Origin of the sequence: Desulfofarcimen acetoxidans DSM 771 (assembly GCF_000024205.1) — a bacterium.
Taxonomy (GTDB): domain Bacteria; phylum Bacillota; class Desulfotomaculia; order Desulfotomaculales; family Desulfofarciminaceae; genus Desulfofarcimen; species Desulfofarcimen acetoxidans.
This window is the reverse complement of the sequence record NC_013216.1, coordinates 1,038,084-1,153,426: the sequence shown is the minus strand read 5'-3', so window position 1 is coordinate 1,153,426 and position 115,343 is coordinate 1,038,084. Positions and strand designations below refer to the sequence as shown.

Here is a 115,343-nt window from a genome sequence, read left to right as displayed (position 1 = left end):
CATTTTTCATAACAGTCAGTTCGCCCAGTTTAGATTTCAAACCGCTTACAACCTTGCCTGACTCAGCTAAGGACAATTCCTTGGTTCGAATGATGTAATCATTGCCGCCGCTCTGTTGTATCACGCTGTCCTGCAGCTCATACTCGCTCAAAGCATTGCGAAGTTCATTTACAGTGACCTGCTTATTAAAACGAACCTCAAATATGTTTCCTCCGGTAAAATCTATCCCCAGATTCAACCCCTGCACAAAAAGAGAAATAAGGCCCGGAATAAGCACCAGCAGAGAAATTACATACCAAATTTTGCGTCTTCTGACAATTTCAAACAACATGAACTCTCACCCCTTACGCCCCGTACATTTTAGTATTCTTTACCAAATTACTGCTTGCGGTTAGCTGCAGCATATACCTGGTCAAACTGATAGCGGTAAACATACTGGCCAGGATACCGACACTCAAGGTCACAGCAAAACCCTTAATAGGGCCGGTACCAAAATAATACAACACGGCGGCGGCAATCAGGGTTGTTACGTTAGCATCCACAACAGTGACAACAGCCCTTTTAAATCCAGCATCAATAGCTGTGCGCAGTGTCTTGCCATTTCGCAGTTCTTCTTTAATTCTCTCAAAGATAATAACATTGGCATCTACCGCTATACCCAGCGATAGCAGAAAACCGGCTATACCGGGAAGCGTCATGGTAACATGCAATCCGGCGAAAACCGCCAATACAATCAGTGAGTAAATAACCAGAGCAATATCGGCAATCAAACCCGGCAAACGGTAATACCCAATCATAAAAATTAAAATAGCAGCAAAACCTACTATTCCGGCCATTTTAGACTTGGCCAGAGAGTCAGCGCCCAGCATCGGGCCTACCGCACGTTTTTCAATAACATCCATTTTTACCGGCAAAGCACCGGAACGAAGCAAAATTGCTATATTATGAGCATCTTGCAGAGTAGCATAACCGGTAATACGGGCCTGTCCATTTTGAATCGGTGTTTCAATGGAAGGATTTTGAATCAGCTTGCCGTCCAAGTATATACCCAAATTTCTACCGACATTCCTAGCTGTAAAATCTCCAAAAGTTTTTGCCCCGGCGGGAGTAAAAGTCAGGTTTACTTGCGCCGCTGAGGAGTCAGGAGCCTTTGATTCTTCAGCGTCTTTTAAATCACGCCCAGTAAGTACGGTTTGACCGTTTTCAGCTTTAAATTCCAGGTAGGCAGTCTTTACCATATTGTTGACTGCTTCATCGGGATCCTTTATCCCGGCTAACTCGACAATGACTCGGTCTTTGCCCTGCTGCTGAATAATCGGCTCCGCCACACCATACTGGTTTACCCGGTTGCTAATAACAGCCATAGCCTTCTTGATTTCGTCATCCGTCAACGATACACCAGGAGTCTCCTCGGCTTGTAAAACAACATGCACACCACCTCTTAGATCAAGACCCAAATTAATTATCTTGACCAGCGGCATCCAGGAGATTTCCTTATTGTAAACAGGCTTAAGATTAGGCTTAAAAAAAACTACCGACACGGCAGCAACCAGCAAAACTATAACTGCCAGTTTAGATATACTTTTCCAGTTCATTTGCTTTTCCTCCTTGTCCCGGTGGTCACAATAACCGTGACTCGTTTACAATCAGCTCGAAGTTGCATTTCAAAAAATTTGCGGCACGCCTGCAGAGCATCATGCGTGTCATAAATATTTCGAAATACTCCATCACCGGACAAATATTAATATCAATTGATAAATCCATAGTTACCGTGCGTCTTTCTTCATCCACTGCCACAAAAGCACGCTCAACAGCGTAATTTACACGGTCATGTATGTCAAAGGTAGCAAAATCGGTGTTGCGAACTCTGGCCCGGTGAACATCGGACTTATCGGCGATTATCAGTGCGGCTGCCACACTATTTACCGGTTGCCCGTATTGTTCCTCATGGTTAGCAATAGCGGAGATAACAATTGCAATCTCGTCAGGGGGCATACCCAATTCCAACAAAATAGGGTAACCAATCTGAGCTCCGGAAATGCCGTGATCATTGCGGCTGACCACATTGCCCATATCATGCATATAACCTGCAATAGCAGCTAACTCAGCTTCCCGTTTAGGATAATTAAGCTTCTCTAAAATATCTTTGGCGATGTTAGAAACCAAGTTGATATGCCGGTAACTATGCTCTGTGTAACCCATAACACCTAAAAACTCGTTACCTTTGCGAATAAAGCTGTCCACAACCGTATGTCTCTTCACATCTTCTAAGGTTACCAAAATATAACCCCCCCGTCAACAGATAAAGTAATACTATATACCGATGTATTTTACTGTTTAAACATTATTTGATAGAAAAGAGTGAAAAGAGCAGACTTACATCTACTCTTTTTTCTCTTCTTTTTCTTTCTGCTCAATCTCACTATGACTGAGCACCTGGCTGACAGCATTTTTTAATATCTCGATTCTGACATTATCAGCTATTTTGACAATCAAAGTACTTTCTTTAATTTTAACAATCTTACCGTATATACCACCCGCAGTAACAATAGTATCATTAACTGCAAGGTTGTTAATTAACTGCTGGTGCTGCTTTTGCCTTCTTTGTTGGGGGCGTATAAGTAAAAAATACATTAAAGCAAATATGGCCAGCATATAAACTAACGACATTGTTTGTGAATTCAATTTCATGTTTCAAACCTCCCTTCTTCTAAATTTAACCAAAGCAACAATTATCTCAAAAATTAAAAGAGGATCGTTAATAACTATTCTTTATCGGACTGTGGATTCCTTTTTTATTTTTATATTTATGCCTGCCAATCTTTTAAAAAATGATCTTTATACTCCAATAAACGATCTTCTCTGATTGCTTCTCTAATATCCTCCATTAGATTTAAAAGAAAATGCAGGTTATGAATGGTGGTCAGCCTTACACCCAATATTTCGTCGGATTTAAGCAGATGTCTGATATAAGCTCTGGTATAGTGCCGGCAGGTATAACAAGCGCAGCCTTCCTCAAGCGGTACAAAATCTCTGGCATAGGCCGCGTTGCGGACAACAAGCTTTCCCTGTCTGGTAAAAACTGTGCCGTTTCTGGCAATTCTGGTAGGCAGCACGCAGTCAAACATGTCTATGCCTCTTACTACACCCTCCAACAGACAATCCGGGGATCCGACACCCATCAGGTAACGGGGTTTATCTTCAGGCAAGAGAGGTACAGTATAATCCAGAACCTCATACATTAATGGTTTTGGCTCTCCCACACTTAACCCGCCTATAGCATAACCGGGAAAATCCAGCTTCACCAGTTCATCTACTGATTGCTCACGCAAATCACGATACATACCTCCCTGCACAATGCCAAAAACACTCTGCTCAGGATGACTGTGATATTCCTTACAGCGTAAAGCCCAGCGTGTTGTTCTTTCTTTAGCAGCCAGGCTATCTTCATAGGAGCAGGGATAAGGAGCGCATTCATCAAAGACCATGGCTATATCAGAACCAAGAGCCATTTGAACTTGCATTGCATGTTCCGGGCTAAAAAAATGCGAAGAACCGTCAATATGAGAGCGAAAAGCCACCCCGTCTTCGGTTATTTTTCTAAGCGGTCCCAGGCTGAATACCTGAAATCCACCGCTATCTGTTAAAATCGGGCCGTCCCAGTTCATGAACCTGTGCAGGCCTCCCGCATCACGAATCAACTCATGTCCCGGCCTCAGATATAAATGGTAAGTATTGCTTAAAACTATTCTGCCGCCCGCTTCCCTAACTTCCTCCGGAGTCATAGCTTTAACCGTAGCCTGAGTTCCCACAGGCATAAAAACCGGTGTCTCAATTTCCCCGTGCGGTGTAGATAATATACCAAGCCGGGCATGAGATTTATTGTCTTTTTTTATCAGTTTATATTTTACAACCATTATTTTCTCCTGTCTATTATATCCTCTATTTTATCTCTTAAACGGTGACTTTTTTTAAATAATCAACATAGCATCACCGAAGCTAAAAAATCTGTACCTTTTTTTTAACGGCGGTATTATATGCTTCCAGTATCTTATCCCGCCCGCTCAGAGCACTGACCAGCATAATCAAAGTTGAACAAGGCAGGTGAAAATTTGTTATTAGCCCGTCGATAATTTTAAACCTATAGCCGGGATAGATAAATATTTTTGTCCAACCCGAACCGGTCTTCAACCGGCCATCATCCCCCGCAGAACTTTCCAAACAACGGGTAGTAGTAGTACCCACGGCAATTATTCTGCCGCCTCTGGCTTTGGCTGCATTAATTTTATCCGCGACACCGGCACTTATTTCATAATACTCTGAATGCATCCGGTGTTCACGAATATTCTCAACTTTAACCGGGCGAAAAGTATCCAGACCTACATGCAGCAACACAGGCACAATTTCTACACCCAGATCTTTAATTTTATCCAGCAATTGGTCGGTAAAATGAAGCCCTGCTGTTGGAGCAGCTGCCGAACCAAAACGGTTGGCATAAACAGTCTGGTAGCGGCCGGGATCGGCTGGTATTTTTTTAATATAAGGAGGCAGTGGCATTATACCGATTTGTTCTAAAATTTCAACAAAACTGCCCTGATATAAAAAATCTATTACCCGCCCGCCTGCTTCAGTATCACCTGCAACCAAACCGGTAAGTTTTCCTCCGGCAAAAGTCAGTGTGGTCCCGATACGTGCTTTGCGTCCCGGTTTAACCAGTGTTTCCCAGCGGTTACCGTCGAGTTGTTTTAAAAGCAAGACTTCCACTGTTGCTCCTGTATCTTTCAGCCCGTAAAGACGAGCCGGCATAACCTTAGTGTCGTTAATAACCAGCACATCGCCCGGTTTCAGGTATTCAACAAGGTTATTAAACCTTCTATGCTCGATCTGCGGGTTATCCCGGAACAGCACCATCAGTCTTGACTCATCCCGGTTGGCGGAAGGTTCCTGAGCAATAAGTTCCTCCGGCAAATTATAATTAAAGTCCTCCAGTTTCAAAATCATACCCCCGGTTACCGCCCGTAATTAGTCTTAATCTCAATGCCAGTATAATAGTATTGCAAAATATCTTTAAATGTATAACCCTGCCTGGCCATTTCAGCCGCACCGTTCTGAGACATGCCCAGACCATGCCCCCAGCCATTGCCTGCAAAGCTTACCTGACACAATTTTTTCTCTGTATCAAATTCCTTGGTCATCTCAAAAAAGGCGCTTTTTAAGCCAAAAATCATCCTTACATTATCCGCATTACTAATCTCCTTAACAACTGGTTGATCATTTAAATCCAGGCCGGTAAGTCTTATCTTCTGCGCTCTTTTACCCGAAGAGGTCGAGCAAACAATCTCTAAGTCAGATATTTCTCTCCAGTCTTTAATGCACTGTTTATCCAGCAGTTGTAAGAGTTCATTTTGTGTGAATTTAACCTGCCAGTCATAATGGCTGGTATTCTTGTCATAGGGATCGGGCTTGCCTTTAATATACGGAACCTGATAGGTCCAAACATCCTCGCAGTTTTCCGTAAAACCACCGCTGCTGGAATGGTAAAATGCGTCAATAGGCTTATTTTTATAAGCAACTATAATCCCGGCTGTTTCCTCAACGGCCTTATTGGTAGCCTCATTTTCAGCTTCATAGCCGCAGTAAGCCTGGCTGTATTGATCATTAGTTACATCAAAATCCTGCTCCGCGTTACTGCCCAGACGCCCTAAAACATAACAGCGGGCCGCTACGGCCTGGGCTTTCAGTGCTTCAGTGGGCCAGCCGGCCGGCATTTCACTGGGTACCACACCACAAAGATAACTTTCCAGCGGCAATTCATTGATTATTGTAAGACCATCACTTGCCAATCCCAGTTCTAAATTGCCGCGCAGTTTCTGTTTGCTCGTCCCATTTATAAGAGTGACCAGGTTTAAGCTGCCCGAAGATTTAATTACTTGTGAACCGCTAGCTGTTTGCACCTGATACTGGGAAAGATCAGTTAGCTTATTCTTAAGCTCAGCCCCTTGTATTACCAGACCGTCAATTACTGATTTGTTCTCCGCTGCTCCGCTGCCGGAGATAATATTTATGCTGTAGTTTGCCTGCCTGGCCGCAATCGGGCCACTAAAAGATCCTATTTGTTCACCGTTTTTGGTAAGTTTAATCAAATTATTTGCCGCAGTGGCCGTCCATTTCTCCTGCGGTGTTAACTCATCTATAACATTTCCTGTTGATAAGTTAACCAGTTGATATTTGCCTTCCGTAGAAAAGGCAACTTCCTGAATATGCTGAAGCATAGCCACTCTAATGTTAGATGGAAGCTTAGATTCCCCTGCTGCCTGGCAAATCGGCAATAAGAGCAGCAATCCTGCTAAAATTAAAACCGTTAGCATTAAAGCCCTGTGTTTCTTGCCCTGACTAAACAATCACGTTCCCCTCTTTCACTGTTTTTGCAACCTGGAAAAAAATCTAAAAACACAACAAATAGAAAAGTTCCACACTTTTGGTCAGGTTTCCTGCCGGCAAAAAAAAATATCCCGTTATTACGGGATTAGATAAAATTCATTTCCGGAAATAAAAATTTCATAAGCTTCGGATTATTTACTTAACTTAACGCCTGGATATCAAATTCAATATAATTGTTAAGAGAATACTGAGAAGTATGGAAGAAGCCAGCGGAAAATAAAAACTGAAATTTCCCTTCTGTACAAATATATCTCCCGGCAACCTAAAACCCGGGGCTTTTCCGAGCAGCATCAGCAATCCGCCAAACACTGATATAGCAATCCCCAGGTACAAAAGCATTTTACCCATACCGAAAAAAGGCGGCATAAGAGTTATTCCTCCTGTTTGGCACTTTTTTTCCTATGGTAATAGCGATCCTTTTCGCTGTAGATACAACCGCAGTACTGCTGGCGGTACATCTCCAATTCCCTGGAGCGAATGGTAGCATCTTTATAACCCTGTCGAAAATCAACATAATAAAAAGGTATACCATATTCCTCAGACACTGCCTGACCGGTTTCTTTAATTAGTTCATGTTTCTGAAAAGGACTGACCAGTAATGTTGAAGTAAAAGCGTCAAAATTCCCTTTACGGGCTACTCTGGCTGCCTGGCGCAATCGCATGAGATAACAATAGCGACACCGCAGAGCTTCCCTGTGTACAACCTCTCGCAAGAATTCCTCCAACCGGTAATCCTCATCAAAAATTACCTGCCATTCTGTTTTAAGCGCATAAGCGGACAGGGTCTCTTTGCGTTTTAAATATTCTGTGTAGGGATGAATATTAGGATTATAATAATAACCAATTACTTCACAACCCTCGGCCCGCAGGTAATCCAGCGGGTATATCGAACAGGGCCCGCAGCAGGTATGAAGCAATACTTTATTCATAGCTATCACTGCACCTTTCAGCAACTTAAACAGCAAACTCATTTTGTAATAAGTGCTTTCTTTTATAATTATAGCAGAATAATGCACATATTATAATAAATATCTCCGGTTGTTATTAGCTTAAACATTTTCCTTCTTTTTGATAGAAAATATAAAATGGTTATGCTATACTCATTATTATTAATTTAATAGAGTGATGGTGGCATAATTGAAAAAATTGAGAAGAATAATTTTTGCTCTACTGTTAACGGTTATATTTTTATTTATGGTAACACCGGGGATAAGTCTGGCCGCGGAAAGGGAAGGAAAGTTTTATCTTATCCTGATCAATTACTTATCACTGGAGGATTTACAGAATTCTAAACTGACCAACATCAATAAAATGATTGAAAACGGGGGACTGGGCTTAATGAATACCAACACAGCCGGTTCCAGATCCGCCGAAAATACCTACAGCACACTCGGCAGCGGGACAAGGGCTCTGGGTACTGACTACGGTGGTTTCGCTTATAACCGTGAGGAGACCGTCAGCCTGAGTTCAAATCTGTCTCCCTTACCGGCAGGCGATATTTATAACGTTATCTCCAACCAGGACAAAAAGGGAGAAGTTATTCATTTAGCTCTACCCAAAATAGTGTTGGCCAACCAGCAGCTAACCAACAAAGTGAAAACAGCTGCTTTAGGAACCTCCCTCAAAAACGCCGGTATAAGAGTGGGCGTTTTCGGTAATTCAGACAGCTTTGCCAGGTCCAGGCCGGCCTCACTGCTGGCTATAGATGAACAAGGACAAGTTGCTAAAGGCGTAGTGGACAGTTCCATTAATATGAAGGATAAAGCTTTTCCTTTCGGCTTTCACACGGATTATGATAAATTAAAAAATGAAGTAGTAAAAAATCACGACAAAGTGGATTTTTTTGTCATTGAGACAGGCGATAACTCACGTCTGGAAGATTATAAAACATTTCTCACTTCTGAGCGCTACAATCAATTAAAGGAGCTAACCTTAAATCGTATTGACGGTTTTCTGGGTGCTTTGAGCAATAATATAGATTGGCAGAAGGACAGGGTAATGCTGGTCAGCCCAACTCCCTCGTCAAAAGCTTCTACTTTTAATAATCTGGTTACACCGCTTATTTACGCCGGAAACTCTATTCATCCGGGTGTTTTAACTTCCAGCAGCACCAGGAGACAGGGAATTGTAGCTATTACTGATATTACCCCAACAGTTCTCAGCTTCTGGGGTATAAAACAAGATCCTGAAATAGTCGGGCGACCTGTATTCAGTCAAACCGCTCATAATGTATTTCAGCAAGTCAAGCAACTTAACCAGAACTTGATTATAAATTATACGCACAGGCCACCTGTTTTAAAAACCTTTGTTATACTGCAGATTATTTATATTCTGCTCACGGCTTTTTCTGTTTACTTTTTAAAATCCCACAGGGTTCTGCAACCATTGCAAAAATTAATTGTTTTATTTTTGATTATGCCGCCGGTAATTCTAGCCTACAGTATTTTTCGGGTGGAATCCCTGGCACTGACGCTGATTTATTTTGCGCTTATTGTTGCTTTAATTTATCTGGTCATCAGTAAAGCAAATATTTCTTTTTACTATAAGGTAGCTTTTTTATCTCTCTCTACCTCTGCCGCTATTTTAATCGACACAGTACTGGGCTCTCCTTTGACGATTAATTCACCCCTGGGCTATGATGCTATGAACGGGGCCAGGTATTACGGTATAGGCAATGAATTTGCCGGTATACTGGAGGGCTCAACCATAATAGGTACGGCCGCTCTGTATCAGGAATTGAGTAAGCACCGAAGAATACTCTTACCGGTCTTTTTAGCCTATTTTGCATTTATGACTTATGTATCCTATGCCCCTGGTTTTGGAGCCGATGCCGGCGGTCTAATTACTGCAGTTATAGCTCTGGGCTTTTTCAGCCTCAGATTGATGGACAAACGAGTCAGCAGAAGGGAGCTGCTATATTTGCTGCTGCTTACTCTTTTACTGCTGGGCCTGGGCGCCTTTATAGATATGACTTTCAATTCACTCCATGGTTCACATATCGGGCAGGCTTTCAGCCTGCTGGTGCAGGGCAACTACGCAGAAATCGGCAATATAATTTACCGAAAAATAGCCATGAATATCAAGTTAATGAATTATTCCATCTGGACCAAAGTACTGCTGGCCTCTCTGGCTGCCTTAGGAGTATTGCTCTACAAACCGGTGGGGTTTTTCAAGCAGCTAACAGATTCTGTTCCTAATATGAAAAAGGGGTTTGAGGCAATATTTGTAGCAAGCCTGGTCGGTTTTTTAGTAAACGACTCGGGAATAGTGCAGGCAGCCACTACCTTCATTTATCTCATCTTTCCCTTATTGTATTTAAGCTTGCAGGATAAGCTGAATAGACCCTGGTAAATAGTCCAAAGGAGTGGCATCTAATCCCCGGAATTTAGTCATCTATATCCTGTTCATTATGATAAAATCCCCTCAGAATATTAATGGGGGGATTTTCCATATATAATCGGATAGGAGGCTACCCATTATTTGAGTAGCCGACCTTCCACACCATCGTGTGTGCCATTCGATACACGGCGGTTCCTTAGTTTACATGTACAACATCACAACATCGGTATCCAGGCTATCTATCACTCCGTCTTTGTATACATCATAGATAATCCAGCCCGGTGTCCCTGTCTCATTGAATAGCGGAGTCAATATCTTCGGCGGAATACAAAACATCCAACACATTGATGCTATGGAAAGTGTAGGCTGGCAAAGGCAACACCTACAGTTCTATCGACGCAGATTTAAACATAATTTGACTTTTATCAAGATAGGTTTAAGACAATTAATCATGGAGGTTACTTTTATCGAGGACACAGACATAAAAGAAGAAGCCAAGAAAAGCTTTTGCCGTTAAGGAACCCTTGTAGGTATAATTTGGGCGGGATTTTAGGATTTATAGATTACTACGTAAAATAGTTTTTCTTTTGGACAAAAAAGTTACCTCTATATCATCGTGTATTGGTTCCTGCTACTATAATTCATCAATACCAACCATCTTCATCAAGTAAATAGCATTAGTGGTTTTAGATACTCCAGAGTATAACTTATAATCAAATACTATCTGGTTATTTAAATAATTTTCTGAAAAATGGTAATTCTCTACATCTATATCTTTATCAATCTCTAACTCACCCAATTCAAGGTCATGTGTCGAGACAAGTCCCACAGTTTTCATTTTACTAAGTTTTCTTATCACCGCGGCCGCCCCAATATGACGATCTTTAGAATTTGTTCCTTTAAAAATTTCATCTAATAAGAACAATATGGAGTTGTTCCTACTTGCTGCTTGAATAATGGTTCTTATTCTTAATAGTTCAGCATAAAAGGAAGAAATCTTTTTTTCTAAATTATCATTTACCCTCATAGATGTATAAATGTCCATAATTGAACACTTAAAGTCGCTTGCACAAACAGGAGCCCCTGTATATGCCAAAACCAAATTCAAGCCAACAGTCCTTAACAAAGTACTTTTTCCAGACATATTAGACCCTGTAATCAACAAAACATTACCACTGCCTTTTATGTTTAGATCATTACAGACACGGGCATTTGAAAACAAAAGTGGATGTCCCATATTTTTTGCATAAAGATTATTTTTTGAATTTGTCAACCCTGGGATACACCAATTAGGATTATCGTACCGTATTGTCGTTAAACTAGATATTTCGTCAAACTTGCCTATTACAGTAAGCCAAGTTCGTAAACTGCAACCTGATTTCTTCTTCCATCTTTCCAGTTCAATCATACAGTTGTAATCGAATAAGAAAATCACATTGAGTATAAAATAAATCAATGGACTATGTTTGAAACTCATCATATCAACAATGAGGGATAATTCATTAATTTGCTTTGAAGCATAATTACCACTTGAGTCAATTAGGCTTGATTTGAGCTCAGATAGATACTTTGATTCGAAATTCTCCCTTTCAATCCTAGTCAATAATTTCTGAAAAGCAAGAATTGCATCTTTATGCCGGTCTATAACCTCGTAAGAATTCAAATAGAATCTTAGTCCAATAATAAATAGAATTAACTGAGTAAGTAACAATATCGCTGTTATATAGAGAAAACTGATGTCTTTTAAAAATGGTAATAAGAGAGAAACCACCGTAGCTAACGAAATTAATCGTATAACCCATATCAACCACGGAAGTCTAAATATATGGTTTTCATTTTCTGCCCATTCAAATAACGCCTCAGGATTGTTTGTTCCGTTTTTAATGGAACCACCTTCTACCCAAAAATGTTGTCTCCAATCAAGCTTACCTGCAAGTTCATTAATTGCAGCCTGTCTTTCCTTAATTTTTAAAATGTCCGTCTCTGGCTCTGTCAAAGCATTTTTTAAGAACTTTTTTCCCAGAAAAGTAACGGTATTATTAATCCACTGAAATAACGAAGCCTGTCCAAAAATATCTAAATCAACACTATACTGATGCTTTTGATCAAAAAATTCCTCTCCATTATCAGTGAACTCAACCCATTTTCCATTAATTCTGTCAATCGCTTGCCGGTTGATTCTTGCAAGGGAAAAAGCCAATTCTTTTCTGTTTTTCACTTTTTCATGTTGAACAATAAAAATGACAAATGTAACTAATGCGCATATTGAAAACAAACTTCCGGAAATACGATATTCATAGTAAAAAAGTATCGCACCAAAAATAATTCCCAAGAATGCAACTACCCGTAAATTGCTTAAGATGTTGTACTGCCGACTTTCTTTGTTAAATTGCTCGGAATATCTCTTTTCACGTATTTGATATTCATGTTCCGCATTAAATATATTCAACAAGAAATTTCCTCCACTTGAGAATTTGTTGAAAAAACCATATTTTCCTTAAGCCACTAATAAAATGTTTAAGTGCGTCACTTAGCCAATCCCGTTTGCCAATGTATGCTTTTTTTAGCTGCAGTCTTTTTAATATCATTGTTTGTAAACGCACCATTTAATGCCGATATTAAATTTTCACTTGTGATTTTGGGTAACGGAACTCAAATTAAGCATTAAATTAATTTCCTCTTATTTTTTAACCGCATAAGAAATATTTGGATGTGCGCCCAAATAAAAATATATCATTATTTATTACATCTTGCAAGAGGATCCTGACTTTAGAAGATTGATGGTTAATAAACCGCCGAATCGCTTGAAATACAAGCAATTCGGCGGTTTTAAAAATGTCCTATTATTTCAGATTTATTGTCAAATCCAGTTTCGTGCATGAACGGAACTTAGTCAATGTCATGTTTGTCTTTATCTGAGGAAGCTTGAGTATCTTTGCCAAATCCCAATATATATGTGATACCTGCGTCGGTGTTACTACATTGTTGGGATATTCCCCCTGAACTAGGGCTACTTGGATGAGGTCAATTTTTTTCTTAAAAAGTAAGAAAGCCAAGCCAGGATTATTCTAACGGGAGGGGTTTAACCTAAAATACTCCTATTTGTCTTGCCCAAATTATTATTAAACCCAAACAGTAGCATTTTTATACATCAGCACCCCCTGTTTTAGTTAAAAAACGGGAAGGCTGAATAGTTACTATTTATCTGCAAAATTATTGTTTTATGGGGCAATATATAATGTATTAACACTATCGGCGGTGAGTAATTAATGATTTCATCCATAAAAAGATTTTTACTTGGACGACCATTGAAATCCCACGAGCTAGGAGAACATAAGCTTATCAAGAGAAAAGCATTAGCTATCCTTTCTTCTGATGCTCTGTCATCAGTGGCATATGGCCCTGAACAAATGCTAATAGTACTGGCTACCGTAGGCACAGCAGCATTTTGGTATTCAATTCCGATCGCAGCCGGTGTATTAGTCCTCCTAACAGCTCTTATATTGTCTTATAGGCAAATTATCTTTGCTTATCCTAATGGTGGAGGAGCATATGTTGTTTCCAAAAACAATCTGGGTGTTAATGCCGGCTTAATAGCCGGAGGCTCTCTGTTGGTAGACTACATACTGACTGTTGCTGTAAGTGTGTCCGCAGGTACTGATGCTATAACATCTGCCTTTCCTCTCCTACATAACTATAATGTAGAAATTGCCATTACATTTGTGCTCTTTATTACAATTTTAAATTTAAGAGGAATAACGGAGTCTGCTTCAATATTAGCTTATCCAGTTTATTTATTCGTTTTAGCATTGTTAATATTAATCGGGGCGGCAATTTATAACATTCTTACAGGAGTAGTTCCCCCTGACCTACACCCTCCTATTGGTGCAGATGTGGCTGGAATTAGTTTGTTTATACTTTTGAGAACCTTTGCCTCAGGAAGTTCTGCTTTAACAGGGGTTGAAGCCATATCCAACGCTATTCCTAATTTCAAGGATCCGGCACCTAACAACGCTGCCAAAACATTAATCATGATGGGTTTCTTACTCGCCTTATTGTTTTCAGGAATTGTTTATTTAGCCTATTATTATGGGATATCTCCTAATGTAAAAGAAACTGTCGTATCACAAATAGCCAAAGAAACCTTCGGACATAATTTCATGTACTTTTTTATTCAAGGAACTACGGCATTAATATTAATCCTTGCCGCAAACACAGGTTATTCCGCCTTCCCATTACTGGCGGTTAATCTTGCAAAAGATAAGTTTATTTCAAGGATATTTCTTGTTAGAGGTGACCGATTAGGATACTCAAATGGCATTATCATACTTGGAATAGCTTCGATTATTTTAATTGTTATTTTTCACGCAAAAACTGAGCATTTAATCCCTCTTTACGCAATTGGAGTGTTTATTCCATTTACCTTGTCCCAATCAGGTATGATAGTTAAATGGATACGCGAGAAGCCCCAAGGGTGGATTCCAAAACTAACCGTTAATGCAATAGGTGCTTTTATTAGTTTCATCGTCACAATGATATTCTTTTTAACAAAATTCACCCGGGTATGGTCAGTATTTGTTTTCCTGCCCATTATTATCTTTGTATTCCACCGAATTAGAAAACATTATGAAGATGTTGGTGATGAGCTAAGGCTAACAGCTTCTAAAACAGTTATACCTATTGAAGGCAACATTATTATCGTTCCTGTTGCCGGTATGACCCGTGTAGTAGAAAGTTCCTTAAATTATGCTAAATCTCTTTCTCCAAATAGAATTATTGCTGTTTACATTGCGTTTGACAAAGAAAATGAAAAGGAGTTTGAAGAAAAATGGGAAAAATGGCAGCCTGATGTAAGACTGGTTACACTGTATTCTTATTATAGAAGTATCATTAATCCTCTAACAAAATTTATTGATACTATTCAACATAAAGCCAGTGAGTCGAACTACCAAGTTACAGTAGTAATACCACAATTTATTCCTAAAAGAGGCTGGCACAATATTCTTCATAACCAATCAGGCATAATGATTCGTTCTTTCTTGCTGTTTCGTAAAAATGTGGTAGTTGCAACTGTACCTTATCATTTAAAAAAATAATTAATGGAACCGGCGTTTAAAGGGTCACCACGCTAAGTGGTGACCCTTTTATAATTAAGGCTTAACATTTATCCTGTTTACCTTAAACAACGTAAAATTTCTTACTTTTTTAAGTGGTAAGGAACTGTAGTAACAATAACATTGCTTCTTATTACCAGTGCATTCTGCAATATTAATCCTGTTTGATTGTGAAGAAAACGGTGCCACCATTTTGTTGTTACAAATTCCGGTATCAATACCGTTATAACTTCATCGTCACTTTTAGAATCTTCTACCTTAAGAATATATTCAATTAACGGTTCAAAAACTGAACGAAAAGGTGAATTAAGAACCAGAAGTTCAACTCCTGGGTTCCAAATTGCCCATTTTATTTGCAATTTTTCAGTTATTGCAGAATCAGTTGAGACATGTACTGCCTTAATATCATCGGATAATGTTTTGCCATAATCTACAGTATTTGCAACCACATTAGTTAAACTCGCAATTGGAACAATAATTTTATGTCGTACAAGTTCTCTGTTTAGGTAATTATCAAAATCCAATTCAACCCGTATATCCTGATAATGTTTATGAATGGTGAGAAAGATAGATACCATTGTCGGAATTATAATCATAACAATCCATGCACCGTGTTCAAACTTTGTAATCGCGACAACAATAGTAACAATACCGGTAACCACAGCACCAATACCATTAATGAACATCTTCCGTCTCCAACCGGTCTCTTTCAGACTATACCACCTTTTAACCATGCCACTTTGTGCAACTGTAAAAGCTGTAAATACTCCTACCGCATATAAAGGTATTAAGCGAGTTGTTATCCCATCAAAAATAACAATTAATAAAGCTGCCAGTAAACCTAGCAGTATAACTCCATTACTAAAAACCAGCTTGTCACCTCTAAGTCCCAAGTAACGAGGCAAATATTTATCTCTCGCCATCAATGATGCCAGTAATGGGAAACCCGCAAAAGCTGTGTTTGCTGCTAATAATAATATTAACCCTGTACTTGCCTGAAAAAGATAGAAGAAAAATCCCGGGCCAAATATTTTCAAGGCTACTTGAGAAATGACCGTCATATTTTCAGTGGGTACTACATGTAAAGCTCTGGTTAATAGTGTTAATCCACCAAACAAGATAAACAGCAATAATGCAAGCAGAGCCAATACCCTCTTGGCATTCCGCCCCTCAGGTTCTTTAAAGTTAGGTACCGCGTCGCTTACTGCTTCAATACCGGTTAAAGCAGTACATCCGGAAGAAAAAGCCCTTAATATAATCCATACAAGTGCTATATTGCTTAAATTAATGTTATTACCGGTTTGTACAGGAACAGGAGAAAAAATAGTACCGTTTATAAAAAGTTTTAATGAACCCCAAGTAATTAATATAAACATACCTAAGATAAATCCATAAGTCGGGTAACTAAAAAATGTGGCTGATTCTCTTATTCCTCTGAGGTTCATTAATATTAAAAAAGTTATAACAATCAGGGCAATTGAAACCCTATGAGGAATAGCCGCATGATAAGCAGAAGTTAGAGCGGCAACACCGGCTGAAATTGAAACCGCTACTGTAAGTAAATAATCAAAAAGCAGAGCTGCCCCAGCTATTAAACCAGCTAAAGTACCGAGATTTTCTTTAGCTACGATATATGCACCACCACTGGTTCTGGGATAAGCTGTTATAATTTGTCTAAAACTAAAACTAACTATAAATAACAAAAAAATAATAGCTATAGAAATAGGGGTTAAGAAATTAAAGGATAATAAACCTATAACCGGCACCAGAACATGTAATATTTCTTCCCCGGCATAAGCAACAGATGATAAAGCATCCGATGACAGAATCGCTAAACCCTTGGGGACAGAAAATCGCTCATGTGCAATTTTAGCAGATTCTAAAGGTTGGCCAATAATTGCCCTTCTCAATTCTTTTAACACATCCGACACCTCGCCAACAGGAAACCTTTATGATATTATAGTTTCCCAATGTACATCAACAAATAAAAATAAAATAAAATTATTACAGGGATTCTTTTTTTCGTTAGCGAGATCAAATGTGTTATACATAGTCTAGTATTATCAGTATTTCATCCCCTTTCAACGCTTACGAGGTTAGCTGACGGATTCGGATTGAAAGAGTAACCCTACCCACGCATTGTGGGATTCACCCCATATATTGGTTCCCCCGCTCTATTCAGATTAAGCGTTAATCAATACTAAACTAGATGATACTCTTAATACTTTAACAAAGATATTGTTGTTTAAGACAAAAATACACGATAATTAGTCATATCTTTAAATTATTATATAATATCTCAATCTATCTTATCGTAGGATGAATTATACGTATTTCTTCAAACAACATAAAATATATTAATGAAATAATTGCAAAATTATATTTAAACAACCTCACTAATAATATTTATATATAAGGAAGATCTAATACCCACAATATATTGTATACTAGGTATTTTTAAATACCACATATAGCAATAAGAACAGGTATTAATTGCTTATAACCAATGCCTAAACACAAAGATTAATAAAATTTATATACCAAATAAAATTTTTTTTAGTATCTTCATGCCTTTTACCATTATTTTAATATATTGGGGGATGTGTCCGGCTAAGTTCCTTCCATGGAAACCGGCTGTATCCCCAGATGACTATACGCCCTTTGAGTAACCACTCTGCCTCTGGGTGTACGAGCCAGCAATCCCAACTGCAGCAAAAAAGGTTCCAGAACATCCTCAATAGTGCCGGCTTCCTCACCGGTGGAAGCAGCCAGTGTATCCAGGCCAACCGGGCCTCCCCCAAATTTCTCTATAACTGCTTTTAACAGCTTGCGATCCACTTCATCCAGGCCCAAATCATCAATTTCCAAAAACTGCAAGGCCTCATCCGCCAGCACCCCGTTAATCATACCATCCGATCTCACCTGTGAGTAATCACGAACTCTTTTTAGCAGCCTGTTGGCCACTCTCGGAGTACCTCTTGACCTGCTGGCTATAGCCAACGCGCCCTGTTCATCAGCAGCAACTCTCAAAATTTGAGCTGTCCGTAAAATTATCTGCATTAGTTCATCGGTAGTATAAAAATCCAGACGGCTGATTACACCAAAGCGGTCTCTTAAGGGAGAAGTCAGGAGACCTGCTCTGGTAGTAGCTCCAACCAGTGTAAAACTGGGCAAATTCAAGCGCACCGAACGGGCACCAGGCCCTTTGCCGATCATAATATCCAGGGCAAAATCCTCCATAGCCGGATAAAGCACTTCCTCTACCTGACGGCTTAAGCGATGAATTTCATCAATGAACAAAACATCTCCCTGACCCAGATTGGTCAGAATAGCCGCCAGATCACCCTGTCGCTCAATAGCCGGACCGGAGGTAACCCTGATATTAACACCCATTTCATGAGCTATAATATTGGCTAGAGTAGTTTTACCCAAACCGGGAGGACCGTATAAAAGCACGTGATCCAACGACTCTGCACGTGCCTGTGCCGCACGGATAAAGATAGCCAGTGTTTCCTTAACCTTATCTTGACCAATATATTGCTCCAAACGCCTTGGCCTTAAACTAGTTTCTAAATCACTGTCTTCAGCGTGCAGCCCCGATGCTACCAGTCTGTTTTCCATATAGCTATATCACCCCATATATAAACTTCAACTAATTATTTCCTACTTATCGGATTAACGCCTGGCATCAAGTTTTTGTAAAGCATTTTTCAACAACTCTGAAGCAGAAATGTTCTTCGAAGAGCTTCTTAACACTTCCTGTACAACAACTATGGCCTCAGAAACAGAGTAACCCAGTGCCTCAAGTGCAAAGAGAGCATCTTCCGCCTCATTCTGGCTGCCTGAAACAGTTTCAGGAGTGGTCTCTTCTCCGGGCTGCACCCTGCCTTTTAATTTATCTTTTAATTCCAGGATCAATCGCTGGGCAGTTTTTTTACCTATCCCCGGCACCTTCATTACCGCCTTAATATCCTCCCGGGCCACAGCCAGATAAAGCTGCGCGGGAGATAAACAGGATAGCACTGAAAGTGCACCTTTCGGTCCGATGCCACCAACATTCAGCAACATAACAAATAATTCCCTTTCCTGCTGCTCGATAAAACCATATAACTGCAGGCTGTCCTCCTTGACTGATAGGTAAGTTAACAGCAACATTTCCTCTCCCGCAGCCGGCAGTTTGCTCTGACATGAGGCGGGCACAAAAATACGATAACCTACTCCTGACACATCCAATACCACCGAATTTGCCTCTATAAAGACAATTTTCCCGCGTAAAAAAGCTATCATTATGATCACCCGACCCCGTTTCCATAATGAGCATGGCAAATTGCAACTGCCAGAGCATCGGCTACATCATCTGGTCTGGGAATCTCAGGAAGACACAGAATTGCTTTTACCATATACTGCACCTGTTCCTTCTCAGCCCGGCCATAGCCTACTACCGCTTGTTTAACCTCTAGGGGAGTGTATTCGTAAACCCGCAATCCGGCCATAGCTCCCAGCAATAACACTACTCCCCGTGCCTGTCCTACCGCAAGAGCGGTGCGAGCATTGGTATTAAAAAAAAGTTTTTCTACAGCCATTCTGTCAGGCCTGTACTTTAGTAAAATCTTTTCCAGCTCACGATACAAAATTAATAACCTATCTGCCGGTTCCATTTTTGCCGGTGTTTTGATGCAGTTATATTCTACAGTAGAAAAGCGGTTGCCGTGAAAAGACACCAGACCATAGCCAGTTATGGCCGTACCGGGATCAACTCCCAAAATGATCAACTAAATCACCCCAGACTTATCTTCGACAAACAACAAAAAAACCCTTCTCTCGCAAGAGATGGGTTGCCTTGAGGAACTATAAGACAGATGAAGGATTAATTTGCTAATGAAGAAACTTACTCTTTTTCCTCGGCATGACTAAAGGAAACGCCTTGAATACCGATATTGACTTCAACCACTTTAAGTCCGGTCATTCTTTCAATAGCATTTTTTACGTTATTTTGAATCTGTACCGCTACATCATGAATCTGGATGCCATATTCCACAATAACTGAGAGATCAACAGCAGCTTCTTTCTCCCCTACCTGAACTTTTACTCCTGTAGAAAGGTTTTTCCGGCCTAACTTTTCAGCTATTCCACCCACAATACCGCCGCTCATGCCAACTACACCGGAAACCTCTGTAGCTGCCAGCCCGGCAATTATCTTAACCACCTCATCAGATATTCTAATTGTACCTAAGCCGTTACCAGTATTTTCAACCAAAATTTCTTTACTGTCTTTGTTCACCCGCAAACACCTCCATATTTTTCTATTAATTTATCATTGATTATGCCGTATGTCCAGGCATTTTTTAAAAACCTTTACTAATCAACGACCTTGTATTCAGCTTCAATCGTTGTGACGTTCCATGAGTCAAAGGAATTATTCTGATAATACTTTAATGCTCGCTTGCCAATTAAATTTGAGCCGGTATAATTAACCACACCTGCAATCAAGGCTCCCAAAAGAGGAATAATTCTCACAAACACTGATTTTCTGGCAATTCCGATTCCCAATAGCCACATTAGCTTACGCAAATAATTTGCATAAGGTGCACCTGACAAACGGGCAACCAGCGTTCTACTCAATTTTCTACCCATAACATCAGAACCAGCAGCCATTGCAAATACCCATACAGCCTGGTTTCTAAAACCTACTAAAAACTACAAGTAGTTTTTTCACCCGTCCGACAAACGGGTGGCAGTGTCACAGGATTCAACTGCTAGGCCATAGGCTCTCGCCTATGTTCCGGGTGGTCTCCTCTAAAAGAGTTTCCCCGCCGCTGCTTAAAGCGAGCGTACTAACCGGAGAAGGTGTTACCTCCGCCTGGGTTCTGACTTGCGGCAACAGCCTTTCGCTGCGTGTACTGTGCCGCCCGCAAAATTTATAGCAAAGGGATTAACCTATACCTAACACATTTTTCCGGTGAATCTGCCATGAAACCAGGCTATTCACCTTCTTCCTTTTCGTGATTTTTTTAATCTTGGCCAGCACAGACTTTTTAACTGCTGACCATTGTTTCCAATTTGTCATTTGTTTAAATTCAGGTTTCTTTTTAACCAGTTTATCAAGCAACACCTTGGGTATCTTCTCATGATCAAAGCCCAAGCCACGCCGGGCTATGACATAGCCTGCCGCTTCGTGAACAGCTATGCCGTACATGTGCTGGTATTTTAGGATGCCTATGACCGAAGTAAAAGCCGGTTTTACCTTTAATATCGGCACTCCCTCACGGGCAGCACACCGGTCAACTGCTTTTAGAAACTTCGACCAGACAAAACTGTGACTCATTCGGTTAAACTTGGCCGTTACGGACTTGTCATTTTTAAACTTCAAGTCCTCTACCGCCAGGGCGTAACCTTTTTCTTTAGCCCGGAGGATCACTTTCTTAGCCATTTCGCAGGTCTGGTTATTTCTCCGGTTTGTTCTGGCATAAGTCCATTCGCCTTGGCCAAGCCATTCACTGCCCCGGTATTGCCCCAGACAGTCTACCTGGGTTACGCCTAATCCGTCCGGATTGGCGTCTATGCCAAATGCACCCTTATGATTATATGGCATCGGAACTTCTTCTTCAATACTCACATGGACGTAATATTTCCCGTCTCTGCGGAGGATTTCTACCTGATAGGCACTGCCTGTTTTAAGATAATCCAAAACCGTTTGCCGGTAGTTGATACCGTTAATCTTGCCGGTCTTTTTCGATGGCTTTTGAGCTAAATAAATCGGCACCGTTATGCGGTTATAGCGAACGGATTTCCCTTTCTGTACCGGGTCGGCAGCTATATCAAGATGGATTTGGTCTTGGTCTTCGTATATGCGGGTATTTAGGTTGCCGCCTTTGGTTTTATCTCCCCGTGACAGATAACGGTTACTTCTGACTTCCTGCCACTCTTCTCTGGTAATATTACCTTTGCAGCGTTCTTGAAAGAGCTTCTTTCCTCCGAATACAACAGGCGGAAAAGTATTGTTATCCAGGTGATTTTGCCAGAAGGCCAGTTTACGCTGTTCCTTTTCTAACCGTTTTTGCAGTTTGGCAATCTTAGCCGGTGATTTAGCCTTGGCGATACGTTTTTCTGTAAATTCAACCTTTGCTTTGGCGTTTTCATAGTGCATCTGCACTAATTTATATTGGCTTTTGATTATGGTCTGGGCATCATATACTGCATCGTTAGCCTGCCGGGAGTTAAGTCTGAACTTTTCTTGTACAGTTATACGAATGTCCTGTACTTTCCATCCGTCCAGCAGTCTTTTAAATGCCCAACGAACTGCGGCACAGTAATTATCCATGAGGTTATCAATGTATTCTTTCTGTTTAGCTGTCAGTTCCAGGATTATTCCCATCGCCGTTGTCTTCACTGGTAGTCACCTCGCTTTCAATGACCTTTGACAGCTTTTTTGCTATTCTGCCGCCACGTTTTCCATCCTAATCACCTGCCAAAATTATATCATATTATAGCAGATTTTTTAATATTAATTTAGTTTTCTAGTAACAGTTATATCCTCCTTTCTAATATTATACTATACTTGTACAGCTTTAATGAATGATGAATTTCAAGTAGTTTAGCTATTTTCGTCAATATTCTCCAGCGCCGCATTTAAAGCCTGTTCATCCTTAAACTCTAATTGTTTGCACAATTGCTCCTGCTCTTCCCTTGTCTGTTCTCTAAAAGCGGCGGCCTGCTGCAAAGCCTCTCTTAGAGCTATGGGTAATTTTTCAAAGTCCAGGCTTTCTTCTGTTCTTAAATACTTTTGGTTATATCCAAGCGGCCCGGCATAAACAGCCAGCTTATTATTAACCACCCCGAAATGACGAAAAGCGGAGTGAGCGGGACAAAACCCCTCTACCCTCCTGCTCAACACTATTATAGGTTTGGTCGAACTGTCAATTATCCAACCTTGTTCCGCCGGGTATTCATTGATAAGATCACTCATTCTTTTACCCCACATGCTTTCTGGAGCCATACCCTGATAGGTAATATCAATATCACCACATAAATAAATAGTCTCTTTACGCAGCAAACTATCTGCATTAATCACTGATTTCTCCTTTGTCGCCACCGGCAGAAGGTAATTAAGTCCTTCTCTCTGTGGAGAGGAAACCACACTTAGTCCCAAGTAAACACCGATACCTATCAGAATAAGCAACAGGCTGACACCTGTCAGTTTAATCAATTTTTTAAGCACAATCCCTACCCCTTTGTTTTTAGATAGTTTAACCGTATATAGACCTGTTTATACGAGAAAAAATCTATCTAAGCTTGGCTAATAAAATTTAAATTAACAACAAATAATATACTTGAAAAAATAATAAAAGGAGGCGGGTCAAAATATTTAAACATGATAAAAGACTGCTGGAAGCAGTTAATGTCGAAAGACCAAATCCAAACTATGCCGCTATGCTTCAGGAACAGTTAGGAGGCCCAGACGGTGAGTTAAAAGCTGCATTGCAGTATATAAACCAGAGCTTTCGTATCAAGGATCAGCAAATAAAAGATATATTTTTGGATATTGCCGCTGAAGAACTAGGCCATATGGAAATGGTGGCAACCGCTATTAATCTGCTTAACGGTCATGATCCGCAAGCCATGAATGCAAATGTGGGTAATGTTGAAGCTCATGTTCTGAGCGGTTTAAGTCCCATGCTGACAAATGCTTCAGGCCAATTATGGACGGCGGCATATGTTAATGTAACCGGTGACTTAGCCGCCGATCTGCTCTCTAATATTGCTGCTGAACAAAGAGCCAAGGTTGTCTATGAATATCTATACCGGGAAATTAATGACAGGCACGTCCGAATGATGATAGATTTTCTGCTTAACCGGGAAGAAGCACATAATACTTTATTCAGGCAGTGCTTCCAAAAAATACAGGATAGCGGTTCAAACAGGGATTGGGGAGTTGACCGGGATGCCAGATTATATTTTAATCTATCAACACCCGGGAATTATGTAGGTAATCAGATACATAATCCACAGCCACCCTCCTTCAATAATCCTATGAAGATGAACACGGCACATCATTGAATCACTGGACAAGAAAATCTCTTAAGCGACTTTCAAGCAGCTATAGTTAATCCTGATACCCCGCAGATCTATCATAACCAAAATTCCTAGAGACATAGAAAACCAGGTCTGTTAAATACCGGCCTGGTTTTCTTTATATTAATACCTTATTTTTTTAAATTTTCATTCTTCTATATCAAAGTTAGCATAGGCATTCTGCACGTCATCATGTTCTTCCAGCAAATCCATTAATGTGAGCATCCTGTCAGCATCATCACCGGTTAATTTAACCGTATTCTGAGGTATTAAAGATACTTCCGCTACAGCTGTAGGAATTCCCTGAGCATTAAGGGCCTCTCTGACACTGTCCAGGTCATCGGGGGAAGTTGTAATCTCATAACTGTCCTCTTCATCCTTGACATCTTCGGCCCCCACATCCAGCGCCGTCAACATCAAGTCATCCTCACTTAGAGCTGTTTCTGTTTTATCCACCACGAGCAAACCTTTTTTATCAAACATCCAGGATACACAGCCTGTTTCGCCCAAGTTGCCCCCGTATTTAGAAAACAAGTGCCTGATCTCACCGGCAGTGCGGTTTCGATTATCGGTCATTATTTCCAGCATTACCGCTACGCCCCCTGGGCCATAACCTTCATAAGTTATTTCCTCGTAATTGACTCCTGCCAGTTCACCTGAGCCCTTCTGAATGGCCCGCTTAATATTTTCATTGGGAATATTGGCTTCCTTAGCCCTTTGAACAGCTGCTTTCAGACGCATATTAGCATTCAGGTCGGCTCCCCCCTGTCTGGCCGCAATAATTATTTCTTTGGCCAGACGAGTAAACACCTTACCGCGCTGGGAATCTATTTTTTCCTTTTTCCGCTTGATAGTTGACCACTTAGAATGTCCGGACATGTGATGCAAATCTCCTTTCTATATATAAATTGCTTCTCAAGTTATTGCTTGTACTTTACCAGAAGATATTTTACCAGCCTATTTTAGCATAACTTTGCAACAGCGGCAAACAAAAAACCCAGAATAATACCTTATACAAATATCGTTATGCCAAATCACTGCATATACTAAAAGCACAGGAGGTGTTTTGATCCCTATGAGTGAAATAGATGTGCGTGATAAACTGGAAATCAACCTGCCGCCCAGAGTGACTATGCAGGTTACTGCTTTAACCATAGCAACCGGCAAAACATTTAACGACATTATAATTGAGGCGCTCCTTCAGTATATTAATAAGAAAAAAAATTGCCATAATATTGGGATTGCCCGCTGAATAGCGGGCAATTTGCTTTTACAGACAAATAAGAAAAGCATTCGATTTTTTACTGCAAAATATATACGTTTAACAAATAGTATAGTATAATTTGCCATAGTTAATACTATTAATCAGTTATTATTTAGTGAGGTAAACCATATGTCCAAAAGAAAGGTTCGCCGCAAAGAAAATACACAAAAAGCCAGCCTCTTCTATGAAATATCGGGTATATTTTTAATTGCTCTGGCCATTTTTAGCCTGGTCAGTTTGTATTGGACAGAAGTAGGTGCTGTGGGTAAATTAACCGAACAAGCACTTTCCCTGATTGCAGGGGACGGTAAATATTTAATTCCACCTGTGTTGGCATTCATAGGAATAAATTTAATGGTTAAGGGCAGAGAAACTTCTTTTCTCAATTTACGCACAGTCGGTATTATCATTATATTATTGACAATTTTGAGTTTTTTACACCTGAAAGTTCCACTGGCCACATGTTTTGAACAGGCACTGCAAGGAAACGGCGGTGGTCTGCTGGGTGCCGCTTTAAGCTATTTAATGAAGTTAAGTTTCGGTAAAATAGGTGGTTGCATTTTCCTCACTGCTGCCATGCTAATAGGCTTTTTGTTATTAACCGGAAAATCTTTTTTAACTGCGCTGACCACGATTAAAGATATCTGTATTAATTCATACAAAACATTGGCAGGTTTACTTTTCAACTTTTTATTTACTGAGGTAGAAAACCGGTCTGAGTCCAAAACAGAAAAATCTCAAGAAGCACCGGCTCCACTAATTCCAGTTTTTGATTGTGATGAGCGAATTGAACCTGATTTAATTGACCCGAACAACAAGAAAGAAATTATTAAGCTAAAGAAAAGCGAAACACAGGCAAAAACTGCTGCTGCCGAAAAACAAATGGAAGAGGCTGAAGCCTTTTCCGTAAATTCAGCTGAAAACCATAATTTTCAGCTGCCCCCGGTTTCACTCTTGAACAAACCATTGCGTGCTAAAAACGCCCGCAGCAGCCAGGAAATAGCTGATAATATTCTGATTTTGGAAGAAACGCTGGAGAGCTTTGGCATTAAGGCCAAAGTCGTTCAAGTAGCGCGCGGACCTGCTATCACTCGATATGAGCTGCAGCCGCCACCAGGCATTAAAGTCAGTCGCATCGTAGGCTTGGCCGATGATATTGCACTAAAAATGGCTGCGCCCGATGTACGAATCGAAGCCCCTATTCCAGGCAAAGCAGCTATAGGCATTGAAGTGCCTAATAAAGAGATTACCCCGGTACTGCTTAGCGATTTAATAGATACACCGGAGTTTGAACAGGCTGCATCAAAATTAACAGTTGTGCTGGGCAAAGACATAGCCGGCACAACAATTTATACAGATCTGGCTAAAATGCCTCACTTGCTGATTGCCGGATCTACTGGCTCGGGAAAAAGCGTCTGCTTAAACAGTTTAATTTTAAGCACTTTATTTAAGGCTTCTCCCGATGAAGTTAAACTATTAATGATTGATCCCAAGATGGTAGAACTAAATAACTACAACGGCATCCCACATCTCGTTTCACCGGTTATTACTGATGCTAAAAAATCAGCAACCTCCCTGCGCTGGGCAGTTAAGGAAATGGAAAATCGCTATAAAATGTTTGCCGAAGCAGGGGTAAGAGACATTTATCGTTATAACGAGCATGCATCTAAAGATGAGGCGGAGAATATAAAGCCTCTGCCTCTGGTGGTTATTATTATCGATGAGTTAGCTGATTTAATGATGGTAGCCCCCCATGATGTAGAAGATGCCATCTGCCGCCTGGCCCAGATGGCCAGAGCCGCAGGCATGCACCTGGTTGTAGCTACGCAGCGGCCCTCCGTGGATGTTATTACAGGTTTAATTAAAGCTAATATCCCGTCCAGAATATCTTTTGCTGTATCCTCCCAAACCGACTCACGCACCATCTTGGATATGGGAGGTGCGGAAAAGTTACTGGGTAAGGGTGATATGCTTTTTTACCCGGTGGGAGCCAGCAAACCCAAGCGAGTACAAGGAACTTTCCTGTCCGATATAGAAGTGGAAAAAGTCGTAGAATTTCTTAAAAAGCAGGCTCAACCTGTTTACAACGAAAAAGTGGTTGAAGAACTGCCTGCTGCAGAAGAGTCAACGGTGCAGGAAGATGACGAATTACTGGCGGAAGCTGTTAAAATATTAATCGAAAATGGAAACGCCTCTATTTCCATGCTGCAAAGACGATTACATATAGGTTACGCCCGGGCTGCCCGTTTAATAGATATTATGGAGCAAAGAGGCATTGTCGGAGGCTATGAAGGAAGCAAGCCCAGAGCTATTTTAATGACCCTGGACCAGTATTACCGCCATTTTCAAGCCAACTGAAGCAAAATCAAAGGAACCGGTCAAAGTTATATTTAATCCTTTAAAAATGTTAAATTCTTAAAAACCCGTACCACTGTTATTAAAGGTGGAACGGGTTTAATTTATTATAATTGTATTTTGCTTGAAACAAAAGATCTTCATTTTCCGGAGTTCAGATTTCATTAATACAGAATATTTTCAATAATAATGCACAAATATTTTTTTAATGCAATATTATATATTATCCTACAAAGTAGGCAAATTATCCTAATAGGAGAGATTTTATGCAAATAAAACACAAAGACGCCAGCGCAACCTTAGTTTCGGAAGTGGGAATCTCTGAAATGCTAATGGAGCAGGGTCCGGTTGTAATTTCATCTATTGATAAGAATAAAAACTCAAAGAACAACAAAAAACATAAGAAATCCGAATGCTGCAAGGATTCTGGAAAAAATAAAGAATCAAAATGCCATAAGGATTCCTGCAAAAAGAAAGATAAGTGCTCTGAGGATTCTCACAAGCACGAGGATTGCAAGTGTTCTAAAGATTCCCACAAGCACAAGGATTCCAAGTGTTCTAAAGACTCCGGCAAACACAAGGATTCCAAGTGTTCTAAGGACTCCGGCAAGCACAAGGATTCCAAGTGCTCTAAAGACTCCGGCAAGCACAAGGATTCCAAGTGTTCTAAAGACTCCGGCAAGCACAAGGATTCCAAGTGTTCTAAAGACTCCGGCAAGCACAAGGATTCCAAGTGCTCTAAAGACTCCGGCAAGCACAAGGATTCCAAGTGCTCTAATGATTCCCACAAGCACAAGGATTCCAAGTGCTCTAATGATTCCCACAAGCACAAGGATTCCAAGTGCTCTAAAGACTCCGGCAAACACAAGGATTCCAAGTGTTCTAAAGACTCCGGCAAACACAAGGATTCCAAGTGCTCTAATGATTCCCACAAGCACAAGGATTCCAAGTGCTCTAATGATTCCCACAAGCATAAAGAGTCAAAGTGCTCTAATGATTCCCACAAGCACAAGGATTCCAAGTGCTCTAATGATTCCCACAAGCATAAAGAGTCAAAGTGCTCTAATGACTCCCACAAGCACAAGGATTCCAAGTGCTCTAATGATTCCCACAAAAAGAAAAAATCTTACAGAAAGGAATGCATATATTATAGCGATTCCTGCAAACACAACAAGTGCAGATATTATAAGAATTACTGCCAGTATACAGACTGCAAGTATTATGTAGATCACGGTTATCATAAAAATCAGAAAAAATTCCAAGATCCCTGCAAATACAAGGACTCTAGCTACTCTCAAGGAACTCATAAACATTCCCACAAACATGAGAACTCCATATGCTTTGAGGACCCCTGTAAGCAAAAGTATTCAAAATGCGTTAAAGGCTACTTTAGACGTTAAAGATTATTTATTGCAAAGCTTAGGCAAGTTTATCAAGCGCTATACTGATATTTAATAACAATTATTTTTTTTAAATAAATTGCTAAAATCCAGCAATGCAGCAAGCAACCGGCAGAAGTCTGCCGGTTTTTCATATGGGCGACGATACCTCCGATTTATCTCCAATTGTATAGCCGGGATATCAGTATTTTCACAAACAAATCTGGTCACCGTATGCTGCTTGGCTGCAGGAAAATAATCTCTCGATAAATCACTTACACCATAAAAGTTCAAGCAATTCTCCAGATACAGCAAAAGCTCAGGCTTATCCTTAAGAGAGCGTCCTTGTAGGGTTCCGCTGTCTACAGCAAAAGCATGTTTCTCTGCGGCACCGTGCAAATCCAAAACCAGTTCCACGTTATTTTTCTTCAGAATATTCAGTAAAAAGTTTTTATATTTACATTCCCTATCATAATTGGGATCTCCACCGTAATTTCTTCTGTTTACCAAAACTCCGCAGCCACTCAGGTAATTGAGCAAAACAGCCATGGTACCGGTAAAAGTATCGGATGGTTTGGCCTTACCAAGCCTCACATGTCTAACTGCATGGGGTGCAGATAATAGGATCGGCAGTGTACCGGGTAAATACAGAAAGGCTTCCCCCACTTGGGCCGGGAAATTACCTAAAACATAAAAACCGGCACATTCCAGTTTACTGGCATAATCAGGTATATCCCGTTCAAGCAAATCCTCCACCAGACCCAAAACTTATACCCCCTAAAGCAGTTTCTATAAATATATTATGCTATAAAAAACGTAATTTTATCGACTCAATAAATGAACCGAGATATTATAATAGGGAAAAAACGGATCATCTATTTCCACAGGTATTTGCATTCTGTTCTCCTGAAAATCTTCATTGACTATATAGTCTATAAATTCATAAGTAGGCAGGCGACCAGGATGGGAAAATAACAACTTTCCTTCCGGCAACAAATTTTTCTTAATAATGTCCAGAATATGACTATTCAATTTGGGATCATACAAAACATCTGAACCAATAATCCAATCAAATTGTTTTTCCAATGCAAAACTTCTCCAATCGCCTAAAAAACTTTCTGCATCCTTAATACCGTTTAAAATCAAATTTTCCTGAGTCAAATTAAGCGCTTGTTCATTATAATCAGTTACCGTAAGTTTTGCACCCTTTAAAGCTGCAACAACTCCGCTCAGTCCCACCCCGGCACCTAACTCTAACACCTGTTTATCAGTAAAATTTATATACTCCCAAATATACTGGGCCATACCTCTGGCTGCTGGCCATATATCAGCCCAAAGAGGGACCTTATCCTCATCATCCGGGTCCGTAATTATAGCTTCAATGTCTTTAATCACCCGGACTGTCAGGACGTGACCATTCAATCTGACAATTTCATCCTTTCTTTCAATTAACAAATTTATTTACCCCTCTCCAATAGATTGTTCTGAATTGCTTAAATTTTCTGTCATTAGAAATTAAAAAAAATGCTCTCTGTCTAAAATTGTAGCTTTAATTTTAACCTATCAGGAAAAAAAAATAAAGCCACTTTAACCGACCTTTAAATAATTATTACAAAACTTTATTGCTTGTTCTTGTGAACACAAGAACAGGTAAAAATAAAAAAAACCTATAACTGGATAGGGTTTTAGTCATTGCTGTATATAATTCTATATTAGTTGATAAATTTCTTATTTCAGGTTTACTTAATCCGGGCAGAAAGCAATTATACATAAAACCCCTCCTAAGGTTTAACCAACTTTACTTAAAAGATTCTTACTCAACCAAACCTTGGCACCTAATTGGTAAAATTTACTCATTACCTTATCCGACATCTTGGTAATAGCAAAGTGCTTGCCTTTTTTTATTAAATTACCGGCTAAAGCCATTAACTCTTTGGCACCATTATCATCTATCAATTCCAAATCTTTTAGATTAAGGATAATCCGATTATGAGTCATCGAATAATTCTCCAGAAAATCTCTCAATGTTCGAAAGTGGTGATTAATAATAATACCCTTAACCACAACTTCCTCATTTTCTTCCGTTACTTTTACCATATAAACACCTTCCTCTCTTATAATAATTGTATCAATCATTAGCGAATAATTAAATTAGCATTTATTTTAACCAAAATTAAAACAACTGTAAAGTATAAAAATGTACCAGTAGTGTGAATTATTTTAATTAGATTCCCTTGTATTTTTGATCAGCATTTTTTGTATAACAAAACTAATTAGGAAATTAGTAACAAAAACAATAATCATTAATACTGCAGCAGTGGCATAAGCCTTTTCAAAAGAGATGCCCTCAAAGGCCAGCAAATACAAATGCAAAGAAAGCGTTCTAACCGGATCGAAAACGGATTGAGGTACCTGCAGGGAACTACCGGCAGTCATAAGAACTGCCGCTGTTTCCCCGACAGATCTTCCGATACCAAGTATTATACCGGTTAATATTCCCGGCAGCGCGTTTGGCAATACCACCAAACGAATAGTTTGCCACTTCGTAGCACCCAGCGCCAGACTCCCTTCTCGATAAGCATCAGGTACTGTTTTAATTGATTCCTCTGTCGTTCTCATAATAGTGGGTAAAATCATCATGGCTAAAGTTAGGCCGCCGGATAACACGCTCCAGCCAAGCTTTAAATAAATTACAAGGAAGGTAAAACCAAATAAGCCAAAAACAATTGACGGTATGGCTGCCAAAGTATTAACCGCATATCTGATTACGCCTACCCAAATTCCCATTCTTGAGTATTCCGCCAGGTGAACAGCAGCAAACACTCCGACCGGTGCAGCAACCAACACTGCAATAAGAACAACATAGACTGTTCCCACAATAGCTGGAAAAACTCCTCCGTCCCTTCCCATATTTCTAGGGGTTTGGGTTAAAAACTCCCAGCTAAGACCACTCACTCCATGATAAAAAATATGAAAAATTATTGCGCTTAGAACACCCAGTGTTAACAATACTGAGATAAACAATAACAGCCTGGCTATTTTTTCCTGAATATATACGGGCCTGCGCATATATTATTTGCCCCCTGCCTTACCTGGAATTAAAGAAATCATAGTGTTCAAAAACATAATTATAATTATAAGTATAATGCCGGTAGCAAATAAAGCCTTGGCATGATCCCCGGCAGCGTAACCCATTTCAATAGCTATATTGCCTGTTAGTGTTCGCACCATACCCAAAGGCGAACCCGGTATAGCCGTAGCATTGCCGGCTACCAGTATAACAGCCATAGTCTCTCCGACAGCTCTGCCCATACCTAACACCACAGCCGCAATTATTCCTGGTCTAGCCGTAGGCAGTACAACTTTATAGATAGTCTGCCAGAGACCGGCCCCTAATGCACACGAGCCTTCGCGGTACTCTCTGGGAACGGCACGAATAGCATCCTCCGAAACATTGATAACTGTCGGCAATATCATCATGCCCAGCACAAAAGAAGCCGCCAGCATACTCAAACCGCGCCCTCCCAAATAATTCATAATCAGCGGCACAATAACAACCAGACCGTAAAATCCATAGACTACCGATGGGATACCGGCCAACAATTCAATCAAAGGCCGAACAGCTTTAGAAAACCAATTAGGAGCAATTTCCGCCATGTAAATTGCACAACCTATACTTATCGGTACACCCAGCAGCAAGGCTCCCAGAGTAACGTAAAAAGATCCAAGAATCATGGACAATAAACCAAACTCATTTTTAGTGGGATGCCAGGTATTGTTGAAGATAAAATGAGTCAAACCGTATTTTTGTAAGACAGGCAAACCTTCTCCAAAAATGAAAAATAGTATTAAAAAAATAATAAATATGCCGGTAACGGCACTCAGTAAAAAAATTTTTTGAACTAATCTCTCATGCAGTCGATTCATTCTTCCCCCCACTTTATACTAATAAAACAATTCAATTAACCCAATATTAAGGTTAAATGAATTTTACCAGATAATTTTTAAACTATGCAAGAGTTTATGTTATGATTAAGTTAACTTATTTTTTACTTATAAAGGAATCAGACTGCATTACGTGGAAATATATTATTAACTGGCATAACGGTTACTATGTTATACTTATCAATGATTAATAGTGAGGTGAAATAATTGAAAATAAAGCTGCTGGTATTTTTTGTTATATTAATTGCATCAATTATATTTTTTCCTATTTCACTACATATATTTAACACTGATAATATTTCAGTACTAACTGAACAAAAAAACGCTGCTATAAATAATACTGTAACGGTTAAATTAACTTCTATCGGCGATTTCTTAATGCATTTGCCTATTATTAAATCTGCCTATGACAACAATACAAAAGCTTATAACTTTCAACCTGTTTTTGCACCGGTAGAAGAATACTTGCAGGACTCTGACCTGACCATTGGGAATTTAGAAACTAGACTGGCGGGTCCGGAAAAAGGATATTCGGGCTACCCTCTCTTCAACTGCCCGGCGGATTTAGCTGTAGATTTGAAGAAGCTCGGTATAGACATTATTACTCTGGCCAACAACCATTGCCTGGACATGGGTTGGAATGGTCTTATAACCACCATGAATAACCTGGAACAGGCTGGCATGCAATATATCGGCAACGCGCGCAGCCCTGAGGAAAGAGATAACTTATTAATTAAAGACATCAAAGGCATAAAACTAGGTTTTCTGAACTATACCGAAACAACTAACGGCTTGCCCGTTCCGGAGGGTAAGGACTTTGGCGTAAACTTGATTAATTTGGACATTATAAAAAAAGATATCGCCAGTCTGATAAGCAACCGAGCAGACATAGTTATCGTATACTTGCACTTCGGAACTGAATACAAGCGTTACCCCACAGAAAATCAAAAAAAATTGGCCCGGCAAGTTTTTGATGCCGGAGCCGACATCATCCTGGGAGATCACGTGCATGTGCTGCAGCCGATGGAAAGGGAAGGAGAAAAGTTCATTATATATTCGCTGGGCAACTTCATTTCCAACCAGCGCTGGCAGTATTCTGACTCGGGTATAATTTTAAACCTCACCTTTGAAAAGAATCTTGAGCAAAATAAAACCCATCTCAAAAATATAGATTACATCCCTGTTTGGGTGGATACTTATCCTGCCGCCGGTATGCTGCGCTACAGGGTTCTTGCGGTAGAAAAAGCTATAGCCGATTATCAAAACGGCAACGATCCTTTATTAACAGCTGAAGATTATACCAGATTGAAGGAAGTCTGGGAAGAAACAACTACACTTATGAGCAGGCCAGAACAAAATATTATGCCTGTTATGCTGCTAAAAAACCCTGAACGGGCGTAATTACATCTCCTCGTACAGTTTTAAAACATCTTCAGCCACCCGGGAATAACCAAAGCGAGCTTCTGCCAGGCACCTGCCGTTTAGTCCTAACTCTCTGGCCAGCTCCGGCCTCTTCAATAAAAAATTAATCGCTGCCGCAAATTGCTCGGGACTATCATAATCCGACAGCACTAAACCGTTTCGGTAACCTTTGACAACTTCCGGATTGCCGCCCCGGTTGGTGGTAATAACAGGCAACCCGGCTGCCATTGCTTCATAATGAACTCTGGCCAGGGGTTCTTCCCATTGAGATGCACAGACAAAGATGTCCCCGCAGGCATAGTACTTATGAATATCCGCCGGAGGAACAAAGCCGGTAAAAACAATATGACCCTGAATTTTCTTAGCCAAACTGTAAATGTAGGAAACATAATCATCAACCCGGTCCGTGCCATACCACTTGCTGCCAACTACCAGCAATACAGTCTGTCTGTTCTCTTTAATAACTTCTTCCATAGCCTGCAGCACCAGATGTGAACCTTTCTTGGGTGAAAAACGGCTTACGTATAGAATTATTCTGGCATTATTTATACCATATTCACTTTTAATCCGCTTTCTTATTTCTTGAGCCGCCGGTGACCAAACAGGCTGATACTGCTGCAAGTTAACACCTGAGTAAATTGTACGGATTTTTCCTTCTGCCTGGGGATATTTTTTTAAAATACCCCTTTGTATAAAATCACTTATTGTAACAATAGCACTAACCTGCTCAATACACTCTTTGGCATCGTTCTTTGAAATCTTCTTACTGGCAAACATTTCATTATGCACACTGATTATATATTTACTGTCAGGTGCTGACTGCCAGTACTTTTTTATTGGCCTTGGCCTGTTAAATACATGCACAATATCGTAATTAAACTCTGCCAGCAAGCGAGTTACCAAATTAAAATACTCATCCTTACTTCTGGCCGGCAACCTAATATAGGTAACCCCATCAACAATCTCATAGTTTTTTAAGGACAGGTCACTGATGCAATATACAGTAATCTCATGCTTTTCGCGTAAATAAGGTAATATACCTTCAATGTACTGTTGAATAGCCCCTCCCCGGACAGGCGGCACGGGTAATTTCTCACTTGATATTAAAGCAATGCGCAAAATCAATCACCGTCTCTCAAATTAGGCCGGACAGAACAATATCTTTTTCCAGCTCAACATTGATCATACTCTCTAACTTTTTGATATATTTTTCTTTTGACCAATCCTGTGCACGTTTAAAATAATACTTGGTAACAATACCATAAAACAGATGTGGAAACAGCAAATCAGTTAAGACAACACGCCACTCACTTTCAGTTATTTGATTATACTTGTTGTAGAGTTGGTAAATATTATTAAGCAGTATCTTGTCGAGAGACTTTTTCTTCATCAGCTTATTAATTAACTTACGAATATCCCTGGCCGGTATATCCAGAGTAAGAGAATCATAATCGAATATATAAACTTTACCCTCATGCCAACGCAGGTTTTTCGGAGAAAAATCCTGGTGGCAGAAACATGTATTCACGCCCAGTCGGTTAACCCATTCCTTGTAACAGGATGCTTTAAGCTGCTTTTCCATTCGGACAATTTTGTCAATAAAGTGATTAATGTATTTAAACACCTGTCGGGAAAATTTATCAAACATTATATGGCATTTTTCATCCCTTATCTGTGTTAAGATTATCCTCTTCTTTGCGTAGTCATCCTGCCATTTGCCCAGATGCGAACGCATATGCTCTTCAGGACTTAATTGAAAACCTTTCCCTCCCCGGTGAAAGCAAGCCATAGACTCCAGTATAGCATCAAGATCACGGTTAAATTCAGGCTGCCTGCCGCTCAACCAGCGGTATAAAATAAAACCGGACTGATCTGCAGTAACAGAGAGACTGCCCTTCAAGGATGGAATTAACGGGGCAAGATTAACACCCGAGCGCCCCAAATGATCAACTGCACGGGCCAACCAGGACGTTCTCGAAGGTGAACCGGGCATCTTTTTTAAGACAGCATAACCATTACTAGTCTCAATCTTCCAGACTGATTTCTTACCTTTATCACTTAAAAGGCTGCACTTCGCATTATCCAAACCGTACTCGGCCAGCACTTGTCTTAACGATTTGACATCACTCATTATTTTCACCCCGCAATTTGCTGTCGCAACAAGCAGCGAAAGCTGCTTTTAGAGCAATTTTTTCAAAAATGCCGCTTTTTGCTGCTCCCATGAGGAAACTAAAGCCAATTTATTGGCACTGGATTCTTTGCCCTTATGAAAAGGATTTTTAGCGGTATTATGAAATTCATGCGGGAAAAGCAAATCGATTAATAAAATCCTTCGCTGCTCTTCTGTAAAAGGATTTTCAGCTTCATACCAGGTCAAGATCTTTCGCCAGGTATCTTCGTGCCAACCTTTTCTCAGCAGCATAACCTTGAATATCAGCTTTCTCAAATCGCGGACCGGCAGGTCATAAGCGACACCGTCTAAATCTAAAACCACCAACTGCTTGCCGGTCCACAAGGTATTGCTTTCACCATAATCCTGATGACATAGAGTTTTTCTTAATTGAAGTTCATTCACCCATTGGCTGTAACCTGATTTTTCAAGCAGCTCCAATGCCTTATCGGCCAAGCTGATAAAAAAGTCGGCCTGTTCCAAATAAATACGCCCTAATTTATTCCGGGATTTACCTCTCGCTGTTTCTTTCCACCTAATCAATCTATCACGCATAGAACTGTATTGGTGCGGCCACCTGCCCAGTTTACTTGAGATTAATATTTCAGAGCCAGCAGTATAACCGGCAGAAGCCAGGTGAAACCTGGCCAGTCCTTTAACCAGGAGTTTCAAGTCCCTTTTCTTTTCAAACTTAAGCTGCCTGCCCGCCAACCACTTATATAAAACAAAGGTCTGACCTTTATATTTCGTACAACTGCTCCCGTGGATATTATCAACAATATCAGGCAGATTAGCTCCTTTTTCCAGCATATATTTCTGTGCGTTGACAGAAAAAAGACATTTTTCAATATCATATCTCATTCTCTTAAGACAATATAAACCACTGGAATCATATAGCTTCCAAACCGTCTTAATGCTGCCGTACTGAAATAATTCCACTACAGAAGGCTTAATGTCATAGTCTAAAATCACCTGTTTAGCTATTTCGAGCAAATTTTCCTGCATTATACAAACCCTCCTGTTTGATAACACCACACCCTCATATTAATCTATTACTGGAGGTTTAAATTTGTTAAAAAATGAAGATAACTTTATTAACTCATAATTGAGTCCGCTCTCGGACATAATAGCTTTAACAGGGTGAGGCAATTGCCATTGTGCCCGATTACATAAGAACCCCTTCTCAGATGAGAAGGGGTTCTTAATGCTAAAGATATTTATTTTTTCAAAACTCCGGCACATCTCGGACAAAGAGAAGGGTGCTCCAAGTCATTTCCAACAGCAATATGATACATCCAGCATCTCTCACACTTGCCCCCCGGAGCCCTGCTCACAGCTACATGCAAACCTGAAACAATTTCCGAGCCAACAGCATGGACAGGCACTTCCGAGCCGGCATTGCTCAAACGAGCAACAGATACAATAAATATAGCGGCTAAATCATCTTTTAAGGGTTCTAAAAAATCATGTAACTCTTTTTCGCAATAAAGGTCAACCTGTGCCTCCAGGGAGTTGCCAATAACTTTTTCCTGGCGCGCGCCCTCTAAAATACGGATGACTTCGTTACGCACTGCCATGATGCGCTGCCATTTATCCTCTAATTCCAGATCTAAATAAGCTTCATTTACTACGGGCATATCCGCCAGTTGAACACTCTCAGGCCTGCTCTCCACTCTGGGCATGTGTTTCCAGATTTCCTCACTGGTAAAGGCCAGTACAGGAGTAAGAAGTCTGACCAGAGCATCCAGTATGAGATAAAGGACTGTCTGAGCGGCCCTTCGGTCCGGCGATTCAGCAGGAGATGTGTACAGGCGGTCTTTGATAATATCCAGGTAGCGATTGCTCATATCCACCGTGCAGAAATTATGGATAGCATGGTAGACAACATGGAACTCGTAATCATGATAAGCATTCAACACCTTCTCGATCAGCCGGTGCAGCTTAAGCAGGGCCCAGCGGTCCAGCTCAACCATTTTTTCATAAGCCACCTGGTCCGCAGACGGGTCAAAGTCATAAATATTACTTAATAAGAAACGACAGGTATTTCTGATTTTACGGTAAGCCTCACTGAGCTGTTTTAAAATGTTTTGTGATACAGCCAGGTCGCTCTTATAGTCCGCTGAACTAACCCAGAGCCTTAAAATATCCGCTCCCAGCTGCTGGATAACTTTAAGAGGATCGACCACGTTGCCCAGTGATTTGGACATTTTACGTCCTTTTTCGTCCACCAAAAAACCGTGAGTCAATACAGCCCGGTAAGGTGCCCGGCCTGTTACAGCCACAGAAGTTGACAGGGAAGAGTTAAACCAACCCCTGTGCTGGTCACTGCCTTCCAAATAAAGATCCGCCGGCCAACTCAATTCGGGCCAAACTGTTTTCTCATCCAATACAGCCAGGTGACTGGAACCGGAATCAAACCATACATCCATAATATCGGTTTCTTTAGTAAAATCAGCGGCTGAACACTCTGGACAGGCAATGTCCGGGGGAAGCAAATCAGCGGTTTGCCTGGCAAACCAAACATCAGAACCGTGCTCTTTGAACAGCCCCTGTAGGTGCTTAATTGTCCGGTCATTAATCAAAGCTTTACCGCACTTGCTGCAATAGAAAATAGGAATGGGCACACCCCAGGTACGCTGTCGTGAAATACACCAATCTCCCCGGTTCTCTACCATACCGTAAATTCTCTCTTCGCCCCAGGCAGGAACCCACTGAACCTTCCTAATTTCCTCCAATGCCTGGCGCCGAAAACCTTCAATAGAAGCAAACCACTGCTCAGTAGCCCGAAAGAAAATTGAACTCTTGCAGCGCCAGCAATGAGGGTACTGGTGATCGATTTCAGCCTGAAACAGCAAATGACCTCTCTCAGTAAGCGCATCCAGAACGCTTTGATTAGCCTTGAGATAAAACTGGCCGCTGAAAATACCACCCTCGTCAGTAAAGACTCCTTTTCCATTAACAGGCGAAATGACCGGCAAACCATATTTTTTTGCTGCTTCAAAGTCTTCCTGACCGTGTCCCGGTGCTGTATGGACGCAACCTGTACCTTGCTCCAAGGTTACGTGTTCACCCAAGATAACCAGTGAATCTCTATCCAGCAAAGGATGTCGGCATACCACTCTCTCCAGTTCAGCACCGGCAAACTCCTGTAACACAGTCCCTTGAGCACCTAGCAATTCTAAAAAAGAAGCCAGTAATTCTTTAGCTACTATATATTTTACTTCCCCTATCTGCACCAACACGTAGAAATATTCGGGGTGCAGGGAAATTGCCACGTTACCGGGAATAGTCCATGGCGTGGTTGTCCAGATAACCAGATAGGTATTCTCGGAGGGAAATAACCCCTTGCTGTCCGCTACCGGAAAGCGCACATAAATAGACGGGGATTTTTTATCCTGATATTCAACCTCTGCCTCAGCCAATGCCGTTTCACAGGAGGCGCACCAATAAACCGGCTTAAGACCTTTATAAATATACCCCCGTTTGGCCATTTCACCGAACACGCCAATCTGTCTGGCCTCAAAATGAGGCATCAAGGTTACATAAGAACGATCCCAATCAGCCCTGACACCCAGGCGAATAAACTCTTCCTTTTGAATTCCAACGAATTTAAGAGCATACTCCTTGCATTTATTGCGAAAAACTACCGTATCCACTTCATGCCTGTTAATGCCCAGAGCTTTAATCGCCTGCTGCTCGATAGGCAAACCATGTGTATCCCAGCCCGGCACATAGGGAGCATCATAACCTGTCATCGACTTATATTTAACAATAATATCTTTTAAGATTTTATTTAATGTGTGTCCCAGGTGAATATCACCATTGGCATAAGGGGGACCGTCATGCAGTATAAATTTGGGTTTGCCCTCATTCTTTTCCTGTACCGCCCGGTAGATGTTTTTCTCTGTCCAGTACTTCAGAATTTCCGGTTCCCTGTTGGGTAGATTTGCTCGCATGGGAAAATCAGTCTGGGGCAAATTAATTGTCTTTCCGTAATCCAATTATGACCACCTCTTCTTATCAATAAAAATAGCCTGTAAAAATGAAAAAACCGCCCCCCGGAAAGGGACGGGAAAATACCCGCGGTACCACCCTAATAATCAAAGCCTACCGGCAACTGACCGCTCCACGAGTCTGTAACGGGACTAACCGACCCTACCTACACCCATTTATGGCTTCAGTAAGTATCTCCCAGGTGATATTCAATAAGCTTCAGTATCCGGTTTCCACCAACCCGGACTCTCTAAAACATTTTAGACTTATTTACTCGTCCTGATCATCGAAATAATATTACCTTGTTCAATGTTGCTAGTATAAACAATAAACAGTTAAAAGTCAATTCTTATAGAGTCCCAGGCGCTGCAAAACACTCTCCGCCGTTATACCGGAAACCCTGACCAGTTTATTGCGTCCTGTCTGGCCGGTCACTAAATCCACCTGCGCTCGCGTTACACCCAGATGTTTAGCCAGAAAATCACACAAAGCCCTATTGGCCTCACCCTCAACCGGCGGAGCTGTAAGACGAATTTTTACAGCGTCTTCCCAGAGACCCGCAACCTGATCTTTCGAAGCCCTCGGCTGCACCCGAACCTTAAAAACCACACCGTTTTGAACTGAGCGGATGTCCAACATCTTATATCACCTGCTGTTCTTCCTGAGCAGCATTGTCAATTCTCAGCTTATTAAATTCCAACGTATACTCTAACTCAACAGTTGAATTCTCTTCAGCCGGCAATTCAGAGTTTTTCAGAGGTTCCTCTTCCAGCATCTGCAGTTGCAGTTCTAAAAAGGAGCGAAATCTAATTTTAAAAAATTTGATTTGATTTGATAAATCTTCATATTCCTTCATAGCTTCTTTTACTCTAACCTCAGCCTCATTAATCATTTGCGATGCTTTCTTCTCCGCAGCTTGAAGAATTTGTTCAGACTTTCTGTCCGCCTCAGATGATTTTCTCTCTGCTTCCAGTTTGGACTCCTGGAGCATGACCTGTACTTCCTTTTCAGTATTACTCTTTAGCTCTTCGGCATTTTTTTGTGCCATAATTAGAGTTTCTTTGATTACATCTTCTAACTCTTTGTACCTAACTATACCATTTTTATATTTTTCAATTTGTTCTTTCAAATCCAGGTTGGCAGAATATACCTCTTCATAGTCTTTGGCTAACTGATCCAAAAACATGTCTACTTCCTGTTCATTATACCCTCGAAAACCACGACGAAACTCTTTTTTATGTATGTCCAGTGGGGTTAGCATGATTGCCACCTCCAACACTTTATAAATATTTACGCAAAACAACCACTAGCCTGCCCTTTTTTGTTTTCCCGCCAACCTCGTATATTTCCAGCCTGCCCCTCCCACGGGCTGAAATAATATCCTTTTCCTTAACAGGTCGTGATAAATCAGAACAGGACTGCCAGTTTAAATTTATCTTTTCCGCCGTTATCTCTCTGGCAATTTTGGATCTGGACGTACCAAAACCCTCGCCACAGATAACATCAAAGCGTAAGGAGGGTACCGTAGTGCGTATTTCCTTAAACTTTTTCTCAGGCAAAATTAGATCCTGCTCTTTTATTCTTTTAACACTAACCCGAACACGTCCTATTTTAACCAAATTAGCTGCAATAAAATCGCTTATTTCCTCCGCCACTATTAACTGTGCAGCGTTTTCCAAAACAATTATGTCACCCAATTTCTCTCTTTTAATGCCAAGACCCAGCAAAGCACCCAGGTAATCACGGTGAGTAACTTCAATCGTTTTGAAATTTCCCTCAGCCAGCAAGCAGCCAGTAAGTGAAGGCCATTCTCCCTTGTAATGCTCAGGGACAAGCAGCATTCTCTTTCTCTCCGCCTCTTCATAACCACCCCAGAGCAAAATTTTCAAATCCATATTTTCTATCATAGCAGCAATCAGATTCATTCGGTGCGGGTCATAAAAATCAGTAACCTGCAGGCGGCAATTGTTCTTCACCTTATCGCACAAATCAAATATACGAGCTAACAGAACCTTTTCTTCCGGGTCCCGAATACGGTCAAGCATCTTCCTGCGATCAAGCATGTATTCACCGTCGATTTTCAAACTAGTAAATTCCCATTAGCCTGATCAGCATAACAAACAATTGCCTTATTAAGCTAAGGGCAAAAAACGCCGCTATAGGTGAAATATCAATTACACCTATAGGTGGTATGATACGTCTGAATAACGCCAAATAAGGTTCTGTCATCTCATAGATAAAACGGATAACCGGTTGATAAGGATTATGTTTAATCCAAGAAAGAATGATACGAACAAACAACATAACAGTGTAAACCTCAAAAACCACATCTACCAAAGTTCTGATCATATATGCACCTCTTGATTTATTTTACCTGCCTGATAATTCCCGCGATCGAACCGTTGCCGCTTCCACTGCTTTCATTAAGGCTGTGCGCACTCCCGCTTCTTCCAATGCGAACAGGCCCGCAGCAGTAGTTCCTCCCGGAGTGGTTACACGCTCCTTTAAAACAGCCGCATGTTCACCTGTCTCAATTAGCATGCCTGCCGCACCAATCATGGTCTGAGCAGACAAAAGTGTGGCCGTGTCGCGTGGCAAACCCATACGCACACCGGCATCACTTAAAGCTTCCAGGATTAAATACATGTAAGCCGGGCCACTGCCGCTTAGTCCCGTGACAATGTCCAGCAAATTTTCCGCCAGCATAACAGCCTTGCCGACAGCCTTAAATATAGCCAAAGTTTTTTCAGAAGCTATTTCATCAGCATATTTTCCCGCTGCCACAGCACTCATCCCCGAGCCGATTAACGCGGGAGTGTTCGGCATCACCCTCACTACCGGAACAGGCGCGTCAAGCAATTCTTCCAGATAAGCTGTTTTTAAACCGGCCGCTATAGATATTAATAATTTACCCGGCTTGAATATATCCTTAACCTCCGACAGTATTTTATCCACCACAAAAGGCTTAACTGCCAGAATAATGATATCTGAAAAATTTACTAATTCACGGTTATCCTTCAAAACAACAACCGAATATTTTTTCTGCAAACAGCTTAAACGAGCCTGGTTCGGATCGCTTGCGGCAATTTGGCTGCACGGCAGTAATTCCTGCTTGACTATACCGGCAATCAACGCTTCAGCCATAGCTCCGCCGCCAAGAAAACCAAGCTTAGAACCGGTTATTTTCACTACCTGGCCTCCCTTGTATCATTGCGCATCCAATTTAAAAAACCTTTTTCCTTTTGTTGTTCTCTTATCTCGGCAGTTATATCCACATTACTTGGCACAAAAACAAAAATGCCGTTGCTTACTTTCTGCATATTTCCATTTAAAGCATAGGTTGTCCCAAACATAAAATCTACTACACGTTTGGCCAATTCAACATCAGCATTTTCTAAATTAACAATAACTGAGCGGCGGTTTTTTAAATGATCCGCAACACCCTGAACTTCGTCATAGCAACGAGGCTCCACTACAACCACATGCGACTGCTTTTGAGTATGCAAACTAACCACAGATCCTCTTTTACTGCTTCTGCTAACAGGCACTTCTTCTATTATTTGTTCTTCATGATGTTTTTCATCCTCATAAGGAACTTCTTCAAAACCCATGAAACCTAACACCTTATCCACTATTTTAGCCACATTTTAACCCCCTCTAAATCTTCATACTCCGAAAAGAGCAGTGCCGACTCTCACTATAGTTGCACCTTCCTCTACCGCCACCTCAAAATCATTGCTCATACCCATGGAAAGCACATCCATATTTATTTCAGAGGATTCTCTGCTGATTCTTTCGGACAAATCTTTTAATCCCCTGAAAATGGGCCTTACTTCTTCAGGGTAAGTCGTATAAGGAGCCATTGTCATCAATCCCCGCACCGTCAAACCAGGCAAACAGTTTACCAGTTTAACAAACTCCCTTGCTTCAGATAAAGGTATGCCAAATTTACTTTGCTCTCCGGAAATATTAATCTCCAGCAAAACCTGCACCTTCATATTCTGCAGCAGAGCCTGACGGTTAATCTCCCTGGCCAGAGACAAACTGTCTAAAGAATGAATTAAACCTATTTTATCTATAATATACTTTATCTTATTGGTTTGTAAATGCCCAATCATATGCCAAACAGCATCATCGGGCAACAACGCAATTTTTTTTTGTAATTCTTGAACTCTGTTTTCACCGAACTCCTTAAAACCACAATCATAAACCTGCTTTATCAAATCAACACTTACATTCTTAGTAACCGCCAGCAGTGTAATATCATCCGGATCACGTCCGGAGCGACAGGCGGCTGCGGCTATCCTCTCCTTTACTAATAAAATATTATCCCTGATATTCAAAAAAATCTCCTCTCCTTTATAGAACCAAACTGACCACCTTATACCAAAAAGGGTTATGAATATAACTGGTGCCTTCAGCTAATTCTGCCCCACTGATAATAACATTATTTTCTGACTGGGCTTCGATTTTTACCGGCAGCCACCTGATTAAGGTTTTATTTAAGGAATAAATGCCCGGTTGACCTTCTTTTAACACAATTGATCTTCGCTCTACTGCCAGACCGGATAGCGCCTGTGTTACAACCACCAGAGCAATTTTCCTGTAATGGGCCAAATCATGGGGATAATCATCCGCCCTCAGCAGAATATCAAAATTACTGTCCTGCTTCCTACAATCTACAACCTTACCGTTAAATGAATACCCTTGCCACTGAAGCTTCATCCCATAGCCTAACTTTAACACATTTTGGGGTATTTGCTCCTGATTTAACTCCAATTTAATCAATAGAGGCTTGAGGTTGTCCACCAGTTTATAGACAGGTTCGCCGCTCTCTATAATAGCAGCATCTTTTAACTCTGACGCTTCTAAATCATCAATCGTGCTTTTTATTTCTTTTATTTTGGGTACCTGTAAAACATCCAGGTTATCCGGAGACAAGACTTGTTCCAGTCCATCCAGATGAAGACAGAAGATGCCGGCCTGCTTATTGTAAAGTAAGGTATTTACTTTTCCCTCAACAGAATTCAACTCAGTACTCTGCAAAGAAACTACAGGAACACCGGCGCGCAAGCGTGTACCGTCCTTAACCAAATACTTTACCTTTCCTCTTTCAGGCATTCTGACAATCGTCTCTCCCTTGATTAATAAACCTTCAGTATTAACCTCCCTTTGTATTTTAGTATATTGCAAAATACGGTTCTCTAAAATTTTGGAGATGAACATATCCCTAAAAAAACCTGTGTTAATAAAAGTAAATGAAATAAACAGGAATATGAACAGTAGATAATATATACTTTTAACTTTTTTACTTTGTTTCACCTTTTTTATAACCATGAAAACCTATTCGACAACCAAATGGTAAATCCTGCACAAAAAAAGCACCCGCAGGCGCTTTTCCAGTTAATATTTTTATTGATAAGTTAATAAATCCTGACTATCTGAATTTATGTAGATTATAATTAACTGTTACTTTAAAGGCTCACAAGCCATTTAAACAATTCGCAAGTAATTTTTTCCTTAGTTTAATTCTTTTCTTTCCCCGGTAACCAAATACACTACGGCCTCTCCAATGTTAGTAGCGTGATCCGCCACTCTTTCCAGATAACGATTGACATAAAGCAAATAAGAACACTCGGTTACTGTATCCGGGTCTTTTCTCATACAAGACATTAATTCCCGAAAAACCTTAGCGAAAATATAATCCACTTCGTCATCACCGGCACACATTTTTTGTGCCTTCTCAATATCATCATTTACGTAGGCATCCAAACCGTCTTTCAGCATTTGCCTGGCCAATTTAGCCATTTGCGGAATATAATCCACGACATCTACTTTAAAGGGCCTGGATGACAGGCACATAGTGGCTCTGGCAATATCGACGGCATGATCTGCCATACGCTCCAAGCTCAACAGTATTTTTATACCGGTTACAACAATTCGAAGATCCTTGGCCATAGGCTGCTGGGTGGCAATTAATTTAATTATTTTAGATTCTATCTCCAAGTACAACTCATCAATAGTCTCATCACCCATAATAACCTGAGCTGCCAGAGATACATCTTTCCTCATCAAAGCTTCCACTGATTCATAGATAGCCTGCTCAACCAATCCTGCCATGCGCAGTATATCCTGCTTTAAAGCATATAATGCCTTATCAAAATTCTGCCTGGGTGACATTTTATTACCAGCTCCTTAACCAAATCTTCCGGTTATATAGTCCTCCGTTCGTTTATCACTTGGCTGAGTAAATATAAAATCCGTATTGCCGTTTTCCACCAGCTCGCCATTTAAGAAAAAGGCGGTCATATCCGATACCCTCGCCGCCTGCTGCATATTGTGTGTAACGATAACCACTGTATATTTTTTTTTCAATTCCTGAATTAATTCTTCTATTTTCAAAGTTGATATAGGGTCAAGAGCTGAAGTAGGTTCGTCCATAAGCAGCACTTCAGGTTCAACTGCCAGCAAACGTGCTATACATACTCTCTGCTGCTGCCCGCCGGAAAGGCCCAGAGCTGATTTAAAAAGCTTATCCTTAACTTCATCCCAAAGCACCGCAGCCCTCAAGCTGTTTTCCACTATCTCATCTAACTGCCGCTTTTTTTTAATACCGTGAATCCGAGGTCCATAAGCAACATTATCATAAACAGACATGGGAAAAGGATTAGGCCTTTGAAAAACCATACCTACTCTTTTACGAAGCAGAACAAGATCAACACCTGGTTTATAAATATCTTCACCATCCAACAATATCTTACCGTTAACCCTTACACCCTCAATTAAATTGTTCATCCGGTTTAAGGTTCTTAAAAAAGACGATTTACCACACCCGGAAGGACCTATTAATGCTGTTACCCGGCAGGATTCAATGTCAAGATTAATATTATGTAAAGCCTGATAATCTTTATAATAAAGATTTAGTTGAGCAATACTCATCTTTATTTCAGACACTTTATTTATCCTCCCCGGTTATTCCGCTAGAAACCTGAATCATATTTTTATTCTAGCAAACTAAAATAATTTGGCTGTTAGAGCAATGTTAATTTTATATAAAGATAGCCTTTGTTTCGTTGTTGACTCAAACCTTTCAACAAGCCCATCAGTGTAAATCTCCGGCAACCGGCAAAATAAAAGCAAATATACTGCCTTTGCCAACTGTACTGGTTACCTCCAGAGAACCGCCGTGCCTCTCAACAATATGCTTCACAATGGAAAGTCCAAGCCCCGTCCCTCCCATTTCACGTGAACGGGCTTTATCAACACGATAAAATCGTTCAAAAATTCGAGCCAGGCTTTCTGTGGGAATACCTATACCGGTATCGGTCACAATAACCTTCATTTCCTGCTCACTGGCCCTGGCTTTTATTTCTATTTTACCTTTAGCCGGTGTGTATTTTATTGCATTGTCAATCAAATTGGTCAAAACCTGCATCAGCAAGTCCTCATCCCCGATTACCGGAGGCAGGTTGGGAGAAAGAGTAACCATTAAGGTCAAACCTTTTTCCCTGGCTCTCGGTTCATAAACAGGCGCCACTCTATGTATAAGCTCGGCCATATCTACCGGCTGAAAATTCGGCACAAATTGCCGGTCTTCAATATTAGAGAGATTCAGCAGATCATTGATCAATCTGGTCAAACGCTCTGTCTCATCACTCATATGCTCCAAAAATCTTCTGGCTATTTCCGGCTCCTCCAGTGCACCGTCTAAAAGCGTTTCCAAAAAGCCGCTGATAGATGTCAGTGGAGTACGCAATTCATGTGAAACATTGGCTACAAACTCTGTACGCATTTGCTCTAGTTTTCGCCTGTCCGTTATATCTCGCAAGACAGCAACTATACCTTCTGTTTTAGTGTCCGAAGACCTGAGTGGTGTCAGGTGCACACGAAAGACCCTGGGTTCTTCTGATGTTAAAATCTTCAGCACCTTCACCATCGGCTCATTCCTTTTTAAGGCGTGAAATAGCAGTTGTTCCAATTCGTAGTTTCTAATTATACCCAGAATATTTTTAACCTGATCAGCCGGATTTTCTATGGCAAATATATCCTCCACGGCAGGGTTAACCAGCAGCACCTTGCCCTCACGGTCCAGTGCGATTACCCCGTCGGCCATACTGTCCAGTATAGCCCGCGCTCTGTTTTTTTCTGTAGTAATATCCGTAATAACGGTTTTTAGCTGACCGGCCAGGTTATTTATATTAGCCGCCAATTCACCTATCTCATCCTGATACCTGATAATAATTTGCTGGTCAAAATTACCTCGGGCCATTTCCTGGGTAACTTCACTCATCACAGCAAGAGGATTAATTACCCTCTTATATAAGAGCCAGGCAAAAACCACGGATAATAAAGATGCGGTCAGAAAAGCCCCGGCAAAAGTTAATAACTGTGCCTTATACAGTTCCAGGAGACCCCAAAAAACAGCCAGCAATATAAAATAGCTGGCCGCTGCCCGCCAGATTACACCTTTTAACAACATCTGCCGCCAGACTCCTCTAAGAAGATTCTTTAAAGCGATAGCCTACTCCCCTGACCGTTTCAATATACTGTTGGGAGGCATCCATTCCCTCTAGTTTTTGCCTGATGTGTCTTATATGCACATCAACCGTTCGAGAATCCCCCACAAAATCATAACCCCAGATTTGTTCCAAAAGATAATCACGGGAGAATACTTTTCCCGGTTGTCTGGCTAAAAAACGGATTAATTCAAATTCCTTGGGGGTTAAATACTGTTTTACCCCACCCAACTCAATCATATAGCGATCCTGATCAATAAGTAAATTCCCTCTCACGAGAGTATTTTCAACGGGTTTTTCCGGCGTTGTTTCCACTTCCTCACTACGCCTCAGTCTGGCCTTAACCCTGGCTACCAGTTCTCGAGGGCTGAAAGGTTTGGTTACATAATCATCCGCTCCCATTTCCAACCCAAGAATTTTGTCCAATTCATCTCCCCTTGCACTGACCATAATAATGGGAATCCCTCTGGTTTTTTGCTCCTGCTGCAGCAAGCGACACACTGCTAAACCATCCTGCTCAGGAAGCATTATATCCAGTATAATCAGATCCGGTTTTTCTGAGCGGGCCAGTTGTAGAGCTGTTGTACCGTCTCTGGCTGTAATAACTTGGTAGCCTTCCCGTTCCAGATTAAACTTGATGATTTCTATAATATTCTGCTCATCATCCACTACCAGAACACTTGGCATCTGTCACGCCCCCTATCTTAACATCATCAGAGAAGCCATACGTCCGGTATGACCGTTTTCCGCCCGGTAAGAATAAAATATATCAGTGTTGCAGCCGGTACATAGCTTAGATACATAAATATTTTCCGGCCTGAGGCCTGCATCAAGAAAAACCCGGTAATTGGCTTGCCAGAGATCAAATCTGTATTTACCCGGCAAAGTAGCTTCTACCAGTTCACTCCAATAAGGAAAACTTGCTTGCAGTTGCCCGGTTACACGGCTGTCCACCTCATAACAGCAAGGGCCGATAGAAGGACCTACCACTGCCAGACATTCAACCGGCCGGCTGCCAAATACTCGCCTCATTTCCTTTACCGTCTTCTCAGCTATTCTAAGAACTGTACCTCGCCAGCCAGCGTGAGCCAAACCAATAACCGACTTAACCGGATCCACTATAAATAAGGGAACACAGTCAGCATAATAAGATGACAGCGGCACACCGGGCTGGTTAGTAATTAAAGCATCCGTACCGGGCAATGAGGAAGCATAGCTTAATGCCCCCGCCCCCCTGTGCTCAAGTCCCACAACTGCCACCAGATCATCATGAGTCTGCTGACCTGCCACTAAGTGAACCGGATTAAGACCTAGTTTACTGCATACCCTGCTGCGGTTTTCCAATACAGCCTGCTCACTGTCCCCCACGTGAAAAGCCATGTTTAGCGACTTATACTCAGCTTCACTAATGCCGCCCCGGCGGGTAGTAAAAGCATGAACCAATCCGGGAATTGCTTCAAGTAATTTGAAACTATAATACTCCAAATCCTCCCGGACAGTATCAGAAGAATTATCCGACATGGTCATCCTCCCAAATTATATTTTCACGAAAACAACGCATATCTAAATCTATTATGTCCGCAAAAATATATACCTAGCGATGGAAAAGCCATAACAACATAACAATAAAATATCTCCAGCAAAATACCTCACTGGCTAGTTAAACAGAATTACCTCATCTGCAATCAGTGCAAACTGATAAATAATGCTGCAAGGAACTAAGTTTATTCATTACTTCGGCATACTTGCGACTGTCGTTAACCTGTTCGGAATATAAAAATACCTGCATTTTTTCCATAACTTCCTGATAAATTGCTCTTACATCTTCCCTTGTAACAGATTCTACCGGGGGAGTTAAATCTATTTCTTCCTGCCAGGCGGGAATTGTCGTTTTAAAACCGGTTTCTTTAGTAATCAATTCTGCTAAAACTGACGATGGTTCCGGATCACCATGTACAATAAAAATTTCACGTGGTTTGTTCTTAAGCTGCTTAATCCAGTTTAACAGACCGAACTGGTCGGCATGAGCGGAAAACCCGTTAATAGCTCTGATATTAGCACGAACAGCAATTTCTTCACCGCCGATGCGTATACTTTTTTCTCCTGATAAAAGGCGCTGCCCGTTAGTGCCAACCGCTTGATAGCCTACAAATAAGATGGTTGACTCAGGCCTCCACAAATTATGCTTCAAATGATGCCTAATACGTCCAAAATCACCCATCCCACTGGCAGAAATAATAATAGCTCCGCCCTCAATTTGGTTAACGGCCTTGGACTCCTCCGCAGTTACAGAAAAAGACAGATTTGGCAGGCTTAATGGATCGAAACCGTCTTTCATCAATTGTCTGGTTTCTTTATCAAAAATTCTCCAGTGTTTTCTAAATACAGCAGTAGCAGCTACTGCCATAGGACTGTCAATAATCACCTTCATGTCGGGTAATTGTTTTTCCCGGGCCAGTTGGTTCAAATCATATAATATATCCTGGGTTCGCTCTACCGCAAAAGCGGGGATAACCAGATTGCCGCCTTTATTATAGGTCTCCCAGATAATCTCTTTTAGAATATCCAACCGCCCGTTACGGTCTTTATGCCGGCGGTTACCATAAGTGGACTCTATTATTACATAATCTGCTTCTTCCACCACTGCCGGGTCATTGATGAAACGAGCATCTGGATTGCCCAGATCCCCGCTGAATACAAACTTAGCTTTGTCACCGGTTTCCTCTGCCCATAATTCCAGCATAGCAGAACCTAAAATATGTCCGGCCTCCTGAAAACGTGCAGTAATATTGTCTGCAACCTGAAACTCCTCGTCATATTTTACTTTCTGCATAAGTTCCAATGCAGCGTAAGCATCATCCACTGTATAAATTGGTTCAATCAGTTTCTTACCAGCCCTTTTTGCCTTGCGGTTTTTAGCCTCAACCTCAGTTTCCTGAATATGCCCGCTATCCGGAAGCATTACCTCCAACAAATCACCGGTAGCCTCCGTCACATATACAGGACCCTTGTAACCCTGCTTAACTAATTTAGGCAACAAGCCGCTGTGATCAATATGAGCATGTGTCAGTATAACACATGCCAGGCTTTTCGGCGGAATTAAAAAATCTTGATAGTTTCTCTCTTTTATAGCTTTTGTTCCTTGAAACATGCCACAATCAATCATGATATTCTTACCGTCAACACTGAGAAGATGACATGATCCGGTAACAGTTTGAGCAGCACCCAAAAAACGTATTCTCATTTTATTTTTACCCCCATAAGAAAACGGATATATTCTTCCTTTGTAATAATTCCTCTTAAAAGGTCTAATCCCTGCTATTTTGTGAAAAACTAATTCCATAAAGGCTTGACAAAGATTTTTTATAGGACTAACCTTTTAATTAAAGGGGGTTTTAGTTATGCCTTTTTATGAATTTAAATGCTCCGCTTGTGGATTTCGTTTTGAAAAAATGTGTTCTATGGGAGATAAAGGAGAGAACCTGCTGTGTCCTGAGTGCGGGGCTATAAAACCGCAGCGAGTGTTTTCAACCTTTAGTTCACCTGGCGGTGATAGTGGCAGCGGGGGCGGCAATTCTAAGTGCTCAGGTTGTTCCTCCGGCAACTGCAGTTCCTGTCACTAATACATATAAAGCGGGGTTGGCCTTTTGGGAGTCACTATTTTAAATGGCTTCAATAAATTACTCTAACTGCCAATAGGCAGTTTTTCTTTTCTTTAACTGCTAATGCCATAAATTTGCCTTAGGGAAAAATCGCCTGGCATTTGTCGGGCCTTATTCCTATTCAGGTAAACAGTAGAAAACAACATTATCTACAACTACAGTATTATCATTGCGGGAAGCCGGCATAAAATTAAACCTGACTTCCGCACTTGTTGAATTAATTGGTGCTTTGTCTGTGGTTAGAGTATATAATTGAAAAGAGTTATTAGGTATGGCAGTCTGTGAGAGGACAGTATTAACTTGCCCGGTGACCTGCATTGAGTTGTTATAAAATACGACTTTTATATCCATTTGATATTGGGATACTCCTCCAAATTGTTCACTTTCTCTGAGGTAAAACTCCAACCTATAAGTATTAACTGCCTGAACAGATGTTATTTGTGTCAAAGCTGCCTGCCTGTTAGGAGCTGCTGCACCCATCTCAGCAGCGTAATAACCGTAGTTAGATAGGGTAGTGCGGTAGACATTGTTAACCTGCCAGCCGGACGGGTTCTGATCGGGAACAGCCCAGTCTTCAAAGCTGCTGTTTATAAGCAGATTGCCGGACGGGCATGGCTGGGGTTCCCCTGTTCCGCTGCTCTCAATAATGATAACCTGACCGATATTAATAAGGTTAGGGTTTTTTATAGCAGGATTTAATTCCAGTATATTTTCCACTGTTGTATTAAAATTTTGGGCGATTTTAAACAGTGTATCTCCCGGTTTCACGGTGTAGTTTATCATAACATATTACCCCTTTTCCCTTTCAGTAAGCAGGTTCATAATATGCTATGCATAAAAAGGTAAAATGTTGCATCCGAAAACAGCATGCTAAAAAGCCAGCTCAACCACCCCACCATTTTCCAGAGACTGCTTAACATTAATAAGTCTCTGGTTGGATGAACCACGAAAAGCATGGTTCAAGCTTTTTTCCGCAGCAATAAAAGGCCCGTCTACCAGCACGTCAATCAGCTTCATTACGGGCAGATCCTTGACCTCCTCAAAAACATATCCGGTATAAACCCATATACTTAGTCCCGGCTTCTGTAAGCGAATATAACCTATAACATCGTATAAGGACCCTGCCTGCATTAAAGGATCTCCACCGCTGAAAGTTATCCCGGAGTTTAGCGATGTCAATTTATTCAATAATAATTCGGCAAAGCTCTTCTCCGAAATCAAACTACCGCCTTCCTCAGGACATAAAGCAGGGTTGTGGCATCCGGCACAATTCCGTGGACAACCCTGCAGAAAAGCAACGACTCTCAACCCGGGACCGTCAACAATTGAATCACCGATAATGTCTGCATACCTAATCATTAGTTATTCTCCTTTACTAACAATTTATTAGTATTACTCTGCCACAAAATAAAGCAAAAGCAAAAGCCACCTGATAATTAGGGGTGTTGGCTTTTGCTTATATCAACAAGAATTAAAACCTGTGCGTAATCCGCTCCTTCAACTCGGACACCTTACTGTCATTAAACCGGTCAACAGTACTCAAATACCCGGTAATCCGGCGCACCCGCCGAATAAACGGTGAACCGCAGCGCGGACAGATGTCCTCATTGATCACTCCAAGGTGACTGCACCCGGTACAAAAATCCACAGGATAATTGATGGCAGCGTAGCCCATATTACTGTCCTTCATATGACGCACTATAGACTCCATCGCCTCAATATTGTGCACCGGTGGGGCTTCCAGTTCCACATAACTGATATGACCGGCATTACAATACTTATGGTAGACTCCTTCCAGACTAATTTTATCAAAAATGCTGATTGGATAATTAACAGGAATATGGAAAGAGTTAGTGTAATATTCTTTATTAGTAACGCCTGGGATAATCCCGTACTCCCGGCGGTCAAGCTTGATGAAACGCCCGGACAACCCCTCCGCGGGAGTAGCCAGAAAAGTATAGTTCTTATCATACTTTTCCGCAGCCTCATCAACTTTTTTGGCCATAAAAGCTACTATTTCCTGACCTATTTCTTGGGCCGACTTGCTTTCTCCATGATGCTTGCCGGTTAAGGCAGTCAGTGTCTCAGCCAGACCGATAAAACCAATAGCCAGTGTGCCATGCTTAATAGCCGGTTCTATGACATCCTCCGGTCTTAAGCCCTGGGAATCCATATACAAGCCTTGTCCCATGACAAAAGGCATATCCCTTACTTTTAACTTAGCTTGCACCTGGTAGCGGTGATACAACTGGCGGGCGGATAAGTCGAAAATATCCTCCAGATCACGATAAAACTTTGCCATGTTGCGCTCAGCCTTAATAGCCACCCTGGGCAGATTAACCGTTGTGAAGGACAGATTGCCCCGGCCATCAGTAACAGCCTGCCCATGCCGGTTGGACATTACCCTGGTTCGGCAGCCCATATAACTGACCTGATCCCCAAAAGGACTGTTAAAGCCGGCATCCATAAAGCTAAAAGTGGGGTTAAGTCTTTTTGAGGCAACCCTTAAAGCTACTTTGAACAGGTCATAATTGGGATCATCCGGGTTTAAATTAATTCCCTCTTTAACCCTGAATATAATATTAGGGAAAATAGGGTTTTCTCCCCGTCCCAAACCTGCCTCGTAGGCCATAAGCAAATTCCTCGTCACCTTACGCGAGGCTTCTGATGTCTCCGTACCAAGATTTAGGGAGGAGAAGGGTACCTGTGCCCCAGCGCGGGAATTATGCACAAATATACCCTGGGAAGTTAAAAAATTCTCATTGCCCTCTACAGATATATCATACACATACGGTTCATACGGTAATTCTTTAATTGAATCAACAGTAACAGGTCTAATTTCCAAAGCGCGCTCAAGTTTTATTAAGAGTTTATTGATTTGTAAATTTTTATTTAAAATTGCTCTTGCCCAACGCATAACCATTTCCGGACTGCGACAATCGCTAGTAATCATGCCTCCATGGTTTCTGAATCCCAGTTCTTTTGATAACATAAAGCGCGGCAGCCAATCCGCATAAGGGAATCTCACACTTAAATATTTACTATAGCGAGGCAATTTACCTTTAGCCAACAACTTTCTCAAATGGTGCCTTTGAGAAGATTTAACCAGAGGAATAACCCGTTCAACCTCTTCAAACCAGTAGGCAGATGAGGCCAGTTTTACTATAATTTCCTCTTCTTCACCGGTAAGCCTGCGTGACTTGAGATCAAAAATCAATTCCTCAATATATACAGGTTTTATCCTGTATTGGTAGGCATTACGACAATCTACCCCATACACGTCAGCAATTAACGGGCGAAGATATTCATAATCATACCGTGATTGCTCAATGCTAACCTGGTACAAACTTGCCAGATCCCCTTGCTTGGGGCCCGAAAGATTAAGCGCGGTAGCGTAATAACCACCAATTGCAATTTTATAACGTTCCCGTGCTGCAGCATACTGAGCAGAAGGTATTTCCTGACTCATTGAAGCCATTAGTCCCAGGCGAGTTAATAATAAAAATATTCCGTCCCTTAATTTTTGAGATACAGAACTGGCAACAACACGGTTCTTGCCAACAGTACCGTCACCGCTAAGATAACCGTCTAAAAAAGCACGAATAACATTATCCGTTGCAAAGAAAATTTCCGATGGGACTCTTTTATTTTGAGCACCTTTCCCGCAGATATCTGCAACAAAAGCAGCAAACTGTTGACCCACCCGGCAAGCTAAATCCCTAGAACCTGTTTCATTATAACGAAGCCTGGTTGAAAAATCCGGGTGTATTCGCTCCAACATTTTACCGGCTTCCGCTTCCAACTCTTTATTAAACAGCGACAGATATATCGTTGAACCGTCTGCCGCACCTTCCGCAACATAAAAACCCAGGAATCTGGCCAAAATCTCATCTAATACAATTTCTTTAAGTTGATATTTTGATGAATTAGGATACTTACTTAGTTCATAAGTATGAACCTGTTCTACAGCCTGCCAGCGTGCAGGTGTCAGTCCTGTACTCAACATTTCCGGAACGGCAGTAGTAATTTCGCCATTTTTATTTACTGCCATCATTGAATGATTATCAGTAACTTCTACCCTCTGTCCTGACTTTAATTTTACTTGCAAAAGTCGATTAAAATTATTATGTTTTAATGAAGCTGTAATATCCTTTAACTCTGTCTTACCTGTAGTATAATTAACGCTCAAGGCAGCGAACTTACCTTCTTCAAACTGCTCATGAAATTCCTCCATAGATACTGTCTTTAAGCGGTTTTCTTCCTTATCCAATATCCAAATACGTTCACTCCCCCTGAGGGAGTGCATGCTATTGAGATTATATACCAGTGCTTCCATTGCCTGAAATGTTTCATCCTCGCTGGCATTCTCCACATAAGGGGCAATATCACGATCAAAGAAAGCAAAAGATTGGCCCCCGTGCATATCATTTTGAGAACTCTGCAGAATTATGGCCGCCAGTGCGGTAGCTGAATTTGGTCTCTGAGGCGGTCTGATATAGCCATGCCCATTATCAAATCCTTCCTCCAGCAATCTTTTTAGAGGGATTTGTATGCAGGTCAGGGTTTTTCCATAAAAGTCCAGATCGTGAATATGAATATCTCCTCGTGTATGTGCCTGTGAAAGCTCATCGGGAATCAGCCTGGTCAGGTAGTATTTCTTACTGGCCGCGCTGGCAATCTGCAGCATTTTAGCCGAGGGAGAATTGCTCACATTAGCATTTTCCTTACTCGTCTCAACCAGGATTTCCTCCACCGCATCCATCAACTCGCCTTTAGCTTCACGCATGCGGGTTCGCCTGTCCCTGTACAATATGTAGGCCTTGGCAGTACGAGCATGCCCGTTTTCTATCAGCACCTTTTCAACGATGTCCTGAACATCTTCAACGCCAAAGGCATTACCATTGTACTTGGCTTTAATCATCTTTAAGACTTCGATGGTCAACTCCATTGCCAATTGACGGTCCTCACCACCCACTGACCGGGCGGCTCTGAAAATTGCATCAGTTATTTTCTTATCATCGAAGCTTACTTCCCGGCCATCTCTCTTTTTTATCGTATTAAACAAATAGATTCCCTCCAAATTCTTCAGCAAGAACACTCTACCATATTATTCAGTTATTTTTGCAACAGGCTTTGCACTTCTTCCATAAAACTCTTAACATCGCGGAATTCACGGTAGACAGAAGCAAACCTGATATAAGCAACCTCGTCAATCTCACGCAACCTGTTCATAACCAGCCTTCCTATGTTCTCACTTTTAATTTCTATATCCATCGTGTTGCGAAGTTCTTTTTCAATTTCGCCCGCAATCCCTTCGAGCAAAACCGTGGAGACAGGTCTCTTATGACAGGCTTTTAGCATACCGGACAGCAGCTTAACAATACTGAATACTTCTCTTCCACCATCCTTTTTAACAACCATTAGGGGCAGCTCGTCCACCTTTTCATATGTTGTAAACCTCTTCCCGCAAACGCCGCATTCGCGCCTGCGCCGGATTGAGTTGCCTTCGTCAGCAGGCCGTGAATCTAAAACCCTGCTGTCCATTTTTGCACAGAAAGGACAACGCATTTTTGGCTCCTCCTAAATAATTGTTCTTTCCCTTAGAACATCTATATGTAGTGTTTAAGATATAATTATTATACAATATAAAGATAAATGGGCAACATCTAAAAACAGTCTCCTGAGATTATAATTGCTCATTTACAAGACTTTAATTACATATTTCTGGCTAAGATAAAAACTTACTATAATTATTCAATTTACTTAACCATCTGCCTATCACAAACAGCTTATTCCTTGGTAAATTATAGATCCTCAAAAGGGCGTACTTTGGTTATCCCCCCTTCCTGCCCCCCCAGGGCGGATAACCAAAGTACACCGCGCGATATGCAATATTTAATTGGTCTTTTTTTCGTTTCACCAACCAAGGCCCCTGTTATCATCCTGATAATCACCGAAACCGTTTAATTCCACTAGAATTACATCAATACCGATTTTTTTAATCTTCTCCCAGGGAATAATAATTTCTTCTTCACGCCCAAAAAAACCCAGAATTTTTCCCTGAACACCCGGTATAATCAGAGCACTGATTCGCCCTTCCTCCAGGTTAATATCAATATCCTTGATTACACCCAGTCTTCTGCCATCCACCGTATTTATAATCTCCCTCGCTCTTAAGTCAGAGATTTTTACCACTGCAATCACCCCCGTATTAATATATGCGGGACACAACTAAACAAGAAGAGGAATAAAAAACTGTTCACTAATTACCTTTACAATAACTTATCACTGATCCGTTATAAGCATAATTTTTTAGGCCACAAAAAAACAGCAAAACTTGTACAAGTTTCACTGTTTTTTTGTGCCTATTTTCTATTTTCCTCCCGTGAATGCCACTAGATGTTTGCCAAGAACTCGAACCACCCTGGTTACCGAGTCTTCAAACACTTCAACTACTCTAAACTTAACCTGAACCTGCGAATCTGTTTGTTGTTTTGGCGTTTCCGCCAAAGAAACTCCCTTAGCTTTTTCCGGAATATTTATCCCCTCTTGATCCGCACTAAAATCCACAAAACAAAGAGGGGGGAATAATACACACCACCAATTTGCGCCCTTACCCTCGCCAATCACCACACGAACAGCTTCATATTCTCCTGCTTCCAGGGTCAAGTTGCCGTAAGTCTTTGTCGGAAACATATAATTACCTAAACTAACTTGAACCGGATAATCTTTACCCTCTCTGGCAATTTCTTGACTTGCCACAGATTTTATCAAACTTAAATTTTCTTTAACCACAACACGAGCTTCATCTACATTACCGGCTTGACTAAAAGAAGGTGTCATAGCCCTTACCACTTTATCCCTTACTTTAAGTTTTAAGGTTTGATCTGCTTCAGTATCACTGTTAGCTATCACATGAAATCTAATTAAATTATTGGCATTATATGCCTCAGATACTTTAGCTTTTTGAGCATGCCAGTACACAACATAAGTCATACCGACAATTGTCAGTAAAACAGCTCCTGCCATAAATTTATCCCTCATATTACTCCCTCCCCCGACAAATTGCCGCATACAATCTTTCACTCTCAGCAATAAATTCATATGTACTTGCGCATATGGTGCAACGCCGCTTTTTCTAAACGTGATACTTGGGCTTGTGATATACCTATTTCATCAGCTACTTCCATTTGGGTTTTCCCGTCGAAAAAACGTAATGTCAGGATATGCTTCTCTCTGTCACTGAGTTTTCTCAAAGCATCTTTAATTGCAATTCCCTCTAACCAGTTTAAATCTTGATTTTTATCATCACTTATTTGATCCATAACAAAAATCGGATCGCCACCGTCATGATATATCGGCTCAAACAGTGATATTGGTTCTTGTATGGCATCCAGGGCAAATACCACTTCTTCACGCGGCATTTTTAATTCCTTGGCTATCTCATTAACTGAAGGTTCACGTGAGTGCTTATTAACCAGTGTATCTCTCACCTGTAACGCCTTATAAGCAACATCCCGAAGCGATCTGCTTACCCTTATAGGATTATTATCCCTTAAATATCGTCTGATTTCTCCAATAATCATGGGTACAGCATAGGTAGAAAACTTCACGTTTTGTGCAAGATCAAAATTATCAATAGCTTTCATAAGACCAATACAACCTACCTGAAAAAGGTCATCTACATATTCCCCCCTGTTAGTGAAACGTTGGATTACACTCAAAACTAGCCTGAGGTTGCCGTTTATCAACTGTGGCCGGGCAGAGGTGTCACCTTGCTGTATTGCTTCGAACAATTCCCGCATCTTACTGTTAGGTATTACTGGGAGCTTAGCTGTATTTACACCACAAATCTCTACTTTATTGATCAACATGATGTCTCCCACCTCTTTCCAGTTTTTTGCATAATTTCTTTTTTTCATTATTACCTTGCGTCAACTGATTTATACATGAAAAGATTACCTGCCAGCAAAGCAAAAAAAAACACCCTGGTTTATCAGGGTGTTCTAAATATTCGTATTCTATTCCATTCGGTGAATTTCTCTTTTTAATCTTTTAATTATCCTTTTCTCCAAGCGTGAGATATACGATTGGGAAATACCCAGCATATCAGCGACTTCTTTTTGTGTTTTTTCCGAACCGTTGTTTAGGCCAAAACGCAGTTCCATAATTCTCCTTTCCCGGCCTGAAAGCTTCTGCAGCGCCAAATGAAGCAGTTTTCGATCAACTTCTTCCTCAATATATTTATATATAACGTCATTTTCTGTTCCTAAAACATCTGATAAAAGAAGCTCATTACCGTCCCAATCAATGTTAAGAGGCTCATCAAAAGAAACTTCCGAGCGGGTCTTATTGTTGCGCCGTAAATACATTAAAATTTCATTTTCTATACATCGAGACGCATATGTAGCAAGTTTGATTTTTTTAGCCGGATCAAAAGTATTAACAGCTTTTATAAGGCCTATAGTTCCAATAGACACCAAATCCTCAATACTGATACCGGTGTTTTCAAATTTTCGCGCTATATATACCACCAGTCGAAGATTGCGTTCAATCAATACACCCCTGACTGCACCGTCACCCGTTTCCAATCTGTTAATTAATATTGATTCTTCATCTATACTTAAGGGGGGTGGCAATGCTTCACTGCTCCCTACATAATGGATCTCCGGTCGTTGCGTAAATAGACGAAAAACACGTTCCAGCCATAGATGCACCAATAACTTTTCCGGCCATATTATCTGCAAAAGCCTATTCCCTCCTATCTATATAAATCTATATTTTTTTATGCTGCGTGTTCATCCATAATTAAAGGGTGGAGAAGTGCATGATATGAGTCATTCGCATCCAACCGCCCCGGATAAATTCCTACAACTACTTTGCGAACCAGTTTTTTTCTGTCATCTGCTCCAGTAATGATTTCATCTGGACGAAAACCCAACAATAAGCCATCAGATCGACCAAGGGATTGAAAAGGTATTAAACGAAATCTTTCGGACCATTTATTTCCTGACAAAGTATCATGCAGCAAGGCAAAATCAGACAAATTGTCTTTATCAAATAAGTTTTGTATAGGTGGGGGTAAAAGTTCCTTAATTGCTTTATATTCAACAATAATTACCGGGTGCTGACTCAGCGGATCCGTTAAGCTGTTCCCGGTATCCACAAGAGCCTCCAATTCAACACTGCTGCCCCAGAGTCTTACCAGTAAAGAAGCCTTACAAGTATCTTGAAAGGCCTTTTTTCGAGCCAGCTCAAAGATTTTTCCCATTATCCAGGCCACAACCAGAGCAAGAGCTATGCCATAACCAAAATACTCTTTTGAAGGGCTGCCCAGACCACTGTTAAAAAAGCTGTTTCCACTGCGTAAAAAATACATGCACCCTAAAACAACACCACCCAAAATAAACGATGATAAATAAAAATAAGCCAGCACCTGAAAAAAACGTTTTAGCCGCAGTGGCGCAAAAGCAATGAAAACCATTAACACTGATACGGTAAATTTACAACTTACTGTAAGCAGGCTGTTCCAGCGAGGAAGAAAGAGCGCCAGAGTATAAAGACTTCCCAAACCGGCCCCGGCAAACAAACGCCATTTGGCAATATTTATTCTACCAAAACGGGCGGTAGACCACAAAATTGCATAATTCATTACCAGGTTTCCCAACATCACCTGATCCAGGTAAACCACATAAGCCGGCATGTCACACACCCCCCGAAAAGAAAGTCGCCACAAGCGACTTCCAAGCAGCCGCAGGCACTCGTACTCGTTGGAAATTATGTAGTATTAGTTTTAACTCATCCGCAAATCCATCATAAGCATAATTTCCTAGAGTATAAAAACCGGGCATACAACTATATAATATTTATATTAAAAACCGGTTTTTTTATAACCTGGTTTATTGACTTCAAAAAAATAACAACCCTGGTCTTATTATACAATGACCGGGTTGTTATTTTTGTCGTTATAGATAATTAAAATATTATTTTCCTTAAAGTTTTTTCTTGTTTTTTATTTTTTATTAGATTTAATTAGTTATAAAAAACTATTTTCTGCGCAAAAATGCCGGAATATCCAAATCATCAGTAGAGAAGGATTTTACCTCTATTTTTTTCTTTTTAGCGCTGTCAAATATGTTTTTGCGGTTTTCGATTCTCTGGTCAAAACCTGTGGCGATAACAGTTACACGAACTTCTTCTTCCAACCGATCATCTATAACTGCGCCAAAAATAATATTGGCTTCCTGATCCGCAGCTTGGGATATAATCTCTGCAGCCTCATGGACTTCAAATAATCCCAATGAAGTTCCTCCGGTGATATTTAAAAGAACACCTCTGGCACCTTCAATTGAGGTTTCCAACAGTGGACTGGAAATAGCTTTCCGGGCAGCTTCAGACGCACGGTTATCACCGGAGGAACTGCCAATACCCATCAAGGCAGAACCGGTTTCACGCATAATAGTTTTTACATCTGCAAAATCCAGGTTTATCAAACCGGGAACCGCGATCAAATCGGAAATACCCTGTACACCCTGTCTTAAAACATCATCGGCAATTCTGAAAGCTTCAACAATAGTAGTGTTTTTCTCTATTACCTGTAACAAACGGTCATTAGGAATAGTAATCAAGGTGTCCACATTATTTTTCAGTGACTCTATACCGGATTCTGCCTGAGTCATGCGCTTTCTTCCCTCAAAAGTGAAAGGCTTTGTCACTACACCAACCGTTAAAGCACCAAGCTCTTTAGCAATTTCAGCTACTACAGGCGCTGCCCCGGTACCTGTCCCACCACCCATACCGGCAGTAACAAAAATCATATCTGACCCTTTTAACGCCTGCATAATCTCATCGCGACTCTCTTCCGCAGCTTTCTGGCCAATATCCGGATTTGCACCCGCTCCCAATCCTTTGGTCAATTTAGTACCGATTTGAATTTTCGTACTTGTCTGTGCATACTGCAAAGCTTGTGCGTCAGTATTAACTGAAACAAATTCAACGCCTTTTAAACCCGCTACAATCATCCGGTTTACAGCGTTATTTCCGCCGCCTCCCACCCCAATTACTTTTATATTGGCAAATTGTTCAATATTCATTTCAAAATCGAGCATTTTGCGCTTTCCCCCCATGCTATTTTTTAACTGCCCATAATTTTATTTTTTCCAACCAGCCGGTTCCAAGAATATTTGAAGTATCTGGCTTGGCAGGCAATAAACTCTGATTTTCCCGGAATCTAATTAATCCTATTACTCCCAAACTCACAGCCTCGGTACTAGTTCCTGCATCTAAATATGCATCTGGACCTGTCACCCGAACCGGCATATCTAAATGCTTTTCAGCATAATCAACCAAACCAGCCAACTTGGCTCCACCGCCGCCAAAAACAAACCCTGTTTTTATTAACCCCTCACAGTTATATATTTCTATATTTTTTTTGATTAAGTCTAAAATCTCATTTATTCTGGCCTCAATAATATCAAGAATCAGGCGAGCTGATACTCTCTTTAATTCAGAACCACTCTTGACTTCTATTTCCTCTGCTAGATTCCTTACCGGTGTTAAACCCAGCTCAAGCTTCAGGTACTCGGCGGCGGTATAAGATATGCCCAAACCAAAGACCAAATCACCGGTTATATAATTACTGCCTACAGGTAAGACCACTACATCCTGTAAAAAGCCATGAGAGTATACAACAATAGCTGTGGTTTGCCCGCCTATATCCACATAAACCGAACCGAATTCTTTCTCCGTAGCATTCAAAACCGCATCAGCCGATGCCAGTGAACCTAATATCACTTCCTTTACCTTTATGCCCGCAAGCTTTAGTAGCATAAGCAGATTATCTAGCGCTTCAGTATTCATTGATATAACAATTGCCTCTATAGAAAAACATTTTCCAGATAAATCAAGAGGTTCTTTAACCAATTGATTATCTATATAAAAACCTGTTGGGACAACATGTATTATCCTGTTGTTTTCCCTGGCTGCCAAAGCTTTCAGCATTTGGAAAACAAAACATATATCTTCCTCCGATATCCTGTGTGCTGTTTCAGAAAAAACATGCTTGAAATTTTGCCGTGTTATATATAATTCATGGTTGGCCATGCCAACATGCACCACATACGGCCGACCACCGGTAGAATGCTGAACAGCTTCAACAATATTACGAAAAAATCTAATAGCTAATTCATTATCACCAATTCTACCTTTTCGCCAGCTTATAGAGGATTCCTCATGATAACCTAGAATACTTAACCTCCCGGCGTGGCTCAGCTTCCCAACCCCACACACTGTTTTTGTTGAACCGATCTCCAAAGCCATAATTAATTGATCGTTATATTTTAACACAAAGGTACCCCCGCATAACTTTACTTAAAATGTAAAATTCAACGCGAAAGCCTGTTTTCCTCTTTTATAACATAAGATCGTTTAAGTAAGTGACGCCGAATAATAGCCAGATTCTGAAATAATCTTACTCCAAAAGCCACTACCGCAGCCAGATAAAGTTCGATACCCAGCCTTTCCCCGATAAAAGCCAAACCGGCTGCCAAGAGTGCATTGCTGAAAAAACCGGTGAGAAAAATTCCATTATCAAATTTATCTTCCATAGCCGATCTAATACCGCCTAAAACTGAATCCAAAGCAGCCAGAACAGCGACCGACATATAATGAGCATATATTGACGGTAAAATTAACGGAACATTAAGGCCAATCATAACCCCCAAAAACAAACCGAGAACGGCCAACCAAACACCCAGCCACATTATATCCACCTCCATTAAATCGGTTTAGCATAATCAAAACGATTTCTTCCGGCATAAGCCGGTATATTAATTTGTTCTTTCTTTTCCAAAGACACTTTTATCCCCATACTTCTAAGGTACTCTACTACACCACCGCTGATTTCCAAACTGCTGCTTAATATATCCTTGTCACCAATGGCCTCAATGCGGTAAGGCGGCAGCACTCTGGTTAAATTAACATTAATAAAGGTACCTGCTAACCTTATTTCGCTGGTAGCTATTACGCGCACACCGTTAATACTTATCGCCTCTGCTCCGGCACCACGCAGTTCATTAAGAACTTTTAATATGTCGTCATCACGAACAGCAAATAAATTCTCAGCCGGGCTTTGTGCACCTGCTTTTCCATTATCCAGGACTATTTCTACGCCTGTCCCTTTAACCGGCAACATACCTGCCATCATCTTTACTTTGTTTAACTCACTGCTAATAGCCTGCAGTGCCTGCGCCTGCCCTTTATTGGCCTGGTTTAGCTTATTCGTTAAATCCTCCGCTTCTTGCTGCAATGCATCTCTTTCCTTTTCCAACTGTCTCATTTCCACTGATAATTCCTGTGCCCGGTCAAAAGGGACCCCTGCATTTTTGTTTTGACTGGCAACGGTGCTGCGAAACTGGATAGCCAGCATCAAGCCAAGAACTACCGAGACAACAGCAATAGAAAGAAACCTGGTTTTATTCACTAGTCTGTCCATCCCCTTTCAAGCTTACGGCGGATTGGGCATATTTATAACTTACTGTACCGGAATAAGCATCAATGACCACCCTATCCTGTTTCTCTACATTAACTTGAATACCCCAAATCTTTAAGGATTCAATAACGCCACCCCTCATTTTTAATGCGTTTTCCATAGTAACGGGATCACCAATAGCATATATTGTAAAAGGAGGGGCTAAACGTTTGGTCTTATTAACCAGAATAGTGGGACCAACACAGCGCACCTCTGTGGTAGCAAGTAATCTCTGGTCATTTATAGAAATAGCTTCTGCACCGGAAGATTTTAATTCATTGAGCACCTTAAGTACATCCTCATCATGCAATACATATAAATTAGGATTTTCATCAGGCTGCAAAGCAACATTACTGTCATTTAAAGTTACCCTTACACCCCTACCGGCGACATTCGATACCCCTGCTTCTATTCTGGCTGCCTCAAGCTTGCTTTTTTGCTCGGAAAGTTGTGGACCCTGAGCCATTTGGTCTAAATCCTTACGAAGTTTTTCTACTTTCAATTTCAGTCCTTCCCTATCCGATCTGACCTTTTCCAGTTGTGTCGAAATTTCCTTAGCGCGCTGCACAGGAACATTCATTTTTACTTGCTGGGTTGCCCTGAATTGTATGGTTAGCAGCAAACCCATGATAACACCCACCAGTACAATTACCCACTGAACATCCTTTTTCCCCAAAACTTACACCCCTTACCTGTCACTATACTTGACGACTGGTTTACCATAATAAGTAAGTTCGATATATTCTATTTTCTTGCCTTGAGGCTGTAACTCCTGCAGAACATTTAGCAACATTTGACTTTTTTCTTTTATTTTTTCGGGCAAACCTAAACGGCATTGAATGCCTTCCAACATATAAAGTTGAATAGATCCTTCCTCATCTATATGTATTTCTGATAGTTTAGGCAAAATCTCTTGCGGCAATTCACAAACTACATTTATCAACGTAGAAAGTTTTTCCGATTCTATTTTTTTTCCGATACCGGGAAAATTAATTGATGCACCGGTAAGAACAGGCAGCTTCGTATTAGCGACATTAGCCGTGCGCAAAAAAACACCCTCATCATCCACTTCGGCAAAACCGTCTTTAATCTGTAAAACTCCCACAGCCTTTCTTTCTTCCACTTTAATATTCACAGTTGCAGGGAGTTGCCTTGCAATATTAACATTTTTTACAAGCGGCAAAAGCTGTATTTTATTTTGAGCTGACTTTAAATCAAGTTTAAAAATGTTTTGACCGGAACTAATACCGGAAACATTAATAATTTTCTCGGAGGGAATAGAAGTACCTTCTACTGAAATTTGCCGCACTTCAAATAATGGCGATTTAAAAAGTATAAACACAGCCACCAGAACCATAAGGATAAAGAAAATACTTTCTGTCATGTTGTTTTTTTTTCTTCTTATTGGGTGGTAACCGTTAGTCAAGTTCTCCACTCCCAGTCAAAAAACATTAAGTCAGTGTTAGAATACTATTATGTGAAATCTGTACAATTTTGTCATACTGTTTTTATTATACCTGACATGGATTAACTTGTCCAAACTAAAAACTTAAAAACTATCATACACCATAAATTAATCACTTAATTATTCTATCTTTAATCGACAGTAATCTTTATAAAACCCTTCTTGTCCTCCTATAAACCAAAAAAGAGTCACTAATCGTGAACTCTGACAATGTTTGCTCCCAGGGATGAGTATTTACTTTCCAGGCTCTCATAACCACGCTCAATATGCATAACTTTTTCTATAACAGACCCGTTATCCGCTGCCAATGCCGCCAGAACAAGTGCCGCACCGGCTCTCAGGTCGGTGGCTTCGACACAGGCACCGCTGAGGCATTTAACCCCTTTAACAATGGCGGTCTGTCCTTCTACACGAATGTCAGCCCCCATCCGGCGCAATTCTGCTACATGCTTGTAGCGGTTTTCAAAAACTGTCTCAGTCACAATGCCTGTACCGGAGGCTATGCACATCAAAACCATTAACTGCGGCTGCATATCGGTTGGAAATCCCGGATATGGCATGGTCTTTATGTCTACCGGAACAGGTCGCCTGTCACAGCAAACTCTTATACTGTCCTCTCTTACATATACCGGTATACCCGCTTCCTTTAATTTAGCCGTTACAGGTTCCATATGATCAGGTATTATATTTTCTATAGTTATATCCCCACGTGTAACAGCCGCTGCTACCATATGCGTACCCGCCTCAATTCTGTCAGGAATAACCTTATGCTGTCCGGCTTTAAGCAGCTTGACACCTCTTATTTTTATCGTATCAGATCCGGCTCCTCTGACATCAGCTCCGATACTATTGAGAAACTTCTGCAAATCAACAATTTCCGGCTCTCTGGCCGCATTGCGAATCACAGTCTGTCCTTTAGCAAATACAGCAGCCATCATTATATTCTCTGTTGCTCCCACGCTGGGCACGTCAAGATGTATTTCCGCTCCTACCAGTTCATCTGCCTCTGCAATAATATAGCCATGCTTTTCAGTGGTTACCGCCCCTAAAGCTTGAATTCCTTTAATGTGTAAATCCATAGGCCTGGTCCCAATTTGGCAGCCTCCCGGATAGGCCATTTCTACCCTGCCAAACCTGCTCAAAAGTGGTCCCAACACCAGGTTTGAAGCTCTCATGCGGCGCATGAGAATTTCTGATATCTTTTTGCTCTTTATATTTTTGCTGTCAATAGTCATGACATTGCCTTCCCAGGCTACATTACCACCCAGGTAACGCAACAACTCCTGCATTACCATAATATCACGCAACCTGGGAATGCCGTAAACAGTGTTTACTTCCCCATTTAATAAGCAGGCGGCTAATATAGGCAGGGAAGCATTTTTGGAACCGCTCACCTGTACAGTTCCTTCCAGTCGCCTGCCACCAGAAATTTTATATTTCGCCACAACATCACCTCACCTAAGAAACCTGCCCAGCACCCTGATTTCTTTCTTAAGTCTAATACCAAATCTTTTTTCCACCATACGTTGCACCCTTTCAATGAGTTGCAATATGTCTTCAGCTGTTGCGCTGCCCAAATTGATTATAAAATTAGCGTGTTTTTCAGAGACTTGAGCGTCACCGACTCTTAAACCCTTTGCTCCCGACTCTTCTATCAGCTTGCCGGCTGAATAACCAGGAGGATTCCTGAAGACGCTGCCGGCATTAGGGTAATTTAAAGGTTGACTGGACCGTCGCTTTTCTCCCATATCCTTCATATCATCTTTTATTTGTTTTTCATCCCTGAGATAACCCTCTAAAACACCTTCAGTAACTATCAGGCCTGATTCCTGCAGACTGCTGCTGCGGTAATCAAAAATAATATTCTCTTGCTCTTGACAGCTTACCTGACCATTCTGATTAATTAGAGAAACTCTTTTCAGGACTTGACTGATAGATTTTCCGTAAGCCCCGGCATTCATTACCACTGCCCCGCCAAGCGTGCCCGGGATACCGGCCATAAATTCCAACCCCCCCACACCCGCCGCTCCTGCCGCTGCGGCAATGCGGGATAATTTAGCCCCTGCCCCCGCCATTATAGTCTCATTATCAATTTCTATATCAGACAAACCTTTGCCTATTTTAAGCACCATGCCCTTTATACCATAGTCGGACACCAGTAAATTACTGCCATTCCCGATAACGGTTAACGGAATTTTTTTATCCCGGGCGTATTCACAGGCTGTCTTAATATCAACCATTCCCGATGGCTCCACTAATACCTCCGCCGGTCCTCCGACACGCCAGCTGGTATGCCTGCTCATAGGCTCATTATATTTTAGCTGACCAGACAATACTTGCTCCAAATCATTGAAAATTGTCTCAGTCATAGATTAATTCCCTTTCAATCTTAATACTAGTTCAACACCCGCCGATTGAATATTTCCCGCGCCCATAGTTAAAACTAAATCACCATGTTTTACAATAGTTTCCAGACAATCAGTAATTTGCTCAATTCCCGGCTGGTAAATTACCTCACGACCAGTATTTTTTTGCACCGCTGCAACAATCAGCCCGGCATGCACACCCTCAATTGGCTTCTCCCCAGCGCTGTATATATCGCTGACAATCACAACATCCGCATCACCAAAGGCCTCCCCAAACTGCTCATACAAGTGCTGAGTTCTACTATATCGATGTGGTTGAAAAACCGCTATTATACGTCCTGCGTGAGCCTGCCTGGCCGCCTTCAAAGTAGCTCTGATTTCACTGGGGTGGTGGGCATAATCATCTACTACCTGCACTTCTTTTTCTATGCCAATCAACTGGAAACGCCTCTGCGCTCCTTTAAAAGTGCTCAATGCCTCAGCTATCTTGTCAAAATCCAAACCTATATGCCTGCCAACCGCTACTACTGCCAGGGCGTTTGAAATATTATGCAGACCTGGCACCAGCAACTCCAAAATACCTAATAAAGTACCGTTTTCATATACTTCCACTTTTGATTTTGGCCCGTCAGTAATCATATTTCGTATTGTGTAATCCGCGTCTGTGCTCTTTACGCTATAGGTTTTACAAGGCCGTTTTAATTGAGTGCTCATATGTTTTAACTGCCGGTCATCAGTACATAGCACAGCCATACCATCAGATGGTATTTTCCTGATAAACTTACTAAAGGCCTCTGTGATTTTTTCTTCAGTCTTATAGTAATCCAGGTGATCATTTTCGATATTTGTTACAACAATAATATTGGGCCTCAATAGTAAGAAAGACCCGTCACTTTCATCCGCCTCGGCAACCAGATACTGCCCGTAACCCAGTTTTGCGTTTCCGCCTATATCAGTCAATTCACCTCCGATTAATACTGTCGGGTCTAGATTGTTTTTGACCAGGGTTAAGGCAATCATTGAAGTGGTGGTTGTTTTACCATGTGCTCCGGCTATAGCTATACCGGTCTGCCTATCCATCATACGAGCCAGCATCTCACCCCTGTGAATGACCGGTACACCTTTATGCAAAGCAAATTGCCATTCCGGATTGTTGCTGGGAATTGCAGAAGATATAACAATTAGCTCAGCATCACCGATATTTTCTGCATTATGACCGGCATAGCAAACTGCACCTAACTCTTCCAAGCGTTCAGTAATATGAGAAAGCTTTTGATCAGAACCGGTAACCGTGTATCCCAGTTCCAACAAAATTTGCGCGACGGCACTCATACCTGCACCACCTATGCCAATGAAGTGAATTTTTTTCGGTATCGGTTGCACTTAGGTTCATCCCCCTCCAAACACCGGATAACAGCACAAGGTTAATAAAAATATACAATATCCTATTCACTGCATACTGTATGTGTTACAAAAGCTTGTCCTCCGGTAAAATAAAATTTTTTACTTAAATAATCTCTTCAATACAATCTAAAATTTCTTCCAAAGCTGTTGGATGCCCCTGCTTTTTGCTGGCTTCAGACATTTTATTCAGCCTTGACGGGTTGGCTAAAAGCTCCTTAACCTTTTCATATAACGCTTCACCGCTTAACTCCCGGTCCAAGATCATTTCCGCCGCGTCACGTTTGACCAGGGCTCGTGCATTATGCTCCTGGTGGTTTTCCGAAGCGTAAGGATAAGGTATTAGTATCCCGGGTAGTCCTCTTGCAGTAAGTTCAGCCAGAGTAGCCGCACCAGCCCGGCAAATAACTAAATCAGCAGCGGCTAAAGCTTCCGGCATATTATACAAATAGGGCACAGCTGTAATATTTCCATGATTATCCATACATATACTTTTATTTGCTTCGATAAACTCATCATAACCTCTGGGACCTGTAATATGTAAAATATGCACCCCAGGGTCATTAGAAAAATTGCTCATGAGGACCGGCACAGCCTGATTAATACTACGCGCACCCTGACTTCCCCCAAAACTTAGGAGAAATTTGATTTCTGGAGACAATTTCAGGCTGGCACGGGCTTTCTCCCTGTCAACTGCCAGTATTTCCGTACGTACCGGCAAGCCGGTAAGCTTTAATTTGGCACGTTTTGGAAAATATTTAAATGATTCAGAAAAGGTAACCGCTACACGATCGGCAAAGCGCGAAAGAATCCGGTTAGTTATACCGGGAAAAGCGTTTTGCTCGTGAATCAACGTAGGTATTTTTAACAAAGCTGCCGCCAATACAACCGGACCGCATACATAACCACCCGTGCCTACAACCACACGGGGAGAAAAATCACGCAGCAACTTTGCAGCTCTGAGCATTCCTCCAGTAACCTTCCAGGGTACAGTCAGGTTATGTAAAGACATTTTGCGTTTTAATCCCACTGCAGTAATAGCAGAAAAAGAAATACAGGCCTTGGGCACCAAATCAGACTCCAAACCAGACTCTGTTCCAATATACAATAATTCGGCTTGCCTGTGCCTGTCTTTTATGCCCCTGGCAACAGCCAGAGCAGGATAAATATGGCCACCCGTACCTCCTCCGGTAATTACAACCCGCATGGATTCACCCCTGCTTTATCTTATGATATATAATCATCTTGAAGTAGTATACCTGGAAATATTTAATATAATGCCTACACCTATAAGAGTAAAGATCAAGGATGTGCCTCCATAACTGATAAATGGCAGGGTAATTCCTGTCACCGGCAGTGATCCTGTTACCACACCCATATTAATGATGGCCTGCAGTGCTATTCCTAAAGTCAAACCCGCTGCCGTTAAGCTGGCAAAAGGATCCGGAGAATCTATGGCAATTTTCAAGCCCCGCCAAACAAACATGCCGAATAGAAGTATTACCAGACAGGCACCGATAAAACCCAGCTCTTCACCAACCGCAGCAAAAATAAAATCAGTATGCTGCTCAGGCACATAGAGCAATTTAGAATGTCTTCCCTGTCCCAAGCCGGTGCCGAAAAATCCGCCCGAGCCAAGTGCCAGGAGTCCCTGAATAATGTGAAAACCGTCTCCTTGAGGATCTGCCCAAGGATCCCAAAAAGCTAAAAATCTCTTCATCCTATATGGTTCAAAATATATGGCTAAAGCCACTGCCATTATTCCCGCGCCTGACAGGGCGGCCATGTTGCTTAACCTGGCTCCGGCAGCAAAGAACATAAACACAATAGTTCCGGCCAAAGTAGACGCAGTCCCTAAATCAGGCTGAAGCAGGATCAAGCCGCTGGCCCCCGCCATCATCATCAAGTACGGTAATAAGCCCCTGGTAAAACTTTTTATCTGATGACCTTTTTGAGATAAGCCATGAGCAGTAAAAATAATCAAACACATTTTCACCAATTCAGAAGGTTGAAATGTCCACAAACCAATGCCAATCCAACGCCTGGCTCCGTGTGACACGACTCCGATACCCGGGATTAAAACTAAAATCAGCAGCACAAAGGCAGCTATAGCAATTTTATTGGTATGCTTTTTAAATCTCCAGTAATCGTATTTTACTATCAATCCCATAATCAACAAGCCCGCTACGGCAAACATAAGCTGCTTTTTAAAAAAATAGAAGGGATCGTGGTTATAGTACTCTCTGACCAAAGCAGTGTATTCACTGGCACTGAATACCATAACCACCCCGATACCTAATAACATAAGTACCGTTATGAACAGCAGAAAATCGGGAGGCCGCTTTCTTCCCCTCATGTTCACTTAACACCTCAAATCCTTAACAATCTCCTTAAAAAGCCTGCCTCTCTCCTCATAATTCTTGAACATATCCCAACTGGCGCACGCAGGAGACAGCAGCACTACATCACCGCTGCGGGCAGTTTGCGCAGCCAGCTTTACCGCACTTATAAAATCAGTCGCCTGAATAACATTGCCGAAACCAACAGCTTGCGCCGCTTCCAGCAGTTCCTGAGCACACTCGCCCAACACCACCATTGTTCTTACCTTCTCCTTGGCTGCCTGCATAAATTCTTTAAAATCACTGCCTTTATTCCTGCCCCCGGCAATTAAAACAATAGGCTGACTATAGGCCTGCAATCCCTTGACAGCGGCATCTGGGTTGGTTCCCTTGGAATCATTGATATAGCGAACACCGTTAATCTCCGCCACAAATTCCAGCCGGTGTTCCACACCGGGAAAAGTTTTCAAAGTATTAGCCAGTACTTGCCGACCAACTCCCAAAACAAATCCGGCAGCTACAGATGCCAAAGCGTTTTCCAGGTTATGAGCCCCCGGTATCTTAACTTCATCGACCCGGCAGATAGCTGTTTCATCGCCATCTAACGCTGCTATTATCTCCTCGTTACGAACGAAAACCCCTCTATCTAAAATATGTTTGCGGCTAAAAAATATGACCCTGCCCGGCACTTTAACTGCCAGTGAAGCTGTCAAAGAATCATCATAATTTAGAACAGTGTAATCAGAGGACAGCTGCTGCTTATAAATATTTGCTTTGGCCTGCGCATAGTTTTGCATGGTAGCATGCCGGTCAAGGTGATCAGGCGTAATGTTGAGGATTACAGCAACATTAGGACGGAAATGCACGGTAGTCTCTAATTGAAAGCTGGATACTTCAGCCACAATAATGTCACCAGGACCATATTTTTCTACCTCAGTAACCAAAGGCAAGCCGATATTACCGGCTACCAATGTTTTTATACCATTATTTCTAAATATTTCACCGATCAGGGAAGTAGTTGTGGTTTTTCCATTCGTACCGGTGATAGCCACAACAGGAGCTTTAATAAAACGAGCGGCTAATTCCAATTCACCTATAACCTCAATACCCAAGCTATGAGCCTTAACAACCGGGTGAACACTGAGCGGAACACCGGGACTAACCACAACTAAGTCATAATCATTATCAGAAAACTCCGGATATCGCCCCAGAACAGGCACCACACCAATTTGCTCAATTTGCTTTTGCAACTCAACAGAGTAATTCTGATCAGTTATCACAATCTCAGCATTTTTCGTCTTTAAAAAACGGGCAACGGCCAGACCGCTTTTTCCGGCTCCCACAACCAGTACCTTTTTGTTTTCCAGTTCCATGATAATCTTAAACCTCCACTTTACTGCTTCAGTCCCAAAGCAAAGATAAATCTACCGCCATTCCTGCCAGACCAAAAACTGCGAAAATAACTGTGACCAACCAGAAGGTGAGCACTATTCTAACTTCAGACCAGTTGCTCAGTTCAAAATGATGGTGCAGCGGACTCATTTTAAACACACGCTTACCAGTTAATTTAAAGGAAATCACCTGAATAATTACTGATAGAGCTTCGACTAGAAAAATTATCCCCACAATTAGAAAAATCAGTTCACTGCGTGTTAATACAGCGGCCGCTGCCAGGGATCCGCCCAAGGCAAGCGAACCGGTGTCACCCATAAATACCCTGGCCGGATAATTATTATACCAGAGAAAACCCAAACAACCACCGACAACTGCTGCCATGATCAGGGCAATACCCGGCTTGCCTGTGGTCATGGCTATGACCACATAGGCAAAGGCAACCAGTGCACTTGTTCCTGCAGCCAAACCGTCAAGGCCATCTGTCAGATTAACCGCATTAACCATACCTACAATCAAAAATACCGCAAAAACAAAGTAGAACAACCACCCAAAATCAAAGGTTGTTCCGCTAAAAGGCAAGGCCAGATCAGTACCTCTGCCGAAATGGAATACTGCAAACCAAACCAGAATAATAGCAAGTACAAACTGTCCTAATAATTTTTCCCTGGCTCTTAAACCCAGGGATCTTTTTAAAACAACCTTTATGTAATCATCTAAAAAACCAATTAAGCCAAATCCCAAAGTAATACCTAATAACATCATACCTTCCGCAGACTTATTGCCCAGCCATAGCCCTGCCACAACAACCCCCAGCAAAAACATTATCCCACCCATAGTCGGTGTACCAGCTTTTTTTAAGTGCCTCTGCGGCCCGTCATCACGAATCTGCTGGCCGAACTTCAAACGACGCAGCAGTGGAATAACTACAGGCCCGGAAAAAAGAGTCACTGCCAGGGATACACCAAGAGCCTCCCATATTATATTCATAAACCCCCCCACCTTAAACCGCCGGCATATAAAAAATAAACCCGAGGTTATAACTTACTGCGCTAAATAACTCACAACTTCCTCCATATGCATTCCCCGTGAGCCTTTAACCAGGATCACATCTTCCTTTTTACACAATTCACCCAGGCAATCACAGGCTCTCTGCTTATCTTCATAAACAAATATTCTGTCAGCAGGCATACCTGCATTTTTTGCACCTACAGCAATTTGCCGGGCCAATTCTCCCACTGTCACCAGATATTCGGTTCCTGCTGCAAAAGCCGCTCTGCCCACCTCACGATGGCCCTCTACCGCCCTGCAGCCCAATTCAAACATACTGCCTAAAACTGCAATCTTTCTTCGGTTATGTCCCAAATCCGCCAGTGTTGTCAAAGCAGCTTTAGAGGAGTCAGGGTTAGCGTTATACACATCATTTATCACCGTTATGCCATTAATTTTTATTATTTCCATTCTCATACCAGTTAAAACCACTTCCGCCAAACCTGCTTTGATTTCCGGCAAAGAAAGGCCCAGTTCCAGACCCACTCCTACAGCTGCCAGAGAATTTATAATATTATGCCGACCTGGTATCGGAAGGAAGATATCCTCCTGCCCACGGGATGTGATTACAGTAAATTTACTCCCATTACTGCCGGTTTGAATATCGCAGGCTCTAATATCCAGCTGTGGTTCTGTTCCGTAAAATAATACCTTACCGGCAGTAAGCCCCGCCAATTGCCTGGTCAAAGAACTGTTTCCGCTCAGCAAGGCAAACCCCTGCGGCCCAATATGCTGAAGCATCTCGCCTTTGGCGGCAGCAATATTCTCCCGGGAACCAAGCAGTTCCAGGTGGGCTTCGCCTATACAGGTTATTACAGCGCCAGTTGGTCTGGCCAGTTGGCAAAGAAAATCAATTTCCCCCCTGCCTCGCATGGCCATTTCCACAACTGCTGTCTGGTGTGAACTATCCATAGACAACAGAGTTAAAGGCAAACCGATTTCGTTATTGTAGTTACCGCTGGTTTTTAAAGTTTTATATCGCACACCCAAAACACTTGCTATCATATCCTTGGTAGAGGTTTTACCATTACTGCCGGTAACGCCAATGACAGGAATATTAAAAAGCTGCCTGTTATAACGGGCCAGAGCCTGCAGGGCTTTTAAACTGTCCTGCACTTGCAATACTGCAGTACCGGAATTTACAGCGGACAAAACCCGGCTTACAACAACCGCCGCTGCTTGCTTAGCTTTACCTTGTTCGACAAAATCATTGGCATCATAATTTTCTCCTTTTAAGGCAAAGAACAATTCTCCCGGCTTTAACCTGCGTGTATCAGTGCAAACAGAGGAAACTTCATTAACTGAGCCTTTCTGCACTTGTCTGGCTCCAATAACCCCGGCAATCTCATCTAAAGACATGGTTTTCATACTTTCCTCCAATATCTAAGTGACAGGCAGCGAGAAAAGTTCCCTTAGAGCTTGCCGGACTTCCTCCCTGTCGTCAAACGCATAACGAACGTCACCTATTATTTGATAGGTCTCGTGACCCTTTCCGGCAATAATCACTACATCACCTGAAGCAGCTTGAGCCAGAGCTGCTTTTATAGCCGCTCTCCGATCGCTTATAATGGTGTAATAATCTCTTTCCACCACTCTGCTGATCCCAACAAGAATGTCCAAAATAATCCTATCCGCGTCCTCGCGGCGAGGATTATCAGAGGTAACAATCGTGAAATCACTGAGTCTGCCGCTTATCTCTCCCATTAACGGTCGCTTAGTGCGGTCACGATCACCACCACAGCCAAAAACATTAATTAGTTTACCGGCAGTGAACTCACGGGCCGTATTCAGGATATTTCTTAAACCGTCAGGTGTGTGGGCGTAATCAACAATAACTGCAAAATCCTGACCCTCGTCCACCAGCTCAAAACGTCCGGGAACACCTTTTACTCCTTCCAGAGCATGCTTAATAACTTGAGGTGAAAAACCGGAAACCATCCCTACAGAGTAAGCGGCCAACGCATTATAAACATTGAACTTACCTGTCAAGTTTAAATTAATTGTTACCTTTCCCTGCCGGCTGGCTACAGTGAAAGAAGCACCATCCGCTCTGACCGTAATATTCTCCGCTATTATATCAGCCTTTTTGACCATACCATAAGTGATTACCTGGCCCCCGCTAAGCCTTGTAAGCCTGGCCGCAGCCTCGTCATCAGCATTGATAATCGCATACTTGGCACCGTTCTTACCGCCATCACCTTGCAAGCCGGAAAACAGAATACTCTTGGCAGCCAGGTAATCTTCCATATTCTCATGAAAATCCAGGTGATCTTGAGTCAAATTTGTAAACACAGCGATATCAAACTCACACCCATCTACCCTGTGCAGATTTAGGGCATGCGAAGACACCTCCATGGCCACCACCTCAACCCCTGCCTTCAGCATAGCTGATAAAAGAGATTGCAAATCAGTGGATTCAGGCGTTGTATGCTTAACCTCAAAGATTTCTTCACCAATCAGGTTGTAACAAGTCCCGATTAACCCGGTTCTATGGCCCGCAGCACGGTATACTGATTCAATTAAGTGAGCGGTAGTTGTTTTACCGTTGGTTCCGGTCACACCAATCATTTTCAGCCGGCGCGAGGGATAGTTATAAAACCTGGCTGATAAAAGAGCCAGGGCCTTTCTGCTGTCAGGTACTCTTGCCCAGGCAATATAATCAGGCAAAATCATATCTTTTTGCAAAATCACTGCCACTGCACCGTTATTTACTGCATCTAATATATAATCATGGCCATCAGTTTGAAAACCCTCCACAGCCACAAACAAAAAGCCTGGGTTAGCCTGCCTTGAATCATAGGCAATACCGGTAAGCTGTATTTCCGAATTACCGCCTGCCGATAAAACTTCTACAGATTGTAAAATTTCTCCAAAAAGCAAAACCAGCCCCCCTTAAACATATTTTACCCGCCCCATAATCATCATGAGCGGCCTCTGTTGACTTTTATCTAAAAGCTTTTAGCTATATATTATTCCCATAATAGCATAATCTAACCTGGCAAAACATTTTACATTATACACCAAAAACTCAGACATCCCCGCAAAGGAAGCAGTCTGAGTCACAGGTTTCTTCCTTATTATTCATCCGGTGCCGCAAAATCTATTTTTATCACAGTTCCGGCAGTAACCTTATTGCCAGGTGCCACACTCTGTTCTGCTGCCAGTCCGGTTCCCTGCGATTCTAATTTTAGACCCAACTTATCGAGCAGATTGCCGGCTTCCTTGATACTAAGACCTCTTAAATCAGGCATAATTATTACAGAAGGATCCTTCTGTTCTTGTGCGTCAAGGTTAAGCAGTACTGTCGTGCCGTTGAGCACTTCCGCTCCCCCACCGGGTGTTTGACTGCCAACCATATCACCGCTGCCGCTGGTTTTAAAGGCTAAACCACGGCCTCTCAGAACTTCCTGAGCCTGCTCCAGAGGGTAGTTAACAACATTTGGCACACTTACCCTTATTTCGGGCTCTTCATAAAATACCAGCGGATCTTTAGGTTTTTTAATCCCGGGGCGTTCCGGCACCCCCATATACCTTAATGTATTCTGAACTACTTCTTTATATATAGGTGTAGCTACCTGGCTGCCGTAATAAGCAGTGGTCTGCGGCTCGCTGACTACCACCAAACAGACAACCTGCGGGTCATCTACCGGGGAAAAGCCCACAAAAGAGGCAACATATTTACCGCTTACATAACCGCCCCTCTCACCAACTACTTGAGCCGTACCTGTCTTACCACCGGTACCGTAACCTTCTACAAAAGCATTAGCGCCTGAACCGTTCATTACGACTCCTTCCAAAAGATGCCTGACCTCTTGAGAAGTTGCTTTGGATATGACCTGGCGTATTTTTTCCGGCTCAAAGGTTTTAACAACCTTTCCCTCACTGTCAGTTATTGATTTAACCAGTTGTGGTTTCATTAGTGTGCCGCCGTTAACGGCACCGCAAACCGCAGTAATCAATTGTATGGGAGTAACCGCTACAGACTGGCCAATAGATATGGTAGCAAGGTTTAGAGTAGTTGCTTTTTCCTCCGGTATGAGTATGCCATTGGCTTCGCCCGGCAAATTTAAATTAGTTAACTCACCGAAACCAAAAGCCTTAATGTACTTATAGAAGCGCTCTTTGCCCAGTTCCAAACCTACTTCAATAAAGCCAGGGTTGCAAGAATTAGCGACAACATCGGCAAAAGTCTCAAAGCCATGCCCCCCGGCTTTCCAGCATTTAATAATTCGGTCTGCAACTTTAATGAAACCGGGATCATTAAAAGTATCGCTTTCTTTTACCGTCCCCTCTTCCAGAGCAGCAGACATGGTAATAATCTTGAATGTCGAGCCAGGTTCATAATTATACCAGATAGCCGGGTTTCTGTCCCAGGAAGTCTGTGGCGCGCTTGACCAGTCATTGGAATTAAAAGTAGGTCGACAACCCATTGCCAGTATCTCTGCTGTCTTAGGATTCATTACTACAATTACGGCATTTTTCGGGCTATATTCACTCACTACCTTATCCAGTTCTCTCTCTACAAAATACTGAATACTCTGATCGATTGTCAGTATAATATTATGTCCCTGCCGGGGTGCGTAATATTTATGCATAGCCTGGGGAACAGTGTTGCCGGCTGCGTCATGCTCAACAACTACCCGGCCCGGTACCCCTTTTAATTCTTGATCATAAGCTTTCTCTATGCCCATCAAACCCTGGTTGTCGATTCCGGTAAATCCCAGAACTTGAGGCGCCAGAGTGTCATGCAAGTAATAACGCCTGCTCTCTTCGGCAAAGCCTATTCCCTGCAGCTTCATTTTTTTAAGTTCCTGTGATGCTTCAAAATCTATTCGCTTGCGGGATACCCATTCAAAGGCTGATTTTTTGGTTAGGATCTTATATATCTTTTCCTCATCCATTTTAAGATAAGGGGCAAGTTTTTTAGCAACTTCCGCCGGTTTTTCTATTTGCTTGGGAATAGCATAAACAGAGTCCGTACTGATGCTGGTAACCAGTTCATTTCCGTTGCGATCATATACTGATCCACGCTTTGCCTCAACCGGTACATCAGTGGTACGCATTTCAAAGGATTTGCGGCTCAGATCACCACCTTTGACAAATTGCAACCAGGCTAAACGAAAAATTAAAAAGAGCAAAAAAGCAGCTATCAGGAGAAAGAGTATGGTAATCCTTTTTCTAACCGTTATATTAGTCGTGCGCATGGACTCCTCCCCCACCCTTGCCGAATTCAATCTAGCAAGCTTTCACATGTTGTTCCAGATAACTGACTAATTGGGTTATCGCCTCTATTACCCAGCTGGACTTTTCCGGGTCGACATTTTCCTCATCTATTGCCGGATCCGTATTCACCTGCGCTTGAACCGGTGACTGCACCTGATTTTGTTTGGTTAACGGGGCATCTACCAGTACAATGTCCCTGCCAGGCGCAACCATGCCCAGTTTTTGTGTCGCCATTGCCTCTACCCGGTCCAAAGAAGAAAGCCTGGTGATTTCAACCTGCATATCTTGACTGTCGTTTTGAATCTCGGCTATTTCTTTTTTCATCTTGCTCATCTTATAGCCCATGGTGAAAATTTGCGCACAATAAAAGGAGATTACTGCTCCGGTTAAAAAGGCGGCCAATACTAAACTTGTAAAGACAAAACACTGGCTTCTGGATATACAAAAATGTTTTTTAGACCTTGTTGGCGGCTGCTGCAGCGTTTCCATCTGATCGTTTTCGGTAGGGTTAAGTTTTTCCGCAAGATTTTGCGTTACTACCAAGGTATTCACCTCTCATTTTTTTTAGAACCTTTCCGCTATGCGAAGTTTAGCGCTGCGGGCCCGGGGATTGTCCTTCAATTCAGTTTCCGTTGGTACCAACGGTTTACCGGTAATTATTTTCAGTTCTTTTTGCTTACCGCACAAGCAAACCGGCAGCCTGGGAGGACATATGCAACCTTTTGCCACACTCTTAAATACTTCTTTTACCAGGCGGTCTTCCAGTGAATGAAAAGTTATTACACAAATACGACCACCGGTCCTTAAAAACTTAATGCCATCCCTTAAGGCTTGCTGCAATATCTCCAGTTCTCTGTTGACTGCTATACGTAAAGCCTGAAAGGTTCGTTTAGCCGGGTGCGGTCCGTCGCGGCGGGCACCGGCAGGTATGGCTTTCTTAATTATTTGCACCAACTGGCCGGTAGTGCAAATATTCTTATGCCGCCTTTCTTCAATAATAAACCCGGCAATTCTGGAGGCCCATCTCTCTTCACCGTAGCTTTGAATAATCTCCGCAAGTTTCTCCTGTGATAGGCTGTTGACCAGATCTCCCGCCGTTATGCCGCTCTGAGGGTTCATCCGCATGTCCAGCGGAGCCTCATGCATGTAGCTGAAACCACGTGAGGGGTTATCTAATTGATAGGAGGAAACTCCTAAATCATACAGTATACCATCCACACTCTCGATATTCAGGGAAGACAACACTGAGGCAATTTCAGAAAAGTTCCTACCCACTGTTTTGACCAGCGCCCCGTATACAGCCAGGCGTTCTGAAGCGGCCGCCAGTGCTTCCGGATCCTGATCCAGGCCTATTAATAACCCTCTGCCATCAAGTTTTTGAGCAATTGCACTGCTGTGACCCGCACCACCCAGCGTACAGTCCACATAAATGCCTCCGGGCCTTATATTTAAACCGTCAATTACCTCCGCCAGCATTACCGGTTTATGTGAAAAATTCATTTTAATACACCTCTTGCCGCCTATAAATAATATGTATTATTACCACCCGGAGTAAAGTTAACCCGGCATTAAAAACCCAAATCAAAATCAACGATTTTTTCTGCTATTTCTTCCACTGAGACCGCAGTTTCATTGCTATAGGCTTCCCACTCGGCTTTTGACCATATTTCAACCCTCGATGAAACTCCAATAACAACCACATCCTTAACTAATTTTGCATGCTCCCGCAAGTTGTTAGGAATTAGTATTCTACCCTGTTTGTCTATCTCACACTCACTGGCACCTGAAAATATAAACCTTGCCAATGCGCGCGCATCTTTACGAGTAAAAGGCAGGGAACGCATTTTTTGCTCTAAAACTGACCATTCTTGTAAAGGATAAAGGGCCAGACAGCCTTCAAGGCCTTTGGTCATGACAAAACGCTCGCCCAGTTCTTCCCGAAAGCGAGCGGGAATAATCATTCTTCCCTTATTGTCTATGGTGTGCTGGTGCTCACCCATGAACATAGCATACCACTCCCACCATTGGCTTCACTATTAACCACTTTCCACCACTTTAATCCACTTTATTTTAATTCTATTTCACTTCGCATTCTCCTGCATTTGTTTTTTAAAAAAATTAAAGCTTGCCTCTGCTTCAAGGCCGAAAAAACATATTTTATACAACATATCGTGTCATAATAAATTCACCAATCAACAATTTGTGTTTTGAAATTATTTACAAGGATCAGGCTAAATATTTTTTATATGTCAGCAGGGAATTATTAGTTCACTTCATTTACAAAACACCAAAATACAATGCTATAAATTATTTCATAAAAAGGGGCGTTGAAAATGACACATTTGCGGTATACCTTAACTTATTCACAAGTCCGAAATAAGCATAATTTACCAGGTCATAAAAAAATGAGGCAGGAGATTCTCCTGCCTCACAAATCACATCCATTATTCAAAATAATATTATTTTCACAACAATAACATTACAGGTTGATCAAAATATATAAGTTAGCTAATTACTGCCGCGAGTAGGAATGAACTGTCTGATCCAGTGACCGAAACCCTTTGGATTCCTGGTTTGAATAATAACAGGACCCGGCCCCCGGAACCGGCACACCGCAACTTCCCCGGAAGTAAAAGTGGATATCCAGCCCTTGGAAGCCTTTTCAACAGTATAACTCATATATTCCGGCCAGGCTACCAGGTGACCGTTATCCACAACCACCTCTTCTCCCTTTTCCAGGTTAATTACATGGATACCACCGTAGGAACTCAAAAAAACGATTCCCTGTCCGCTGACTTTTAAAACAAAAAAGCCTTCGCCGGAAAATATCCCCTGAGCCAGATTCTGCATTTTAGCTGAAACCTGTAGATCCCTGGAACCGGCAAAAAAACCATCCTTTTGCACCACCAGACTATAAGAACCGTCCAACTCCACATCAATAATATCGCCAGGTGCCGACGGTGCCAGCAAGGCCTTTCCCGGTCCCCTTTTGGCAGTGAGAGTTTGAAAAAAGAAACTTTCTCCCGCAACCATGCGCGCCAGTCCGCCCATTATACCACCATCCATCTTACCTTCCACATCCAGGGTATCAGACATAGAAACCATGGCGTCTGATTCCGCTTTAATTGACTCCCCATGCTGCAGTTCAACTTCCAACAAGGGAAAAGCACCAGGGTATAAAATTTTATGCTTCACTAATAAACCACCCCTTTAAATTTTTTCAAATTAATCAATTCCTAAAACAAAGTGAAAACTTGTCCAATTATATAACCACTCTGCCTATTTCTTTTTAAAACATCAACAACAGAATACAAGAAAGGAACTATCTAAATAAAAAGGATAGTTCCTTTCCAATAACCTAGTAGAGCAATTCTTAATTATCATTGAACCACAAATCGGCATGGTATATAATTTCCTATAATACATAACAGGTGGGGAGACCAAACTATGCCATTCATAAGTCAAAGAGCAAAATTAGATTTGACAACAGAAGAAATAAATAGATTAGAAAAAATTATACATTCAAGAACAGAAAGTGTGAGTCATATTGAACGGGCTAAAATGTTTCTCTTGTATCATCAAGGAGAAACAATAGCTTCAATTGGTAGAATATTAGAGACTAACCGTGCAAAAGTAGAACGACATATAGATAAAATTTTACAATTTGGCTTAGATATAGCACTCAATGATCTTCCTCGTTCAGGCAGGCCGGATACAATAACCAAAGAAGATAAAGCGTGGCTTGTTTCTCTTGCTTGCCAAAAACCTAAGGAATTTGGATATAGCTATGAATTATGGACAACAGATTTATTAGCCAAACATGCACGAAATCATTGTGTAGAAAATGGCCATCCAACCCTGCAAAATCTAGCAAAAGGTACAGTATCAAAAATACTTTCAGCAAACAAAGTTAAGCCACATAAAATTAAATATTACTTGGAAAAAAGGGATCCAGAATTTGAACAAAAAATGGCTAACGTGTTATATGTCTATAAAGAAGTTGAAATGGTATCAAAAAATGATGAACAATCAATGTATGCTTATATATCATATGATGAAAAACCCGGTATTCAAGCTATAGAAAATATTGCTCCGGATCTTTCTCCTTCTCCTGGAACGTATTCATGTCTTGCTCGTGATTATGAATATGTTCGCCATGGTACACTTAGTCTCATGGCCGGTATTGATTTGGTAACAGGTCATATCTTAGCTCAAGTAGAAGACCGCCATCGTAGTATTGAGTTTGTAGAGTTTCTAAAAATGATAAGTGAGTACTACAAAGATATAGAGAAAATAGTAATTATATTGGACAACCACTCCGCTCATATTTCAAAAGAAACAAGGGCTTATCTTAGTACTGTCCCAAATCGTTTTGAATTTGTTTTTACACCAAAACATGGATCCTGGTTGAACTTAATTGAATCATTTTTTGGCAAAATGGCTAAATCAATGCTGAGGGCTATTAGGGTAAAAACTAAAGAAGAATTAAAAGATAGAATTTACAAATATATAAAAGAAATTAATGATTGTCCTACTGTTTACCGCTGGAAGTACAAAATGGATGATATTGAAATAATTTAAATTATTAGTAGAAATTATATTATTTAACTAGCTTATTGATATGTTAATTAGGAATCGTTCTACTAGTCTTGACAGAAGTCTGAAAACATACACTCTTTCTATAAAAAGAAACAGACAATATATCTGCATATCTCTCTATATAACACTTTATTACCTATCAATATACATGAATATTTATATTATGTCCACCCTTACTTTTCAAATCGCAGCGCTTCTATCGGGTCAAGCTCCGCCGCTCTTTTGGCCGGGTAAAAGCCGAAAAATATTCCTATAGCAGCTGAAAAACCGGCTGAAATTAATACAGAGGTCATTGTAACGCTGGTTGTCCAACCCAACAACTTTGAAACCAAATTAGAACCGGCAATACCGATAATGATCCCCGCCAGCCCCCCGATCAGGCACAGCACCAGTGCTTCCACCAGAAACTGGTTTCTTATATTGCTCTGAGTAGCACCCACTGCCATACGTAAACCTATTTCCCTGGTTCTCTCGGTTACGGATACCAGCATTATATTCATTATACCTATACCCCCCACCAGCAGTGAAACAGCGGCTACGCTGGCCAGCAGGAGTGTCATTATATTGGTAGCACTCTCAGCGGTCTCCAGAACTGAAGTCAGGTTGCGCACATTAAAATCATCCTGCTGATGATTCAGCCGATGCCTGTTTCTCAATAAGTCTTCTACACTTGCTTGAACATAACTCATACTCTCAGGTGTTTCTGTTTGTACATTAATTAAACGTACATTCTTTACTCCCAGGAGCTTGATCTGCGCGGTAGTTATCGGTATAAAAATTACATTGTCCTGATCCTGCCCACCCATTGAAGCTCCTTTAGAAGCCAGCACGCCAACTACTGTAAATGTGAGTTTATTAATCCTGATTGTCGTCCCAACCGGGTCTATATCAACCGGGTAGAGATTATCCACTACTGTTTTTCCCAGCACTGCCACCATGGAACTCGACTTAACGTCATCCGCTGTAAAAAATGACCCGGAAGAAGCGGATAAGTCTTTGATAAGCTGCATTTCAGGAGTTGTTCCATCAGCTTCAGCCGTCCATGTCTGACTGCCATAAGTGGCAGTAACACCGGTTGAAAGCTCGGGAGCTGTATTAGATACCAGGTTCAATTCAGCAATAGCATTCGCATCATCCAGAGTAAGTGTGTTTACATTGCCCCCGGAGCCCCTTACCGGTCCACTTCCCGCACCGGGAAAAACCATTAAGAGATTAGAACCCATACTTGAAATCTGGGCTGAAATCTTTTTACTGGCACCCTGTCCCACGGAAACCATAATAATCACTGCTGAAACACCTATAATTATTCCCAACATAGTTAAAGCTGATCTTAATTTATTAGCTTTCAAACCATTCAAAGCAACTTCTAAGTTATTGAATAGATTCACTCTTCTACCTCCGTTTCCTGCAGGAAGGCATTGAGATCTCTGCTTGCGTTTCTGCGGTTGCTTATGGTTTTGTCTTCAATTACTCGGCCGTCCTTTAACACCACCAACCTCTGACAATAGGAGGCTATTTCCTTTTCGTGAGTTACTATAACCAGGGTAATACCCTTTTCCTCGTTTAGCCTCTGCAATACCGCAATTATTTCAAGGCTGGTTTTTGAATCCAAAGCACCGGTCGGTTCATCCGCTAAAATCAAGGAGGGATTATTGACTAAGGCCCTGGCAATAGCCACTCTTTGCTGTTGTCCACCCGACATTTGAGTCGGATAATGGTTATGATACTTACTCAAACCTACCCAGTTCAGGGCTTCTTGTGCACTGGCAGCCATAATCCTTTTTTCCGTTCCTGCATAGATATGAGGCAACTGCACATTATCTATAACCTTTACTCTACCCAAAAGATTAAAGCCTTGAAAAACAAAGCCAATTCTTTTATTGCGAATCGCGGCCAACCTGTCTTTGTCCAGTTTTGAGACATCTTCCCCGTCCAGAAAGTAAGACCCTTCCGTCGGTTTGTCCAGGCAACCTATAATATTAAGCATAGTGCTTTTCCCTGAACCGGAAGAACCCATTATTGCCACCATTTCACCGACAGCTACAGTTAAACTAACACCCTGTAGAGCAAAGATTCGAGTTTCTCCCATATCGTATATTTTTTTTATGTTTACCAACTCTATAACTTTTTGATCCGGCATACAAAACACCGCCCGGTTATATTTTATCAACTCGCCTTGACATAAACTGCCCAAAGCTTATTTTTACTTAATAAACTGAAAGATACTTTTATTATCGGACCCTGACGCCCCCGCCAACCCGAGGTGCAAGCGGTGCATTAGTTGACTGGTTACCCTGTGCATTAGAAGAAGCTGACTGCTCCAAAGAACCCACAACTACTATATCTCCTTCTTTTAATCCCTGAATAACCTCATAGTTTTTCACGTCTGACAATCCCAGCACAACTCTTTGTATTTTAGGTTCACCTGATTTATTATAGATCAATACGGTTGCCCTTTGTTGACCGGAGTCAGTTGCTGCCTCCGAGTTCTTAGAAGTGTCTTTTTCACCTGTTGACTGTTTGTTATTGTCGCTGTTTAACCTGTTCCTCATTTGTCCCGAGTCCTGGGCTGTCCGAATAGAGGATAGTGCCGCCCTGTTTTTATTCAGATAACTTATAGCATAAGAGACTGCCCCTTTAGGAACAACAGGCACATTATCATGCCTGTCCAGAATAATATTAACATTGGCAGGCATACCTGCTTTTAATTCCGAATAATTTTGGTCAGGATTTATAATCACGTCATAAATCTGCACATTGGAGACGGTATAAGCTTGCGGAGAAATACTGGAAATCTTGCCATTAAAAATTTTATCCTGATATGAGTTAACACTTAATTCCACCTTTTGGCCATTCTTTACTTTACCTATATCTGATTCATTCACCTGAGCCCTTACCTGAAGCTGATCAGAAATCACAGATATAAAACCGCCGCCGCTGGTGTTATTGTTGTTAGCTGTGGCTCTCTGACCCTCGGCACCGTTCATAACACTTACCGTGCCATTCATAGGACTGTATAATTTTGTACCGGACATATCATTTAGAGCCATCTGCAATTGAGATTTCGCACTATCTACCTGAGCAGACGCAGTTGCTATATCCTCCGGTCTATTACCGGCTAAAAGTGCCTTAAGTGATTCCTGTTCCTGTTTAAGTCTGCTCTCAGCATTTTTGAAGTCTGACTGGGCTTTGTCAAAATCAAATTGCGACAAGGCCCCCTGCTCTTTAAGTACCTGATTTCGCTCCAGTGTGGATTTAGCCAGATCATAAGCATTTTGAGCCATATTAACATTTTCTCTTGATTGCGCTATGTCTTCTGAACGGGCTCCGTTTTGCAATAAGGCCAGTTTGGCTTCAGCAGACTTTAGGCTTGCCCTGGATTGGTTGAGCTGCTCCGTGAGATTGCTGCCGTCCTGTTCCGCCAAAAGTTGTCCTCCGTTTACATGATCGCCTACTTTAACATAAAGTTTGTTTATTATTTCTGAGTTTTTAAAACTTAAAGAAACGGAACTCACCGGTTCTATAGTGGCACTGGCTGAAACTGTACTGATAATGCTGGATTTGCTAACCGTCTCAGTTAAAAAATTTGCATTTATTTTTTTGCCGCTTGTCCAATAATAGTAGCCGGGAACAACAAGACATATTGCCAGCACAATAAAGACCAGCAACTTTTTCTTTTTCAAAAAACTGCTGATCATATAAAATCTTGTGCTCTTAGTCACTGTGTCTTGCAAAAAGAATCCCCCCTTAGTTTTGAGTGTACGATAATCAAAATTAAACAATAATATAATCATTCTACTAAATAGATATTATACACCATTTTTATGTTGGCAATGTGTCAACCTACAAATTTAGATTCCCGTTAAACTAAAAGCAATTCCCTTACGATAATTTCGTGAAAAATATCGCAAAAGCTGAGAATAATTAAGCCCTGTACAGGGCTGATTAATAATTTTATTTATCAGCTATTAAAGTGACTATATTATCCAGAAGTCTAGCCATTATTTCACGTATACCCGACCAATTATTGTCCAAATCCTGTATTACAGCTGCAGACTGAATATACTTACCCCCCACCAATTCATCCCCACAATTGTCAACCAGCTTAGCCACACTCTCAAGGGAAGATTCCAGGTGAAACTGCAAGCCTATGACCTTCCCATCGTTATAAGCAAAAGCCTGGTTGATACAACCCTCGCTATGGGCCGCTCTTACAGAACCCGCGGGCAATTCGAAAGTATCCCCGTGCCAGTGAAAAGCGGTAAAGGTTTGCGGTAGGCCGCTGAAAACGGGCAACTTTTGGACCCCCTCCGATATCCTGACGGGATACCAACCGATTTCCTTGTTTTCATTTCCGTATATCTTTGCCCCCAAAACAGCGGCTATTAATTGCGCCCCGAGACAAATACCGAGAACCTGCTTTCCGGCTGCTATGGCTTGGGCAATAAATTTTTTTTCCGCAGCCAACCACGGATAAATCTCTTCCTCATATATATTCATGGGTCCGCCCATAACCACCAACCAGTCGAATTCACCCAATGACGGCAGTTGGTTTTCTTGAAAAAGCTTTGTCCCGCTCAACTGATAATTCCTCTCTTTTGCCCACTGTTCGATATTGGCCGGATCCTCGAAGTGAACATGCTGCAGGTAATGTATTTTCATAATCAAACCTCCTCTTCTTTTAAATCATAAGCATAATTTCCTTGAATAAAACAAAAGTCCTCACCGCTGGAAAACGGTCAGGACAACATTGTCAAATATTTTTATATATCCATTATACCATTTTTGACTAAGGAAGCAAGCTATACCATTGCTATTTTATTATCCCTGGCAAGCTGTGCTCTTATTCCAAAGCTATAAACTTGCGCTGCCGCTCTGTAAATAGCACTGTTTCACGATAACCGACTTTTTTCAGCAACTTCACTGCTTCAGCAAAGCCCCAACCAACCTGCTCGGGTTTGTGAGCATCGGAACCCAGAGTTACGGGCACACCGTACCGGCAGCAAAGCTGCAAAAACTCCTCTGTCGGGTATATTTCACGGGCAGGAACTCTTAAACCGGCTGTATTTACCTCAATACAAACATTGCTTGCATGAATGGCTTGAACAGTATCCTCATAAACCTGAGTCATATCCCGCGCCGGAAAGTAGCCAAATTTCTTAATTAAATCAGGATGCGCCAATATATCAAATATACCTGAAAGAGCAGCCTGTTTTAACAGCTGGAAATAACGCCGGTAAAGCTTCTCAATATCCATACTGTCATATTGAGAAATGTAATCAGGATTATCAAATCCCCACCCGTCAATATAATGCACCGAACCCAGTACATAATCCAGTGGCATGTCTTTTAAAACATTTACCAACTGGTTCTCCATTCCCGGCATATAATCAGCTTCTATACCCAGCTTGACAGTTAAGTCAGGAAAAGCCAGTCGGGCCCGGATGACATCACCAAAATAATCAGCTAATTCCGATTCATCCATCGCCAACCCCGCTTCTCTTTGCTCCGTTGGCAGAAAATATAAGGGCAGGTGATCGGAAAAACCCACCTCCACCAGTCCAAGCTCCCGCGCTGTTTTTAAATATTCTTCAATGCTTCCCGAGGCATGCCCGCAACGCATAGTATGCAGGTGATAGTCTGCAGGAAATTTCATTATTTCACTTCCTATACAGGGTTTAGAACTAAGGAGATAGCACAAAACCCATTATTGGCTTTGATGGAACTAAAAACTGCGCACCTGTTCCCCTATCTGCCGGCTAAAACTGTAAATCCCCTCCGCTTCTTCGACTTTTAACAGTCCGGTACCGCAGGCAGGAGTGATTAAGGCCTGTTTTTTAAGCATTTCTCTGTTTATACCCTTTGCCTCAAGCTGCAGCCACTGACTGCTTAACAGGCCAACCAGACTCTCGGTACTTTCATCCCATATTCTGGGTGATGTAGGCACGATACCCCAGGCCAGACAGCCTCCTCTTTGCAGAAATTTCTTCAAACCAGAGGTATAAGGCAAAAAAGAATTAAAGTATGTGAAAGCATCGAAGCTAATCACTTCTAAATCAGATTCAAATAAAATATCCCAATCTATCGCATCACAGGAATGTACCCCCGCCATTGCACCCCCGTCATGTATCCCGGAAAAAATAGCGCCGATATCCTCCAGGATCATCTCCCTGGTTACAGTGATATAATCAGAGCGGCCGAGAATTCTTATGCCGGGTTCATCTAAAAAGACCATTACCGGAAGTCCCAGTTTACCCAGAGCCGCAGCTTGCCAGCGGGCATGCAGAGCCAACGTTTTAACCAACAAGTCTCTTAACTGATCCTGGTAATAGGCTATCTTGCCCTCCTCATCATAAAGTTGAAAGCCCACGGTCAGGGGTCCGGCCAAATGCCCCTTTAGATAAGCCGCCTCCCCCCGGTCCTTCTCCATGTCCTCTATAAAAGCATAAAAACCACTAGCCGAGGAACGAGGAAAAGCAAAGCGGCATAAGGCTTCCTCATCCCCTTCCATGGCGGCAAAATAAGCGGTATAAAATTCCGTTAAACGCTCTGCCCAGTCTTCCGCACCTGTAGTAAAAAAACTTCGCCTTTCATTTTGCACCAAAAGGCCCATTTCTACCAGAGGGTTGAGAAACTGAAAGACAAATCCCTCCTGAGCACCTAACATGGGCATTTGCGGCCAGTGCGGTATTATTGGCATATTCCCCCTAATAAGCTCCAAAGCTGGCTCCGGTTTTAAGTAAGGAAGACTGCCTATACCTGTAACCAACCCATTGGGACTGAATTTCATATAACCCCTCCTCGAAAAATATCATTTATGCCAACGCTGTACAATTGGCATGCGCCGCCCGCTGCCAAAAGCCTTGCTGGTAACTCTAAGGGTCGGAGCGGCTTGCTGCCTCTTATACTCGGCAGCGTTGATTTTACGTATAATATTATTTATCAGCAAAGGCTCATAGCCCAAGACTGCAATTTCCTCCGATGATTTACCCTCTTCAACATATAATCTAATTATTTCATCAAGAATATCGTAGGGAGGAAGAGAATCCTGATCCAATTGATCCGGTCTCAACTCGGCAGAAGGCGCTTTGATAATTGTAGTTTCAGGAATAACTTCATTCTGCCTGTTGATATAGCGGGCCAGTTCATAGACCATGACCTTGGGCACATCACCTATAACAGCCAGACTACCGCACATATCTCCATATAATGTACAGTAACCGACAGCGGTTTCCGATTTATTGCCGGTTGTCAGAACAAAGTAGTCCTCGCGATTGGAGAGAAACATGAGTATACTGCCACGAATTCGTGCCTGAATATTCTCCTCAGCCAGATCCATTAACGGGTTTGCTCCTTGATTAAATACAGTCAAAAAAACATCAAATATACTCTCTACGGGTATAATCCGGAAATCTATGCCCAGATTAGCCGCCAGTTTTTCCGCGTCACTTTTACTGCCGGCTGAAGAATACCTGGATGGCATAGCCACGCCCAACACATTCTCTTTCCCCAGGGCAGCTACGGCCAGCGCCGCGGTAACAGCTGAATCAATGCCGCCGCTTAAACCAATCAGGGCTTTATTAAAACCAATTTTACCGATATAATCTCTTATTCCCAAAACAAGCGCGTCGTGCACGGAAGCAATGTTTTCCTCTCCGGCTTCATGGAGCTGAGTTTGACCGGCAGCCGGGAAAAATTTTTCGGATACTGATTCCTTTTCCCGTAAATCGTCGATTTCAAAAACCAGAAAATCTTCGGCAAAACTTTTAGCTTTCCTCACTACCTGGCCATGCTTATTGACAACCATACTGCAGCCATCAAAAATAAGTTCGTCATTACCGCCCACCTGGTTGACATAAATAATATGCAGTCGGTATTTTTTTGCTAACTGCTGCATTATTTGCATACGCAAGTTTTGCTTCCCATAATGGTAAGGGGATGCAGCAATATTTATTATTATCTCTATCCCACGGTCTGCCAGCTCCTGAACCGGGTCAACGGCATACTTTTGTCTTGGCCAATAATCTTTATCATTCCAAATATCCTCGCAAATGGTCACACCCAAAACCAAATCCCTGAAATGCAGCGGCATTCTGATTAAACCGGGTTTAAAATATCTCTTTTCGTCAAAAACATCATAGTTGGGAAGCAGCGTCTTATCATGCAGGCTTATAATCTTACCGTTTTCCATAACAATGGCTGAATTATACAAATCGTCCTCACCGTCACCCTCCACCGGCACGCCTAAAATTAAGCCGATATCACCGGTACAAGGCAAAATATCTCTTTCAACCACTTGATTAACTTCCCGCAAAAATTCCTTGCGATATAAAAGATCCTTGGGCGGATAACCGGTTACCGCCAATTCCGGGCAAATCATTAAATCAACCCCGGCTTGCAAAGCCTTATTTAAATATTGTTTTATTTTTGCAGAGTTACCTGTTAAGTCACCTATAGTAGGGTTAATCTGTGCCAAGGCTATTTTCAACAAGTGCTCCTCCCCGCTAAAGTATAATTAAGAATATTTTCAAAACTAAAGGCATGATTGCTTAATTTATTATACAAAACCGTCCCTAAATGAGCAACCGCCAGTTCGACGGATGCTGAGACTTGCCTGTGTTGGAAAGGGTTTAAAGTCATGGTTTTCCTAAAACAAATACTCCTTTTTATGTTGCATGCTTACCGGAACATCTCCTGTCACTTGCTCTTTTAAACTGTAAATATTGCACCATACACCGTCACCAAACATAATATAGTTACAAAAGATATTTGGGAAACTGCTGTATAAATCTACTGCATATAAAATACATTGCTTTATATTCCGAAAACATTATCCAAACAACATATATAAACAAAAAATTGTTTTTTTCATTTATGCATACATATATGAAAGTATTCTGTAATATCTTTTTACGTCATCACTATTCATATCCGGTATTTTGGGAAAAAACACGGGTTGCGGCAACTTTATTCGAAAACAGGCAAAAACGCGCTCTACCCAAAAATAAATTCAACCTATACAGGAGGGATGTAATTAGATGTGTGGAATAACAGGCTGGATAGATTGGTCGGAGGATCTTACAAAACAGAAACATGTATTGGAGGTAATGTCGGAAACACTGGCCAAACGGGGACCGGACGACAAGGGTTACTGGTTTTCAACTTGTGCGGCACTGGCGCACCGCAGGCTGATTGTCATAGATCCGGAAGGCGGCGCTCAACCAATGTCCCGCCGTTACTGCCAACACGAATACGTCATAATATATAACGGGGAACTTTATAATACACCTGAATTGAGGCGGGAATTAGAAAGCAGGGGGCATATCTTTCAGAGCCACTCGGATACGGAGGCTCTTTTACTGTCATACATCGAGTGGGGTACAGGCTGCGTTGATTACCTGAACGGCATTTATGCCTTCGCCGTTTGGAATGAAGCCGAGCAAAGTTTATTTATGGCACGTGATAGAATGGGAGTAAAGCCTCTGTTTTACACCCGCAAGGGAAACGCACTTATATTTGGCTCCGAGCTAAAAGCCCTATTAACCCACCCGGCCATCAAAGCGGAGGTGAACAGCGAGGGGTTGGCCGAAATTTTCGTTATGGGACCGGCCAGAACACCCGGGCACGGTGTTTTTCGCAATATTTATGAACTTAAACCCGGTTATTTTTTAATCTATAACCAAGCAGGTCTATACACACATAAATACTGGTCACTGCAAAGCCTACCTCACGATGATGACTTTGAAACCACAACCGGCAAAGTTCGCTCAATGGTAATTGACAGCATTGAAAGACAGCTGGTTTCCGATGTTCCTGTTTGCACACTGTTGTCGGGAGGATTAGACTCCAGCGCCATAACCGCCGTTGCTTCAGCTGCTTTCAAACAATCCTCATTAGGAAAGCTCAACACTTACTCCGTTGACTATGTTGGCAATGATCAGCACTTCCGTCCCAGTCATTTTCAACCTAATTCCGATAGTCACTGGGTATACAGGATGTCCCGGCAATTTAACACAAACCATCATAATATTGAATTAGAGACTATAGAATTAGTAAATTCGCTGGAACAAGCCATGCTGGCCAGGGATTTACCGGGTATGGCAGATGTTGATTCTTCTTTGCTCTTATTCTGCCAGGCAATTAAAAAGGAAGCTACAGTAGCGCTATCAGGTGAGTGCGCGGATGAAGTATTCGGAGGGTATCCCTGGTTTCATAACCAGGAGGCTATTAACGCCACTACCTTTCCCTGGTCCAGATCCCTTAAAGATCGTATGAGTATATTCTCCCCGGAACTGCTGGAATTAATGAAACCGGAAGAATACATTTCTGACAGGTATCAGGAAACACTGGCCAAAACACCGGTACTGCCAGGTGAAGAACCTCTGGAAGCCAGGTTACGCGAAATATGTTACCTGAATATCACCTGGTTTATGACTACCTTGCTTGACCGCAAGGACCGCATGAGCATGGCCACGGGATTGGAAGTCCGAGTACCTTTCTGCGATCATCGTTTAGTAGAATATGTCTGGAATATTCCATGGGCTATAAAAAACCACGGTAATAGAGAAAAAGGACTTTTGCGCAGGGCTCTTACCGGAATTTTGCCCGGTGATGTGCTGGAAAGGCGTAAAAGCCCTTATCCCAAAACCCACAACCCGGCTTATACGGCAGCTGTACGAAGCAAACTGCTGCAAATACTGGATGACGCAAACTCACCTTTGCTGCCATTAATCAATATAAATGCCATACGCAAGCTGGCTCAGCAAGAAGGAGATGCATTTGACAGGCCCTGGTTCGGCCAGCTTATGACCGGGCCGCAGCTTTTTGCCTATTTGATACAGGTAAATTCTTGGTTGAAAGAGTACAAAATCAGTATTTGCTAAAGTGTTTTAATATCTAAATATTAAACCAAACGCAATAATTTAAGACAGATTGTAAAATATTTAAGCGATATATATAGCAAATGTAAATCAAAAGATAATAAAAATAAACCATTCAACATAATTTTTCTTGTATTTTAAACAGCTTATGTGTATAATTTTATAAATAGAAAAAATATTTGCATTAACGGTGATGCAGAAATTAGGCAATGGAGTCTGGTCGTTCATTCGGCGAGACCTTTTTTATTTTTTAAATCCTTTAACCTTCTATTTATCTCTTTTCGTTAACTATGCTTAATTTGTTGAAAACTGAGGTGCATATTTTTGTTTGTTTTAGACATAAATACCCCTGACATTAAAAAAATTATTGAACAAGAACATATCATAACACATTTCCAACCAATCTTATCTGTAAGAAAACGATCAGTCATTGGTTTTGAGGCCTTGAGCAGGGGTATAGATCCTAATACAAAAACAATTATTCCCCCAAACATTCTGTTTGAATACGCAGCAAAACAACAGTTAACTCTGGAGTTAGACAGATTATGCAGAAAACTAGCCTTAGCCAATTTTAAACTGGTACAGCAAAAAGTAAAAAACAGCCTTCTCTTTCTTAATTTTGATACTACAATAATTGACAAAGGTGTAGTTGGTTCCGGCAATTTGCTAAATATGGTTCGCTGTTTTAATGTAGACCCACAAAGAATAGTAATTGAAATTAAAGAATCTGAAGCTAATAATCTAAAGGAACTTGATAAATTTATTAATAATTATAAAAACTATGGTTTTATAATCGCTTTGGATGATATTGGTTCAGGACACTCAAATTTGAATAGAATATCCCTGGTAAAACCAGACCTTCTAAAACTGGATGCCTTTTTAATCAGGAATATAAATAAGGAATTTCACAAGCAGGAAGTTTTTAAATCACTGGTCAACCTTGCTAAAAAAATAGGTGCGCTGGTTGTAGCTGAGGGTATTGAAGGAGAAGATGAATCAATTTGTGCCTTAGAACTGGGAGCAGATATGTTGCAGGGTTATTATTTTGACAAACCAAGTGTTAATATTCTGTGTACTAATAATGACTACAAAGACAAAATCAGACTGCTGGCGAATAAATTCAAGAACCACATGATCATAAAAACTAAAACTGACAAAATGCGCAGGATGGAATATCGCAGAATCGCCAGTAATATTTTAGCCCATATGGATAGTATTGATACAAAGGATATAAATGCAAAACTATCAGAAATAATATCCAACTATCCTATTATGGATTGCATATATATTCTCAATGAACAAGGAGTGCAAATAAGCAACACAGTATGCAATGACAGCAAACTTTTCAAACGCAGAGTATCTATTTTTCGACCCGCTGCTCAGGGAACCGATCATTCTTTTAAAAAGTATTATTATTTATTAAAAGACTCAGGATCAGATTATTTTTTTACAGAACCATATATTTCCATGGCTTCCGGTAACCTGTGTGTGACAATTTCCACTCTGTTTCAAGTAAAAGACAATAATTATATTTTATGCGCGGATATTATCACTGATTTTGAGTAACAAAAAACATAACGGCAATATATGTAAAATTTATAATCTCCACGAAATAAAAAACGCTATTTAGTTACCCAATAGCGTTATAAATATCCCTTAATAAATATCATAATTCTGCTCTCATACCGGACAACACTTTTTACTCAAAACAACTGTATGCTCATTTTCCCCTGTCCTGGCAATATTCCCTTCTAATTTGCCAACAATCATTTCTGCTTCCAACCAGGGCGGGATATGGTTGCAGATAATCTCCAGGGAATAAAAAGCGCTCTTTCGTAAAAATGGCAATAGCACTTGTTTTGATGTTATCCCCGTATTTTTCTCCTGAATCTCCTTAATAGAAATTCTGTAGCAACCGGCTGCAATCTCTACCGGTGTCATTTGAATAATGTTATCTTTCTTCTGTGTCGCTGCATTTTCTATTTCCGCCTCTTCTTCCTTCTCTAATATATAGTCCAAAAATTCGGCAGGCTTTTCGGAAAATTCCCAGATACTGATTTTTTGCTTCTCTAACTCGAAATAGGGCACACCCGTTACTGAAAGACCCGCAAAAACCTGGCAGCCGTTTAAAAAATTCAAAATCTCTTTCATCCTAAGGCGCAATTGAACCATACCCAAGCTTCTGTCTATATGATGCTCCATCTCCCTGACGGATTCCCATTTGCCCGCACTTTTTGTATAGACAACCAGCTTTCCTTTATCAAACAGAGTGGCTGTATTCCCGTCTTCGCCCAAACACACGGCTATATTTTTTGACATAAGTTATCCCTCCCAACGCTCTTCAGCCCTTATTTTAGCGGACAAGCACTACAACTCCAATCTCTTCACTACATTATCACCTTCTATATGTTCATCCATGATTTCCTCCACATCATCCGGTACAACTGCACCGTACCAGACATTTTCCGGATAGACAACAACTATGGGACCCTGCTCACATAGACCAAAACAACCGGTGTTAGAGATAAATACTTCGCCGCCCAGTCCCCGCTCCTCTATTTCCTCACGAAAATTATTCAAAATATCTACACCGGCTTTTGTGTGGCAGAAGCCTTTCTGTTGCCCGTTTGGTCGGGAACTGGTACAGACAAATATATGCTTCTTTGGTTTTAACATAATCTCACCTCAAAAGTTTTTATTTAGTTAATGTATGAGTTAATGCTGTTCTCAGGGTTAATGTTAATATATAAACAAATCAATCAAATCTTCCGGCAAATGCCTTACTTAGAGCACCGCCTCTTTTTTCTTCTCAGTCAGCCTGAATTCAGAAGACCTGTCATCGGCCAGCAAACCTATGGCGTCAGCCCTGCACTGCTTGCAGTGAAACATCTGCTGCAAATCAAGCTGGCAGAGTTTTCTCATCTCATTCAGTTCCTTTTTGCCTGTTTGTGGATAGTCTGCAAAATTACTGCCGGGTGCAGGCAGCAAGGGCATAATATTGCTAATAAAAACACCTAAATTCTTAACTTTTCTCACAACATGCGGTATATGTGAATCATTTATGCCTTTAATCATCACTATGTTAACCTTAACCAGAATACCTGCCCCGGTAAGCAAAGAAATACCTTCCAACTGGTTATTAAGCAATATCTCTGCACCTGCGGCGCCTTCATATTTTTTCTCCCGGTAGTTAACAAATTTATAAATTCTTCCCCCTATAGCCGGCTCAATACTGTTAACAGTGACAGTCACATGTTTTAATCCCAGTTCTATTATTTCCTTGGCATAATACGGCAGCATCAATCCGTTAGTAGATAAGCAAAAAACAACTTCCGAGTCAGCTTCTTTAATCAATTCTATTGAACGTCTGGTATGCTCCCAATTAGCGAGAGCATCTCCCGGCCCGGCAATCCCAACCACACTTAGATAAGGTATTTTTTCTTTGACCAGTCGATATTTATACAAAGCATCTAAAGGTGTTAGAATTTCACTGGTCACACCAGGCCTGCTTTCATTAACACAATCGAATTTTCTGTTGCAATAATTGCAGCTGATATTGCATTTGGGCGCTACCGGCAAGTGCATCCTGGCATAACTGTTGTGAGCCTCAAAGGAAAAACAAGGATGTCGCCCGGTCTTTTCCATGGTTTCCGCCGATATATTTTTAAGATTCGGCCGATTGGTGCAGCCACAGGTCATTTTCTTCACCTCAACTTCCCGGACAGCACAGTTTTTTCCTCCCAGTACCCCGGTAAAAATTTTGATAGATTAGCTTGCGGTAATTTCCGTGCTTATTCTCTAATAACTTATTGGTTACTCTATCTAAAAACATAGTTGTTCCGGTATAGCCAACCGACAATAATCTCTGTCCACCAACCCTGTCATGAATGGGAAAACCCATGCGAACCAACGGAATGCTTTCCCTTTCTGTCAAATATTTGCCGTCCGAATGCCCGATAGCAATATTGGCACCGGCTTCTTTACTCTTACTGCGAACTGTCACAAAATCAGTTTCCTCAAGAATAAAATTCTTTTCACTTGCTTCATCAAGAAGGGGTTTAAGCAATTCGGAGAGTCTCCCTGTTTTGCTGCCTGTAGCCACTACCACTGGCTTAATACCGTTTTCCAGACAGGTTCTGCTTATGGCATAGACGAGTTCCGGTTCTCCGAAGATAACACTTTTACCCTGAAAGTTATATTTATGTGAGTCAATCATGCAATCCAGCAATCTGCCTCTTTCCTGCAATAAACACTCAGGCACATCATTTCCAGTCAAATCAGACAGCACTTTTAGGAACAAATCCACAGACTCTACTCCCATAGGTATGGGTAAGTTGTAAAAGGGTACGCCAAATTCTCTTTCCAAGTAAAGCCCCGGTGAATAATTTTCATCTACCGTCAGCCCCAGCTGAACAGTAGCCATGGCTCCCGCCATTCGTATTATGTCGGAAACCTTTGTGCCTCCTTCCGGCATCTTCTTGTAGCTTCGTTCATAGGGCCTATCCAGTGTATCGGAAAAGTCAGGCAAGAGTGTATAATCCGCCTGCATCAGTTGCAGCAATCGCTTAATTTCCCTTATATCAGCAGGACTGATGTTGGGAATAATGATGTTGATTTTATTGTGAGGTTCTGTCTCACGAGCAAGCTTACCTACTATTTTTCTTACAGCCAGCCAATAGCCCTCCGCATGACTGCCCCCGTAACCGGGAGTAGGTACAGGAATCACGGGATAGTCAGGCATTCCTCTCTCCAGCAGGTATTCTGCCGACAGCCTCTCTGTATCCTCTCCAATGGTTTCGGCCAGACAAGTAGTCAACACACCGATCAAACCTGGCTGATAAACCTTCAATATGTTATCCAGACCCCTTTTCAGGTTGTTTCCTCCACCATAAATTGTACCTTTTTCATTCAAGGAGGTAGAGCCTACATCAATGGGTTCATTAAAGTGCTCCGCCATATGCCTGCGCATATAGGTACTGCAGCCCTGCGAACCGTGAATAATTACCATGGAATTCTCCAAACCCTTAAAGGGTAGGATACCCCCCATGGGCATACACATATTGCACGGATTTTCATTAACATTTTTATAATGCAGGTTTTCCTTTTTCAAATATCCCACCCCCTCAGTCCTTGGCATATTTCCAAACCGGTGAACAAACAGTTGAGTAGACTTCTTTAGCAAAATTAACCGCCCCTACAAAACCGCTTAATGGATGCTTGCGATCATGATTATGATCTATAAAGGCCATACCTAATTTATAAGCCAAAGGCCTTTCTTTAACACCACCAACCAGGAGGTCGGCACCTTTCTCCGTCATAAACTTCTCCAGTTCCGAAGGGTTGGCATCATCCAGTATAACCGTCCCCTCATCTGCTAAATCATTAATAGTCTCATATTCCTCCTGGCTGCCGGTCTGTGTACCGACCATCACCACATCTATACCAATTTCTTTAAATTGCTTAATCAGAGAAACTGCTTTAAAACCACCGCCAACAAAAATAGCGGCTTTTTTACCCTCCAGTTTTTTTCTGTAATTTCTCAGTAAAGGTTTTACCTCGGCTGTCTTTTTCTCAATTAGTTTTTCCGCTCTCTTGAGCATTGCTTCATTACTGAACCAGTCGGCAATTTTCCTTAGAGAATCAGCTGTGTCCTGCAATCCTATAAATGAAATATTCAGGCAAGGAATATCATATATTTCTTCCATCTTTTGTGCCAGGTAGCGCATGGAACCGGCACACTGCACTATATTCAAAGCTGCTGCAGGGGCTTTTTTCAAGGCATCGCAGTGTGAATCACCGGTAAAAGCAACGTTAACTTTAACACCAATTTGCTCCAAATAACTTTTTATAATCCAGACTTCACCAGCCAGATTAAAATCTCCTAGATAATTAATACTGTCTGGTATTTTCACTATATCCTTAACATCCCCGGAGTTCGGTTCTATCAGTCGAAGCAGAGAATCACAGGCAGCCCGGTAACCGGCTGATTTATTGCCAATAAAGCCACTTGACTGCACCGGGATTACCTCAATATTATGCTTTTCCGCCGCCGCCTTGCAGACTGCCTCCAGATCATCACCGATAACACCGACCACACAGGTAGAGTATACAAAAACCAGCCTGGAGTCATATTTCCGAACTAACTCGTCAATAGCAAAAGCAAGCTTTTTCTCACCACCGAAAATGATATCATGCTCTTTTAAATCAGTACAAAAACTGTTGCGGTACAAATCAGCAGCACTGCTCAGGCTGCCTCTGATATCCCAGGTATAACTAGAACAGCCAATCGGACCGTGCACCAGGTGAATAGCATCCGTAACAGGGTTCAAAACAACTCTGGCCCCGCAGTAAACACAGGCACGCTGGCTTACACACCCGGCAACGCTTTCTGCATCACAGGTTAAAGACTGCTTTTGTTTAGCTTCCACAGAACCCTTAACTGTAATAGAATTTTTTCTTTCCTCAATCAAAGCATCTGTTAGTTTTATTGCTTGCATATCCACCCCAACTTTCTCAATAAGTTTATTCCTTGCATATTTCTTTAAAAGACATATCAGTGCTAATATAGCGGGCGCACTATGTTTATCCCGTTTTAGTATCCGGTTTGACGCTTGAGCAACAGGATAAACATAGAACACCCTGAGTTTATTCTGTTACTTAATTTATTCAAAGTTTAATTCAGAACCTTTTATCGGTATGAAGCCCGGCTGTCCGAACTCCATCACCGATTTGGCATCCGATCATACTACATTACAAGTTCGAAGTCCTCGTCTGAAGCATCTCGGTCCTGCCTTTCCAGCAAAGCATTAGTAATCATCTCTAGCAACCGCATGGCACCTTTGTAACCTACAATCGGAAAGTAAGAATGAACGCTTCTGTCCAGTACCGGGAAACCTACCCGGACAAACGGCAGGTCTTCGGCTCTGGCTATATATTTACCGTAAGTGTTGCCTATCAGCAAATCCACCGGTTCATTTTTAATCCACTGGTGCAGTTCAAACAAATCACCGGCGGCTTTTACTCTACCCTTAACCCCAGCCTCATCCAACATAGCCTTTATTTCTGCTTCAAAGTTACCCACAGATACACCGATGGTCATGCCCGGTGTACCGGTCAACACATGCACCGGCAACATGCCCAAGTCCAGGAGAAACTCTGTCATTGCTACAACAATATCCGGGTCTCCAAAAACAGCCACTTTTTTACCATGGAACTGGAAGTGGTTATCTGTCATAATATCAACTAACTGTCCTCTTTCCTCTTCCAGTTCATAAGGCACCTCTTGAGTAAATTTCTGTCTCAGCATCATTATTAATTCGTCAGTAGCCTTGATTCCTATGGGTGTTTTCATTGTAAAAGCAGGTACTTTGCATTTTCTCTCGAGTGTATTGGCAGCATCACTGGAAGCATAACTCCCCAGCGCCAGAGTCACTTTGGAGTTGCCGGCTTCTCTAATGTCCTCAATTTTCGTTCCTCCGGCCGGGTACATGATAAACTCGCCTGTCATCGGAGTATCCAGAACCCCTGAAGTATCGGGAAACATGATAAAATCAATCCCCATCAGCTTTGTTAGTCTTTTAATTTCTCTCATATCCGAGGGATTGATAAAGCCCGGAATTAAATTTACTCTCTCTTCCTTAACTTCTTTTGTCACCTCGCAGAGGTAACTGACCATACTCTTGGTCATATTGGAAAAACCCGTAATATGTGATCCCTGATAGCTGGGTGTATTGGTATGAATAACCAGCTTACCTTCCGGAACTTCCGAGGTCTTAATTATTTTAGGAATGTCATCACCGATAGTTTCTGACAAACAGGTGGTATGAACTGCCATAACATCCGGGTTGTATATGGAAAAAACATTTTTAATGGCTGTTTTTAGGTTAGCTACTCCACCAAAAACCGAAGCTCCTTCTGTAAATGAACTAGTCGAGGCCATTACAGGATCCCGAAAATGCCTGGTCAGATGCATTCTGTGGTAGGAGCAGCAGCCTTGCGAGCCATGGCTGTGGGGCAAGCATTTGTGAATTCCCAGAGCGGCATACATGGCGCCAATCGGCTGGCAGGTCTTAGCGGGATTGATCATCCCACCTTTGCGTTCAATTATTTCTTTTGGTGTACTGTCTAGCATCCGCATGACCTCCCTTCCTCAATAGTTCCTTCAATTAAAGGACTGCTCTTCCAGGGTGGGGTAATATATTTCCAGGTTGGCGAAACAATTCCCATGGTTATATCGCGGGCAAAGTTTACTGCTCCTTTAAATCCGGCATATGGGCCGCTGTAGTCATAATTATGCAGCTGCTTAGATGGAATACCCATTTTCTGCACAATGTACTTGTCTTTAATACCCGAGGAGAAGATATCTGGTTTTAATATCCGGATAAATTCTTCTGTTTCGTAGTGATTTAAGTCATCCACCATTACAGTGTTGTCAATCATATCCATCCTCATGCCTTTATAATTACACAAAGGCATTTTTTCCTGCAATTCAGCCATTCTTTCCTGTGGAATCTTAACCCGGTAACGTCTTTCATCCGGCTCTACATGCAGGTCAGGAATGTTTTTACTGTCAGCATCCGGTTTGATATCAGGAAGAACCACTCTTCCTTCATAATCATCCCGATGCGCAAACTCGTAACCTGCCAGGAGTGTCTTTATACCCAGTTCCTCATAGAGAATCTGGTAGTGGTGGCCGCGTGAACCCCCGACAAAACAAAAGGCTGTTTTTCCATTGGTGTATTTTCTGTACTTATCCAGGGCCGGTTCAATTTCAGCCAATTCACGGGCAATCACTTCTTCGGTTTTATCAATTAACTCTTTGTCACCGAAATACATAGCCATGTTGCGCAGTGATTCAATAGTGCTGCGAATGCCTATAAAGTTCACCTTTAACCAGGGAGTACCATATTTTTTTTCCAGCATATCTGCTATATAGTTAATGGAACGATGACACTGCACCAAATTTAATTGAGCTATATGGGCGTTTTTTAAATCCTCATAGGCACCGTTTCCCGTCATTACCGTTTGTACATGATAGCCTAACTCCGTAAGAACTCTTTCTATTTCCCAACTGTCTCCGCCTATGTTATATTCACCTAGCATATTTATGGTATATTTGGCCGGGGCCTCTTCCAAATCACCTCTGCCTATGACATGCTCCATTAAACCGTTATTGGCGATATGGTGTCCGGCCGACTGACTCACACCCTTGTAGCCCTCGCAGTTAAAAGCCATAATAGGTATGCCGTACTTATCCTCAGCTGCCTTGGCAATCGACTGTATATCGTCTCCGATCAGGCCTACCGGACAAGTAGCGGATACTGTAATAGCGTTTGGTTTGAATATCTCCACTACTTCGTCAATCATTCTGGCCAGTTTTTTCTCCCCGCCAAAAACAATATCACTTTCCTGCATATCAGTTGAAACACAATAATTGAGAAAATTTTTCTTGGGATCCTCTGACTTGGCCTTATTTCTCCTGGTCATCCAGGCATAATATGAACAGCCGATAGGGCCGTGAACTATATGCACCATGTCTTTCAGAGGCCCCAATACAACGCCTTTACAACCGGCATAAGCACAGCCCCGATTGGTTATGATGCCGGGAATCGTACGTGTGTTGGCTTCAATCTGCTGGTGCTCCAAGGAAGTATCATTGAGCACTATGTGGTTTTTCCGGTTTCTCTTGACTTTAGCCGGATACTGGTTCAACATCTCTTCTATCTGCTTATCCATCAACAAATCTTTTTCGTTTACTGCCACAAATATTACCTCCCTTCCTTAAGTTATACTGCTGCTTCTCCCTTCTCAGCGGTTCTGACTCGGTAAGCATCTATTACCGGAGCTATAAAAATTCTGCCGTCTCCCTTGTTACCTTCCTGATTAACCTTTATTACGGTATCAACTATTTTCTTCACGTCCTCATCCCGCGCCAGGATAGTCAACAAACGCTTGGGAATCAACCTGGTGCCGCCGGATAAACCATCGGCCAAAATACCGCCTATCTCTTCTCTTACACCCAGTTGATCAAGTATAGAAAAATCCACCATCAGCTTGCCTCGCCCCATCACCTTTATGGCATGAAGTCCGCAGACTCCCACATCGGCCAGGGCTTTTTTGGTGATATTAACCTTATTCATGCGAATAATGGCAATTATTTCCTTCATATTTCCTCCTCCTACAGTCCTTTGGTGCCGCTGCTTATAGTATAGGCCTCCTCTACATAGGTGACAAAAATTTTACCGTCACCAAAGGCACCCTTTTCACCGGTCTTGGCATTTTTAGCAATGATGCTGATTACGTCATCCTTATCCTCATCTCTGACCACCAGCATCAGCATTTCTTTGGGTATCTCGTCATAGACAACTTCCCCGACTTTAACACCTCTCTGTTTTCCGCGCCCTACTACATCCATTTTAGTAACAGCCGGAAAACCGGCCCCATTTAATTCAGACAATATAATATTAGATTTTTCCGGCCGTACTATAGCCCGGATCATTAGCATAAATGAATACCTCCCTATTATTTATCTTATATAAGACTGATCTTAACAATTTACAAAATTTAAAGCCTTAGTCCAAACCTTCCATGAATCCATGCTCCATCATCAGTTCTTCCAGTCTGTCCTGGGTCATAGGATTGGGTATGACAAACATAGTGTTCTCATCAATATTTTTAGCCAGTTTTCTGTACTCATCAGCCTGTGCAACCGTCGGATCGTAATCTATTACTGTTTTCTTTTTGATCTCTGCTCTCTGAACTACATTATCTCTGGGCAAGAAGTGAATTAATTGAGTTCCTATTTCTTCGGCAAAAGCCTTCAGCAAATCATACTCCTTATCAACCTTACGGCTGTTGCATATAATGCCGCCCATTCTTACCCCACCTGTTTTTGCATACTTTTGGACACCCTTGCAGATATTATTGGCAGCATACAAGGCCATCAGCTCACCGGAAGCCACAATATAAATTTCCCTGGCTTTACCTTCACGAATTGGCATGGCAAAACCGCCGCAAACAACATCACCCAAAACATCATAGAATACATAATCCAGGTCATCCGTATAAGCTCCCAAAGATTCCAATAGATTAATGGAGGTAATAATGCCCCGGCCGGCACAACCGACACCTGGTTCAGGACCGCCTGATTCAACACATTTAACATCTTTAAAACCCGTTCTCAAAACATCCTCTAAAATTACATCCTCGCCTTCATCGCGCAAAGTATCTAAAACAGTCTTTTGATTCAAACCATTAAGCAGAAGTCTGGTGGAATCAGCCTTAGGATCACAACCTACAACCATTATTTTTTTGCCTGCATCAGCTAACGCTGCTACCGTATTCTGAGTAGTGGTGGATTTACCAATACCGCCTTTTCCGTAAATAGCAATCTGTCTCAAGATATCTACCTCCTCACATATAATAAAAAAAGGCACCTCAGGTAAAAATACCCTGATAAGCGCCTTTGCTTACTGTCATTTAACAACATCGTCAATCTTTTTTAATTATTACACATATTTATATAGCGTAATACCGGATTTTCTGAAATCATGAAAAGTTTTTGGCATCTTTCGATTGGAGGCACGGGCAACATATGATGACAAGGCTTTCATTTTATCATTAGCCCAATTCATACCTATGCCGCAGGACATCCTAATGGCTGCCACCACTTCTTCCATATTAGCATTACCGGCTCGCTCACCAAGTCCGTTAACCGTAACATCAATAAACCTTACTCCTGCATTGACAGCAGCAACTGTATTGGCCGTGGCCAAACCAAAATCATTATGCCCGTGAAATTCCAACTCTATCTTTAATTTATCCTTCAACCAACTAAGTTCCCTATAAGTTGAAAATGGCTCCAATACTCCAACAGTATCTGCATAACGCAACCTTTCAGCACCCATCTCCTGAGCCAGCAGCGCATATTCCAGCAAGAACTCAGGATCGGCCCGGGAAGCATCTTCAGCTCCTACAGATATCCAACAGCCATAATCTTTAGCATAGCGAATTGCTCTTTTCAGACAATCAAGCACCCACAATCGACTTTTGTTCAACTTGTATTCTATTTGGATATCTGATACAGGAGCACAAATGTGTAGATTTTTCACTCTGCAGCTTAAGGAAGCTCTTATATCCGACAAGTGCAATCTGTTCCAAGTGGTTAACCTGGCCTTTAGATCCAAGCTTGCAATAGAACTTATGGCATCAACTTCAATACCGCCCATCGCCGGTATGCCTAACTCAATTTGCTCTACTCCAAGTAAATCAAGATACTGAGCAATTTTTATTTTTTCTTTGGCACTGAAGGCAACACCCGGTGACTGCTCACCATCGCGCAGAGTAGTATCAACAATACAAACTTTTGCCAAATGCACACCCCCTCAAATAACAATCATTACTACAACTAAGTTCAACAGTTACTAACTTAAGACCGGGAAACACATATCTTAAAATATGAGGTGCCCTACGTTTAAGATTTATTTAAAAACCTTAAACGTAGGGCACCGTTGCCCCGGGTTTTACTTCATTGTAAATATTTATCTTAATATAATATTCACCTCCAAATTATATTAAACCCTCCAAGCTTACAATAAAGAAAACCGTATACCGACATTATATCCGTAAAATGCTTAGATTTAAAACAATAAAAGCGCTTGCCAAGAGTTTAAAGTACTCTTAATAAGCGCCTTCGCTACGTGCAACACATTTTGGTGTCACAATATTTATTTAAAACACAAAAACCCCACCCATCTACAATCACTGTAGTGGTGAGGCAACCTTTGCCCTTGTTAATACAACTTTGTATTAATATTATATTATCAAATAAGGCATTCCATGTCAACAACTTTTTAAACTTTTTCACGTACCCTGATACTGAGTATTTTTTATTAAAAGCAATCCTCACATCTGACTATTCACAATATCAATCTCTTTTCTCAAATGTAAAAGCCTTTGCATTTCCACGGCTGCCCACCTAAGCTCCTGGGCAACTACTGAAACCTCCATAAAAGCATATAAATAGTAACTTCCTGAAAATTTCAGATACCAATCAGCCACAGTCTTACTCATTTGATCCCAAAACCCGTCATCGACTATATTCTGCATCTTTTCTCTTTGGGAAAAAACTGCCTGCAGAAGTTCTCTGTTTAATCTCTCTACCGATCTGCGTCCGGTCTCCAGCTTATCTAAGATTAAATAAAATTCACTGCTTATCTCTCTGTTGCCCTTTTGTTCTCTTCTCTGTAAACGCTGGGGAATTAATTCGTAAATACTGTTTGTTTTATAATAAAGTTCGATATTTAGTTTTAAATATTGCTCAAAAAACTCTGCCTCATTTTTCATTTCCCCGCCATACATTATATTCTTATACTCAGCCTGCTCCCGGCAGCGCTCCAGTAGTTCCTGGCAATCCAAAATCAGAGAGCTTATTACAGTTTTTTTCTCTTTCCAGTTAACAAACTTTTCCTGATCCAGTCGTATAAAACCGTCCATTGCCTCATTGAAAACAACTATAACCAACTCATTTAACTCTTCAATTTTAGCCAAAAACTTATCTCTGTATTTAGGCGGCACAATCAAAGCATTAACCGAAAGAGCCACTGCAAGACCGATTAAAACAACCGAAGTGCGGCCCAAAGCATGTGACATAAACTGGTCAGCCGGTGAATTTAAAATAAAGATTGCTGTCACCACCCCCATAGCCACGCTGCCCTTTAACTTCAACTTGACACACAAAAATATTTCTATAATTGTAGCCAAGCCAAGAGTTAAGGGGTTCTGGCCCGCAGTAGAACCCAAAAGCAAAGCTACGGCAACTCCCGATAGATGAATATACAACTGCTCCCTGGCATTCTTCAGCGACATGTAAACAGAGGGCTGCATGTTTAATACTGCTGAAACTGCCGCAAATAAAACCGGTTCCACCCGAAGCTGAATGCTAATAAAAGTAGCAATAGCTACCGCCAATCCAGTCTTTAAAATCCTGGCGCCAATAAATGCCGGAAACACTTCTCTCACCCCTTAAAATTATTCTGGAAAGTCGCTTAAGCAACTTTCTAAACAACCGCAGACACTCATGCTCGGCGGAAATTCTCCAACGAATATAAAAGAGACGCCCCGCAGTCGAGTTTCTTACCAACCCCTAACTGCAGGGCGTCTCAGCCCTTAAGATTACATCATTGTAAAACAAGCTCTGGGATTATTTAATAGCATCTTCTCCTTTTTCCCCGGTTCTTATGCGAACAGCATCAGTGACGGGATAGGTAAATATTTTACCGTCACCAATCTTACCGGTCTTGGCCACACTGCTTATTATTTCTAAAACCCTGTCTACGTGATAATCCGGTACCACAACTTCCATTTTGATTTTTGGCACCAAATTAATGCTATATTCTGTTCCTCTGTAAACCTCAGTTCTTCCCTTCTGCAAACCGCAGCCGATCACCTGGCTTACAGTCATGCCATGTATGCCGTATTTGCCCAAAGCCTCCTTAACCTCCTCCAATTTACCCGGACGAAAAACACACTCAATTTTAATCAAGCCATACTCCTCCTCAATGTATATTTAGTTTATCAAATAAAACCACATTCCATATTTATTTGACCGGACAATTATACTTAAGCCATTGTATCCCTGAATAAAGTTCCCGAAGAAACATTGGCAGCATAAGCTTCTTCACCATGCTGGGTAATATCCAAACCTGCCTCTTCATCATCAGCATCAACACGCAATTTGCAGAACAGTCCAACCACTTTAAGAATTATGAAGGTAGCAAGCCCGGCAAATAACCATGTTACGGCAACGGTTTCAATCTGGGTAACCAATTGTGCGGCATTACCATAAAAAAGACCGTCATTTCCGGCAGAATTAACTGCCTTGCTTGCAAATAAGCCGGTTGCAACAGCACCCCAGGTTCCGCCCAGACCATGCACACCAAAAGCATCCAGTGAATCATCATAACCTAACTTTGTTTTCAATACACTTACTGCCAGGTAACAAAGCACGCCTGCCACCAAACCAATAACAATTGCTGCCAGGGGACTGACAAATCCTGAAGCGGGAGTGATGGCAACCAAACCGGCCACACATCCGCTGGCAGCACCCAGCACTGTGGGCTTGCCATGTCTCATCCATTCCACTGCAACCCATGAAAGAGCTGCGGCGGCTGCAGCCGTGTTAGTCACTACAAAGGCACTGCAAGCCAGACCGTTTGCTGACACTGCGCTGCCCGCATTAAAACCAAACCAGCCAAACCAGAGAAGCGAAGCACCAAGAACTGTCATCGGCAAATGATGCGGAATCATCGGCTCGGTACCATACCCTTTACGCCTGCCCAGCACTATGGCTGCCACCAATCCCGAAACACCTGAACTAATATGGACTACAGTACCTCCGGCAAAGTCTAAGGCACCCAGATTTCTCAGCCAACCGTCAACACCCCATACCCAGTGGGCCAGAGGATCATAAACCAGTGAGGTCCAGAGCAAAGTAAAGATTAGAAAAGCCGGGAAACGCATTCTTTCAGCAAAAGAGCCAGTAATTAAAGCCGCGGTAATAATAGCAAACATTAACTGAAAGGACATGAAAGCCAGGTGCGGAACAGTACCGGCATAATCTGTATTAGGATCCTGACCTACATTAGCCAGACCGGCCCAATCCATAGAACCTATAATATGTTTGATGTCCGGGCCAAAAGCCGCACTGTAACCGAACAATACCCATTGAACAGAAACAAGCCCAATAACAATGAAACTTTGCATAATAACACTCAAAACATTCTTCTCGCGCACCATCCCACCGTAAAATAGAGCCAGACCAGGAGTCATCAATAGGACAAGAGCTGCCGACATAAGTACAAAAGCAGTGTCACCCGCATTAATTGCAGGTGGAACAGCATCTTCTGCCCAGGCTAGACCGGGTAACAGCAACATGCTTAATGTTACCAAAACTAACCGCCATAAATTTTTCAACATATGAAACAACCCCCTAATTTTTTTATGTAAAGACAGCTCCTATTAAAATATAAATAAGTGCGAAAAACAGCTGTCCATTACCCGTCATTTATCATAAGCATAGTTTCCTGGAGTATAAAAAAAGGCGCTTTGTTCAAGAGACTATTCTCTCTTAAACAAGCGCCCTCGCTGGTGAATACTACTTTGTATTCCACAAATTATATAAATTAAAACATATTATTCATTGGTATTGGCAAGTGAAAATCCAGGGGTGTTAATTAATGATGCTTGCAGACTTTGCCCGCCTATTTCAGTACTTTCCTGAATATTTATGGGACTTACTACCAGACCGCAATACGCGGGTATGCCATGCTCACTTAAATCCAAGCCTTCCATTTCTTCATCGGCGGTTACCCTGATACCCACAGTAGCTTTAAGCAGACTGAATATCAAAAAGGTTAGCCCAAAAGCCCACACTGATACAGAAACAACACCCAGAGCCTGTATTGATAAGAACTTAACACCGCCACCGTAAAATAAACCGCCATCTTTAGCAAACAAACCGAGAGCCAGGGCTCCCCAAACACCGTTAACACCATGTACGGCTATGGCACCGACAGGGTCATCGGCTTTCACTTTATCAAAAAACTCTACCGCAAGAACAACCAAAATACCTGCAATGAGTCCGATAATAACAGAGCTGCCCGGTGTAACATAGGCTGTACCGCCTGTAATAGCTACCAATCCGGCAAGAGCGCCGTTCATAGCCATACTGGGATCTGCCTTGCCGTATTTTAACCGGGTAAAGACCATCCCCATAAATCCACCGGCAGCAGCTGACAGATTAGTTGTCATTGCAATCGAAGCAATATTCCCATCCAAGCCCGACAAAGAACTGCCTGGGTTAAAACCAAACCAACCAAACCAGAGAATAAAAGCCCCTAAAAACGCTAAATGCAGGTTATGTGCCGGTATAACATTTACAGAGCCGTCTTCATTAAATTTGCCGCGGCGGGGTCCTAAAACCATCACTGCAGCTAAAGCACTCCATCCTCCCACAGCGTGAACAACCGCTGACCCGGCAAAATCCTTCATACCCATTTGGGCCAACCAGCCGCCGGAGTTCCAGACCCAGTGACCGGCTATGGGGTAAACAAAGGCCGCGGCACAAAAAGTATAGACCATATAAGGAAAAAACTTCATTCTCTCTGCCACAGCACCTGAAACGATTGAGGCCAGTGCCATGGCAAATGCTGCCTGGAATAACCAGAACGCGCAAATAGGTATTCTTAATCCCAGGTGCGAGAAGCTGCCGCTGACCATATAGCCGCCACTTCCCCACAACCCCGAGTGATCCAGTCCAAACATAACACTAAAACCAATTAACCAATAAGCTAACATGCCTACAGTCGTATCTGTAAAAACCTTCATGACAATATTTACTGAGTTTTTGGCCCGAATGAAACCGGCTTCCAAAAAAGCAAAGCCGCCTTCCATGAGAAAAACCAGTGCTGCACAGAGCAATACCCAAACAGTATCAAGCCCTACTGCAAGTGATTGCGAACTGACTTCCATGTTTTCTCCTCCTTAAAAATAAAAACACCCTGGGGAGAAATCACTTATCCTCAGAGCGTCTTTGCTCAGTAAACATCTTTGTCTATGTATTCAGTTTTTTAAAAATCTCTCCACAGAGTACAGTTGCTCAAATCACAGCCTTGTGTCTAACGCAGAGCATCGTCTCCTCTGTCACCAGTTCGAATCCTTAAAGCATTCTCAACCGGTAGAACAAATATCTTACCGTCACCCACTTCACCGGTTCTGGCTGCTTTAATAATTATGTCAATTACCTTATCCACCAACTCATCCACAACTATTATCTCCAGCCTAACCTTGGGCAGCAAATTTATGCTATACTCATGACCACGATATATACCGGTTCTGCCTTTCTGCAGGCCACATCCAAGGACCTGGGAAACGGTCATACCCAAAACACCGCACTTCCCCAAGCCGTCTTTAACCTCTTCAAGCTTGGATGGCCGTATAACAGCTTCAATCTTCTTCACGAATAACATCCCCCTGCAAAAGACAGTCAGAAAGCAAGAAAATAAAACGCCCCTCAACTAAGTGAAAGTTGTAGGGGCATCGTTGCCTCATAATTCCTACAAAAACTTAAAGCCCTAATATCATTTGATACAACTATGTATCCTTAATGCTTCACTGAGCTAATTATATATAAAAACTATCAAAAAAGCAACCTATTTTCTTATAAAATTTTCGACTTCTTTTACAAACTGGTCTTATAGTTTATACATAGCAGTTAATGCCTGAAGGCGCTCTGCCATACTTGTCAAATCATGAGCAGAACTCGACACCTGTTCTATATTGGCGTTGGTTTGCTCACTGGCTGCCGCTAAGTTCTGTGCCATCTGAGAAGTATTCTCTATGGCTGAGGATATTTCCGCTATCATTTTGGA

The 115,343-nt window shown here is 41.7% G+C and carries 107 protein-coding genes, 1 riboswitch and 1 other annotated feature (2 of these 109 cut by a window edge); of the genes, 10 read left to right on the top strand and 97 right to left on the bottom strand.

Annotated features, from left to right (window positions below):
- From secF to DTOX_RS05365, 9 genes are all read right to left on the bottom strand, one after another.
- Positions 1–331, bottom strand: partial view of a protein translocase subunit SecF gene (secF, locus tag DTOX_RS05405; RefSeq protein WP_015756725.1) — the 5' portion only. 545 nt of this gene lie to the left of the window's left edge; the window shows 331 of its 876 coding nt (coding positions 1–331); its start codon is at positions 329–331; the stop codon falls past the left edge of the window.
- Positions 332–344: 13 nt separating this feature from the next.
- A complete protein-coding gene (gene secD / locus DTOX_RS05400; protein WP_015756724.1) occupies positions 345–1,595 on the bottom strand; it encodes a protein translocase subunit SecD in 1,251 nt (416 codons plus the stop codon).
- Positions 1,596–1,620: 25 nt separating this feature from the next.
- Positions 1,621–2,283 (bottom strand): HD domain-containing protein, encoded by a 663-nt coding sequence (locus DTOX_RS05395; protein WP_042315443.1) that lies wholly within the window; start codon positions 2,281–2,283, stop codon positions 1,621–1,623.
- A gap of 99 nt (positions 2,284–2,382) precedes the next feature.
- A complete protein-coding gene (gene yajC / locus DTOX_RS05390; protein WP_015756722.1) occupies positions 2,383–2,691 on the bottom strand; it encodes a preprotein translocase subunit YajC in 309 nt (102 codons plus the stop codon).
- 116 nt (positions 2,692–2,807) lie between these two features.
- The gene (tgt, locus tag DTOX_RS05385; RefSeq protein WP_015756721.1) at positions 2,808–3,917 is read right to left on the bottom strand and encodes a tRNA guanosine(34) transglycosylase Tgt; all 1,110 of its coding nucleotides are present in this window, start codon (positions 3,915–3,917) and stop codon (positions 2,808–2,810) included.
- A gap of 82 nt (positions 3,918–3,999) precedes the next feature.
- Positions 4,000–5,001, bottom strand: coding sequence for a tRNA preQ1(34) S-adenosylmethionine ribosyltransferase-isomerase QueA (gene queA / locus DTOX_RS05380; protein ID WP_015756720.1), 1,002 nt, complete (start codon positions 4,999–5,001; stop codon positions 4,000–4,002).
- A gap of 8 nt (positions 5,002–5,009) precedes the next feature.
- Positions 5,010–6,401, bottom strand: coding sequence for a SpoIID/LytB domain-containing protein (locus tag DTOX_RS05375; protein WP_015756719.1), 1,392 nt, complete (start codon positions 6,399–6,401; stop codon positions 5,010–5,012).
- Positions 6,402–6,585: 184 nt separating this feature from the next.
- Positions 6,586–6,807, bottom strand: coding sequence for a DUF2905 domain-containing protein (locus DTOX_RS05370; RefSeq protein WP_015756718.1), 222 nt, complete (start codon positions 6,805–6,807; stop codon positions 6,586–6,588).
- 5 nt (positions 6,808–6,812) lie between these two features.
- Entirely contained in the window at positions 6,813–7,370 is a 558-nt protein-coding gene (locus tag DTOX_RS05365) for an epoxyqueuosine reductase QueH (RefSeq protein WP_042316755.1), read from the bottom strand.
- 208 nt (positions 7,371–7,578) lie between these two features.
- On the opposite strand from DTOX_RS05365, the gene DTOX_RS05360 reads away from it, so the two are divergent.
- Complete coding sequence (locus DTOX_RS05360) at positions 7,579–9,792, top strand: DUF485 domain-containing protein (RefSeq protein ID WP_015756716.1); 2,214 nt, start codon at positions 7,579–7,581, stop codon at positions 9,790–9,792.
- A gap of 622 nt (positions 9,793–10,414) precedes the next feature.
- Here DTOX_RS05360 and DTOX_RS05350 read toward each other — a convergent pair.
- Positions 10,415–12,232, bottom strand: a complete 1,818-nt coding sequence (locus DTOX_RS05350; RefSeq protein ID WP_015756715.1) for a MutS family DNA mismatch repair protein — start codon at positions 12,230–12,232, stop codon at positions 10,415–10,417.
- An 817-nt stretch (positions 12,233–13,049) separates the two neighbouring features.
- On the opposite strand from DTOX_RS05350, the gene DTOX_RS05345 reads away from it, so the two are divergent.
- On the top strand, positions 13,050–14,876 hold the full coding sequence (locus DTOX_RS05345; protein ID WP_015756714.1) for an APC family permease: 1,827 nt from the start codon (positions 13,050–13,052) through the stop codon (positions 14,874–14,876).
- A gap of 101 nt (positions 14,877–14,977) precedes the next feature.
- Here DTOX_RS05345 and DTOX_RS05340 read toward each other — a convergent pair whose 3' ends face one another.
- From DTOX_RS05340 to DTOX_RS21315, 8 genes are all read right to left on the bottom strand, one after another.
- Positions 14,978–16,816 (bottom strand): APC family permease, encoded by a 1,839-nt coding sequence (locus DTOX_RS05340; RefSeq protein ID WP_015756713.1) that lies wholly within the window; start codon positions 16,814–16,816, stop codon positions 14,978–14,980.
- A 148-nt stretch (positions 16,817–16,964) separates the two neighbouring features.
- A riboswitch (cyclic di-AMP (ydaO/yuaA leader) is annotated at positions 16,965–17,094 on the bottom strand.
- A gap of 410 nt (positions 17,095–17,504) precedes the next feature.
- Positions 17,505–18,515, bottom strand: coding sequence for a Holliday junction branch migration DNA helicase RuvB (gene ruvB / locus DTOX_RS05335; RefSeq protein WP_015756712.1), 1,011 nt, complete (start codon positions 18,513–18,515; stop codon positions 17,505–17,507).
- Between the two features lie 54 nt (positions 18,516–18,569).
- Positions 18,570–19,181, bottom strand: a complete 612-nt coding sequence (ruvA, locus tag DTOX_RS05330; protein ID WP_015756711.1) for a Holliday junction branch migration protein RuvA — start codon at positions 19,179–19,181, stop codon at positions 18,570–18,572.
- A 5-nt stretch (positions 19,182–19,186) separates the two neighbouring features.
- On the bottom strand, positions 19,187–19,666 hold the full coding sequence (gene ruvC, locus DTOX_RS05325; protein ID WP_015756710.1) for a crossover junction endodeoxyribonuclease RuvC: 480 nt from the start codon (positions 19,664–19,666) through the stop codon (positions 19,187–19,189).
- Between the two features lie 116 nt (positions 19,667–19,782).
- Complete coding sequence (locus tag DTOX_RS05320; RefSeq protein ID WP_015756709.1) at positions 19,783–20,175, bottom strand: Asp23/Gls24 family envelope stress response protein; 393 nt, start codon at positions 20,173–20,175, stop codon at positions 19,783–19,785.
- Positions 20,176–20,252: 77 nt separating this feature from the next.
- Positions 20,253–20,549: a hypothetical protein gene (locus tag DTOX_RS05315; protein WP_015756708.1), complete on the bottom strand. Its 297-nt coding sequence runs from the start codon at positions 20,547–20,549 to the stop codon at positions 20,253–20,255.
- Positions 20,550–20,826: 277 nt separating this feature from the next.
- Positions 20,827–22,284, bottom strand: coding sequence for an IS200/IS605 family element transposase accessory protein TnpB (locus tag DTOX_RS05310; RefSeq protein WP_015756707.1), 1,458 nt, complete (start codon positions 22,282–22,284; stop codon positions 20,827–20,829).
- A 204-nt stretch (positions 22,285–22,488) separates the two neighbouring features.
- Positions 22,489–23,112, bottom strand: a complete 624-nt coding sequence (locus DTOX_RS21315) for a hypothetical protein (RefSeq protein ID WP_015756706.1) — start codon at positions 23,110–23,112, stop codon at positions 22,489–22,491.
- A 143-nt stretch (positions 23,113–23,255) separates the two neighbouring features.
- On the opposite strand from DTOX_RS21315, the gene DTOX_RS05300 reads away from it, so the two are divergent.
- A complete protein-coding gene (locus DTOX_RS05300; RefSeq protein WP_015756705.1) occupies positions 23,256–23,951 on the top strand; it encodes a manganese catalase family protein in 696 nt (231 codons plus the stop codon).
- A 162-nt stretch (positions 23,952–24,113) separates the two neighbouring features.
- Here the strand turns inward: DTOX_RS05300 and DTOX_RS05295 are convergent, their stop codons facing one another.
- A complete protein-coding gene (locus DTOX_RS05295) occupies positions 24,114–24,845 on the bottom strand; it encodes a YebC/PmpR family DNA-binding transcriptional regulator (protein WP_015756704.1) in 732 nt (243 codons plus the stop codon).
- 196 nt (positions 24,846–25,041) lie between these two features.
- On the opposite strand from DTOX_RS05295, the gene DTOX_RS22865 reads away from it, so the two are divergent.
- Positions 25,042–25,218 (top strand): hypothetical protein, encoded by a 177-nt coding sequence (locus tag DTOX_RS22865; RefSeq protein WP_157862861.1) that lies wholly within the window; start codon positions 25,042–25,044, stop codon positions 25,216–25,218.
- Positions 25,219–25,359: 141 nt separating this feature from the next.
- Entirely contained in the window at positions 25,360–27,588 is a 2,229-nt protein-coding gene (locus DTOX_RS05290) for an FtsK/SpoIIIE family DNA translocase (RefSeq protein ID WP_015756702.1), read from the top strand.
- Between the two features lie 440 nt (positions 27,589–28,028).
- Here the strand turns inward: DTOX_RS05290 and DTOX_RS05285 are convergent, their stop codons facing one another.
- The 7 genes from DTOX_RS05285 to pstC form a co-directional block, all read right to left on the bottom strand.
- Positions 28,029–28,559 (bottom strand): hypothetical protein, encoded by a 531-nt coding sequence (locus tag DTOX_RS05285; protein ID WP_042315437.1) that lies wholly within the window; start codon positions 28,557–28,559, stop codon positions 28,029–28,031.
- Between the two features lie 78 nt (positions 28,560–28,637).
- Positions 28,638–28,904 (bottom strand): hypothetical protein, encoded by a 267-nt coding sequence (locus DTOX_RS05280; RefSeq protein WP_157862859.1) that lies wholly within the window; start codon positions 28,902–28,904, stop codon positions 28,638–28,640.
- Between the two features lie 132 nt (positions 28,905–29,036).
- On the bottom strand, positions 29,037–29,729 hold the full coding sequence (locus tag DTOX_RS05275; RefSeq protein WP_015756700.1) for a hypothetical protein: 693 nt from the start codon (positions 29,727–29,729) through the stop codon (positions 29,037–29,039).
- A gap of 57 nt (positions 29,730–29,786) precedes the next feature.
- Positions 29,787–30,419, bottom strand: a complete 633-nt coding sequence (locus tag DTOX_RS05270) for a class I SAM-dependent methyltransferase (protein WP_015756699.1) — start codon at positions 30,417–30,419, stop codon at positions 29,787–29,789.
- Positions 30,420–30,752: 333 nt separating this feature from the next.
- Positions 30,753–31,061 (bottom strand): STAS domain-containing protein, encoded by a 309-nt coding sequence (locus tag DTOX_RS05265; RefSeq protein WP_042315434.1) that lies wholly within the window; start codon positions 31,059–31,061, stop codon positions 30,753–30,755.
- A 123-nt stretch (positions 31,062–31,184) separates the two neighbouring features.
- On the bottom strand, positions 31,185–32,033 hold the full coding sequence (pstA, locus tag DTOX_RS05260; RefSeq protein ID WP_015756696.1) for a phosphate ABC transporter permease PstA: 849 nt from the start codon (positions 32,031–32,033) through the stop codon (positions 31,185–31,187).
- A 3-nt stretch (positions 32,034–32,036) separates the two neighbouring features.
- Positions 32,037–32,891 (bottom strand): phosphate ABC transporter permease subunit PstC, encoded by an 855-nt coding sequence (pstC, locus tag DTOX_RS05255; RefSeq protein ID WP_015756695.1) that lies wholly within the window; start codon positions 32,889–32,891, stop codon positions 32,037–32,039.
- Between the two features lie 225 nt (positions 32,892–33,116).
- On the opposite strand from pstC, the gene DTOX_RS05250 reads away from it, so the two are divergent.
- Positions 33,117–34,310 carry a CapA family protein gene (locus DTOX_RS05250; RefSeq protein WP_015756694.1) on the top strand — a complete coding sequence of 398 codons (1,194 nt, stop codon included), beginning with the start codon at positions 33,117–33,119 and terminating at the stop codon, positions 34,308–34,310.
- Here DTOX_RS05250 and DTOX_RS05245 read toward each other — a convergent pair whose 3' ends face one another.
- From DTOX_RS05245 to DTOX_RS05160, 18 genes are all read right to left on the bottom strand, one after another.
- The gene (locus tag DTOX_RS05245; protein WP_015756693.1) at positions 34,311–35,456 is read right to left on the bottom strand and encodes a glycosyltransferase family 4 protein; all 1,146 of its coding nucleotides are present in this window, start codon (positions 35,454–35,456) and stop codon (positions 34,311–34,313) included.
- A gap of 10 nt (positions 35,457–35,466) precedes the next feature.
- A complete protein-coding gene (locus DTOX_RS05240) occupies positions 35,467–36,462 on the bottom strand; it encodes a CotS family spore coat protein (protein ID WP_015756692.1) in 996 nt (331 codons plus the stop codon).
- Between the two features lie 48 nt (positions 36,463–36,510).
- Positions 36,511–37,506, bottom strand: coding sequence for a CotS family spore coat protein (locus tag DTOX_RS05235; RefSeq protein WP_015756691.1), 996 nt, complete (start codon positions 37,504–37,506; stop codon positions 36,511–36,513).
- A gap of 212 nt (positions 37,507–37,718) precedes the next feature.
- Complete coding sequence (gene ileS / locus DTOX_RS05230) at positions 37,719–40,502, bottom strand: isoleucine--tRNA ligase (RefSeq protein ID WP_015756690.1); 2,784 nt, start codon at positions 40,500–40,502, stop codon at positions 37,719–37,721.
- Positions 40,503–40,562: 60 nt separating this feature from the next.
- Positions 40,563–40,790: a binding site (T-box leader), on the bottom strand.
- Positions 40,791–40,836: 46 nt separating this feature from the next.
- Positions 40,837–41,133 carry a DUF167 domain-containing protein gene (locus tag DTOX_RS05225; RefSeq protein WP_015756689.1) on the bottom strand — a complete coding sequence of 99 codons (297 nt, stop codon included), beginning with the start codon at positions 41,131–41,133 and terminating at the stop codon, positions 40,837–40,839.
- Between the two features lies 1 nt (position 41,134).
- Positions 41,135–41,755 carry a DivIVA domain-containing protein gene (locus DTOX_RS05220; RefSeq protein WP_015756688.1) on the bottom strand — a complete coding sequence of 207 codons (621 nt, stop codon included), beginning with the start codon at positions 41,753–41,755 and terminating at the stop codon, positions 41,135–41,137.
- A gap of 19 nt (positions 41,756–41,774) precedes the next feature.
- On the bottom strand, positions 41,775–42,578 hold the full coding sequence (locus DTOX_RS05215) for a YlmH family RNA-binding protein (protein WP_015756687.1): 804 nt from the start codon (positions 42,576–42,578) through the stop codon (positions 41,775–41,777).
- 1 nt (position 42,579) lies between these two features.
- On the bottom strand, positions 42,580–42,843 hold the full coding sequence (locus DTOX_RS05210; RefSeq protein ID WP_015756686.1) for a YggT family protein: 264 nt from the start codon (positions 42,841–42,843) through the stop codon (positions 42,580–42,582).
- Between the two features lie 21 nt (positions 42,844–42,864).
- The gene (gene proC, locus DTOX_RS05205) at positions 42,865–43,683 is read right to left on the bottom strand and encodes a pyrroline-5-carboxylate reductase (RefSeq protein WP_015756685.1); all 819 of its coding nucleotides are present in this window, start codon (positions 43,681–43,683) and stop codon (positions 42,865–42,867) included.
- Complete coding sequence (locus DTOX_RS05200; protein WP_015756684.1) at positions 43,683–44,138, bottom strand: cell division protein SepF; 456 nt, start codon at positions 44,136–44,138, stop codon at positions 43,683–43,685. Before DTOX_RS05200 ends, proC begins: the two co-directional genes overlap by 1 nt.
- 21 nt (positions 44,139–44,159) lie before the next feature.
- Positions 44,160–44,837, bottom strand: a complete 678-nt coding sequence (locus DTOX_RS05195; RefSeq protein WP_015756683.1) for a YggS family pyridoxal phosphate-dependent enzyme — start codon at positions 44,835–44,837, stop codon at positions 44,160–44,162.
- A 16-nt stretch (positions 44,838–44,853) separates the two neighbouring features.
- Complete coding sequence (locus DTOX_RS05190; protein WP_479690836.1) at positions 44,854–45,687, bottom strand: biotin/lipoyl attachment domain-containing protein; 834 nt, start codon at positions 45,685–45,687, stop codon at positions 44,854–44,856.
- A 327-nt stretch (positions 45,688–46,014) separates the two neighbouring features.
- Complete coding sequence (phoU, locus tag DTOX_RS05185) at positions 46,015–46,674, bottom strand: phosphate signaling complex protein PhoU (RefSeq protein WP_015756681.1); 660 nt, start codon at positions 46,672–46,674, stop codon at positions 46,015–46,017.
- Between the two features lie 15 nt (positions 46,675–46,689).
- On the bottom strand, positions 46,690–47,433 hold the full coding sequence (gene pstB, locus DTOX_RS05180) for a phosphate ABC transporter ATP-binding protein PstB (RefSeq protein WP_242652602.1): 744 nt from the start codon (positions 47,431–47,433) through the stop codon (positions 46,690–46,692).
- A 163-nt stretch (positions 47,434–47,596) separates the two neighbouring features.
- The gene (pnpS, locus tag DTOX_RS05175; protein ID WP_015756679.1) at positions 47,597–48,973 is read right to left on the bottom strand and encodes a two-component system histidine kinase PnpS; all 1,377 of its coding nucleotides are present in this window, start codon (positions 48,971–48,973) and stop codon (positions 47,597–47,599) included.
- A gap of 16 nt (positions 48,974–48,989) precedes the next feature.
- Positions 48,990–49,697: a response regulator transcription factor gene (locus tag DTOX_RS05170; protein ID WP_015756678.1), complete on the bottom strand. Its 708-nt coding sequence runs from the start codon at positions 49,695–49,697 to the stop codon at positions 48,990–48,992.
- A gap of 12 nt (positions 49,698–49,709) precedes the next feature.
- Positions 49,710–50,531, bottom strand: a complete 822-nt coding sequence (gene pgeF, locus DTOX_RS05165) for a peptidoglycan editing factor PgeF (RefSeq protein ID WP_015756677.1) — start codon at positions 50,529–50,531, stop codon at positions 49,710–49,712.
- Between the two features lie 154 nt (positions 50,532–50,685).
- Positions 50,686–52,254, bottom strand: coding sequence for an MBL fold metallo-hydrolase RNA specificity domain-containing protein (locus DTOX_RS05160; protein ID WP_015756676.1), 1,569 nt, complete (start codon positions 52,252–52,254; stop codon positions 50,686–50,688).
- A gap of 157 nt (positions 52,255–52,411) precedes the next feature.
- On the opposite strand from DTOX_RS05160, the gene DTOX_RS05155 reads away from it, so the two are divergent.
- Complete coding sequence (locus tag DTOX_RS05155; protein ID WP_015756675.1) at positions 52,412–52,633, top strand: FmdB family zinc ribbon protein; 222 nt, start codon at positions 52,412–52,414, stop codon at positions 52,631–52,633.
- Positions 52,634–52,789: 156 nt separating this feature from the next.
- On the opposite strand, the gene DTOX_RS05150 is transcribed toward DTOX_RS05155, so the two are convergent.
- The 29 genes from DTOX_RS05150 to DTOX_RS05005 form a co-directional block, all read right to left on the bottom strand.
- Positions 52,790–53,455, bottom strand: coding sequence for a LysM peptidoglycan-binding domain-containing protein (locus tag DTOX_RS05150; RefSeq protein ID WP_015756674.1), 666 nt, complete (start codon positions 53,453–53,455; stop codon positions 52,790–52,792).
- Positions 53,456–53,542: 87 nt separating this feature from the next.
- Positions 53,543–54,031 carry an anaerobic ribonucleoside-triphosphate reductase activating protein gene (nrdG, locus tag DTOX_RS05145; protein ID WP_015756673.1) on the bottom strand — a complete coding sequence of 163 codons (489 nt, stop codon included), beginning with the start codon at positions 54,029–54,031 and terminating at the stop codon, positions 53,543–53,545.
- A gap of 112 nt (positions 54,032–54,143) precedes the next feature.
- The gene (gene nrdD, locus DTOX_RS22025; RefSeq protein WP_015756672.1) at positions 54,144–57,737 is read right to left on the bottom strand and encodes an anaerobic ribonucleoside-triphosphate reductase; all 3,594 of its coding nucleotides are present in this window, start codon (positions 57,735–57,737) and stop codon (positions 54,144–54,146) included.
- Between the two features lie 50 nt (positions 57,738–57,787).
- Positions 57,788–58,240: a transcriptional regulator NrdR gene (nrdR, locus tag DTOX_RS05130; protein ID WP_015756671.1), complete on the bottom strand. Its 453-nt coding sequence runs from the start codon at positions 58,238–58,240 to the stop codon at positions 57,788–57,790.
- A 348-nt stretch (positions 58,241–58,588) separates the two neighbouring features.
- Complete coding sequence (locus tag DTOX_RS05125) at positions 58,589–58,867, bottom strand: YlmC/YmxH family sporulation protein (protein ID WP_015756670.1); 279 nt, start codon at positions 58,865–58,867, stop codon at positions 58,589–58,591.
- A 177-nt stretch (positions 58,868–59,044) separates the two neighbouring features.
- Positions 59,045–59,716: a stage II sporulation protein R gene (spoIIR, locus tag DTOX_RS05120; RefSeq protein WP_015756669.1), complete on the bottom strand. Its 672-nt coding sequence runs from the start codon at positions 59,714–59,716 to the stop codon at positions 59,045–59,047.
- Positions 59,717–59,772: 56 nt separating this feature from the next.
- Positions 59,773–60,546: an RNA polymerase sporulation sigma factor SigG gene (gene sigG / locus DTOX_RS05115; RefSeq protein ID WP_015756668.1), complete on the bottom strand. Its 774-nt coding sequence runs from the start codon at positions 60,544–60,546 to the stop codon at positions 59,773–59,775.
- Between the two features lie 147 nt (positions 60,547–60,693).
- A complete protein-coding gene (sigE, locus tag DTOX_RS05110) occupies positions 60,694–61,392 on the bottom strand; it encodes an RNA polymerase sporulation sigma factor SigE (protein WP_422698401.1) in 699 nt (232 codons plus the stop codon).
- Positions 61,393–61,457: 65 nt separating this feature from the next.
- Positions 61,458–62,375 carry a sigma-E processing peptidase SpoIIGA gene (gene spoIIGA, locus DTOX_RS05105; RefSeq protein ID WP_015756666.1) on the bottom strand — a complete coding sequence of 306 codons (918 nt, stop codon included), beginning with the start codon at positions 62,373–62,375 and terminating at the stop codon, positions 61,458–61,460.
- A 343-nt stretch (positions 62,376–62,718) separates the two neighbouring features.
- Complete coding sequence (ftsZ, locus tag DTOX_RS05100) at positions 62,719–63,780, bottom strand: cell division protein FtsZ (RefSeq protein ID WP_015756665.1); 1,062 nt, start codon at positions 63,778–63,780, stop codon at positions 62,719–62,721.
- A gap of 19 nt (positions 63,781–63,799) precedes the next feature.
- Positions 63,800–65,017, bottom strand: coding sequence for a cell division protein FtsA (ftsA, locus tag DTOX_RS05095; protein WP_015756664.1), 1,218 nt, complete (start codon positions 65,015–65,017; stop codon positions 63,800–63,802).
- 38 nt (positions 65,018–65,055) lie between these two features.
- Positions 65,056–65,433 carry a small basic family protein gene (locus DTOX_RS05090; RefSeq protein WP_015756663.1) on the bottom strand — a complete coding sequence of 126 codons (378 nt, stop codon included), beginning with the start codon at positions 65,431–65,433 and terminating at the stop codon, positions 65,056–65,058.
- 14 nt (positions 65,434–65,447) lie between these two features.
- On the bottom strand, positions 65,448–66,152 hold the full coding sequence (locus DTOX_RS05085) for a DUF881 domain-containing protein (RefSeq protein WP_015756662.1): 705 nt from the start codon (positions 66,150–66,152) through the stop codon (positions 65,448–65,450).
- A complete protein-coding gene (locus tag DTOX_RS05080; RefSeq protein WP_015756661.1) occupies positions 66,145–66,876 on the bottom strand; it encodes a DUF881 domain-containing protein in 732 nt (243 codons plus the stop codon). The genes DTOX_RS05085 and DTOX_RS05080 overlap by 8 nt, the downstream gene beginning before the upstream one ends.
- 12 nt (positions 66,877–66,888) lie before the next feature.
- Positions 66,889–67,626 (bottom strand): cell division protein FtsQ/DivIB, encoded by a 738-nt coding sequence (locus tag DTOX_RS05075; protein ID WP_015756660.1) that lies wholly within the window; start codon positions 67,624–67,626, stop codon positions 66,889–66,891.
- 230 nt (positions 67,627–67,856) lie between these two features.
- Positions 67,857–69,110, bottom strand: a complete 1,254-nt coding sequence (murA, locus tag DTOX_RS05070) for a UDP-N-acetylglucosamine 1-carboxyvinyltransferase (RefSeq protein WP_015756659.1) — start codon at positions 69,108–69,110, stop codon at positions 67,857–67,859.
- Between the two features lie 9 nt (positions 69,111–69,119).
- On the bottom strand, positions 69,120–70,034 hold the full coding sequence (murB, locus tag DTOX_RS05065) for a UDP-N-acetylmuramate dehydrogenase (protein ID WP_015756658.1): 915 nt from the start codon (positions 70,032–70,034) through the stop codon (positions 69,120–69,122).
- Positions 70,035–70,037: 3 nt separating this feature from the next.
- On the bottom strand, positions 70,038–71,414 hold the full coding sequence (murC, locus tag DTOX_RS05060) for a UDP-N-acetylmuramate--L-alanine ligase (RefSeq protein ID WP_015756657.1): 1,377 nt from the start codon (positions 71,412–71,414) through the stop codon (positions 70,038–70,040).
- A gap of 124 nt (positions 71,415–71,538) precedes the next feature.
- Positions 71,539–72,639, bottom strand: a complete 1,101-nt coding sequence (gene murG, locus DTOX_RS05055) for an undecaprenyldiphospho-muramoylpentapeptide beta-N-acetylglucosaminyltransferase (protein WP_015756656.1) — start codon at positions 72,637–72,639, stop codon at positions 71,539–71,541.
- Positions 72,640–72,672: 33 nt separating this feature from the next.
- Positions 72,673–73,788 (bottom strand): putative lipid II flippase FtsW, encoded by a 1,116-nt coding sequence (gene ftsW / locus DTOX_RS05050; protein WP_015756655.1) that lies wholly within the window; start codon positions 73,786–73,788, stop codon positions 72,673–72,675.
- A 6-nt stretch (positions 73,789–73,794) separates the two neighbouring features.
- A complete protein-coding gene (gene murD / locus DTOX_RS05045) occupies positions 73,795–75,144 on the bottom strand; it encodes a UDP-N-acetylmuramoyl-L-alanine--D-glutamate ligase (protein WP_015756654.1) in 1,350 nt (449 codons plus the stop codon).
- Between the two features lie 28 nt (positions 75,145–75,172).
- Entirely contained in the window at positions 75,173–76,153 is a 981-nt protein-coding gene (gene mraY / locus DTOX_RS05040; RefSeq protein WP_015756653.1) for a phospho-N-acetylmuramoyl-pentapeptide-transferase, read from the bottom strand.
- A 54-nt stretch (positions 76,154–76,207) separates the two neighbouring features.
- Positions 76,208–77,581 (bottom strand): UDP-N-acetylmuramoyl-tripeptide--D-alanyl-D-alanine ligase, encoded by a 1,374-nt coding sequence (locus DTOX_RS05035; RefSeq protein ID WP_015756652.1) that lies wholly within the window; start codon positions 77,579–77,581, stop codon positions 76,208–76,210.
- Between the two features lie 15 nt (positions 77,582–77,596).
- Entirely contained in the window at positions 77,597–79,093 is a 1,497-nt protein-coding gene (locus DTOX_RS05030) for a UDP-N-acetylmuramoyl-L-alanyl-D-glutamate--2,6-diaminopimelate ligase (RefSeq protein ID WP_015756651.1), read from the bottom strand.
- A gap of 197 nt (positions 79,094–79,290) precedes the next feature.
- Complete coding sequence (locus tag DTOX_RS05025) at positions 79,291–81,417, bottom strand: stage V sporulation protein D (protein ID WP_015756649.1); 2,127 nt, start codon at positions 81,415–81,417, stop codon at positions 79,291–79,293.
- Positions 81,418–81,448: 31 nt separating this feature from the next.
- Entirely contained in the window at positions 81,449–81,979 is a 531-nt protein-coding gene (gene ftsL2 / locus DTOX_RS05020) for a cell division protein FtsL (protein ID WP_015756648.1), read from the bottom strand.
- 21 nt (positions 81,980–82,000) lie between these two features.
- On the bottom strand, positions 82,001–82,936 hold the full coding sequence (gene rsmH, locus DTOX_RS05015; protein ID WP_015756647.1) for a 16S rRNA (cytosine(1402)-N(4))-methyltransferase RsmH: 936 nt from the start codon (positions 82,934–82,936) through the stop codon (positions 82,001–82,003).
- Positions 82,937–83,004: 68 nt separating this feature from the next.
- Positions 83,005–83,442: a division/cell wall cluster transcriptional repressor MraZ gene (gene mraZ, locus DTOX_RS05010; RefSeq protein WP_015756646.1), complete on the bottom strand. Its 438-nt coding sequence runs from the start codon at positions 83,440–83,442 to the stop codon at positions 83,005–83,007.
- A gap of 502 nt (positions 83,443–83,944) precedes the next feature.
- Positions 83,945–84,631 (bottom strand): TIGR00266 family protein, encoded by a 687-nt coding sequence (locus DTOX_RS05005; RefSeq protein ID WP_015756645.1) that lies wholly within the window; start codon positions 84,629–84,631, stop codon positions 83,945–83,947.
- 252 nt (positions 84,632–84,883) lie between these two features.
- On the opposite strand from DTOX_RS05005, the gene DTOX_RS05000 reads away from it, so the two are divergent.
- Positions 84,884–86,017 carry an IS630 family transposase gene (locus DTOX_RS05000; protein ID WP_015756644.1) on the top strand — a complete coding sequence of 378 codons (1,134 nt, stop codon included), beginning with the start codon at positions 84,884–84,886 and terminating at the stop codon, positions 86,015–86,017.
- 191 nt (positions 86,018–86,208) lie between these two features.
- Here the strand turns inward: DTOX_RS05000 and DTOX_RS04995 are convergent, their stop codons facing one another.
- The 7 genes from DTOX_RS04995 to DTOX_RS04965 all read right to left on the bottom strand — a co-directional run bounded on the left by DTOX_RS04995 (position 86,209) and on the right by DTOX_RS04965 (position 94,523).
- Positions 86,209–87,423, bottom strand: coding sequence for an ABC transporter permease (locus tag DTOX_RS04995; protein WP_015756643.1), 1,215 nt, complete (start codon positions 87,421–87,423; stop codon positions 86,209–86,211).
- A complete protein-coding gene (locus DTOX_RS04990; RefSeq protein ID WP_015756642.1) occupies positions 87,420–88,175 on the bottom strand; it encodes an ABC transporter ATP-binding protein in 756 nt (251 codons plus the stop codon). The genes DTOX_RS04995 and DTOX_RS04990 overlap by 4 nt, the downstream gene beginning before the upstream one ends.
- Before the next feature lie 91 nt (positions 88,176–88,266).
- Positions 88,267–89,769, bottom strand: coding sequence for an HlyD family secretion protein (locus tag DTOX_RS04985; protein ID WP_015756641.1), 1,503 nt, complete (start codon positions 89,767–89,769; stop codon positions 88,267–88,269).
- A 220-nt stretch (positions 89,770–89,989) separates the two neighbouring features.
- Entirely contained in the window at positions 89,990–90,697 is a 708-nt protein-coding gene (locus tag DTOX_RS04980; protein ID WP_015756640.1) for a type 1 glutamine amidotransferase, read from the bottom strand.
- A gap of 181 nt (positions 90,698–90,878) precedes the next feature.
- On the bottom strand, positions 90,879–91,691 hold the full coding sequence (locus DTOX_RS04975; RefSeq protein ID WP_015756639.1) for a histidinol-phosphatase: 813 nt from the start codon (positions 91,689–91,691) through the stop codon (positions 90,879–90,881).
- Between the two features lie 69 nt (positions 91,692–91,760).
- Complete coding sequence (locus DTOX_RS04970) at positions 91,761–92,825, bottom strand: uroporphyrinogen decarboxylase/cobalamine-independent methonine synthase family protein (protein WP_015756638.1); 1,065 nt, start codon at positions 92,823–92,825, stop codon at positions 91,761–91,763.
- 21 nt (positions 92,826–92,846) lie between these two features.
- Positions 92,847–94,523, bottom strand: a complete 1,677-nt coding sequence (locus DTOX_RS04965; protein ID WP_015756637.1) for an NAD+ synthase — start codon at positions 94,521–94,523, stop codon at positions 92,847–92,849.
- A 550-nt stretch (positions 94,524–95,073) separates the two neighbouring features.
- Here DTOX_RS04965 and asnB point away from each other — a divergent pair.
- Together asnB and DTOX_RS04955 are read left to right on the top strand one after the other, a co-directional pair.
- Positions 95,074–96,918 carry an asparagine synthase (glutamine-hydrolyzing) gene (gene asnB, locus DTOX_RS04960; protein WP_015756635.1) on the top strand — a complete coding sequence of 615 codons (1,845 nt, stop codon included), beginning with the start codon at positions 95,074–95,076 and terminating at the stop codon, positions 96,916–96,918.
- A gap of 321 nt (positions 96,919–97,239) precedes the next feature.
- On the top strand, positions 97,240–98,481 hold the full coding sequence (locus DTOX_RS04955; RefSeq protein ID WP_015756634.1) for an EAL domain-containing protein: 1,242 nt from the start codon (positions 97,240–97,242) through the stop codon (positions 98,479–98,481).
- 114 nt (positions 98,482–98,595) lie between these two features.
- On the opposite strand, the gene DTOX_RS04950 is transcribed toward DTOX_RS04955, so the two are convergent.
- From DTOX_RS04950 to DTOX_RS21310, 17 genes are all read right to left on the bottom strand, one after another.
- Complete coding sequence (locus DTOX_RS04950) at positions 98,596–99,234, bottom strand: Fe-only nitrogenase accessory AnfO family protein (RefSeq protein ID WP_015756633.1); 639 nt, start codon at positions 99,232–99,234, stop codon at positions 98,596–98,598.
- Positions 99,235–99,282: 48 nt separating this feature from the next.
- The gene (locus DTOX_RS04945; protein ID WP_015756632.1) at positions 99,283–99,591 is read right to left on the bottom strand and encodes a 2Fe-2S ferredoxin; all 309 of its coding nucleotides are present in this window, start codon (positions 99,589–99,591) and stop codon (positions 99,283–99,285) included.
- A 108-nt stretch (positions 99,592–99,699) separates the two neighbouring features.
- Complete coding sequence (gene nifB / locus DTOX_RS04940) at positions 99,700–100,614, bottom strand: nitrogenase cofactor biosynthesis protein NifB (RefSeq protein WP_015756631.1); 915 nt, start codon at positions 100,612–100,614, stop codon at positions 99,700–99,702.
- A 10-nt stretch (positions 100,615–100,624) separates the two neighbouring features.
- Entirely contained in the window at positions 100,625–102,025 is a 1,401-nt protein-coding gene (locus tag DTOX_RS04935) for a nitrogenase component 1 (RefSeq protein WP_015756630.1), read from the bottom strand.
- Between the two features lie 13 nt (positions 102,026–102,038).
- Entirely contained in the window at positions 102,039–103,412 is a 1,374-nt protein-coding gene (gene nifE / locus DTOX_RS04930) for a nitrogenase iron-molybdenum cofactor biosynthesis protein NifE (RefSeq protein WP_042316727.1), read from the bottom strand.
- A gap of 248 nt (positions 103,413–103,660) precedes the next feature.
- Positions 103,661–105,046: a nitrogenase molybdenum-iron protein subunit beta gene (gene nifK / locus DTOX_RS04925; protein WP_015756628.1), complete on the bottom strand. Its 1,386-nt coding sequence runs from the start codon at positions 105,044–105,046 to the stop codon at positions 103,661–103,663.
- Positions 105,040–106,677 carry a nitrogenase molybdenum-iron protein alpha chain gene (nifD, locus tag DTOX_RS04920; RefSeq protein WP_015756627.1) on the bottom strand — a complete coding sequence of 546 codons (1,638 nt, stop codon included), beginning with the start codon at positions 106,675–106,677 and terminating at the stop codon, positions 105,040–105,042. The genes nifK and nifD overlap by 7 nt, the downstream gene beginning before the upstream one ends.
- A gap of 23 nt (positions 106,678–106,700) precedes the next feature.
- Positions 106,701–107,081: a P-II family nitrogen regulator gene (locus DTOX_RS04915; protein WP_015756626.1), complete on the bottom strand. Its 381-nt coding sequence runs from the start codon at positions 107,079–107,081 to the stop codon at positions 106,701–106,703.
- Positions 107,082–107,092: 11 nt separating this feature from the next.
- The gene (locus tag DTOX_RS04910; RefSeq protein ID WP_015756625.1) at positions 107,093–107,419 is read right to left on the bottom strand and encodes a P-II family nitrogen regulator; all 327 of its coding nucleotides are present in this window, start codon (positions 107,417–107,419) and stop codon (positions 107,093–107,095) included.
- A 67-nt stretch (positions 107,420–107,486) separates the two neighbouring features.
- Positions 107,487–108,314: a nitrogenase iron protein gene (gene nifH / locus DTOX_RS04905; RefSeq protein ID WP_015756624.1), complete on the bottom strand. Its 828-nt coding sequence runs from the start codon at positions 108,312–108,314 to the stop codon at positions 107,487–107,489.
- 108 nt (positions 108,315–108,422) lie between these two features.
- Positions 108,423–109,292, bottom strand: coding sequence for a beta/alpha barrel domain-containing protein (locus tag DTOX_RS04900; protein ID WP_422698392.1), 870 nt, complete (start codon positions 109,290–109,292; stop codon positions 108,423–108,425).
- Positions 109,293–109,818: 526 nt separating this feature from the next.
- On the bottom strand, positions 109,819–110,925 hold the full coding sequence (locus DTOX_RS04895; RefSeq protein ID WP_015756622.1) for an aromatic acid exporter family protein: 1,107 nt from the start codon (positions 110,923–110,925) through the stop codon (positions 109,819–109,821).
- A gap of 190 nt (positions 110,926–111,115) precedes the next feature.
- A complete protein-coding gene (locus DTOX_RS04890) occupies positions 111,116–111,457 on the bottom strand; it encodes a P-II family nitrogen regulator (protein ID WP_015756621.1) in 342 nt (113 codons plus the stop codon).
- Positions 111,458–111,534: 77 nt separating this feature from the next.
- Positions 111,535–112,890 carry an ammonium transporter gene (locus tag DTOX_RS04885; protein WP_015756620.1) on the bottom strand — a complete coding sequence of 452 codons (1,356 nt, stop codon included), beginning with the start codon at positions 112,888–112,890 and terminating at the stop codon, positions 111,535–111,537.
- Positions 112,891–113,106: 216 nt separating this feature from the next.
- Positions 113,107–114,444, bottom strand: a complete 1,338-nt coding sequence (locus DTOX_RS04880; RefSeq protein WP_015756619.1) for an ammonium transporter — start codon at positions 114,442–114,444, stop codon at positions 113,107–113,109.
- A 146-nt stretch (positions 114,445–114,590) separates the two neighbouring features.
- On the bottom strand, positions 114,591–114,932 hold the full coding sequence (locus DTOX_RS04875) for a P-II family nitrogen regulator (RefSeq protein ID WP_015756618.1): 342 nt from the start codon (positions 114,930–114,932) through the stop codon (positions 114,591–114,593).
- 234 nt (positions 114,933–115,166) lie between these two features.
- On the bottom strand, positions 115,167–115,343 hold the 3' end of the coding sequence (locus DTOX_RS21310; RefSeq protein WP_015756617.1) for a methyl-accepting chemotaxis protein. 1,410 nt of this gene lie beyond the right edge of the window; 177 of the gene's 1,587 nt are visible here — the last part of the coding sequence; the start codon falls outside the window, past its right edge — the gene reads right to left on this strand; it ends in the stop codon at positions 115,167–115,169.

Bases quoted from the DNA above. Each gene is read 5' to 3' on its own strand.
- secD (WP_015756724.1), bottom strand. From the start codon at position 1,595: ATGAACTGGAAAAGTATATCTAAACTGGCAGTTATAGTTTTGCTGGTT.
- yajC (WP_015756722.1), bottom strand. From the start codon at position 2,691: ATGAAATTGAATTCACAAACAATGTCGTTAGTTTATATGCTGGCCATA.
- tgt (WP_015756721.1), bottom strand. From the start codon at position 3,917: ATGGTTGTAAAATATAAACTGATAAAAAAAGACAATAAATCTCATGCC.
- queA (WP_015756720.1), bottom strand. From the start codon at position 5,001: ATGATTTTGAAACTGGAGGACTTTAATTATAATTTGCCGGAGGAACTT.
- DTOX_RS05370 (WP_015756718.1), bottom strand. From the start codon at position 6,807: ATGCCGCCTTTTTTCGGTATGGGTAAAATGCTTTTGTACCTGGGGATT.
- DTOX_RS05365 (WP_042316755.1), bottom strand. From the start codon at position 7,370: ATGAATAAAGTATTGCTTCATACCTGCTGCGGGCCCTGTTCGATATAC.
- DTOX_RS05345 (WP_015756714.1), top strand. From the start codon at position 13,050: ATGATTTCATCCATAAAAAGATTTTTACTTGGACGACCATTGAAATCC.
- ruvB (WP_015756712.1), bottom strand. From the start codon at position 18,515: ATGGAAAACAGACTGGTAGCATCGGGGCTGCACGCTGAAGACAGTGAT.
- ruvA (WP_015756711.1), bottom strand. From the start codon at position 19,181: ATGATAGCTTTTTTACGCGGGAAAATTGTCTTTATAGAGGCAAATTCG.
- DTOX_RS05315 (WP_015756708.1), bottom strand. From the start codon at position 20,549: ATGGCTGCTGGTTCTGATGTTATGGGTAGAAAATTGAGTAGAACGCTG.
- DTOX_RS05295 (WP_015756704.1), bottom strand. From the start codon at position 24,845: ATGTCCGGACATTCTAAGTGGTCAACTATCAAGCGGAAAAAGGAAAAA.
- DTOX_RS22865 (WP_157862861.1), top strand. From the start codon at position 25,042: ATGAGTGAAATAGATGTGCGTGATAAACTGGAAATCAACCTGCCGCCC.
- DTOX_RS05290 (WP_015756702.1), top strand. From the start codon at position 25,360: ATGTCCAAAAGAAAGGTTCGCCGCAAAGAAAATACACAAAAAGCCAGC.
- DTOX_RS05285 (WP_042315437.1), bottom strand. From the start codon at position 28,559: ATGCTTGTGGGAATCATTAGAGCACTTGGAATCCTTGTGCTTGTGGGA.
- DTOX_RS05265 (WP_042315434.1), bottom strand. From the start codon at position 31,061: ATGGTAAAAGTAACGGAAGAAAATGAGGAAGTTGTGGTTAAGGGTATT.
- pstA (WP_015756696.1), bottom strand. From the start codon at position 32,033: ATGCGCAGGCCCGTATATATTCAGGAAAAAATAGCCAGGCTGTTATTG.
- pstC (WP_015756695.1), bottom strand. From the start codon at position 32,891: ATGAATCGACTGCATGAGAGATTAGTTCAAAAAATTTTTTTACTGAGT.
- DTOX_RS05240 (WP_015756692.1), bottom strand. From the start codon at position 36,462: ATGAGTGATGTCAAATCGTTAAGACAAGTGCTGGCCGAGTACGGTTTG.
- DTOX_RS05235 (WP_015756691.1), bottom strand. From the start codon at position 37,506: ATGCAGGAAAATTTGCTCGAAATAGCTAAACAGGTGATTTTAGACTAT.
- DTOX_RS05225 (WP_015756689.1), bottom strand. From the start codon at position 41,133: ATGTTGGACATCCGCTCAGTTCAAAACGGTGTGGTTTTTAAGGTTCGG.
- DTOX_RS05220 (WP_015756688.1), bottom strand. From the start codon at position 41,755: ATGCTAACCCCACTGGACATACATAAAAAAGAGTTTCGTCGTGGTTTT.
- DTOX_RS05210 (WP_015756686.1), bottom strand. From the start codon at position 42,843: ATGATCAGAACTTTGGTAGATGTGGTTTTTGAGGTTTACACTGTTATG.
- phoU (WP_015756681.1), bottom strand. From the start codon at position 46,674: ATGTCACCCAGGCAGAATTTTGATAAGGCATTATATGCTTTAAAGCAG.
- pstB (WP_242652602.1), bottom strand. From the start codon at position 47,433: ATGAGTATTGCTCAACTAAATCTTTATTATAAAGATTATCAGGCTTTA.
- pnpS (WP_015756679.1), bottom strand. From the start codon at position 48,973: ATGTTGTTAAAAGGTGTAATCTGGCGGGCAGCGGCCAGCTATTTTATA.
- DTOX_RS05170 (WP_015756678.1), bottom strand. From the start codon at position 49,697: ATGCCAAGTGTTCTGGTAGTGGATGATGAGCAGAATATTATAGAAATC.
- pgeF (WP_015756677.1), bottom strand. From the start codon at position 50,531: ATGTCGGATAATTCTTCTGATACTGTCCGGGAGGATTTGGAGTATTAT.
- DTOX_RS05160 (WP_015756676.1), bottom strand. From the start codon at position 52,254: ATGAGAATACGTTTTTTGGGTGCTGCTCAAACTGTTACCGGATCATGT.
- DTOX_RS05155 (WP_015756675.1), top strand. From the start codon at position 52,412: ATGCCTTTTTATGAATTTAAATGCTCCGCTTGTGGATTTCGTTTTGAA.
- DTOX_RS05150 (WP_015756674.1), bottom strand. From the start codon at position 53,455: ATGATAAACTACACCGTGAAACCGGGAGATACACTGTTTAAAATCGCC.
- nrdG (WP_015756673.1), bottom strand. From the start codon at position 54,031: ATGATTAGGTATGCAGACATTATCGGTGATTCAATTGTTGACGGTCCC.
- nrdR (WP_015756671.1), bottom strand. From the start codon at position 58,240: ATGCGTTGTCCTTTCTGTGCAAAAATGGACAGCAGGGTTTTAGATTCA.
- spoIIR (WP_015756669.1), bottom strand. From the start codon at position 59,716: ATGAGGGATAAATTTATGGCAGGAGCTGTTTTACTGACAATTGTCGGT.
- sigG (WP_015756668.1), bottom strand. From the start codon at position 60,546: ATGTTGATCAATAAAGTAGAGATTTGTGGTGTAAATACAGCTAAGCTC.
- spoIIGA (WP_015756666.1), bottom strand. From the start codon at position 62,375: ATGCCGGCTTATGTGGTTTACCTGGATCAGGTGATGTTGGGAAACCTG.
- ftsZ (WP_015756665.1), bottom strand. From the start codon at position 63,780: ATGCTCGATTTTGAAATGAATATTGAACAATTTGCCAATATAAAAGTA.
- DTOX_RS05090 (WP_015756663.1), bottom strand. From the start codon at position 65,433: ATGTGGCTGGGTGTTTGGTTGGCCGTTCTCGGTTTGTTTTTGGGGGTT.
- murB (WP_015756658.1), bottom strand. From the start codon at position 70,034: ATGACTGAGACAATTTTCAATGATTTGGAGCAAGTATTGTCTGGTCAG.
- murG (WP_015756656.1), bottom strand. From the start codon at position 72,639: ATGCGGGTTGTAATTACCGGAGGAGGTACGGGTGGCCATATTTATCCT.
- ftsW (WP_015756655.1), bottom strand. From the start codon at position 73,788: ATGAGGGGAAGAAAGCGGCCTCCCGATTTTCTGCTGTTCATAACGGTA.
- murD (WP_015756654.1), bottom strand. From the start codon at position 75,144: ATGGAACTGGAAAACAAAAAGGTACTGGTTGTGGGAGCCGGAAAAAGC.
- mraY (WP_015756653.1), bottom strand. From the start codon at position 76,153: ATGAATATAATATGGGAGGCTCTTGGTGTATCCCTGGCAGTGACTCTT.
- DTOX_RS05035 (WP_015756652.1), bottom strand. From the start codon at position 77,581: ATGAAAACCATGTCTTTAGATGAGATTGCCGGGGTTATTGGAGCCAGA.
- DTOX_RS05025 (WP_015756649.1), bottom strand. From the start codon at position 81,417: ATGCGCACGACTAATATAACGGTTAGAAAAAGGATTACCATACTCTTT.
- rsmH (WP_015756647.1), bottom strand. From the start codon at position 82,936: ATGAATTTTTCACATAAACCGGTAATGCTGGCGGAGGTAATTGACGGT.
- mraZ (WP_015756646.1), bottom strand. From the start codon at position 83,442: ATGTTCATGGGTGAGCACCAGCACACCATAGACAATAAGGGAAGAATG.
- DTOX_RS05000 (WP_015756644.1), top strand. From the start codon at position 84,884: ATGCCATTCATAAGTCAAAGAGCAAAATTAGATTTGACAACAGAAGAA.
- DTOX_RS04990 (WP_015756642.1), bottom strand. From the start codon at position 88,175: ATGCCGGATCAAAAAGTTATAGAGTTGGTAAACATAAAAAAAATATAC.
- DTOX_RS04980 (WP_015756640.1), bottom strand. From the start codon at position 90,697: ATGAAAATACATTACCTGCAGCATGTTCACTTCGAGGATCCGGCCAAT.
- DTOX_RS04975 (WP_015756639.1), bottom strand. From the start codon at position 91,691: ATGAAATTTCCTGCAGACTATCACCTGCATACTATGCGTTGCGGGCAT.
- DTOX_RS04970 (WP_015756638.1), bottom strand. From the start codon at position 92,825: ATGAAATTCAGTCCCAATGGGTTGGTTACAGGTATAGGCAGTCTTCCT.
- asnB (WP_015756635.1), top strand. From the start codon at position 95,074: ATGTGTGGAATAACAGGCTGGATAGATTGGTCGGAGGATCTTACAAAA.
- DTOX_RS04950 (WP_015756633.1), bottom strand. From the start codon at position 99,234: ATGTCAAAAAATATAGCCGTGTGTTTGGGCGAAGACGGGAATACAGCC.
- DTOX_RS04945 (WP_015756632.1), bottom strand. From the start codon at position 99,591: ATGTTAAAACCAAAGAAGCATATATTTGTCTGTACCAGTTCCCGACCA.
- nifB (WP_015756631.1), bottom strand. From the start codon at position 100,614: ATGACCTGTGGCTGCACCAATCGGCCGAATCTTAAAAATATATCGGCG.
- nifE (WP_042316727.1), bottom strand. From the start codon at position 103,412: ATGCAAGCAATAAAACTAACAGATGCTTTGATTGAGGAAAGAAAAAAT.
- nifK (WP_015756628.1), bottom strand. From the start codon at position 105,046: ATGCTAGACAGTACACCAAAAGAAATAATTGAACGCAAAGGTGGGATG.
- DTOX_RS04915 (WP_015756626.1), bottom strand. From the start codon at position 107,081: ATGAAGGAAATAATTGCCATTATTCGCATGAATAAGGTTAATATCACC.
- DTOX_RS04910 (WP_015756625.1), bottom strand. From the start codon at position 107,419: ATGCTAATGATCCGGGCTATAGTACGGCCGGAAAAATCTAATATTATA.
- DTOX_RS04885 (WP_015756620.1), bottom strand. From the start codon at position 112,890: ATGTTGAAAAATTTATGGCGGTTAGTTTTGGTAACATTAAGCATGTTG.
- DTOX_RS04880 (WP_015756619.1), bottom strand. From the start codon at position 114,444: ATGGAAGTCAGTTCGCAATCACTTGCAGTAGGGCTTGATACTGTTTGG.